The sequence below is a fragment of the Evansella sp. AB-P1 genome (assembly GCF_029688925.1).
Classification (GTDB): Bacteria; Bacillota; Bacilli; order Bacillales; family Salisediminibacteriaceae; genus Evansella.
This window is the reverse complement of sequence record NZ_JARUKY010000013.1, coordinates 1-115,343: the sequence shown is the minus strand read 5'-3', so window position 1 is coordinate 115,343 and position 115,343 is coordinate 1. Positions and strand designations below refer to the sequence as shown.

The 115,343-nt window shown below is 35.1% G+C and carries 121 protein-coding genes, 2 tRNA genes, 6 pseudogenes and 1 riboswitch (1 of these 130 running past the window's edge); of the genes and pseudogenes, 106 read left to right on the top strand and 23 right to left on the bottom strand.

From position 1 onward, the window contains the following. Window positions 1-498 carry the 5' portion of a hypothetical protein gene (locus tag QA612_RS14845; protein ID WP_278284598.1) on the bottom strand. It extends 36 nt beyond the left edge of the window, so the window shows 498 of its 534 coding nt (coding positions 1-498); the start codon lies at window positions 496-498; the stop codon falls past the left edge of the window. Window positions 499-582: 84 nt separating this feature from the next. Beyond that, window positions 583-909 (bottom strand): hypothetical protein, encoded by a 327-nt coding sequence (locus QA612_RS14840; RefSeq protein WP_278284597.1) that lies wholly within the window; start codon window positions 907-909, stop codon window positions 583-585. Window positions 910-1,347: 438 nt separating this feature from the next. Between QA612_RS14840 and QA612_RS14835 the strand changes: the two genes are divergently transcribed. The 7 genes from QA612_RS14835 to QA612_RS14805 all read left to right on the top strand — a co-directional run bounded on the left by QA612_RS14835 (window position 1,348) and on the right by QA612_RS14805 (window position 7,222). Beyond that, window positions 1,348-1,932: a hypothetical protein gene (locus QA612_RS14835; RefSeq protein ID WP_278284596.1), complete on the top strand. Its 585-nt coding sequence runs from the start codon at window positions 1,348-1,350 to the stop codon at window positions 1,930-1,932. Between the two features lie 104 nt (window positions 1,933-2,036). Continuing rightward, complete coding sequence (gene rpmG, locus QA612_RS14830; RefSeq protein WP_278284595.1) at window positions 2,037-2,186, top strand: 50S ribosomal protein L33; 150 nt, start codon at window positions 2,037-2,039, stop codon at window positions 2,184-2,186. A 145-nt stretch (window positions 2,187-2,331) separates the two neighbouring features. Next, complete coding sequence (locus tag QA612_RS14825) at window positions 2,332-2,895, top strand: 5-formyltetrahydrofolate cyclo-ligase (protein ID WP_278284594.1); 564 nt, start codon at window positions 2,332-2,334, stop codon at window positions 2,893-2,895. Window positions 2,896-3,106: 211 nt separating this feature from the next. Beyond that, complete coding sequence (locus QA612_RS14820; RefSeq protein WP_278284593.1) at window positions 3,107-4,069, top strand: L-lactate dehydrogenase; 963 nt, start codon at window positions 3,107-3,109, stop codon at window positions 4,067-4,069. Between the two features lie 92 nt (window positions 4,070-4,161). Further along, a complete protein-coding gene (locus QA612_RS14815; RefSeq protein WP_278284592.1) occupies window positions 4,162-4,338 on the top strand; it encodes a sodium:proton antiporter in 177 nt (58 codons plus the stop codon). Between the two features lie 544 nt (window positions 4,339-4,882). Further along, complete coding sequence (locus QA612_RS14810; RefSeq protein WP_278284590.1) at window positions 4,883-5,611, top strand: HAD family hydrolase; 729 nt, start codon at window positions 4,883-4,885, stop codon at window positions 5,609-5,611. Between the two features lie 39 nt (window positions 5,612-5,650). Continuing rightward, window positions 5,651-7,222: a rhomboid family intramembrane serine protease gene (locus tag QA612_RS14805; RefSeq protein ID WP_278284589.1), complete on the top strand. Its 1,572-nt coding sequence runs from the start codon at window positions 5,651-5,653 to the stop codon at window positions 7,220-7,222. Window positions 7,223-7,233: 11 nt separating this feature from the next. Here QA612_RS14805 and QA612_RS14800 read toward each other — a convergent pair whose 3' ends face one another. Next, the gene (locus tag QA612_RS14800; protein ID WP_278284587.1) at window positions 7,234-8,124 is read right to left on the bottom strand and encodes a hypothetical protein; all 891 of its coding nucleotides are present in this window, start codon (window positions 8,122-8,124) and stop codon (window positions 7,234-7,236) included. Between the two features lie 140 nt (window positions 8,125-8,264). Between QA612_RS14800 and QA612_RS14795 the strand changes: the two genes are divergently transcribed. After that, window positions 8,265-9,725, top strand: coding sequence for a spore germination protein (locus QA612_RS14795; protein ID WP_278284586.1), 1,461 nt, complete (start codon window positions 8,265-8,267; stop codon window positions 9,723-9,725). A gap of 380 nt (window positions 9,726-10,105) precedes the next feature. Here the strand turns inward: QA612_RS14795 and QA612_RS14790 are convergent, their stop codons facing one another. Continuing rightward, window positions 10,106-10,504 (bottom strand): YueI family protein, encoded by a 399-nt coding sequence (locus QA612_RS14790; protein WP_278284585.1) that lies wholly within the window; start codon window positions 10,502-10,504, stop codon window positions 10,106-10,108. 148 nt (window positions 10,505-10,652) lie between these two features. Between QA612_RS14790 and QA612_RS14785 the strand changes: the two genes are divergently transcribed. The 6 genes and pseudogenes from QA612_RS14785 to QA612_RS14760 all read left to right on the top strand — a co-directional run bounded on the left by QA612_RS14785 (window position 10,653) and on the right by QA612_RS14760 (window position 14,354). Next, window positions 10,653-11,168 carry a hypothetical protein gene (locus QA612_RS14785; RefSeq protein ID WP_278284584.1) on the top strand — a complete coding sequence of 172 codons (516 nt, stop codon included), beginning with the start codon at window positions 10,653-10,655 and terminating at the stop codon, window positions 11,166-11,168. Window positions 11,169-11,202: 34 nt separating this feature from the next. Continuing rightward, entirely contained in the window at window positions 11,203-11,409 is a 207-nt protein-coding gene (locus QA612_RS14780) for a YqgQ family protein (protein WP_278284583.1), read from the top strand. 68 nt (window positions 11,410-11,477) lie between these two features. Further along, window positions 11,478-12,443 (top strand): ROK family glucokinase, encoded by a 966-nt coding sequence (locus QA612_RS14775; RefSeq protein WP_278284582.1) that lies wholly within the window; start codon window positions 11,478-11,480, stop codon window positions 12,441-12,443. A 231-nt stretch (window positions 12,444-12,674) separates the two neighbouring features. Next, the gene (locus QA612_RS14770; RefSeq protein WP_278284581.1) at window positions 12,675-13,265 is read left to right on the top strand and encodes a hypothetical protein; all 591 of its coding nucleotides are present in this window, start codon (window positions 12,675-12,677) and stop codon (window positions 13,263-13,265) included. Between the two features lie 30 nt (window positions 13,266-13,295). Beyond that, window positions 13,296-13,964 (top strand): annotated as a pseudogene (locus QA612_RS14765) (DUF1385 domain-containing protein); the annotation flags it as partial. A 69-nt stretch (window positions 13,965-14,033) separates the two neighbouring features. Then, window positions 14,034-14,354, top strand: coding sequence for an MTH1187 family thiamine-binding protein (locus QA612_RS14760; protein ID WP_278284630.1), 321 nt, complete (start codon window positions 14,034-14,036; stop codon window positions 14,352-14,354). Window positions 14,355-14,406: 52 nt separating this feature from the next. Here the strand turns inward: QA612_RS14760 and QA612_RS14755 are convergent, their stop codons facing one another. After that, window positions 14,407-14,589 (bottom strand): DUF2759 domain-containing protein, encoded by a 183-nt coding sequence (locus QA612_RS14755; RefSeq protein WP_278284580.1) that lies wholly within the window; start codon window positions 14,587-14,589, stop codon window positions 14,407-14,409. A 281-nt stretch (window positions 14,590-14,870) separates the two neighbouring features. Here QA612_RS14755 and QA612_RS14750 point away from each other — a divergent pair, with 281 nt between their 5' ends. Next, a complete protein-coding gene (locus tag QA612_RS14750) occupies window positions 14,871-15,512 on the top strand; it encodes an MBL fold metallo-hydrolase (RefSeq protein WP_278284579.1) in 642 nt (213 codons plus the stop codon). A gap of 281 nt (window positions 15,513-15,793) precedes the next feature. Beyond that, window positions 15,794-16,930, top strand: coding sequence for a class I SAM-dependent methyltransferase (locus QA612_RS14745; protein WP_278284578.1), 1,137 nt, complete (start codon window positions 15,794-15,796; stop codon window positions 16,928-16,930). A 162-nt stretch (window positions 16,931-17,092) separates the two neighbouring features. Here QA612_RS14745 and QA612_RS14740 read toward each other — a convergent pair whose 3' ends face one another. Next, a complete protein-coding gene (locus tag QA612_RS14740) occupies window positions 17,093-17,335 on the bottom strand; it encodes a DUF2626 domain-containing protein (RefSeq protein ID WP_278284577.1) in 243 nt (80 codons plus the stop codon). A 124-nt stretch (window positions 17,336-17,459) separates the two neighbouring features. After that, complete coding sequence (locus tag QA612_RS14735; protein WP_278284576.1) at window positions 17,460-18,170, bottom strand: helix-turn-helix transcriptional regulator; 711 nt, start codon at window positions 18,168-18,170, stop codon at window positions 17,460-17,462. A gap of 248 nt (window positions 18,171-18,418) precedes the next feature. On the opposite strand from QA612_RS14735, the gene QA612_RS14730 reads away from it, so the two are divergent. After that, window positions 18,419-18,862 (top strand): YtxH domain-containing protein, encoded by a 444-nt coding sequence (locus QA612_RS14730; RefSeq protein ID WP_278284575.1) that lies wholly within the window; start codon window positions 18,419-18,421, stop codon window positions 18,860-18,862. A gap of 91 nt (window positions 18,863-18,953) precedes the next feature. On the opposite strand, the gene QA612_RS14725 is transcribed toward QA612_RS14730, so the two are convergent. Next, window positions 18,954-19,028, bottom strand: a tRNA-Gln gene (locus QA612_RS14725). A gap of 146 nt (window positions 19,029-19,174) precedes the next feature. Between QA612_RS14725 and comGA the strand changes: the two genes are divergently transcribed. Beyond that, on the top strand, window positions 19,175-20,239 hold the full coding sequence (gene comGA, locus QA612_RS14720) for a competence type IV pilus ATPase ComGA (protein WP_278284574.1): 1,065 nt from the start codon (window positions 19,175-19,177) through the stop codon (window positions 20,237-20,239). 1 nt (window position 20,240) lies between these two features. After that, window positions 20,241-21,263: a competence type IV pilus assembly protein ComGB gene (comGB, locus tag QA612_RS14715; protein WP_278284573.1), complete on the top strand. Its 1,023-nt coding sequence runs from the start codon at window positions 20,241-20,243 to the stop codon at window positions 21,261-21,263. A gap of 55 nt (window positions 21,264-21,318) precedes the next feature. Here the strand turns inward: comGB and QA612_RS14710 are convergent, their stop codons facing one another. Then, entirely contained in the window at window positions 21,319-21,483 is a 165-nt protein-coding gene (locus tag QA612_RS14710) for a hypothetical protein (protein WP_278284572.1), read from the bottom strand. 109 nt (window positions 21,484-21,592) lie between these two features. Between QA612_RS14710 and comGC the strand changes: the two genes are divergently transcribed. From comGC to QA612_RS14675, 7 genes are read left to right on the top strand one after another with little or no spacing between them, the layout of a single operon-like run. Beyond that, complete coding sequence (gene comGC / locus QA612_RS14705; RefSeq protein ID WP_278284571.1) at window positions 21,593-21,916, top strand: competence type IV pilus major pilin ComGC; 324 nt, start codon at window positions 21,593-21,595, stop codon at window positions 21,914-21,916. Further along, window positions 21,909-22,364 (top strand): competence type IV pilus minor pilin ComGD, encoded by a 456-nt coding sequence (gene comGD / locus QA612_RS14700; protein WP_278284570.1) that lies wholly within the window; start codon window positions 21,909-21,911, stop codon window positions 22,362-22,364. The genes comGC and comGD overlap by 8 nt, the downstream gene beginning before the upstream one ends. Continuing rightward, complete coding sequence (locus tag QA612_RS14695; RefSeq protein ID WP_278284569.1) at window positions 22,351-22,680, top strand: type II secretion system protein; 330 nt, start codon at window positions 22,351-22,353, stop codon at window positions 22,678-22,680. Before comGD ends, QA612_RS14695 begins: the two co-directional genes overlap by 14 nt. Next, window positions 22,649-23,122, top strand: coding sequence for a ComGF family competence protein (locus QA612_RS14690; RefSeq protein WP_278284568.1), 474 nt, complete (start codon window positions 22,649-22,651; stop codon window positions 23,120-23,122). Before QA612_RS14695 ends, QA612_RS14690 begins: the two co-directional genes overlap by 32 nt. Further along, complete coding sequence (gene comGG, locus QA612_RS14685; protein WP_278284567.1) at window positions 23,115-23,513, top strand: competence type IV pilus minor pilin ComGG; 399 nt, start codon at window positions 23,115-23,117, stop codon at window positions 23,511-23,513. The genes QA612_RS14690 and comGG overlap by 8 nt, the downstream gene beginning before the upstream one ends. Then, window positions 23,510-24,016 carry a shikimate kinase gene (locus tag QA612_RS14680; RefSeq protein ID WP_278284566.1) on the top strand — a complete coding sequence of 169 codons (507 nt, stop codon included), beginning with the start codon at window positions 23,510-23,512 and terminating at the stop codon, window positions 24,014-24,016. Before comGG ends, QA612_RS14680 begins: the two co-directional genes overlap by 4 nt. Before the next feature lie 48 nt (window positions 24,017-24,064). Then, window positions 24,065-24,262: a YqzE family protein gene (locus QA612_RS14675; RefSeq protein ID WP_278284629.1), complete on the top strand. Its 198-nt coding sequence runs from the start codon at window positions 24,065-24,067 to the stop codon at window positions 24,260-24,262. A gap of 457 nt (window positions 24,263-24,719) precedes the next feature. Here the strand turns inward: QA612_RS14675 and QA612_RS14670 are convergent, their stop codons facing one another. Together QA612_RS14670 and QA612_RS14665 are read right to left on the bottom strand one after the other, a co-directional pair. Further along, the gene (locus QA612_RS14670) at window positions 24,720-25,517 is read right to left on the bottom strand and encodes a YqhG family protein (protein WP_278284565.1); all 798 of its coding nucleotides are present in this window, start codon (window positions 25,515-25,517) and stop codon (window positions 24,720-24,722) included. Window positions 25,518-25,531: 14 nt separating this feature from the next. Continuing rightward, window positions 25,532-27,166 carry a DEAD/DEAH box helicase gene (locus QA612_RS14665; protein WP_278284564.1) on the bottom strand — a complete coding sequence of 545 codons (1,635 nt, stop codon included), beginning with the start codon at window positions 27,164-27,166 and terminating at the stop codon, window positions 25,532-25,534. Between the two features lie 299 nt (window positions 27,167-27,465). After that, window positions 27,466-27,571: riboswitch (glycine riboswitch) on the top strand. Window positions 27,572-27,836: 265 nt separating this feature from the next. Between QA612_RS14665 and gcvT the strand changes: the two genes are divergently transcribed. The 3 genes from gcvT to gcvPB all read left to right on the top strand — a co-directional run bounded on the left by gcvT (window position 27,837) and on the right by gcvPB (window position 32,002). Next, window positions 27,837-28,931, top strand: a complete 1,095-nt coding sequence (gene gcvT, locus QA612_RS14660) for a glycine cleavage system aminomethyltransferase GcvT (RefSeq protein WP_278284563.1) — start codon at window positions 27,837-27,839, stop codon at window positions 28,929-28,931. 267 nt (window positions 28,932-29,198) lie between these two features. Then, the gene (gcvPA, locus tag QA612_RS14655) at window positions 29,199-30,542 is read left to right on the top strand and encodes an aminomethyl-transferring glycine dehydrogenase subunit GcvPA (RefSeq protein WP_278284562.1); all 1,344 of its coding nucleotides are present in this window, start codon (window positions 29,199-29,201) and stop codon (window positions 30,540-30,542) included. Further along, on the top strand, window positions 30,539-32,002 hold the full coding sequence (gene gcvPB, locus QA612_RS14650) for an aminomethyl-transferring glycine dehydrogenase subunit GcvPB (protein WP_278284561.1): 1,464 nt from the start codon (window positions 30,539-30,541) through the stop codon (window positions 32,000-32,002). Before gcvPA ends, gcvPB begins: the two co-directional genes overlap by 4 nt. A gap of 843 nt (window positions 32,003-32,845) precedes the next feature. Here the strand turns inward: gcvPB and QA612_RS14645 are convergent. Beyond that, complete coding sequence (locus QA612_RS14645) at window positions 32,846-33,160, bottom strand: rhodanese-like domain-containing protein (RefSeq protein ID WP_481804446.1); 315 nt, start codon at window positions 33,158-33,160, stop codon at window positions 32,846-32,848. Window positions 33,161-33,399: 239 nt separating this feature from the next. Here QA612_RS14645 and QA612_RS14640 point away from each other — a divergent pair, with 239 nt between their 5' ends. From QA612_RS14640 to mntR, 6 genes and pseudogenes are all read left to right on the top strand, one after another. Beyond that, on the top strand, window positions 33,400-34,230 hold the full coding sequence (locus QA612_RS14640; protein WP_278284559.1) for a lipoate--protein ligase family protein: 831 nt from the start codon (window positions 33,400-33,402) through the stop codon (window positions 34,228-34,230). 538 nt (window positions 34,231-34,768) lie between these two features. Then, a pseudogene (locus QA612_RS14635) lies at window positions 34,769-35,572 on the top strand (ribonucleotide reductase N-terminal alpha domain-containing protein); the annotation flags it as partial. A gap of 312 nt (window positions 35,573-35,884) precedes the next feature. After that, a pseudogene (locus QA612_RS14630) lies at window positions 35,885-37,021 on the top strand (vitamin B12-dependent ribonucleotide reductase); the annotation flags it as partial. A gap of 233 nt (window positions 37,022-37,254) precedes the next feature. After that, window positions 37,255-38,073 (top strand): HNH endonuclease, encoded by an 819-nt coding sequence (locus tag QA612_RS22515; protein ID WP_481804445.1) that lies wholly within the window; start codon window positions 37,255-37,257, stop codon window positions 38,071-38,073. Window positions 38,074-38,153: 80 nt separating this feature from the next. Beyond that, window positions 38,154-38,774 (top strand): annotated as a pseudogene (locus QA612_RS14625) (vitamin B12-dependent ribonucleotide reductase); the annotation flags it as partial. A gap of 325 nt (window positions 38,775-39,099) precedes the next feature. After that, on the top strand, window positions 39,100-39,534 hold the full coding sequence (gene mntR, locus QA612_RS14620; RefSeq protein WP_278284558.1) for a transcriptional regulator MntR: 435 nt from the start codon (window positions 39,100-39,102) through the stop codon (window positions 39,532-39,534). A 49-nt stretch (window positions 39,535-39,583) separates the two neighbouring features. Here the strand turns inward: mntR and QA612_RS14615 are convergent, their stop codons facing one another. Further along, the gene (locus QA612_RS14615) at window positions 39,584-40,018 is read right to left on the bottom strand and encodes a GNAT family N-acetyltransferase (RefSeq protein WP_278284557.1); all 435 of its coding nucleotides are present in this window, start codon (window positions 40,016-40,018) and stop codon (window positions 39,584-39,586) included. A 586-nt stretch (window positions 40,019-40,604) separates the two neighbouring features. On the opposite strand from QA612_RS14615, the gene QA612_RS14610 reads away from it, so the two are divergent. Then, entirely contained in the window at window positions 40,605-41,498 is an 894-nt protein-coding gene (locus QA612_RS14610; protein ID WP_278284556.1) for a patatin-like phospholipase family protein, read from the top strand. Between the two features lie 343 nt (window positions 41,499-41,841). Here the strand turns inward: QA612_RS14610 and QA612_RS14605 are convergent, their stop codons facing one another. Then, window positions 41,842-42,645, bottom strand: coding sequence for a hypothetical protein (locus tag QA612_RS14605; RefSeq protein WP_278284555.1), 804 nt, complete (start codon window positions 42,643-42,645; stop codon window positions 41,842-41,844). Between the two features lie 51 nt (window positions 42,646-42,696). After that, complete coding sequence (locus QA612_RS14600; protein WP_278284554.1) at window positions 42,697-43,068, bottom strand: SA1362 family protein; 372 nt, start codon at window positions 43,066-43,068, stop codon at window positions 42,697-42,699. 622 nt (window positions 43,069-43,690) lie between these two features. Here QA612_RS14600 and QA612_RS14595 point away from each other — a divergent pair. The 28 genes from QA612_RS14595 to spo0A all read left to right on the top strand — a co-directional run bounded on the left by QA612_RS14595 (window position 43,691) and on the right by spo0A (window position 69,345). Continuing rightward, window positions 43,691-44,200: a YqhR family membrane protein gene (locus QA612_RS14595; RefSeq protein ID WP_278284628.1), complete on the top strand. Its 510-nt coding sequence runs from the start codon at window positions 43,691-43,693 to the stop codon at window positions 44,198-44,200. Window positions 44,201-44,290: 90 nt separating this feature from the next. Continuing rightward, window positions 44,291-44,734: a type II 3-dehydroquinate dehydratase gene (gene aroQ / locus QA612_RS14590; protein WP_278284553.1), complete on the top strand. Its 444-nt coding sequence runs from the start codon at window positions 44,291-44,293 to the stop codon at window positions 44,732-44,734. Continuing rightward, entirely contained in the window at window positions 44,721-45,788 is a 1,068-nt protein-coding gene (locus QA612_RS14585) for a M24 family metallopeptidase (RefSeq protein ID WP_278284552.1), read from the top strand. Before aroQ ends, QA612_RS14585 begins: the two co-directional genes overlap by 14 nt. 19 nt (window positions 45,789-45,807) lie before the next feature. Beyond that, window positions 45,808-46,365, top strand: a complete 558-nt coding sequence (gene efp, locus QA612_RS14580) for an elongation factor P (protein ID WP_278284551.1) — start codon at window positions 45,808-45,810, stop codon at window positions 46,363-46,365. A gap of 352 nt (window positions 46,366-46,717) precedes the next feature. Further along, window positions 46,718-47,650, top strand: a complete 933-nt coding sequence (spoIIIAA, locus tag QA612_RS14575; protein WP_278284550.1) for a stage III sporulation protein AA — start codon at window positions 46,718-46,720, stop codon at window positions 47,648-47,650. Further along, window positions 47,647-48,159 carry a stage III sporulation protein SpoIIIAB gene (gene spoIIIAB, locus QA612_RS14570; protein WP_278284549.1) on the top strand — a complete coding sequence of 171 codons (513 nt, stop codon included), beginning with the start codon at window positions 47,647-47,649 and terminating at the stop codon, window positions 48,157-48,159. Before spoIIIAA ends, spoIIIAB begins: the two co-directional genes overlap by 4 nt. 20 nt (window positions 48,160-48,179) lie before the next feature. Continuing rightward, entirely contained in the window at window positions 48,180-48,386 is a 207-nt protein-coding gene (gene spoIIIAC, locus QA612_RS14565; RefSeq protein ID WP_013488303.1) for a stage III sporulation protein AC, read from the top strand. A gap of 15 nt (window positions 48,387-48,401) precedes the next feature. Then, a complete protein-coding gene (gene spoIIIAD, locus QA612_RS14560; RefSeq protein ID WP_278284627.1) occupies window positions 48,402-48,794 on the top strand; it encodes a stage III sporulation protein AD in 393 nt (130 codons plus the stop codon). 12 nt (window positions 48,795-48,806) lie between these two features. Then, window positions 48,807-49,985, top strand: coding sequence for a stage III sporulation protein AE (spoIIIAE, locus tag QA612_RS14555; RefSeq protein ID WP_278284548.1), 1,179 nt, complete (start codon window positions 48,807-48,809; stop codon window positions 49,983-49,985). A 73-nt stretch (window positions 49,986-50,058) separates the two neighbouring features. Then, window positions 50,059-50,703, top strand: coding sequence for a stage III sporulation protein AF (gene spoIIIAF, locus QA612_RS14550; RefSeq protein WP_278284547.1), 645 nt, complete (start codon window positions 50,059-50,061; stop codon window positions 50,701-50,703). A 382-nt stretch (window positions 50,704-51,085) separates the two neighbouring features. Beyond that, the gene (gene spoIIIAG, locus QA612_RS14545; protein ID WP_278284546.1) at window positions 51,086-51,739 is read left to right on the top strand and encodes a stage III sporulation protein AG; all 654 of its coding nucleotides are present in this window, start codon (window positions 51,086-51,088) and stop codon (window positions 51,737-51,739) included. 3 nt (window positions 51,740-51,742) lie between these two features. Further along, complete coding sequence (locus QA612_RS14540) at window positions 51,743-52,345, top strand: SpoIIIAH-like family protein (RefSeq protein WP_278284545.1); 603 nt, start codon at window positions 51,743-51,745, stop codon at window positions 52,343-52,345. A gap of 317 nt (window positions 52,346-52,662) precedes the next feature. After that, the gene (locus tag QA612_RS14535; protein WP_278284544.1) at window positions 52,663-52,980 is read left to right on the top strand and encodes a hypothetical protein; all 318 of its coding nucleotides are present in this window, start codon (window positions 52,663-52,665) and stop codon (window positions 52,978-52,980) included. A 276-nt stretch (window positions 52,981-53,256) separates the two neighbouring features. After that, window positions 53,257-53,766 carry an acetyl-CoA carboxylase biotin carboxyl carrier protein gene (accB, locus tag QA612_RS14530; protein ID WP_278284543.1) on the top strand — a complete coding sequence of 170 codons (510 nt, stop codon included), beginning with the start codon at window positions 53,257-53,259 and terminating at the stop codon, window positions 53,764-53,766. Window positions 53,767-53,778: 12 nt separating this feature from the next. Further along, on the top strand, window positions 53,779-55,140 hold the full coding sequence (gene accC, locus QA612_RS14525; RefSeq protein WP_278284542.1) for an acetyl-CoA carboxylase biotin carboxylase subunit: 1,362 nt from the start codon (window positions 53,779-53,781) through the stop codon (window positions 55,138-55,140). A 21-nt stretch (window positions 55,141-55,161) separates the two neighbouring features. After that, window positions 55,162-55,581, top strand: a complete 420-nt coding sequence (locus QA612_RS14520; protein ID WP_278284541.1) for an Asp23/Gls24 family envelope stress response protein — start codon at window positions 55,162-55,164, stop codon at window positions 55,579-55,581. A gap of 631 nt (window positions 55,582-56,212) precedes the next feature. Further along, on the top strand, window positions 56,213-56,605 hold the full coding sequence (gene nusB / locus QA612_RS14515) for a transcription antitermination factor NusB (protein ID WP_278284540.1): 393 nt from the start codon (window positions 56,213-56,215) through the stop codon (window positions 56,603-56,605). A gap of 75 nt (window positions 56,606-56,680) precedes the next feature. Further along, on the top strand, window positions 56,681-57,529 hold the full coding sequence (folD, locus tag QA612_RS14510) for a bifunctional methylenetetrahydrofolate dehydrogenase/methenyltetrahydrofolate cyclohydrolase FolD (RefSeq protein WP_278284539.1): 849 nt from the start codon (window positions 56,681-56,683) through the stop codon (window positions 57,527-57,529). A gap of 38 nt (window positions 57,530-57,567) precedes the next feature. Next, entirely contained in the window at window positions 57,568-58,944 is a 1,377-nt protein-coding gene (xseA, locus tag QA612_RS14505) for an exodeoxyribonuclease VII large subunit (RefSeq protein WP_278284538.1), read from the top strand. After that, window positions 58,937-59,173: an exodeoxyribonuclease VII small subunit gene (locus tag QA612_RS14500; protein ID WP_278284537.1), complete on the top strand. Its 237-nt coding sequence runs from the start codon at window positions 58,937-58,939 to the stop codon at window positions 59,171-59,173. The genes xseA and QA612_RS14500 overlap by 8 nt, the downstream gene beginning before the upstream one ends. Next, the gene (locus QA612_RS14495) at window positions 59,170-60,060 is read left to right on the top strand and encodes a polyprenyl synthetase family protein (RefSeq protein WP_278284536.1); all 891 of its coding nucleotides are present in this window, start codon (window positions 59,170-59,172) and stop codon (window positions 60,058-60,060) included. The genes QA612_RS14500 and QA612_RS14495 overlap by 4 nt, the downstream gene beginning before the upstream one ends. Before the next feature lie 794 nt (window positions 60,061-60,854). After that, entirely contained in the window at window positions 60,855-61,469 is a 615-nt protein-coding gene (locus QA612_RS14490) for a CNNM metal transporter family protein (protein ID WP_278284535.1), read from the top strand. Window positions 61,470-61,478: 9 nt separating this feature from the next. Continuing rightward, window positions 61,479-63,368 (top strand): 1-deoxy-D-xylulose-5-phosphate synthase, encoded by a 1,890-nt coding sequence (gene dxs, locus QA612_RS14485; protein ID WP_278284534.1) that lies wholly within the window; start codon window positions 61,479-61,481, stop codon window positions 63,366-63,368. Between the two features lie 3 nt (window positions 63,369-63,371). Beyond that, entirely contained in the window at window positions 63,372-64,181 is an 810-nt protein-coding gene (locus QA612_RS14480; protein WP_278284533.1) for a TlyA family RNA methyltransferase, read from the top strand. Window positions 64,182-64,614: 433 nt separating this feature from the next. Then, window positions 64,615-65,064, top strand: a complete 450-nt coding sequence (ahrC, locus tag QA612_RS14475) for a transcriptional regulator AhrC/ArgR (RefSeq protein WP_278284532.1) — start codon at window positions 64,615-64,617, stop codon at window positions 65,062-65,064. A gap of 81 nt (window positions 65,065-65,145) precedes the next feature. Continuing rightward, window positions 65,146-66,870 (top strand): DNA repair protein RecN, encoded by a 1,725-nt coding sequence (gene recN / locus QA612_RS14470; RefSeq protein WP_278284531.1) that lies wholly within the window; start codon window positions 65,146-65,148, stop codon window positions 66,868-66,870. Between the two features lie 139 nt (window positions 66,871-67,009). Beyond that, window positions 67,010-68,293: a SpoIVB peptidase gene (spoIVB, locus tag QA612_RS14465; RefSeq protein WP_481804444.1), complete on the top strand. Its 1,284-nt coding sequence runs from the start codon at window positions 67,010-67,012 to the stop codon at window positions 68,291-68,293. A 263-nt stretch (window positions 68,294-68,556) separates the two neighbouring features. Then, window positions 68,557-69,345: a sporulation transcription factor Spo0A gene (spo0A, locus tag QA612_RS14460; RefSeq protein ID WP_278284529.1), complete on the top strand. Its 789-nt coding sequence runs from the start codon at window positions 68,557-68,559 to the stop codon at window positions 69,343-69,345. 107 nt (window positions 69,346-69,452) lie between these two features. Here spo0A and QA612_RS14455 read toward each other — a convergent pair. After that, a pseudogene (locus QA612_RS14455) lies at window positions 69,453-69,548 on the bottom strand (DUF4177 domain-containing protein); the annotation flags it as partial. 17 nt (window positions 69,549-69,565) lie between these two features. Between QA612_RS14455 and QA612_RS14450 the strand changes: the two are divergent. The 4 genes from QA612_RS14450 (at window position 69,566) to QA612_RS14435 (ending at window position 72,595) form a co-directional block, all read left to right on the top strand. Next, window positions 69,566-69,757, top strand: a complete 192-nt coding sequence (locus QA612_RS14450) for a hypothetical protein (RefSeq protein WP_278284528.1) — start codon at window positions 69,566-69,568, stop codon at window positions 69,755-69,757. A 331-nt stretch (window positions 69,758-70,088) separates the two neighbouring features. Next, complete coding sequence (steA, locus tag QA612_RS14445; protein WP_278284527.1) at window positions 70,089-71,156, top strand: putative cytokinetic ring protein SteA; 1,068 nt, start codon at window positions 70,089-70,091, stop codon at window positions 71,154-71,156. Continuing rightward, window positions 71,157-71,813: a glycosyltransferase family 2 protein gene (locus QA612_RS14440; protein ID WP_278284526.1), complete on the top strand. Its 657-nt coding sequence runs from the start codon at window positions 71,157-71,159 to the stop codon at window positions 71,811-71,813. Further along, a complete protein-coding gene (locus tag QA612_RS14435) occupies window positions 71,801-72,595 on the top strand; it encodes a hypothetical protein (protein ID WP_278284525.1) in 795 nt (264 codons plus the stop codon). Before QA612_RS14440 ends, QA612_RS14435 begins: the two co-directional genes overlap by 13 nt. A gap of 33 nt (window positions 72,596-72,628) precedes the next feature. Here the strand turns inward: QA612_RS14435 and QA612_RS14430 are convergent, their stop codons facing one another. Next, window positions 72,629-72,874 (bottom strand): DUF2627 domain-containing protein, encoded by a 246-nt coding sequence (locus tag QA612_RS14430; protein ID WP_278284524.1) that lies wholly within the window; start codon window positions 72,872-72,874, stop codon window positions 72,629-72,631. A 600-nt stretch (window positions 72,875-73,474) separates the two neighbouring features. Between QA612_RS14430 and QA612_RS14425 the strand changes: the two genes are divergently transcribed. The 15 genes from QA612_RS14425 to QA612_RS14355 all read left to right on the top strand — a co-directional run bounded on the left by QA612_RS14425 (window position 73,475) and on the right by QA612_RS14355 (window position 89,218). Next, a complete protein-coding gene (locus QA612_RS14425) occupies window positions 73,475-75,550 on the top strand; it encodes a sigma 54-interacting transcriptional regulator (RefSeq protein ID WP_278284523.1) in 2,076 nt (691 codons plus the stop codon). Between the two features lie 169 nt (window positions 75,551-75,719). After that, window positions 75,720-76,637, top strand: a complete 918-nt coding sequence (locus QA612_RS14420; RefSeq protein ID WP_278284522.1) for a bifunctional enoyl-CoA hydratase/phosphate acetyltransferase — start codon at window positions 75,720-75,722, stop codon at window positions 76,635-76,637. A gap of 37 nt (window positions 76,638-76,674) precedes the next feature. Continuing rightward, on the top strand, window positions 76,675-77,772 hold the full coding sequence (gene bcd / locus QA612_RS14415; protein ID WP_278284521.1) for a branched-chain amino acid dehydrogenase: 1,098 nt from the start codon (window positions 76,675-76,677) through the stop codon (window positions 77,770-77,772). Between the two features lie 33 nt (window positions 77,773-77,805). Then, window positions 77,806-78,888 carry a butyrate kinase gene (buk, locus tag QA612_RS14410; protein WP_278284520.1) on the top strand — a complete coding sequence of 361 codons (1,083 nt, stop codon included), beginning with the start codon at window positions 77,806-77,808 and terminating at the stop codon, window positions 78,886-78,888. Window positions 78,889-78,940: 52 nt separating this feature from the next. Continuing rightward, a complete protein-coding gene (gene lpdA, locus QA612_RS14405) occupies window positions 78,941-80,368 on the top strand; it encodes a dihydrolipoyl dehydrogenase (RefSeq protein WP_278284519.1) in 1,428 nt (475 codons plus the stop codon). A gap of 52 nt (window positions 80,369-80,420) precedes the next feature. Further along, entirely contained in the window at window positions 80,421-81,416 is a 996-nt protein-coding gene (locus tag QA612_RS14400; RefSeq protein WP_278284518.1) for a thiamine pyrophosphate-dependent dehydrogenase E1 component subunit alpha, read from the top strand. Window positions 81,417-81,423: 7 nt separating this feature from the next. Further along, entirely contained in the window at window positions 81,424-82,407 is a 984-nt protein-coding gene (locus tag QA612_RS14395; RefSeq protein WP_278284517.1) for an alpha-ketoacid dehydrogenase subunit beta, read from the top strand. Between the two features lie 28 nt (window positions 82,408-82,435). Then, on the top strand, window positions 82,436-83,716 hold the full coding sequence (locus QA612_RS14390; RefSeq protein ID WP_278284516.1) for a dihydrolipoamide acetyltransferase family protein: 1,281 nt from the start codon (window positions 82,436-82,438) through the stop codon (window positions 83,714-83,716). A 108-nt stretch (window positions 83,717-83,824) separates the two neighbouring features. Beyond that, the gene (locus QA612_RS14385; RefSeq protein ID WP_278284515.1) at window positions 83,825-84,289 is read left to right on the top strand and encodes a hypothetical protein; all 465 of its coding nucleotides are present in this window, start codon (window positions 83,825-83,827) and stop codon (window positions 84,287-84,289) included. Between the two features lie 319 nt (window positions 84,290-84,608). Then, window positions 84,609-85,958, top strand: coding sequence for a metal ABC transporter solute-binding protein, Zn/Mn family (locus QA612_RS14380; protein WP_278284514.1), 1,350 nt, complete (start codon window positions 84,609-84,611; stop codon window positions 85,956-85,958). A 622-nt stretch (window positions 85,959-86,580) separates the two neighbouring features. After that, window positions 86,581-87,006, top strand: a complete 426-nt coding sequence (locus tag QA612_RS14375) for a BrxA/BrxB family bacilliredoxin (RefSeq protein ID WP_278284513.1) — start codon at window positions 86,581-86,583, stop codon at window positions 87,004-87,006. 91 nt (window positions 87,007-87,097) lie between these two features. Then, window positions 87,098-87,445 carry a hypothetical protein gene (locus tag QA612_RS14370; protein ID WP_278284512.1) on the top strand — a complete coding sequence of 116 codons (348 nt, stop codon included), beginning with the start codon at window positions 87,098-87,100 and terminating at the stop codon, window positions 87,443-87,445. 78 nt (window positions 87,446-87,523) lie between these two features. After that, window positions 87,524-87,598: transfer RNA gene (locus QA612_RS14365), tRNA-Arg, on the top strand. 74 nt (window positions 87,599-87,672) lie between these two features. Beyond that, window positions 87,673-88,641, top strand: coding sequence for an aromatic acid exporter family protein (locus QA612_RS14360; protein WP_278284511.1), 969 nt, complete (start codon window positions 87,673-87,675; stop codon window positions 88,639-88,641). Between the two features lie 70 nt (window positions 88,642-88,711). Beyond that, a complete protein-coding gene (locus QA612_RS14355) occupies window positions 88,712-89,218 on the top strand; it encodes a L,D-transpeptidase (protein WP_278284626.1) in 507 nt (168 codons plus the stop codon). 374 nt (window positions 89,219-89,592) lie between these two features. On the opposite strand, the gene prli42 is transcribed toward QA612_RS14355, so the two are convergent. Next, the gene (gene prli42, locus QA612_RS14350; protein WP_278284510.1) at window positions 89,593-89,682 is read right to left on the bottom strand and encodes a stressosome-associated protein Prli42; all 90 of its coding nucleotides are present in this window, start codon (window positions 89,680-89,682) and stop codon (window positions 89,593-89,595) included. 209 nt (window positions 89,683-89,891) lie between these two features. On the opposite strand from prli42, the gene QA612_RS14345 reads away from it, so the two are divergent. From QA612_RS14345 to QA612_RS14320, 6 genes are all read left to right on the top strand, one after another. Continuing rightward, entirely contained in the window at window positions 89,892-91,538 is a 1,647-nt protein-coding gene (locus tag QA612_RS14345) for an acyl-CoA mutase large subunit family protein (RefSeq protein ID WP_278284509.1), read from the top strand. Window positions 91,539-91,572: 34 nt separating this feature from the next. Then, window positions 91,573-92,412 (top strand): methylmalonyl-CoA epimerase, encoded by an 840-nt coding sequence (gene mce / locus QA612_RS14340; protein ID WP_278284508.1) that lies wholly within the window; start codon window positions 91,573-91,575, stop codon window positions 92,410-92,412. Window positions 92,413-92,414: 2 nt separating this feature from the next. Then, entirely contained in the window at window positions 92,415-93,962 is a 1,548-nt protein-coding gene (locus tag QA612_RS14335) for an acyl-CoA carboxylase subunit beta (protein WP_278284507.1), read from the top strand. Window positions 93,963-94,085: 123 nt separating this feature from the next. After that, window positions 94,086-95,201 (top strand): M20/M25/M40 family metallo-hydrolase, encoded by a 1,116-nt coding sequence (locus QA612_RS14330; RefSeq protein ID WP_278284506.1) that lies wholly within the window; start codon window positions 94,086-94,088, stop codon window positions 95,199-95,201. Window positions 95,202-95,451: 250 nt separating this feature from the next. Continuing rightward, the gene (locus QA612_RS14325; RefSeq protein WP_278284505.1) at window positions 95,452-95,937 is read left to right on the top strand and encodes a MarR family winged helix-turn-helix transcriptional regulator; all 486 of its coding nucleotides are present in this window, start codon (window positions 95,452-95,454) and stop codon (window positions 95,935-95,937) included. A 186-nt stretch (window positions 95,938-96,123) separates the two neighbouring features. Next, window positions 96,124-97,602 carry an NAD(P)/FAD-dependent oxidoreductase gene (locus tag QA612_RS14320; protein ID WP_278284504.1) on the top strand — a complete coding sequence of 493 codons (1,479 nt, stop codon included), beginning with the start codon at window positions 96,124-96,126 and terminating at the stop codon, window positions 97,600-97,602. Here the strand turns inward: QA612_RS14320 and QA612_RS14315 are convergent. Continuing rightward, on the bottom strand, window positions 97,596-97,793 hold the full coding sequence (locus QA612_RS14315; RefSeq protein WP_278284503.1) for a hypothetical protein: 198 nt from the start codon (window positions 97,791-97,793) through the stop codon (window positions 97,596-97,598). The genes QA612_RS14320 and QA612_RS14315 overlap by 7 nt on opposite strands. A 188-nt stretch (window positions 97,794-97,981) precedes the next feature. Between QA612_RS14315 and QA612_RS14310 the strand changes: the two genes are divergently transcribed. The 11 genes from QA612_RS14310 to QA612_RS14260 all read left to right on the top strand — a co-directional run bounded on the left by QA612_RS14310 (window position 97,982) and on the right by QA612_RS14260 (window position 108,961). Next, on the top strand, window positions 97,982-99,271 hold the full coding sequence (locus QA612_RS14310) for a DNA polymerase IV (protein WP_278284502.1): 1,290 nt from the start codon (window positions 97,982-97,984) through the stop codon (window positions 99,269-99,271). A gap of 108 nt (window positions 99,272-99,379) precedes the next feature. Next, on the top strand, window positions 99,380-101,515 hold the full coding sequence (locus QA612_RS14305) for a hypothetical protein (RefSeq protein WP_278284501.1): 2,136 nt from the start codon (window positions 99,380-99,382) through the stop codon (window positions 101,513-101,515). Continuing rightward, complete coding sequence (locus QA612_RS14300; protein ID WP_278284500.1) at window positions 101,512-101,811, top strand: EscU/YscU/HrcU family type III secretion system export apparatus switch protein; 300 nt, start codon at window positions 101,512-101,514, stop codon at window positions 101,809-101,811. The genes QA612_RS14305 and QA612_RS14300 overlap by 4 nt, the downstream gene beginning before the upstream one ends. Window positions 101,812-101,971: 160 nt before the next feature. Next, entirely contained in the window at window positions 101,972-102,412 is a 441-nt protein-coding gene (fliS, locus tag QA612_RS14295; RefSeq protein ID WP_278284499.1) for a flagellar export chaperone FliS, read from the top strand. After that, window positions 102,402-103,208 (top strand): flagellin N-terminal helical domain-containing protein, encoded by an 807-nt coding sequence (locus tag QA612_RS14290; protein ID WP_278284498.1) that lies wholly within the window; start codon window positions 102,402-102,404, stop codon window positions 103,206-103,208. Before fliS ends, QA612_RS14290 begins: the two co-directional genes overlap by 11 nt. 125 nt (window positions 103,209-103,333) lie before the next feature. Next, window positions 103,334-103,771, top strand: coding sequence for a YaaR family protein (locus tag QA612_RS14285; RefSeq protein ID WP_278284497.1), 438 nt, complete (start codon window positions 103,334-103,336; stop codon window positions 103,769-103,771). Window positions 103,772-103,845: 74 nt separating this feature from the next. After that, window positions 103,846-104,694, top strand: coding sequence for an AraC family transcriptional regulator (locus tag QA612_RS14280; protein ID WP_278284496.1), 849 nt, complete (start codon window positions 103,846-103,848; stop codon window positions 104,692-104,694). 193 nt (window positions 104,695-104,887) lie between these two features. Continuing rightward, window positions 104,888-106,048, top strand: a complete 1,161-nt coding sequence (locus QA612_RS14275; RefSeq protein WP_278284495.1) for a Gfo/Idh/MocA family protein — start codon at window positions 104,888-104,890, stop codon at window positions 106,046-106,048. A 44-nt stretch (window positions 106,049-106,092) separates the two neighbouring features. Then, window positions 106,093-107,166, top strand: coding sequence for a Gfo/Idh/MocA family protein (locus QA612_RS14270; protein ID WP_278284494.1), 1,074 nt, complete (start codon window positions 106,093-106,095; stop codon window positions 107,164-107,166). Between the two features lie 61 nt (window positions 107,167-107,227). Beyond that, complete coding sequence (locus tag QA612_RS14265; RefSeq protein WP_278284493.1) at window positions 107,228-108,082, top strand: SDR family oxidoreductase; 855 nt, start codon at window positions 107,228-107,230, stop codon at window positions 108,080-108,082. A gap of 129 nt (window positions 108,083-108,211) precedes the next feature. Beyond that, the gene (locus QA612_RS14260) at window positions 108,212-108,961 is read left to right on the top strand and encodes a MerR family transcriptional regulator (protein ID WP_278284492.1); all 750 of its coding nucleotides are present in this window, start codon (window positions 108,212-108,214) and stop codon (window positions 108,959-108,961) included. Between the two features lie 222 nt (window positions 108,962-109,183). Here the strand turns inward: QA612_RS14260 and QA612_RS14255 are convergent, their stop codons facing one another. After that, entirely contained in the window at window positions 109,184-109,345 is a 162-nt protein-coding gene (locus tag QA612_RS14255) for a hypothetical protein (protein ID WP_278284491.1), read from the bottom strand. A gap of 216 nt (window positions 109,346-109,561) precedes the next feature. Here QA612_RS14255 and QA612_RS14250 point away from each other — a divergent pair. From QA612_RS14250 to QA612_RS14230, 5 genes and pseudogenes are all read left to right on the top strand, one after another. Further along, window positions 109,562-109,767: pseudogene (locus QA612_RS14250) on the top strand (IS1595 family transposase); the annotation flags it as partial. A 121-nt stretch (window positions 109,768-109,888) separates the two neighbouring features. After that, on the top strand, window positions 109,889-110,158 hold the full coding sequence (locus QA612_RS14245; protein WP_278284490.1) for a hypothetical protein: 270 nt from the start codon (window positions 109,889-109,891) through the stop codon (window positions 110,156-110,158). Continuing rightward, a complete protein-coding gene (locus QA612_RS14240) occupies window positions 110,158-110,439 on the top strand; it encodes a type II toxin-antitoxin system RelE/ParE family toxin (RefSeq protein WP_278284489.1) in 282 nt (93 codons plus the stop codon). The genes QA612_RS14245 and QA612_RS14240 overlap by 1 nt, the downstream gene beginning before the upstream one ends. 490 nt (window positions 110,440-110,929) lie before the next feature. Beyond that, window positions 110,930-111,502: a hypothetical protein gene (locus QA612_RS14235; RefSeq protein ID WP_278284488.1), complete on the top strand. Its 573-nt coding sequence runs from the start codon at window positions 110,930-110,932 to the stop codon at window positions 111,500-111,502. Between the two features lie 80 nt (window positions 111,503-111,582). Then, the gene (locus tag QA612_RS14230; protein ID WP_278284487.1) at window positions 111,583-112,128 is read left to right on the top strand and encodes a DUF3221 domain-containing protein; all 546 of its coding nucleotides are present in this window, start codon (window positions 111,583-111,585) and stop codon (window positions 112,126-112,128) included. A gap of 107 nt (window positions 112,129-112,235) precedes the next feature. On the opposite strand, the gene QA612_RS14225 is transcribed toward QA612_RS14230, so the two are convergent. From QA612_RS14225 to QA612_RS14215, 3 genes are read right to left on the bottom strand one after another with little or no spacing between them, the layout of a single operon-like run. After that, the gene (locus QA612_RS14225; protein ID WP_278284486.1) at window positions 112,236-113,567 is read right to left on the bottom strand and encodes an FtsW/RodA/SpoVE family cell cycle protein; all 1,332 of its coding nucleotides are present in this window, start codon (window positions 113,565-113,567) and stop codon (window positions 112,236-112,238) included. After that, window positions 113,564-113,998: a PadR family transcriptional regulator gene (locus tag QA612_RS14220; RefSeq protein WP_278284485.1), complete on the bottom strand. Its 435-nt coding sequence runs from the start codon at window positions 113,996-113,998 to the stop codon at window positions 113,564-113,566. The genes QA612_RS14225 and QA612_RS14220 overlap by 4 nt, the downstream gene beginning before the upstream one ends. 3 nt (window positions 113,999-114,001) lie before the next feature. Next, the gene (locus QA612_RS14215) at window positions 114,002-114,550 is read right to left on the bottom strand and encodes a sigma-70 family RNA polymerase sigma factor (RefSeq protein ID WP_278284484.1); all 549 of its coding nucleotides are present in this window, start codon (window positions 114,548-114,550) and stop codon (window positions 114,002-114,004) included. Window positions 114,551-115,157: 607 nt separating this feature from the next. On the opposite strand from QA612_RS14215, the gene QA612_RS14210 reads away from it, so the two are divergent. Beyond that, window positions 115,158-115,286 (top strand): hypothetical protein, encoded by a 129-nt coding sequence (locus tag QA612_RS14210; protein WP_278284483.1) that lies wholly within the window; start codon window positions 115,158-115,160, stop codon window positions 115,284-115,286. Window positions 115,287-115,343: the final 57 nt, after the last annotated feature.

The window sequence follows — 115,343 nt, the reverse complement described above, 5'->3', positions numbered from 1 at the left end:
TGTCATAGTACTATTTAAATCATATTCCCCCATACGGAGGTTTCGATCAATATCTCGTTCTAAGACATAAGATTCAAACTGATGCACGTCGTCGATGATATTTAATCTTTCTAGCTCTATAGCAATATGTCTTGATGTCATTCCAGCCTCAATGACGAGAACTGCCTCATGGACTAATTCTTCGTCCTCTACTTCAATAGCTTGTTCATCATTAGTAGGTGAATCATCTAATTCATCTTCATGTTCCACCTCTTCTTCTAGTCGTTGTAACTCTGTTTCCAATCTTGTTAATTTCTCATTTAATTCAATGAATTCGTTTTCTGCCATAATAAAGTAATGTTCATTTTCTAAATGTTTAATAGCATCCTCTGTAGATATGTTTTCAGCCTCAGCTATCTTATTATTATCTGGAGTTGAAGAATAATACCCCACAGCTAAAGTAGCCGTTGCAATAAATATTCCTATAGCAACTCCTTTAAATTGATATTTTAACGACAATTTTTTCAATCCTCTCTTTCAATAGGCTATCTATTACTCACGTATAAAAAATGACATAGTAAAAACATGTGGGTGAGGTAATGTTTAATTGCCTAATATATCTTCTATTTCCTCTTCACTTCTATTAGTAATATCAGAAATATCCTGTATGGAATAACCATCTTCATACATGGAAAGAACATCATCTCTCGTTAATTGTTCATGAGAGTTTCTTCTTGTGTTTCCCGAAGAAATAAATGTTTCTTCTTCTATTATGGAAACTTGTTTTTTTAATTGATACATTTCTTGCATTAATTGTATTGATAAATTTTCCACTTGCTTCTCAACTTCTTTTGTCCGATCTTTTTGAAAAATGGATACTAAAAAAAGAAGAATTGAAATACAAAATAATGTTATTATCGTAAATTCCATAAAAATTCCTCCGTTAATCAATTCTATATACCGATGTCGACCTTATTAGTTATATCATAAAAAATAATGTCTTACTAGATGATCAAAACCAAAGGTTGTCGTAAATATGCGATTTAAAACGAAAAACTAAAAAAAATTACCAAGAATGGTAAAGAAACTTGTTGAGAAATCTTTTCTGTAAAATGAATGAACGAATTAAAATTATTTTTTTGTATGTTGAATTACTGATCTAAATGGATATGACATTTAGTGACAAAAATACCTTCTTGTTGAAGGGCGTTACTATCGGTAAGATTAAATTAAACCTATTTGTACCTGAAGAGGAACCGAAATGATAATGAATACACTTTATGTTAACAAGTGGACGTTAGCTAGGAGACAAGCTTACTAGCTTAAATAGTACAGGTGGAGAAAAACTATTCATTTGGAGGGATTATTTTGTCAGTTATACCACAGCAATCTGTTGATTACTCGAAAAATTATGCTTTTAAAACGAATAATAATATTTCTGTTGTTTTAGACCCTATGCAATTTGATCACTTTCATGAGGGGACAGAACACTCCTTTTCTTGGAAGTGGATTAATTTACCTATGAAATCTGCTGGTAGGAGATTAAATAAACTAGTAGTTTATAATAACACTTACGAACCTTTATCAATTTCTATCCTTATTAAATATGAATTAATGAAAAACTACGATTCCCCTTTAGTGTATTACTCGCCTAGTAAAGATGCACTCGTTGCTTATGACGGAAGTAGATATCGTTTGTTCGGTGGAATAAGTGAATATGGCACAGGAGAGCAATTTAGTACGGTGAAAATTAACGTTAATGAGTGGGGAGAAGGACACCCATTACATTTTCAACCATTAACGAAAAAAAGTAATGGTTGGGGACTAGAATTCCAAATGCATCTGCAAAAGAAGTCCTCAAGTTTTTTGTATGAATGGGAATTTTTAAGTCATAAGCTTTCAGAATTAGAGGAGCTTCATTCCCAATATCATGAGTTATTGTCAGGGAAGTAGTGAAATTAAATATGATGGTTAATTTTTCTTCCTCTTGAAAGTATCACGAAATTTTGCTATTATTTTAAGGTATGAATTAGTTTAGAGATTTGGAGGGAGAAAACATGCGCGTACAAGTAACTTTAGCTTGCACTGAGACTGGCGATCGTAACTACATCACTACTAAAAATAAACGTCAAAACCCGGACCGTCTTGAGCTTAAGAAATATAGCCCAAGATTAGGCCGTCATACGTTACACCGTGAAACGAAGTAATATAAAATGAGAGTGACAAAAATTTCTTTTATTAAAGTAATTTTGTCACTCTTTTTTTATTTTAATTTAATTGTAGTAGAATAGATGACAGGTAAGTTTCCTTCATTAATAGATGGTAAGAATGGTCTAGTTAGGGGAGAGAAAAGTGTTTAACAAAAGTGATTTACGTAAGAAGATAAAACTTTTAATGAAACAGATGGACATAAATGAAAAAAGAAAGAAAGATAATAAAATCCACCATAATCTTTTTAGTGAAGAACAGTGGAAGGAGGCATCTGTAGTAGGAGTTACTGTTTCTATTGGAGATGAAATAGATACATACGAAATTATTACAAATGCATGGTCTGATGGGAAGGCAGTTGTTGTACCGAAGTGTATCCCAAATGAAAAAAAATTATGTTTTTATAAGATAGAATCCTTTGATATGCTGGAAGAAACTTTTTATGGTTTAAAGGAACCAAATCCTGATAAATCTGTTATGTACAAATCTGAGGAAATTGATTTATTAATAGTGCCAGGTATCGTGTTTAATAAAGAAGGCTATCGCATTGGGTATGGTGGAGGCTATTTTGATCGATTTTTAGAAGGGAAAAGGATTCCCACTTGTTCTTTACTTTATGAGTGTCAGCTACTTAAAGAAATACCTTATGAAGATTATGACGTACCAGTTCACAAACTTATAACAGAGAAAAGGACAATTAATACATGATAGTAATATTTACTGTCGGGACATTACATGGTTCATTGGATTAGTGTTTTAAGGATGTTGAGGTATTGGAGTTTGTTCAGAGACCATCAAGACAATTAGAATAATATTTCCAGTAATAACCAATAAATCTGAGCTAAAAGAATGATCAGATAATAAAATAATTTAGTCGTAATAATGGAAAAATAAATTAAACGAAAGGTGGAAATGAATCATGTTATTTGGAAACAAAACAACAAGAATTGTTATTATTGGAACAGGTTTTGTAGGTTCTAGCTATGCATTCTCTTTAATTAATCAAAATGTTGCAGATGAAATGGTATTGATTGATCTAAATAAAGAGAAGGCAGAAGGGGATGCAATGGATTTAAATCATGGACTTCCTTTCGGTTCACCAATGAAAATTTGGGCAGGAGATTATTCTGATTGTAAAGACGCAGATATTGTTGTCATTACAGCTGGTGCAAATCAAAAGCCTGGAGAAACAAGGTTAGATTTAATTGAAAAAAATGTAAAGATATTCAAAGGGATCGTTGGGGATGTAATGAATCATGAATTCAGAGGGATTTTTATTGTAGCTACTAATCCAGTAGATATTCTTTCCTATGCAACATGGAAGTTTTCAGGCCTTCCGATGGAACGTGTCATTGGGTCTGGAACGATTCTTGATACAGCTCGTTTTAGATTCCTATTGAGTCGATATTTTGATATTGATGTTCGTAACATACATGGTTATATTATGGGGGAGCATGGTGATACAGAGTTACCAGTGTGGAGTCAAACGAGAATTGGTTCTGAAATTATCGATAGATACATGGCTAATTTTAAACCTGATGCTAAAAAAGAAGACCTTGATAAAATATTCATAAATGTCCGTGACGCTGCTTATGACATTATTGAAAGAAAAGGCGCAACGCATTATGCAATTGCAATGGGTTTAAAAAGGCTCACTCAAGCAATTCTTAGAAATGAACATTCTATTTTGACAGTTTCCACACTTTTACGTGGAGAATATGGTTTAGATGATCTATATATTGGTGTTCCAGCTATTGTTAGTCGAAATGGTGTAGAAAGTGTAATTGAAATTGATTTAAATGATGAAGAAAAGAAGAAGCTACATTATTCAGCAGAAGTATTAAAGAAAGCTATGTCCCCTATTTTTAAAATGACAAACTAAAATGTATTCATGATATACAAATACATTCCTAAAAACAAAAGCATAATTTAATGAAAATTAACTCAAGCTAACGATAAAAAGGAGGAATGAACATGCAACGTATGTTACTTTTTATTGGTATTATGTTTGGAGTTATGAGCTTATTTAGCAAAAGGTACCGCGTGATAAACGCATTTTTATCAAAAAGGTGGCTTCGTCGTTTATCGGTTGCATTAGTTATGAGAATTCCAGCAATTAGACAGAAAATGATGTACCAGATGCTTCGATAATTTATATATATCTACAAACTTTTTTCAGGGTAGACCTCTCATGCAAGCAAACTTCCACCATGGGGGATGAAAATAATTTAATCCAATTGGAATGAGTGGAATCCCACGAGACTCCAGTGGGAAAAGCAACAGGTGAAGACCCGACAATTTGGCACGGTAGTGCGAAGTGTGGAGGCTGAGGCGTTGCCCACGGTAAAGAAGACACTGCGATTGCAAACGAAGTGAAGCAGAGCAGATGTCGCACTTATACCCTTGTGGTGAAAGCGAAGTGGGATGTAACGAATGATTAACTTAACCTTTAGTGTTAATACTGCTAAGTTCGATAACACTTATATTCAGGGTAGACTATTTTAAGTTGAAATTAAGAAAACTAAGGCTCAAGCTAGGTACCACCTAGCTTACGCTTTAGTTTTTTTGTTTACCTAGCTTGGGAGATGTTTAAACCTTATCGATTCATACATACGTTCGAATTTTTGTAAAAGAATCTCATAAATCGAAAAAACATGGTTAACTTGCTATAATAAAAAGTGAGGTGAATATTGTGATGAAATGGCAGGGAGTAGGCTTCGACTTAGATAATACACTTTTTAGTCATGAACTTGCTTTTAAAAAAGCTATCAAACATTGCTATATATTGTATTTAAATAAATTTTGTCAGTCTAAACCTATTGTTTCTACAGAAACATTTTTTTCATTATTTAAAATAAACAGTGATAAGTACTGGTATCTAATTGAAGAAAAGGGTCTTACGAAAAGAGAATATCGTAGAATCCGTTTTAATGAAACAATGAAATCATTAGGCTTACCGTATGGAGATCATATAGCTGATTTTTTTCACAATAATTATGAAGAATGTGTTGATGACTATAGTGAACCATATTCAGGCTTGTACGAATTACTATCATTATTAAAAAATAAGAAAATTATTTTAGCCATTATTACAAATGGGACTAGAAAAACTCAATGTGGAAAAATTGAACGTTTAAAGTTGAATAAATGGATTCAAAAAAATAACATCATTATTTCGGAAGATGTAGGATATGAAAAGCCTGAAAAGGAAATTTTTAATTGCTTACAAAAAAGACTTCAGCTTCATTCAAAGGAACTTCTTTATATTGGTGATTCTTGGAAACATGATGTAGTAGGTGCGATGGATGCAGGCTGGGATTCTATATTTTTAAATACTAGGAACGAGAAGAGAAATACAAATCATAAACCATTAGGAGAGTTTCATACACTTGAAGAGGTAACGAGTTATTTTCTTTCAATTTAGGAGTAATCGTCTAGTTTTTGCATTGGAGGAGGTGAATTGTTGAATAAATTGAATGTAATTCTAAGGTACTGGGAAACCATCTATCATCTTATTAACAAAGAGGGTATGAGAGTCATTTACATAAATGATGATGGAGAGGAAGTATGGATAGAAGATGATCGTAAAGAACCGTATCAAGTAATCCGAATAGCCCAAAAGGATTTTGATTGGGCAAGGGATTTGAAAAGTGATCTTGTTCAAACTTACGAACGTTCTAAATTGCTGAAGAAAAGATTAGGTCTTCGGTCAGCTAATTTTGTGAACCTAATTATAACGCAATTTGAACCGGTAGATAGCTATGACCATATTGTTGATCAAGCCCTTCCACTGACTGCTGGTGGAATACAGCAACAGAGAACGATATTAATCCCCTATGACCAGTTGGACCAAATGCTATTTCCGTTAGCAACGGAATGGGGACTTAATGAAATGCCTACCTATATTTCATTAGATGATATACATGACGTAGAACCATCCATACAATCATTAAAATATTCTGTTCAGCAAGCTTCTGAAAATCGAAATGAACAAGAAAAAAAGCTTTTCTTTTATGGAAGACCGTTTGTAACATACATGTTATTGCCTATTATTTTAGCCATCTTTATTTTTATTGAATTAAAGGCTTCGACTACGAGTATTGAGTCGTTAATTCATTACGGTGCAAAATTTAATCCTCTTATACATGAAGGTGAATGGTGGCGCTTTTTTACTGCAATGTTCTTACATATTGGTATTTTTCATTTATTAATGAATTCCTTAGCACTGTTTTATTTGGGCGGAGCAGTTGAAAGAATATTTGGTTCCTTGCGTTTTTTAATGATTTACTTTTTAGCTGGTTTTATTGGTTCCGTTGCAAGCTTTGTTTTTAATGAGCAGGTATCAGCGGGTGCAAGTGGTGCTATTTTCGGATGCTTTGGTGCTTTACTCTACTTTGGATTGATTCATCGTCGGCTTTTTTTCAGGACAATGGGAATGAATGTGATTGTCATTTTAATAATTAATCTAGCCTTTGGATTTATGGTGCCAATGATTGATAATGGAGCACATATTGGTGGATTAGTTGGTGGATTTGCGGCATCGGCTATTGTTGGTTTACCATCGCAAAAGGGTTTGAAAATTAAAATCTCCAGTTTATTTATCGTATTTGTTAGTGTTTGTTTCCTACTTTATTATGGCTATTCAAAAGAATTAACAAGTCAATCGTACATCATCTATTTTCAGATTGGTGAGGAACAGGTGCATAATGAACAGATTCAAGAAGCAAAGCAATATTTCGAAAAAATTCTAAAGGTGGATGAGCAGCTAACTGAGCCTGTTTTAACGGAAGCATATTTTTATATGGCCTATATTCAAGCGCACGAAAACAAATTAAATGAAGCGGAAGAGAACTTATTAATAACGGTGGAAAGAGATCCCAAATTTCATCAGGCCCATTATAATTTAGCCCTTATATATTATGAACAAGGCCGCTATAGGGATGCCTTGAATCAGTTACAGGAAGCGCTGAGGATAGAACCAGGTAATAGTAGCTATGAAAGTTTAAAAGAAGAATTAAACCGACTAATCAACTAAAGATTGGTCGGTTATTCTATATGCTGTAATAACTGCTGCTTTGTCCCGTCGGCTGTTTCAAATAAAATAATTAAATGTCCACCTTCATTATGAAGTAAAATGAGAGGAATTGAACTTCCAATTGGACTATAAGTTGAATCGTTAAACGTATCGATACCTGATATATAGGTTCGATATAAACCATCCCAAAGCTTTCCAATGATTTCAGTTGATTTCTCTCTACTAAAGGAAGGTAGTGGCTGATCTACATAGTAATCTATGTTATTAAATGGTATGAGGTAATAATTACGCTGATCTATTTGAAATTCTTCCATTAATCCTTCCCAAATGTATGTTAGTTGTTGATCGATAATGGAGTCTAGGAGTTCCTTGCTTCTTTTCTCCATAGTATTTTTAGCTTCTCTAAACGTTAAGATGGGTGACAAGGATGAGTCTATGACATATAACGTATTTGAACTTATAGAAAACTTACTTTTAATTAAATCATTTGGATAATGAATTTCTGCAAAGTGGTACGTTATTGCCTCATGTCTTCCGCTATCTTCTCCATGAATGGATGAAACTCCATTTAATTTATCTGTGTTTTGTTTGCTATCAGTTTCTATCCCAAGTAGACTTCCATTTTCAAACAATAATGAAATGTCCTTTCGGAAAAATACGGTGCTATCTGTCACTGAGTGATAGCGCCATTCTAATAAATATTCATTTTCATCCTTTAATTCTAACAATTGAATTTCAGTAGATTTTTCAGAAAAAGAAACTTGATCGTCTTCAGGAAAATAGGTCATTGTTACACTTGTTTTATTTTCAAAATAGAAAGGTTTTAGTAAAAAAAGGATAAGTATAGTAAAAGATAATGTAAATGTAATTACTATTACTTTTTTTTCTTTTAGAAGTTTCATTCTATCTCTCTCCTTTATCCAGACAGCCTGTCTATTACGTTATATGAAATGGATTGGTTAGGTATGCATTGTATTAATATTTTTGCGAATTGTTTGGAGAAGAACTACACAAAATGAATAATGTAAAGGGGAGGATAGTTATGAGCCAAGTTGTAAAACGTCCAGCATCGAAAGATATAGAGTCGAATGTTTCTTATTTAAAAAATGAATTAGCAATTGATAAAAGCTTTGATCTTATTTACCTGGATGTTGAGTATTCAGATATTAAAATGGCATTTTTTACAGTAGATGCTTTTGCGAAGGATCAAGCAATTACTCAAATACAAAGAGAATTGCTCGTGTTTGACACGAGAAAAGTAAAGGGAAGTGTTATTGATAGGCTCATTAAAACTAGGATTCCGTATATTGAGCTTGAAACTACAAATGACTTGGAAAAAGTTGTTGTACAGGTGTTATCAGGACAAACAGCACTTTGTGTGGATGGTTATGAAGATATTATTTTGGTTGACACACGCGAATACCCTGTTCGTGGACCTGAAGAACCTGATACTGAACAAGTGATAAGAGGTTCAAAAGATGGTTTTGTGGAAACAATCGTTTTTAATGCAGGATTAATAAGGCGAAGAGTACGAGATCGTTCATTAAGAAATGAGTATGTGAGTATTGGTAGACGTTCAAATTCAGACCTATGCATAACATACTTAGAGGATATAGCTGATCCAAATTTAGTGAAGTATATTAAAAAGTCGTTAAAGAAAATAGATATTGATGGTCTTCCAATGGGAGATAAGACAATTGAAGAATACATTTTTGGTCAGCATTTAAATCCATATCCTCTCGTTCGCTATACAGAAAGACCAGATGTTGCGGCATCCCACTTGTTTGAAGGTCATGTTCTCGTTTTAGTAGATGGGTCTCCTAGTGTTATTATTACACCAACAACCTTTTGGCATCATTTACAGCATGCTGAGGAATATCGTCAAAAGCCAGTCGTAGGAAGTGCATTACGACTTGTTCGTTTTGCAGCTGTTTGGTCTTCTATTTTCTTGCTACCATTATGGTATTTATTTGCAATGAATACGGATTTATTACCAAATGGTTTGTCCTATATTGGACCTAACGATGTAGGACAAGTTCCATTAATCGTACAGTTTATTGTTGCTGAAGCGGGAATTGAAATGTTAAGGATGGCTGCTATACATACTCCTTCAGCACTTGCTACTGCTCTTGGATTAGTTGCAGCTATTTTAATTGGAGAAGTTGCTATAGAAGTTGGTTTGTTTTCTCACGAGGTAGTATTATATTTAGCAGCTTCAGCTGTTGGATCATTTGCAACACCAAGCTATGAAATGAGTTTAGCAAATCGGTTAGTTAGAGTTGGTTTGTTGATTATCGTATCTATTTTCCATGTCCCTGGTTATATGGTAGCAACCTTTTTATTAATTCTTTTTCTTTCTATGATGAAGGCTTACGATACACCTTATTTTTGGCCATTTATTCCTTTTAATAGTAGAGGATTAAGGGATGTATTATTTCGAGCACCTATGCCCCTTAAAAACCGTAGGCCAAGAGCTATACATCCAGTTGATCCTGATAAATAAAGATAGCCCCCATGAAAGTGGAAATTTGCACCATGGAGGATGAAAATAACTATTTTTGTCTATACTTCGTTCAACTTTTATCTCGCGTATTTTCAGGGTAGACGAAAGAAAGAGTCGGCCAATGTTCCCGCAATAGGAAAAACAACATTTACAGGAACATAGGAGGGAAAAAGCAAATTAGCGGGTTCGGAGAGGGATGTCAATGAACCTGCAAACAGTGAAAAAGAGATTTGCAGGCACATAGAAGATCGCCAATGAGCCTGCAAATTAACAATGCGCAGGATCTCGAACGTTCAGCCGTCTTCTTCCCTATCACATATCATGAATTAACCCAACGTTGTTTATGAATGACGTTGGGTTTGTGCTTTTTGGGGGAAATGTTATTCTTCAGGCATATCACGATAAAACTGTTCATCCTTAATAAAGAAATCCTCGGGTGTCTCGATAGCTTCACGAGAAGCTAGGACGATTCCAATAGGTGTTGCGTGGCCATCATTAACAATAGTAAATGGAATGGATTGCTGATTCGCTAATTGTACGTAATTAGAATAGGCAGGGTAACTTAAGAAACCATTTATATATAAAGTAATATCTTTATGTTTTTTCATTATTGCAACTGCTTCATTGTATAATCCATGCTTCAGGACTTGCTTATTCGTTAATGCTAAGTAAATTCTTTCTGAAATCGTTCCTAAAAATAACTTTCTTTCTTCAGGTAATGTTTCTGCTTTACCGTAAATACCTTGTTGAAGTATTTGCTTTAATTTTTTTTCGGACATTAAATCTTCCCTCGTTTCCTTATTGATAACAATTCTCTAGACTACCACTTTTGTAAGTATATCAATTTGACTCTAGTTTAATCAATTTAATTTCTTGTCCTAATCATACAATATCTTCATAAATATAGTACCGAGGGAGGGGAATATCATGTTTTTTTCATTCATGTTATTTTTATTATTTATGGGAATAGCTGGTTTAGCAATTGGGACATTACTAGCTGTGAAAGTTTGGTTTACAATACCTAACTTTTTAATTTTAATCGCAGCTCTATGTTCAGGAAGTTTATTTATAGGTGTTCTTCTAGGTGCTACAATTTTTAGTTGGTTACCGTTGTTTTTTACGAAAATGATGATTATACTTTTGAGTATTGGGACAGCTATTTTCTTTTTTAGACAGTTCCATCCTTCCTATGGTTATGTGCCTTATCATGGATGGATTCATTGGGCGATATTAGGGTTATTCTTTTTCTTAGTTGGGTTAGATTTTGCATTAATTGGTTTTTCTTCGTGGTTGTTACTTTTTATATTTCCCATTTTTGCAATTGCTATATTAGGTGGGGTTATCATTATGCTCCGATTGAAAACAATGTATCGCGCACGTTCATTGTTTATTTATTTGCCCTTGTTATTATTTGTTTTTCTAGGTTTAGTTAAGTTGGTATAATAGAGGAAAAGATTAGACTAAGGAATGGTGTTCCATGACCTATTATGAGTTACAACAATTTCTAAAAAAACACGGTACCATTATTTATACAGGAGATCGACTAGGGGATATTGAATTAATGGAAGAAGAAATAAATGAATTATATAAAATGGGTATAATTGATGCAGTTTTTTATCGAGATGTAAGATTATTATTAATGAAGGAACGGAATATTGTAGTAAAAATAAAAGATAAATCCTAATCAAGTAGTAAAAATAAATTACAGAAGTTAACAAAGCCTATTTTTAATATAGAAGAGGATGATTTTATATGGAAAAGAACTTATTTGTCGGTATTGATATAGGAGGAACTTCCGTAAAATTGTCCTTTATAGATAAGGAGGGTAGAATAAAAGAGAAATGGGAAATACCAACAAATACAAATGATAATGGAAAACATATTGTGGGGGATATTAAAAAATCATTACATAAACAAATGGTTTCAAGAGGAATAAAGCAGTCAATGATAAAATCCATTGGGATTGGTGCACCAGGCTTTGTAGAGGTGGATAGGGGATTTATTTATGAGGCTGTAAACTTAGGATGGAAGAACTATCACTTAAAAAGTGAAATGGAAAGAGAGATAGGAATACCTACTTTTGTAGATAATGATGCCAACCTTGCAGCTGCTGGTGAAATGTGGAGAGGAGCTGGAAATGGTGCTAACAATGTCCTCTGCGTTACATTAGGTACAGGTGTTGGTGGTGGAATTGTAGCAGGAGGAGAAATTGTTCATGGACAATTTGGTATGGCTGGTGAAATTGGCCATATTACAGTAGTTCTGAAGGATGGTGCACCATGTAACTGTGGTAAATCTGGTTGTCTTGAGACAGTTTCTTCAGCAACAGGGATTGTGCGTTTAGCGAAAGAAGGTGTACAAGCTACTCCATCAAGCATCCTAAATAAAGTGTATGAACATCAAGGAGATATAACTTCTAAAGATGTTTTAGATGCGGCAAAAGGTAATGATGCTTTTGCATTAAAGGTTGTAAATGAATCCATGAATTATTTAGGCTTAGCTCTAGCTAACCTAGCTAATGCTATTAATCCAGAAATTATCGTTATTGGTGGTGGTGTATCAAGGGCTGGAGATTATTTACTTAGTATGATAAGTAAAAGCTTTTCAACGTATGCTATCCCGAAGATAGCGTCCGATACCAAAATCCGATTGGCGATTTTAGGAAACGATGCAGGGGTTATTGGAGCTGCCTGGTTAGGGAAGCAACGAAGCATGTAATTATTTTGACATTCTGTAAAGGAAATACACTTGTCGCTACTGTAGTGCCCTACGCGGACACACTCTTGGCTGCAAATCAAAGTTCTGCGGGGGAGAGTGATGAAGACGAGACTCCGTAACAAAACCAAGGTAAAGTGGTGTTGAACGAAGGACTAGAAGTATATCTATATTAGGATTAGCAATTTTCAGGTTAGTTTATTATTACATATATGAGTTAAAGAAGGAGTAAATATGAGACAAAATAGAATTGTATTATTATTACCATTAACAGTAATGGTATTTTTGTTTATTTTTGGTTATCTGACAATAAATCAAGCACAATCTATTACAAATGAAGAACTTAATGAGCATATAGAATTTCAATTAGAAGTGACAACGAATGAAAACATCCCACATGCATTAGGGAGATGGAATTGGCTGGATTTTCCTGAGGATGGTATGTTAGGACATGGCATAATAGAATTTATTATTCTAAACGAAAATATGAAACCGATTGAATTCACAGAAAGGCTTGGCTTTTTACAGTTGCTACAATCCTCTGACGTCATTTTTGCAGTGGAAGACTCTTTCTTCACTCAGGAAGGAATTGCATTGACATTTGAAAATGATATAGATGAAAATACAATGTTTGGTCCTAAAGGATTGGCTATTTTGGATTTAACAGAATTAGATGAACGAGCAGTTTTTCTAGAAGTGAAATATTATCATACGTGGGACGAACAACAGTATACACCAATTGAAGGAGAAGAAGTTATAGAATCTTTAGAAGCTCAAGGCATTTATCAATATTGGGTAATTGAAAGATCCATGAGGTTGCCTTAATATTAAGGGGGAGCTATTGTGGTTAAGGGAATGTCCTATCAAAAAGGGATTGTGTTTCTTGGAAGAAAATATATTGCAGTATCTTTTAAAGATAAAAGCTATGAAAAAACGTGGATAAAACCTATAACTTTGTCTTCCATAATAGAGGCAGCAAAACTTGCTTTTCTTTCTATGCCTATCTGGTACCATATTATTTTGTTTACAATTCTAATATTTTCAGTTGTTCCCAATGTTGCAGTATTTATAGGGGTATGGGATTGGTGGAATGGTTTCCCCTTTTTTGTATTGCTTTTTTTCCTTATAGGAACGCACTTTTGGTTTCCGACAGAATTGAAGAAATATCATGGAGCAGAACATAAAATATTTAGCTATAAAGGCATTATTTCCATCACTTCCCGTGAGGAAATAAAAGAAGCAGACATTACAAATAGATACTGTTCTACAAACAGTATCGTAGTTTATTTTTTATCTACCTTTCTCATATGGTTGATGCTATACCAGCTATTTAATCGTTCATTATTAGAGTCATTAGAATTGGCAGCCATTATTTCATTATTTATATGGCCAATACTTATTTTTTGGATAAATCGTACAAGAGAAACTATTTTACATACTTTGATATTGAAAGTTAGTTATTGGCTCCAAAAGAAAGTAACCACTCTAGAACCAAATGATGGTCATTTGCAGTTAGCAATTCGTACATATCGTCGGTTAGCTTTAAAAGAGTTTCCTCATAAAATTAAAAAAGTAGCAAGGGAGAGAAAAAAGATGGCTATAGCAGATATTACAGTAATTCCAATAGGATCAAATACAACAAGTGTTTCCAGTGTGGTAGCAGAGATTCATCGTTTATTAAAATCAAGCGACAAGGAAATAATTGTTGAATTAACACCTATGAGCACCCTTATTGAAGGAGATTTACCAGTGTTATTAGAAGTGATTAAAGAAATTCATGAAGTACCGTTTAAGTTAGGGCATAAACGAGTTGCAACGAATATTCGAATCGATGATCGCCGTGATCGTATATCTTCAATGGATAAGAAGCGAAATGCAGTGCAGGAAAAACTAAATACAACAGACAACGAATAAAAGAAGCGAACAAAAAAAGAACGGATTATCCGTTCTTTTTTTGTTCGCTTCTTTATACGGTTCCTCCACCACTTGTGAAAAAAACGGAGTAAAGAGTCATGACTGAAAACCATCCGAAAACAGCTATTGTAATAGCGGCATACCCTACAGCAAAGAAGTTCTTTCTTTTAAATTCTCGAAATAAACCAATCACTGCTAAAATTGTAATTAAAAGAGTAATAATTCCTAACTCCATGTCCATTCCTCCTTCAACTATGTAATCAATTAACCCTTAAGATTATGCATATGTGTTAACAAAAGATACAATTAAATCTCCATCAATAAAAATAGTATGACCATAAATACATTTAATATTTTACTGTTTTTTCATACGTTTGTCGAGTAAAACGTAACAAAGTTGTGACAAAAGAAAAATTATCATAGGAGGAATTTTTATAAAACGACGGTTTGCACGGTTTGCAACAAATCTTCACTCCGTAGTAAAATAAATTTATTGATCGAAGGAGGTACTAGAAAATGAATTGGAAGCAACTTGCGTTAGGACCATTACAAACGAACGGTTATGTTATTTATGATGAAAAGACTTCGGGAATCATGATTGATCCAGGTGGTGATGGAGAAAAGTTAATACATTGGCTTATGGAGGAGAAAATAACCATTAAGGCTATTTTATTAACACATGCTCATTTTGATCATATTGGTGCCGTTGATGCTGTTAGAAATAAATATGATTCTCCTGTGTATGTACATAAAGAAGAGGAAGGTTGGTTAGGAAATTCAAATCTAAACGGTTCCGGTTTATTTCAAGGAATTGAAAAAATAACAGTAGCGGATGCTGACCACCTAATAACATCAGAAAGTCCAATAGTTATTGGAAATTTTGAATTTCAAGTATTTGAAACCCCAGGACATTCTCCAGGAAGTGTGTCGTATTATTTGCCTAATGAAAAAATAGTGTTTTCAGGAGATGTATTATTCCATGGTGGCGTTGGAAGAACAGATCTTCCAGGTGGAGATCATGATACATTAATGGATTCTATTCATAATAAAATGTTATCCCTTCCTGATGAAACTACTGTTGCTAATGGACATGGTCCAGTTACAACTATTGGTAAAGAAAAGGAAATAAATCCATTTATAAATGGATTTGGTTGGTAAACAATCGATCTAAGGAATAAAAAAAGGACCTCCTATGGGGAACATAGAAGGTCGTTTGGGGAGTTAATCAAGTATCAATGAACTTTGAGGGGGGAGGGGGAACTCCCGAAGATCATTGTTCTACTGACAAGTTCATTATAATCGGACATTAACACTGTGTCAACAGTGTTAAATCATTTTATGCTTGTTTTCCTTGATATAGTAGGTTTCTTAATAACGGATTAACCAAATTTAACGACAGTGATTAGGAAAGAAAGATTTTGAGGGTGAGGTAAACTTCTATGATAGATTTAGTAAAAAAATTAGAAAAAATGTCTATGCCACCTTGGAGCTATTCCACATATATGGCAACAGCATTGTACGATGAAGAAATAGGCTACTACATGGGGGAGAGCACGAAGTTGGGAAAAGAAGGGGACTTTTATACTTCTAATCATGTACACCCTGTCTTTCAGAAAACATTCGGACGCTTTTTTCAAGATGTAATTTTAAAAGAGGAGATACCTCCATTATTTTGTGAATGGGGGGCAGGGGATGGGCGGTTCGCTTTTACTGTTTTGTCTTATTTACAAGAAGTGGATAAAGAGTGCTTTAATCAGAGTAGATATATTATTATTGAAGCAAGTCCGTATCACCAGGAAGTAATAAGAGAAAAGTTGCGACCATTTAGTGATAGAGTATTTATTTATTCTAATTTTGAAGAAGTTCGTTCACAATATCCAACATTCGAAGGGATAATTTTTTCAAATGAATTCTTAGATGCAATACCCGTTCATGTTGTTGAAAAAAAGCAAGAATCTTTGTTTGAAGTAAGAGTAGATATAGACAATAAAAAAAATTTATATGAAGTATTGACTCCTTGTGAAGACGGACCATTAGTTCAATGGATAGAACAATATGGACCTGAACTTCCAATTGGTCATCGCTTTGAAATTTCTTTGTCTATGAAAGAATGGATTCGATCCATAGAAAATTGGCTCCAAAAAGGTTTAGTAGTAACCGTTGATTATGGGTATTCCAATGAAGAGCTTCTTTCTGAGCAGAGACGTGAAGGGTCATTAAGAGGTTATTATAAGCATCAGCTAATAAACGATCCGTTACAACATCCTGGGGAAATGGATTTAACTGCACATGTTCAATGGGATGCCTATAGAAAGATTGCGAAAGAAAATGGACTTATTGAAGTGTTTCATGATTTTCAAGATAAATTTTTATTGAAAGCTGGTTTATTCACTTTTCTACAAGCTGAGGCTAATGTGAACCCTTTTTCGGAAAGTTTTAAACAAAACCGTGCAATACATTCTTTAGTTTACCCTGGTGGAATTAGTTCAACCTTTCATGTTAATGTACAGGGAGTAAATTTAAAGAACAAATCAAAATATAATCTTTTTACTGAAGACCCGTACTTCTTAAAGTAAGGCTCTGTTACATTTTTAGTGCGACATCTGTTCATGCTTCACAGTGTCTTCTTTGCCGCGGGCTTATACATCTTTACATTGCACCACCCTTTAACACAAGCCTTAAGTAAAAAAATGCCCCTTTGCACTTAGCAAAGGGGCATTGACATAATAGTACTTTTCTTAATGACCGATTCCTGGTACCAATACGAACGTAGAATAAAAAGTAAAGCCAACAAAGAACAATGTTAAATATGCACCAAAGATGTAAATATATGCTCTTTCAGACAACTTCAAGTAACTTAATGCTAAAAATGCTCCAGTTTGTCCAAAGAACAGTATGGCCATAGCCATCATGTCGCCTACCATAAATAATATGGCAAATATTCCAGTCCAAAAACTTATTACACGGAACATACGATCCAAGACGGTTCCCTCCTTTTATGTAACTGCATCAATAATAATAATATGTGTCAAAAATAGTACACTTTATTATAAAACGAATGCAGTTTAATGTAAAATATTTAAACACATTATTTTTTTCACATTTTTAGAGTTGAGGTAATGAGATCGTTGTATACGTACAAGCCATTTCGTTTTTCTGGAACATCCTTGATTCTTCTTTTAGTTTAATTTCATCAAAGAAAAATTCAAAAATGCCTTGAATTAATGCATGATGCATTTTACAAATACCAAAATTACTTTGAGCAATTTCTTTAAATGTACAATTATAGATCCTAAATACTATTTCATGCTTCTCTTCATCATAGTGTATTTCAGGATTTAATCCTTGATTCAGAGCAATTTTTTCAATAAATTTAACTTTTTCTCTTGGATCCATTTGCTGAATGTTCTGGTCTAATGTACCAACGAACGATTTTGCTGATTCGAGACCGAACTTTCTCCCTGTTTCTTCTAATGCAGCTTCTCCTACTTTACCAAGAGATGCAAGGGTTTCAATGGCGATTTCAGATAATTTCTGATAATCACGATAAGGAAATTGAAGGCTGACTACTTCATCGGAAAGTTGATAAAACCGACTAGGACGTCCACCCTTGCCTGTTTTCTTTGTATCAGAAGTCAGCATGTTTACATCTTCTAACTTAGTCAAATGTAAACGTGCAACATTCGCATGAATTTTAAATGTATCAGCAATTTCTTGCACAGTAACATCTCGATGCTGCCGTGCAACATATTGATAAATTGAAAAACGTGTTGGGTCAGATAATACCCCAGTTATTTTCAGTGTTTGTTGTTCCATTACCAACCACTCCTAATTTAAGCTACTATTATTATAATATAGGAAATAACAGAAATAAATGCATTTTCAACCTAAATAACTGATTAATATGATAAAGTCACATTATTGTCACGAAACAGGTGTATAAATATTTTGTGAATCTTTGGAAATAGTTTCTGTGTTAAACCATAAAAAGTGGTTTAGGATAATGAGAAAGAAGGAAAAAGAGTATTAATGTAAAACTTAAAATGTATTGAGGAGGTTATATTATGAGTAAAATGGATACTAAGGATTTTTTAATTGGTGTTGTAATCGGTGGAATAATAGGTGCATCTAGTGCAATGTTGTTTGCACCTAAATCAGGTAAAGAGTTAAGAACAGATATAAATGAAAAGGCATCAACAGCAAAGGATAAAACTGTTGAAATTACGAATACTGCCCTTGAAAAGGGAGCTGAATATAGTCAGTATGCAAAAGATAAGTCATCTGAATGGTCCCAAGTAGCGAAGGATCAGTGGGAAAGAGTATCAGATAAGGCCCAATCAATAACAAATAAAGCAACAGACATGGGTGAAGAATTAAGTAATGACATTCAAGAAATTGTTGATTCTGAAAAAGAAGAAGGAAAGAAATTAGCAAACGAAGTTGTAAATGAAATTGAAGAGACAAAAGAAAAGATTAAAGAGGATGCAGAAGAAATAAAGAATAGTTAATTAAAGGGAAGATCTCATTATTCTTCCAGTTAATAATAAAAATATAAACCGCATGTGAACTTGTTGATCACATGCGGTTTATTATGTATGATGGCTGGGATGGCAGGATTCGAACCTACGCATAACGGAGTCAAAGTCCGTTGCCTTACCACTTGGCTACATCCCATTAATAAAGAATGACCCTATAACATTACGATTCCATATTTGAAAAAAAATATACAATTTTTTTAAAAAATAAGAAGGATTTAACGAAATAGTGTCGAATACCAATATTTGTACTATTGTTTACTAATTTACAATTGGAGGTGATAAATGGAGATGGATGTAAAATGGAAAACAGAAAATATTTTGACGCAAGCTATTTCCTTCCGTGCTTCAGATATTCATATTGTCCCAATGGAAAAGAGTGGAGTTATTCGATTTCGTGTTGATGGAAACTTAGTTGAAATAGAAAAATTCCCACTTACTCTAATTAACAAGTTAATTAATCATCTTAAATTTATATCTGGCATGGACGTTGGAGAACGAAGACGACCTCAAAATAGCTCCTTAACTGTACCACTTTTGGATAAATCGTATGCCATACGATTATCTACTTTTCCTTCATCTTTTAATGAAACATTAGTTATCCGATTATTTCCACATGAAAACCACCTATCATTACCTCAGCTTTCACTATTTCCTTATCAAGCAACAAAGCTTATTAATATGATACATGCGCCATATGGACTGTATGTTATTTGTGGACCAACTGGTTCTGGTAAAACGACTACTTTGTATTCCTTATTACACACTAGTTTTAATGTGATGAAACGAAATATTATTACGTTAGAGGATCCAGTTGAGCAACGATGTGATCAATTTTTACAAATGGAAATTAATGAACGAGCTGGTATTACTTATTCAAGTGGCCTTCGTAGTTTGTTAAGACATGATCCGGACATTATTATGATTGGGGAAATTAGAGACTCTGAAACAGCAAAAATGGCTGTACGTGCGGCTTTAACTGGCCATCTAGTTTTAACTACTCTTCATAGTAAAAACTCAGTAAGTGCATTAAAAAGATTGCACGAATTAGGTGTGAAGAAAACGGATTTATTGGATGTAATTGGAGGAGTTGTTTCTCAACGACTTGTAAATATGTTGTGTCCATACTGTGGAGCTAGTTGTGTACCATATTGTAAAAAACAAAGAAAAAGAAGGAGAGGTGCTGTATATGAAATCTTAACAGGGACGCCTTTACAAGAGGCAATAGGGTTAATAGATTCTTGGAACTCCATGACATCTGTAGTCTCTATTAATAAAGTCATATGTAAAGGAATTGCTCTTGGCTTTATACACGAAAGTGAGTATAACCGAATTGGGAAGGGGGTGTAAGATGAAAAGAGTTTTTCGGAATGATCTTGAACGAAGTGATTGGCTAGGTCAATTAGAGTCCTTATTAAATGAAGGCTTTAGTTTATCAGATTCTCTGCAATTGTTAGGAAGTTATCAGTCGGGAGCTAAAAAAGAATGGTCTATAAGTTTATATGAATCGTTACTAAAAGGGGATGACTTTTCTAATCATTTAACTTCCGGAGGATTCCCAAAAGATGTAATAAGCTATATACTTCTTGCTGAAAAATATGGAGAATTAAAGGAGGGGATAAAAAATGGTGCACTAATGTTAAAGATGAAATACGAAATGCTAATGAAAGGAAGGAAAATGCTAAATTATCCTCTCTTCCTTTTTGGAGGATTACTTATTATGGCTTCTATTTTATCTGAAGGAGTCTTTCCTCAATTTATGGTATTCTTCAATTCAATGAATCATGAGCTCCCTTGGATAACGAGATTTATTATTTTTATCCTTTCTTACGTACGCCTCCCGTTTTTTCTCATACTAGTAACCACGATCTTTTTCACAATCCTACTATTTAAGAAAACATCTATCAAAAAAAGAATCCGTTTTTTTATTCGTCTTCCGTACATACGGAAATTTACTAAGACCTTATTAACTTATTACTTTGTTTCTCAACTTTCTCCGTTGTTAAAAAATAATATGTCATTGTTTCATTCTTTATCTACTTTACAACACCATTCGAAAATGGAATTTATAAAAATGGAAGCAAAAGAAATTAGTTTGCAAATGTCAGAGGGAAATTCTTTTTCAGAAAGTGTGCAAAAAAGAAATTATTACGAACCACAATTTCATGGAATGATTACACTAGGAGAAGCAAAGGGGATGATGGGAGAAGAGTTAGAAAGATATAGTAATTTTTTACTTAAACAACATTTTGAAAAGTCTCAGAAACTTTTAGTATTACTACAGGCGATAATCTATGGAGTGATAACATTTATCGTTTTAGTCCTGTTTCTATCTATGATGCTACCTATCTTTAATATCATTGATGGGTTGTAATTGGGAAAAAATAATAAAATCCCCAGTATAATCACTAGGGAGTTAAGATTGTTAATTAAGTTGTTTGTTCGTGATTCGTTTCCCTTTCGTTAATAAAACAGTCATTACTATAATTTTCACTTATCCAATGTATAAAATCCAATTCCTCTATTGTCAGTCTTCTGCCTAACTTTTCATAAAATTCATGGGACAACAAAGTAAACAGCTTTTGATTAAGCAATAAGACCCCTCCAATACTTTCAATGAAAAAATACTAATTTTAGTATAGCTTAAAATTCACTAAAAAGATAGAATATTTCGTTATTTATGATGAAAGGAGTTTATGTCATATGAAGAAATTAAAAAAGGCTTGCAAAAACCAACAAGGCTTTACATTATTTGAGATGATGATCGTACTAGTTATCATCTCCACATTACTATTAATTGCAGTACCGAATTTATCTAAAAATCAAGAAATGGCAAACAAAAAAGGCTGTGAAGCTACTGTCGAATTACTGCGAGCACAAAAAATAGTCTACGAAATAGAAAAGAATCAAAAGTTAGGTGAACTTAATGATCTACTTGAAGAAGGATATGTAGATAGCATTACGTGTCCAGACGGAAGTTTATTATCCATCGACGATTTAGCATTTAATATAAAAGAAAATGATTAAGTTTCCGTTTCCAAATAATCAAGAACAGGGATATACTCTTTTTGAAATCCTCTTAGTATTAATACTTCTATCATCCATCCTCCTCCTATCCATTCCCAGTTTTACTACTTCAATCCGTGTAAACGATATAAATTATTTTTTTGAGCAATTGGAGAAGGATTTATATGAAGGTCAAATGAGAGCCATGACAGATGGGATAATAGTTCGTTTTGTATTTTCCCCAACAAATAATAATTACATTATTCGCCATGGGGTTAATGCTGTTGAAACACGAGATTTTCCTAAAGGATTAACTGTAGTAAAAGGAACGTTGGATTATAATGGGATTCGCTTTTTGCCTACAGGTACAACATCCAATTCTGGTTCTCTGCTATTTTATTATGGAGCTGATAGATACGATTTAGTGTTCCAATTTGTAAGGGGGAGATTCTACATTGCAAAACGATAAAGGGTTTACATTTATTGAAGTCATATTATCCCTCTTATTATTTTCTGTGACTGTAGCGGTAATTGTACCTGCATTTGTAATTGTTCAGCAAGAGAGACAAGCTATTAGAAGCGAAAGAGATGGGGAACAGCTTATTCTTCATTTATATCATGAAAATAATGACTTAGACGAATTAGATGGTACATTCGTACATTTACGGAGCACTACCTTTTACATTAAAGCTTCTAACAATAACATGATGGATATATTATGTGTCTCATGGCAGGGAGGGAATGGTAGGGAGTATGATAGGTGTTTATCAAATAAGAAAAGGTAAATCGTATGGAATAACGTTAGTAGAATTGCTAATTAGTCTATCTATATTTTTTGTTATTATTTCTATGGTACCTATCGTCTTTTCCATATGGGTTAAACCAGAATCAAGTGGACTTGTATATGAAGAAAAAATACTTTTTATGAACCAGCTTAAACTAGATTTTAGAAGTAGCGATTATTTTTGGACAAATGTTAATGAAACGATTCTCTACTTTAATCGTCCCTCTGATCAAGCAACAATACAATATGAATTATATCAAGACAAGGTAAGGAGAAGGGTAAACAAATCTGGTCATGAGGTGTTTCTTCAAAATGTAAGTAAACTGGAAGTTAGAGCAGTTCATAATGGTGTTGAAGTAAAGATACAGGGTATAGATGGTTTGAATTACGAAAAATTAATTATTCACCCTCGATATGCTTTCATAAGTAATGATGATGAGTAGAAATAGGGTTAATGGAGGATTCGCTTTATTATTATCTATCCTTATTTTATTCGTTCTCTCTGCATCCTTTATTCATTATCTTGCTGTTTTTGAAAGTGAGAAAAGATTTTTCGTATTAGAAAAAGAAGTAAATTCACTTGATCATATGCTTATATCTGCCTTAGAAGAAGTGTTATTATTAATGGAGGAAGAGGATGAGCATTTAGCTGCAGGAAAAGTAAATGACATTAATGGTACCGTCCATTATACAATTACACATATAAATCAAAATCAATTTAGTATTGTAATTGTTGCTAGAACTATAAGTGGTAGTCAACGAGGTGCGAAATTTACGTATCACATAAAAACGGGCATATTAACAAATTGGACAGAAGGAGCGCATATACAGTGAAAAAAGAAATACTATACCTTATCGGATTTATGGGATCAGGAAAAACAACGATAGGAAAACAACTAGCGGTAAAAGAGGAGTGTGACTTCGTAGATTTAGATGATTATATCGTACAACAAAATAATATGAATATCCCTCAAATATTTGAACAGTTTGGGGAGGAAGGGTTTCGTTCATGGGAGTCACAAGCTCTTCATCAATGCAGTTTACAGGGAAAAGTTATTATTGCTACTGGTGGAGGAATTGTTGAAAATAGTGAAAATATAGATTTTATGAAAGAAAATGGAAAAGTTGTGTATTTAAAAGCTTCCTTTGAAACCATATATTCAAGAATTAAAGATGACGGAAACCGTCCTATTACGAAGGAAGGGCTAAGTGGATTAAAAAAGCGCTATATGAATCGAGTACCTCTTTACGAAAAAGCAGATTATATCGTTAGTACAGAAGATAAAAGCTTAGAAGAGGTAATATCAGAGCTCCATCATACGGTGATGTATAAATAACTAGTTAATAAGGGAAGACTAGTCTTAAAATGGATCTAGTTGAAAAGAGTGATAAGGTTGAAAACGAATGATTACATTAAATACGTAACCGAGCAGGTTGTATCATATGTAGATCAACCAAAAGAAGAAAAGAGGGCGAGAAAGGAAGAAAAACGGAACATGCAACAGCCAAAAGCCTATCAACTGTTTGGTTTAATTCCTTTTGCTATTTCCCAAACATATAAACAGTGGAGAAATAAAGAGTGATTAAGGAACAACTCATACCATTCCTGTGGTATGAGTTTTCTTTATGAAAAGATAAGAATTTATAAAATTTTTTTCTAACGTAGTCTAGGAGACAGGATGTCGATGATTTAACCTTTGCCCACTGGACGCGGGTGTTCTTAGGTTAAATTGAGGCGCCATCGGCTCGAGGTCAAATAACCTGCCCGATTAAAAGTATAACATCGCACTTTTTATCGGCCAGAACATTTGCTTGTCGCCGGAGATAGGATGTCGACATTACGCTTTTCTTATTATTCCCCTATAAAATAATTTTTATAGGGGAGACTCTCATGTAAGTTGCACCATGGGTATGAAAATACTTAAGATGGTTCGTACGTTCTATTCAGAAGCTTTTTTAACATGGCAAGGCCTCAGCCTCAAAACTGGAGTTACCAGCTTTCACTCCTGAAGCTATATTTTTTCAGGGAAGCATTTTATTTTATTCACTAAGTGGATGGTTAAGGAAATAAAACAACCCTCCATTAATAATTGAAATTTCTATTTTAGGATCGTATTGTTCCTTTATAGCTTCTTTTTCATGAAAGTAAGTTTCAGGTTTATCCTCTTCATCCTTATAAAAGGTTTCCAATAAAGCTATATCCTTTTTTAGTTGATCTACTGCTACTTTCGCCCATTGATGATCTTCTTCCTCTAATTGTTCATAAATATATTTCTTAATTCTTTCCAAGCCAGATTGTGGCTTTATAATAGGGTTCATTTTAAAACAGTAATCTGGTATTTGCTCTGTAAAGTTCTTATATTCTATATGTGACTGAATGTCATGAATCATTTCACCGGTGATTAGGCTTAAGCCAATGGAAAAGAAATGATCCTTTTTATGGTTACTCCGATAAGAAATTACTCCATTTAATATAATCCAAGGTTTTAATGGTTTTGTAAAACCATTGGTATTAACTGATTCATAGAGTAATACATGGCTTCCTAAGCCAGTTGCAGTATCAAATATTTGATGTAATCGTGGAGATCCAAAGTGGATGAGCTCCCCTTTTAAATCTTCATTCACCGAATCCCTATCTGTAATTAGCGTTAATTTCATTGGATTAGGAACACCGTTCATTTTTTCAATGTAATGCCAATAAAAAGGACGGTTCATTAACGCCTTATCCATCTCTATGGATAGTTGTACATGTAAATGACCTGGAGATTCATCAAGTATTTCACTATTATTTTCTATAAAAAATTCTTTTAAATACTCGTGAATTTCTAGTTGGTTCATTAAAGGCACCCTTTCTATTTAGCTATTATGGAGGAGAGATTGTCCATTTTTACTCTCATTTCACCTTCAGATTCTGAATGAAGAAGTATATTGGATACATGTTCTTCAAACTGATTATTAGTAAACTTTTCAAGAATGTCATCTAGTTTTCCAATGACCCCTTCAAAAAGCCCGATTTTCTTATACAATAGCTTTAATATATGGTCTTCAATCGTATCTTTGACTGCAAAGTTGTATATTTGCACATCTTCCTCTTGACCAAGTCGATGTATTCTTCCAATTCGCTGTTCAATTCGCATAGGGTTCCATGGTAAATCATAATTGATCATACGATGACAGAATTGAAGGTTTATTCCTTCACCACCAGCCTCCGTTGCAATTAAAACTTGTGCATGGTCTCTAAAAAGTTGCTTCATCCAATCTTTTTTACTTCGTTTAAACCCACCACGGAATGGAACAGATTTAATTCCGTGTTGACCAAGAAACCACTGTAAATATAACTGCGTAGCTCGATATTCAGTAAAAATAATTACTTTATCATTTGATTCTTTAATTATTGAAAGAACTTTTTCAGCTTTGGAATTTGTACCAACCTCATTAATTCTTTCTGCAACTTGATTCAAGTCTTCCATAATAGTAGTTTCATTTTCATACTGTTCCATCAATCCTTTTAAGGTCATGTACGCAGCTTCTCGACTGGAACAAACCTCACGTTGGAGGGTTAGTGTTGTGAATGCAATCCCTTGTCCAATTGATTCCTCACGTTTACTATATCGATGTTTTAATTTACTAACTTCATCGTATAAGTTTCTTTCCTCTTGAGTAAAGGTGATTGGTACAGTTTGGACGTGTCGCTTTGGCCAGTCCATACCTGAGTCTGAACGTCGATTTCGTACCATTACTTTTTGTATTAATTCATTGAGTTGTTCATGATCTTCCTTATACTTTTCCTCAAAACTTGTCTCATCACCTAAATAACCGGGCTTAAGTAATGAAATTAAATGGAAAACCTCACTTAAACGATTTTGAACAGGTGTTGCTGTTAATAGTAAACAAAATTTCTTTTTTAAGCTTCGTACAAACTGGTAGTTTCGCGTATTTTTATTTTTCAGTTTGTGTGCTTCATCTACAATAATAAAGTCATAATTTATATCTTGTATTGTAGATGCATGAGGCTCTCTTTTAGCTGTATCTATCGAGGTAACGGTAATGTCTACTAGTTCCCATGCTGGTCTTTTTCGTTGTTCAATTGCTGGTATAAAAAACTTTTCATTTAATTCTCTACACCATTGGGTAACGAGTGAAGCAGGTACGAGAATTAAAACTTTACTAACCAACCCTCGAATCATATATTCTTTTAATATTAACCCAGCTTCTATTGTTTTACCTAAACCCACCTCATCAGCTAAAACAGCTTTTCCGTTCATTTTATCTATCACTGTTTGTGCAGTTTCGTATTGGTGAGGATAGATTGTTAAATCTGGTAAGTGCTTTGTGGCTTCTAACCCATGAAACTCTTCAACTAATCGATTTTTACCTGCTTTCAATGCCATATTATATGTTGTCCAATTTCCAAATCCTTTGTTAGTTTCAAGAGATTCTAAAAATTTCTCTGTCCAGTTTTCATCATAGTGTATTTTAGGTAACATTTTCACATCTCCTTTGAAATAAGATGTATAAGAAAAGCTTTTTGCTTTTTTATCCGATACCTTACCCCTAATGCTTTTCTTAATTTCTTCCTATTTTATTAGTGTTAGCATCTCTTTCTTACATAAACACTATAAAAATAAAAATAATCTATATTGTCATATTAAATAAAAAAGTGGTACGATAGGAATTAAGATGATACTTTCTTAGTATGAACGTTTTTAAAGCAATTCATGAATAAGCACTAGTTTAAATTTGCACTATGCTGGAACGGACGTTATTACAATAAAATAATTAGCGAATGAAAATAAGGGGAGAGATCGTTCTAATCTTTTTATAGTACGACGCCGAAGGAGCAAACTACGTTTAGTGGTGAATCTCTCAGGCAAAAAGACTCTTATTGGACGCAACTCTGGAAAGAGCTCAACGGAAACGTTGTGACACCCAAGGGGCTACCTTATAATTTAATATAAGGAAAAACTCTCAGGTAAGAAAGACAGAGACATGCTTATAAATTATTTATAGGCATGTCTCTGTCTTTTTTTGCATTTTCTAAGCTGTCCTGAGACATGCAGGTAGCATTCGTAAAATCTTAAATTCTTGTTATAGAAATACGAGAAGGCTGATCATCATCTTTAGATATTTTATTTATTACTCGGAGGTGTGGAAACATTGTCAATTAAAAGAACGCCATTATACGAAGTATACAAAGAGTATAACGGGAAAACCATTGATTTTGGAGGATGGGAGCTTCCAGTTCAATTTGCTGGGATTAAGGAAGAACACGAAGTAGTTCGTACGAAAGTAGGGTTATTTGATGTATCACATATGGGAGAAATTGAAGTGAAGGGCGAGGATGCACTTTCCTTTTTGCAGAAAATACTTACGAATAATTTAGAAAAAGTAAAAAGTGGAGCTTGTCAGTATACTGCAATGTGTTATGAAGATGGTGGTACAATCGATGATCTAGTAGTTTATAAGCGCAGCGAAAGGGATTTCTTACTTATTGTGAATGCATCAAATATTGAAAAAGACTACCAATGGTTACGAAGTCATGTAAAGGGAAACGTTATAGTGAATAATGTTTCAGATGAATATGCTCAATTAGCAATTCAAGGCCCGGCAGCTGAACAAGTAACTCAAAAATTAACGACTACAAATTTATCAGAAATAACCTTCTTTAAATTTCAAGACGATGTTTCATTAGCTAATAAAAATGTACTTATTTCTCGTACTGGATACACAGGTGAAGATGGCTTCGAAATATATTGTAGGCCAGATGATGCAGCATATCTATGGCACACACTAATAGAGGCAGGGTCTGATGAAGGGATTCAGCCATGTGGACTGGGGGCAAGGGATACTCTCCGGTTTGAAGCACGGTTACCTCTTTATGGTCAAGAGCTTTCAAAGGATATTTCTCCTGTAGAAGCAGGAATTGGCTTTGCAGTGAAAACGGATAAAGAGGTAGATTTTTTTGGTAAAGATGTCCTGAAGCAACAGAAAGAAAGCGGCGCTTCTCGAAAGCTTGTAGGTTTAGAAATGATTGATAAAGGGATTCCTCGCACTAATTATGAAGTATTCAAAGATGGAGTGAAAATAGGCTTTGTAACAACAGGAACGCAATCACCGACATTAAAGAAAAATGTAGGTCTTGCTCTTATAGATCAAAGATTTAAAGCATTAGATACAGAGGTGGAAGTGCAGGTTCGAAAACGTAGATTGAAAGCGAAAGTAGTTGCAACGCCTTTTTATAAAAGGACATAAATTCAAAAGTATAACTTTACTAGAAGAGGATGTTCAAAAAGTCCGGGAAAAAAATCTGTCGAACCTCTGAGTTGTCTTGCTTTTCCATTCCTCACGTATTAAAAGCATACGCTGTGGAACTCAAAGCTACGCAGCCTTGATCTTTCGACGCACAGGACGTGCTAGTGTTGGCGTTCCAACAGGGCGTTGCGACTTTAGACGACTCGGCTATTTTTTCCTCCTATTTGAACAAGCACTAAAACAATAGATAAAAGGGGATGAACACTTGTGAAATTTCGTTATTTACCAATGACGGAAAATGACCAAAAAGAAATGCTAGAGACGATCGGTATTGATCAGCTTGATGAACTTTTTGGTGATATTCCTAAAGATATTCGTTTTAAGGGAGATTTGAAGATAGAGGAAGCCTTAGATGAAACGAGACTAATAAAAGAAATGCAACGAATAGCTTCGAAAAATTTAAATGTGAAAGAATTTACTTCCTTTTTAGGTGCTGGAGTATATGAACATTATATTCCTACAATTGTTAATCATATGTTACTCCGTTCAGAATTTTACACTGCCTATACACCATACCAGCCTGAAATTTCCCAAGGAGAGCTTCAAGCAATCTTTGAATTTCAAACGATGGTTAGTGAATTAACGGGAATGGAGATTGCAAATTCTTCCATGTATGATGGTCCAACAGCATTAGCTGAAGCAGCTATGATGAGTGCAGGACAGACAAAAAAGAAGACTATTCTCGTATCGAAAACGGTTCATCCAGAAGCGAGAGCTGTACTTAAAACAAATGCTAAAGGCCAAAATTTGACTGTGATTGAAATTGATGAAAAAGATGGGCTTACTGATCTTGATCATTTATCCGATCAATACAATGATGACATTGCCAGTGTGATTGTTCAATACCCTAATTTCTTAGGGAATATTGAAGATTTGTCTGCAATTGAAAAAATTAGTCATCAAGGAAAAGCCTTATTTATTGTTTCTTCTAATCCCTTAAGCTTAGGGTTACTTCAACCACCAGGTGAGTTTGGAGCTGATGTTGTTGTTGGAGATGTTCAGCCATTTGGGATACCTACTCAATTAGGGGGACCACATTGTGGTTATTTTGCAGTAACGAAAAAACTTATGCGAAAAGTTCCTGGGCGTCTGGTTGGTCAAACTACAGATGAACATGGGAAACGGGGGTTTGTTTTAACTTTACAAGCACGTGAACAACATATTCGTAGAGAAAAAGCTACAAGTAATATTTGCTCAAATCAAGCATTAAACGCGTTAGGAGCATCTATTACTATGACTGCATTAGGGAAAAACGGAGTGCAAGAGATTGCTATGCAAAACGTTCAAAAAGCACATTATGCAAAAGAGCAATTGAGGAAGCAAGGTATAGAAATAGTCTATGAATCACCAACCTTTAATGAATTTGTCATTAAAGTAACCAAGTCAGTAAAGGAAGTAAATAAAGAATTACTAAAGGAAAAAATAATTGGTGGGTATGATTTGTCTCGTGATTATCCTGAAAAAGATAATATGATGCTCGTAGCAGTAACAGAACTTCGTACAAAAGAGGAAATTGATCAGTTTGTATCTGTATTGGGGGGAGTCAAATGAATCAGCAAGATCAAGCACTAATATTTGAGATAAGTAAAGAAGGACGCCAAGGTTATAGCTTACCAGAATTAGACGTCCCACAAGCGGATATTAACGATCTTATTCCAAAGGAATTTCAAAGGGAAAAGGTAGCAGAACTTCCAGAAGTTTCTGAGCTTCAAATTGTTCGTCACTACACAGCTTTATCAAGAAGAAACCATGGAGTAGACTCAGGTTTTTATCCTTTAGGCTCTTGTACTATGAAATATAATCCTAAAATTAATGAAGATGTAGCAAGGTTCCCAGGTTTTGCACATATTCATCCATATCAAGATGAAGGAACAATTCAAGGTGCGTTAGAGCTTATGTATAAGCTCCAAAATTCCTTAGCTGAAATTACGGGGATGGATGAGGTGACACTTCAACCAGCTGCAGGTGCTCATGGCGAGTGGACTGGATTAATGATGATCCGTGCGTACCATGAAGCAAATGGAGATACAAAACGAACAAAGGTTATCGTTCCTGATTCGGCACATGGAACAAACCCTGCTTCGGCTACTGTAGCTGGCTTTGATTCTGTAACAGTTCGGTCTAATGAAAAAGGATTAGTGGATCTGGAACATTTACGTGAAGTGGTCGGAGAGGATACAGCTGCTCTAATGTTAACGAACCCTAATACATTAGGTCTTTTTGAAGAGCAAATTGTAGAAATGGCGAATATTGTTCATAATGCAGGTGGGAAGCTTTATTATGACGGGGCTAATTCAAATGCAATATTAGGAATTACGCGACCAGGTGACATGGGGTTTGACGTTGTACATTTGAACTTGCATAAAACCTTTACCACACCTCATGGTGGAGGTGGACCTGGATCTGGACCAGTAGGGGTTAAAAAAGACCTCATTCCATTCCTTCCTAAGCCAATGGTAGTAAAGGATGGGGATATTTACCGATTTGATTATGATATTCCACAATCAATCGGACGAGTGAAACCTTATTATGGAAATTTTGGAATTAATGTTAGAGCCTATACGTATATTCGTACAATGGGGCCTGTTGGTTTGAGAAAAGTATCGGAATTTGCAGTGTTGAATGCAAATTATATGTTCCGTCGTTTGGAGCCTTACTTTGATGCTCCTTATACGCAGCACTGTAAGCATGAATTTGTTTTATCGGGGCGTAGACAGAAAAAATTAGGGGTTCGAACACTGGATATTGCAAAGCGTCTATTAGACTTTGGTTATCATCCACCAACGATCTATTTCCCATTGAATGTTGAAGAATGTTTAATGATTGAACCGACAGAAACAGAGTCCAAAGAAACGCTGGATGAATTTATTGATGCAATGATACAAATTGCTAAAGAAGCTGAAGATAACCCTGAAATCGTTCAGGAGGCCCCACATAATACAGTCATTGATCGATTAGATGAAACGACGGCAGCTCGGAAACCAATTTTAAGATATGTAAAAGAGAATTAAGCACAAAAAAACCTGTAATGAAAATCATAGTGGGTGTACTTCAGGGGTGCAAACAAGCCATTCGCAAGCAAAATCACATGCGATTTCACAACAGAAATCACATGTGATTTTTTCTTGTTATATCAGTGTTTTATGTTAAATAGATGTGACACCACAAAGTAATTCACAGGCCTATTTACATAGTTGGAAATAAATATATCCTTCAAGTGATTATGATGCGATTTGCCAAGCGAATTCTAATGTGAAAAGGAAGGACTTGGATATTTTTATTAAAGTAAATGAAAAGATATATATATCTTTCAAACAATGTAATGAAAGAAACGAGAGAAATGCTCAATTGAATAAATAAACGGAGAATTTACCCTTATTTAATAAATAGCACGGAAAATAGTCTGAATAGACGGAGAAATTCCGCTTATTGACTTGAATCTATTTAAAAAGGGGGAATTTCCTTTGCATAGGCGGAAAAACTACCCTTATTTGCATCGAAATTAGGTGGATTTTGATTTTAAACGGAAATTCTCCACTTATTTTATTTCAATGGTAAGGATAGGAATACATGGGCTTTGCGATAAGCCATGTTTGTCTAATAAATTCCCAAGAAAACCTCATTTACTTCAACAAACGGTTAGTGAAATAAGCAAACATAAAAACAATGGTACGAAGAACCTTCGTGCCATTGTAATATGCGAATTATACTGTGAATCTGTTGCGAAAGATGTGTGATATAGCGAGTGAATTTGTCTGTGATTTGACGTTTTGCACCTCACAAGTAAACCGTTATGAAAATCACTACAGGTTTTTTAATGTATTACCTACAAAGCAGTAGGTAATTTAATTAAATTATTTTTTTATTTTTCCAGACCATTTTCGAAAACCGCCTTTTAAGGATACGATTTCTTCTGCTCCACGTTTTTTACGCAGCACTTTTGCTGCAGAGATGCAGCGTGAACCGTTTTGGCAGTACAAGTATATAGGCTTGTCTGGTCTTATTTCAGTTAGTCTTTGACGCAGCTGTGATAAAGGAATATTACGAGCTCCTAAAATATAGCCTGTTTTAAATTCTTTCTCTTCACGAACATCAATTAACTGAGCTTTACGGTAGTTATTTCGAAACTCCTCTTGATCAATTGACTTTAAGTATTTCGGTTTTTTCATCCGTAGCACTAAGATAATAACTAATAGTAGTGTTAGGATAAATATGAGTAATGTATTATTCATAGAAATAGCCCTCTCCTTTGTCTCTATCTTAACTAGTATTCCAATATAAATGATATACGGAATTATTAAATGATGCAACAGAGGGAATATGTAAAAAAATGAGCAAACAGCTTTGATGATTCTATCTTTATTTTGTATGATGAGAAAGTAAATAAAATATTGTGAGGTATTGTGTTATGGAGACTTGGTTTTATTTAGATTCAGGTTATAAAGATCCGGCTTATAATATGGCTTTAGATGAAAAATTAATGGATTGGCATAGAGAAGGAAAGGTTCCGCCAGTTATTCGTTTTTATGGCTGGGATCCAGCCACATTATCTGTAGGTTATTTCCAAAAGGTTGAGAAAGAGATTGATTTAGAAGCCGTAAAAAATCATGGCTTGGGCTTTGTACGTCGTCCCACTGGAGGTAGGGGTGTTTTACATGAGGATGAATTAACATACAGTGTCATTGTTACAGAGGAGCATCCTGCTATGCCTGACAGTGTGACAGAGGCATACCGTGTTATTTCAGAAGGTTTACTTGAAGGGTTCCGATTATTAGGTTTACAAGCTGAGTTTTCAATACCAAGAACAGAAGAGGAGAAAGAACGACTTAAGACACCTCGTTCAGCAGTTTGTTTTGATGCTCCTTCCTGGTACGAACTTGTGGTGGAAGGAAGGAAAATTGCTGGGAGTGCTCAAACGAGACAACGTGGAATCATTCTTCAACACGGTTCCATTATTTTAACGTTAGATGAAGACAAATTATTTGATGTATTTAAATATCCTAGTGAAAGAGTTAGGGAAAGAATGCAAAAAGCATTTAAAAACAAAGCTGTGGCTATTGATGAATTGTCAGATAGACATATCACAATTGATGAAATGAAAAAAGCATTCAAGCAAGGCTTTGCTCAAGGCTTAAATATTCAACTTCAAACCTTCATATTGTCAGAAGAACAGGAACGAGAAGTGGAAGAATTAAAACAGTCGAAGTATGCAAGTGATAAGTGGAATTTTAAATTCTAAGTGTGGTAGAGAATATAAGAAGAGTTAATCTAAAGTAATCATAGTGGTGAAACATGTCGGTTAAACCCGGCATGTTTTTTCTTGTAAGATATTGTTGAAGAAAGTAGTGATTTGTATTTTAGTGGAGTAAATGCAAAAGGCGCAGATGGATACAAAATTCTAGTAAATTCAAGATGTGAATTTTATTAAAAAAAGAAATTAGCGCAGGATTCTCTCAACAAATCTTTCATTTTCTCATTTTTTTAGAAGTTATGAAAGTTGACAAAATAAATGTCACACTACTATAAATCAATATATAGTATTTTTCTATTTAATAAAAACACTATATATTGATGATGTTTTTTTTCTGTGATATAGTTAAACGTACAAGTAGTATAAGATTGGTAGATGTTTCCAAGTACCATTTAACTGATCTTTGACAACTAGATATAGTAGACTCAGTAGACGACATAGATGGTATAACAGAAAACTAGAGTTGAAAAAAGTGTGAAGTTTGACAAAATTTGTAGAAAGGGAGCGGAGGCCTGTGAAGACGTTTATGTCTGAAAAAACGATCAACGTGGAGGAGCTTAATCGAGATATTGAGCAATTCCCACAAGTTTTTCCGATTACTCCGGAAATGAAATTGAAACAAACTGGAGTATCACGGTTGGTCATGCTAGACCGCTATACGTTTAAAGACACCGAGAAGAAAACACTGAAGGTTGGGGACTTTGTCGTTTTAACGGTAAAGGCTGATCCGAAATTTCCAGCAAGAGGATTTGGATATGTCACTGACATTAACTGGAGTGAGAATCGCGCTAGTATTGCTGTGGACGATGAATTTATGGGTGTGTTGGACGATCCAGAAGAAAAGAAAACAGGGATTGTAAATCGTTCATTAGATACGATAGACAAGCCTTTAGAGATTTTTTATGAGCAAATAGCAAAGAGAAATGCGAGAGGATTAGCAGAAGTGGAGGTTGAACCTGAAAAACGGCAAGAGTCATTTGAAAGGTTCTATCATGAGCTTGTGAACATGAACTTCGTCCCTGCAGGTCGTGTATTGTACGGAGCAGGTGCAGAAACAGACGTAACCTATTTTAATTGTTACGTGATGCCTTTCGTAGCTGATTCACGTGAAGGGATTTCAGAGCATCGTAAGCAAGTGATGGAAATTATGAGTCGTGGTGGTGGTGTTGGAACGAATGGTTCTACACTAAGACCAAGAAATACCCTTGCTCGCGGAGTAAATGGTAAATCCTCAGGTTCCGTTTCCTGGTTAGACGATATTGCGAAGCTAACACATTTAGTGGAGCAAGGTGGATCGCGCAGAGGAGCTCAAATGATAATGTTAGCGGATTAATAAAGGAGCCTTAGTCCGCGTCATTCAGAAAATGAATGACTAGAAAATTGGGTGAATTGCTGGAAAACCCTTAGAGTCAATCAAGCTACAACGTGACTGGAAACGGTGGGCGTGAATGCTTAAAAATTGATTGAATTGGGTAATCAGCAGCCAAGCGTCATTGGGTTAAAGTATTGGCGAAGGTTCAACGACTAGAGGGTGAGTCCCAACAATAACCCCTCATAAGTGCCCAACCCCAAACAGAAAGTGCTGTGGGTGATGATATAGTCTAGACCGTAAATAAATATCCTGAAAGGGACGGTATGTACGTGGCATCCAGACATTTTAGAATTTATTATTTCTAAAATGCAAAATCCGAGAATTTTAAGATACTTACTAGAAAATACTGAAGACGATCATATTCAGCGTCTTATTAAAGAAAAATTAAAGTTCACTCCTTTATCCGAGCTTGAAGAAGCGATGTATCAAGGAATCATTAACTATAAACATATCCCTGGTACAGGAGGCTTTGATCCAAAGGTGATTCAAGAAGCAGAAGAAAAGCTGCGTACTGGTGGAACATATTCTGTTAATAATTCCGAATTCTTAACTGGTGCAAATATTTCCGTTTGTATTACGAAAGAGTTTATGGAAGCGGTAGAAAATGACACAGATTATAAACTTCGTTTCCCTGATGTAGAAAACTACAACAAAGAAGAAATGGAAGCATACAATCGTGATTGGCATGAATACGGTGATGTTCGTGAATGGGAGGCGTTAGGCTTCGGCGTTCGAACGTATAGAAAAATTAAAGCAAAAGAGCTTTGGAACTTAATCAACATTTGCGCAACGTATTCAGCGGAGCCGGGTATTTTCTTTATTGATAATGCAAACGAAATGACAAATGCAAAAGCCTATGATCAAAAAGTAGTTGCAACGAACCCTTGTGGGGAACAACCACTTGCGCCGTTTTCTGTTTGTAACTTGGCAGCTGTCAATTTAGCAGAAATGGCCGATAAGGAAAAGAATGAAGTAGATTATGAAAAACTAATAGAAACAGTTGCAACTGGTGTGCGTATGCAAGATAACGTTATTGATGCAACACCGTATTTCCTTGAAGAAAATACAAAGCAAGCAAAAGGTGAAAGGCGTGTTGGTCTCGGAGTAATGGGATTACATGATCTACTCATTTATACAGAAACTGTGTATGGCTCTGAGGAAGGAAATACCCTTGTAGATAAAATCTTTGAAACGATTGCAACTACTGCTTATCGTACAAGCATCGAGCTTGCGAAGGAAAAGGGAAGCTTCCCATTCCTAGTAGGATCCAATGACCAAGAAACACAACACCTAAGAATGAAATACATCAACACTGGTTACATGAAGAAGATGCCAGAAGATATTCGTCAAGGAATATTACAATACGGTATCCGAAACTCACACTTATTAACCGTTGCTCCTACGGGTAAAATTGTTGCCCCCCACGCTTGTGAAAGTGTGGCGTAAACTTGGCTGTATGCGGGAAACACTGAGTATCCTTTTGTACCTGTGACTTGCCATCACGATTGAAGGTAAAAATCAAAAGGTGCAGTCAATCCGCAGGGAAGTCGTGGCTGACCCTTCAACGACTACACGCCGAGCAACCATTACTCTTTACAAAGAAGAACGAATGTTCGATAATTGTAAAGAGGTGAATATTCATGAAAAAACAGTGCCTTAATTGTAAAACATGGATAAATGTCAGACCGAGCCACTTTGAAAGAAAAAAATACTGTTCTAGAAATTGTAAAACAGAGTATCAAAAGTCACATCCTCCTGAGTATTGGACTAAGCTATCTACTAAAATTGACGTAAAATGTAGTTATTGTGATAGTTTGCTTTTAAGGAAAAGATGTTACGGCCAAAATAAATACTTTTTTTGTAACAGAGAGTGTCGAACTAATTATATGAGGGGAAATGGGAGCAATATAAATCAGCATTTAAGAAATAGAGTAAAAATTAAGTGTTTGATATGCGAGACTTTCTTTGAAGTTCCTATTAACCGAAAAAATACGGCTAGATTCTGTTCTAAGAAATGTTTAGGCAAGGCAAATGGTATACGTGGCAAAGTACAATATAAAAACAGGAAGGAAGTTCAATGTAGTAATTGCGGTAAGTTGTTTGAAAAGAAACCATCCGTAATAAAGCAATGGAACTTTTGTACAGTGAATTGTATGTCAGATTTCTACTCTAGAACAGGTTATTTTAGCGGGCATAAAAGTCCGACGTGGCAAGGTGGAGACATAGATTATTACGGTCCAAACTGGAGAGCACAGCGTAAAAAGGCTCGGAAACGTGATAATTATACATGTCAGGACTGTGGTAATACCGAAACAGAATACGGAAGAGAATTATCAGTACATCATATAATTCCATTTAGAAAATTTAATGGTAACTGGAAATTAGCTAATAAACTTTCTAATTTAGTTTCGGTTTGCGAGTATCCATGTCATCGAAAGAGGCACAGCAAAAATGGTTGAAGATATAGTCTGAACCGTATAGCGATATGCGGAGTGGGTAAAATCCCACCGTCTACTTTACTGTAGATAGTAACAAATTGAGCACTGGAACAATGGTTGGAGTGAGTACTGGACTGGAGCCTTACTTCTCATTTTCTTACTTCCGTAGCGGTCGTTTAGGAAAGTTCATCGAAGTAAAAGCACAAATACTGCAAGATTATTTGGATAATAATCCAGGTACAGATCCAAACGAATTACCAGAATGGTTCGTATCAAGTATGGAACTTTCACCTGAAGCACATGCAGATGTACAATGTGTTATCCAGCGTTGGGTAGACAGTTCATTGAGTAAAACCGTAAATGCACCACGTGGCTATACAGTAGACCAAGTGAAAAAAGTGTATGAACGATTATACAATGGTGGTGCAAAAGGTGGAACTGTTTATGTTGACGGCAGTAGAGATTCACAAGTTTTGACCTTAAAAGCAGAAGAAAATGATATGTATGCTGTAGAGCTTGCTGGTGAACCAGAACAAGATACGAAAGATAGTAAAAAACAAGTAGTTCTCATTGAAACAATTTCAGACGTTCGTAGTACATCCGTTACTTACGGAAGTGAAGTAGGAGACACTTGTCCTGTATGTAGAAAAGGAACAGTAGAAGATATTGGTGGATGTAATACATGTACCAATTGTAGTGCACAATTGAAATGTGGGTTATAATATAAATTGTAAAAAGAGGAATTCCTACAATGGATATTCCTCTTTTTTATTCGAGAATCAGAAAAGACTAATCAAGTATGCATTGTGAATAGTTGAATTATTATGACTTTTGGACAAAAAAATCAGAGTAAAATTTGCTTAAAAAGGGACAGAACTCAGTTCTCTTTTTAGGATACCTATTCTAATTACTCGAAGTTAACTTTTGACTTTTCTAGTACATGCTCCTATTTTATAGTATAATTTTACATAATGTACGAACAAACAAATATTGTTATCATAGACTGAACTATACAATGTTTTTAAAGTAATGTTTGGAGGGGACAACATGCCGACACCGAGTATGGAAGATTACATAGAAAGAATTTACTTATTAATTGAAGAAAAAGGATATGCCAGAGTCTCTGATATTGCAGAAGCACTTGAGGTGCATCCATCCTCGGTAACAAAAATGGTACAAAAGTTAGATAAGAGTGAATATCTCGTTTATGAAAAATATCGTGGTTTAATTTTAACATCAAAAGGAAAAAAGATCGGTAAACGCCTTGTATATCGCCACGACTTGCTTGAGGAATTTATGAAAATTATTGGGGTAAATGGTGAAAATATTTATGAAGACGTGGAAGGGATTGAGCATCATTTAAGCTGGGATGCTATTGATCGCATAGGTGACCTCGTACAATATTTTGAGGAAAATCCAGAAAGAATAAACGACCTACGGATTGTACAGAAAAAAAATGATGCTGTGGAAGAGCAATCTTAAGGCTTGTTTTAAGTAATCAAAGACACCTTCAAAGGTGTCTTTTTTTATCTTACACTAAAGTTTTAAAAACATAGCTTACTTTCTCATAACTCATCCTATCTTCATAAAATCGGTGGGCATCTGTACGTTTTAATCCAGATGACAATGCTACACATTCATATTTATTCTCTTTTGACCATTGGTGTACATAAGTAAGTAGTTTTTTGCCGTATCCTTTTGATCGGTGTTTATGATCTGTGACTAAATCACATATCCAAATAAACTTTCCATAATAAAGTGTAACCATAGGCTTGAAGCCTATTACTGCAACTATTTGTTTCTTTTCAAATAACGCAAACATCTTATATCTATCTTTTTCTTTGGCTTCTTTCACTAAATCAAGATACTGTTCCTCAAGAAGATGAGTTCGCAATTGCTTCATTACTGGATATGCTTCTACGATTTCTGTTAGTGATTGAAGTTCTTTAATTGTAAATGTATTCACTACATAAACACCTCATTTAATTTTTCGAGTAGACTTCTATGCAAGTGGGGAATTTGCACCATGGAGGATGAAAATCGTTCCAGTCGTCTAGAAAGCTATATGCGAGAACTTTCGTATTTTCAGTGTAGAAACAAAGATTTGTTTCTTCAATTGTTAGTATTCAGGCATAATATTTTCATTTGTATAGGCGATTTATGTTAAAACGGACTTTATGTCTTCTATATCGATAAAGAAAGGTAAGCTCGAAAGCAAAAAAAGCAATCAAAAGACCTGCGAAAAACGGCTGTGGGGAATTAATGTAAATAAATAATGGAATCGAAAGAACTAAGAACATACTACCTACCAACATAGGAAATATAAACATTGTTTTTCTCATACAATACACTCTCCTTCACACTAACATCATTCAGATATTTCTGTCTATTTAAATTATAACATAAAACAGTTGTGAGTTGTAATTAAATGGAATATGGTTGGCTGATAGATTAAAAATCCTTACAGAGTCTCCCTTTAGATACTAACAGTCCTTATTTTATACGCATTTTTTTATGTAGTACGTACTACATATGGAAGGGGGGAATAAAAAATGTTAAAAGTGGACGGTGTTTTTGCAGGTGGAGGAATCAAGGCATTTTCATTTGTTGGTGTAATGAGGGCATTATCTCAACGAAACATTGAATTTGAACGGCTAGCAGGAACTAGTGCTGGTTCCATTGTAGCATCTCTAATTAAAGCAGGTTATACAAGTGAAGAAATTTCACACATATTTGATCAATTAGATCTGAAAGAACTCCTCGATACAACAAATGACCAATGGATTTTTCGGTTTTATAGATGGATACGATTATATCGTTCATTAGGTATCTACAAAGGAAATAACTTAGTGGAATGGATGGATCATCTTTTAAAGCAGAAAGGAATTAGTACATTTGGCGATCTTCCACCAGGTTCCTTAAAAATGGTAGCGTCTGATGTAACAAATGGAGAAATTCTCGTTATCCCCGATGACCTCCCAAAATACGGTATAATTCCAGAAACCTTCCCTGTTGCGCAAGGTATCCGGATGAGTTGCGGACTTCCCTTCTTTTTTGAACCATATCGTCTCATAGATAATAAAGGGAAAGAGTCCTTGATCGTAGATGGTGGTGTTTTAAGCAATTTTCCTATGTGGTTATTTATGAAAGAAGCAAAAACAAAGCTAACTCGCCCAGTTCTTGGTTTTCGTTTAACCCCTCCTGCAAATAAAATTCAAGCTAGAGAGGCTAATAATGCCTTCACACTGCTACAAGCAATGTTTGATACGATGAGAAATGCCCATGATCAGAGATATATTTCAAAAACACATGCCAAAAACATAGTCTTTATACCTGTAAATGATATTTCAACGACGCAGTTCTCTATATCAGAAAAAGACAAAAATGAATTAATGGAAATAGGTGAAAAAAGTACATTGAAATTTTTAAAAAATTGGACATATTAAGAGATTTTGTCTACCCTGAAAATAGCTGTTATCAAACTTAATAGTATTAGCAAATAAAGGGCAGGTTAATCATTCGTTATATCCCACTTCGCTTTCACTACAAGGGTGTAAGTGCGACATCTGCTCTGCTTCACTCCGTTCGCAGTGACAGTATCTTCTTTACCGCGGCAACGCCTCAGCCTCACACTTCGCACACTGTACCGAAGTGCGGGGTCTTCACCTGTTGCTGTTCCCGCAGGAGTCTCGTAGGATTCCACTCATTCCAATTGGATTAAAAAATTTTCATCCTCCATGGTGCAAATGTCATTTGCATGGGCGGGTAACCCAAAAGTTCAAAGCCGAGTTAGAAGACTCGGCTTTTTGTTTTTCTTTCATATATTTTAAATAAGATCAAAAGAATGGGGACAAAAAAAGTAATCCATAAACCAATAACAATACCAGTCGTAAGTTCAGTAAATGGTATCCATGATTGAATAAAGCGGTCAGTTCCAAAGAAAAGAATAATTCCTAAAGCACCAATGAGAAAAGCACCAGTTCTTTTCAATATACTTGTCTTAGATATCTTCATTCGGACTTTAAAAACTTCTAAAGCAACTCCAATACCACTCCCTAATAAAATACCAGGATAAATCAAATACAATTCTGAAGGAAATATAATAGCAGCTAAAAATAATGGAAAAAGTATAGCGGACACAAATAGGTATGGTTCGGGCATTGCACCAATCCAATCCAATGTTCGATAGAAAGTATAAATAATAAATCCACCGATAAGAATCCCACCAATAATAGAAAAAATATGTGTTTCAGTCAAGATAACTAATAATAAGCTCATAAGTACTGGTGGTGTTAGGCATAAGAGAACATGCAAACGAGAACGAGCTAAAGGAATAAAAAAAGCAAATAATGTCATTGTCGTTTGGACATTTGGTTGTGTGATAGGTAGTAATTCATCATTTGTGTACATGTATGGAAAGTAAAGGGTAATAATATGGGCAATAGACATTGATAATAATGTTAAATACAGTACTTGAAATCCTAAACGCATATGGATTGTCCAAAAGATTCCACCAACAATTAAGAGAAATAAAATAATTAACCAATCCGATTGAATGGATATTTTTACAAGGCTATCACTAAAGCTAGTCACCTGGATCGTCTCCTTCCCTTTAAAGAATAGGGAAAATAAAAGAACCAAGCATTAAAATAAAGCTCGGTTCTTCTTCTTGTTTTTCTTCCCTTCAATGACCGTTAGCTTTACATTAGATTGACGTTTAATTAGCGGTCTTGAGACTGTCTTTTTCTTATCTTTTTTCTTATTTGAAAATGGAACAGCTCGCTTAGCTGTAGGTCGGTTTGATGTGTGGGCAGCTTGACCAAAGGGTGAACGATTTCGCATAATTCTAGGTAAAATAAAGGTCTTCATAACAAAGATAAGAATTGCTACAATCCCTACAGTTACTAAAATTTGTGTGATAAAAGCCCCTGGTCTATTAAATAATTGAATTCCAATTCCTAATATTGCTAAACCAATAATCGCTAACACGAGGGGGTGGTATGAATGACGAAGCATATCGGACACCTCCTAAAATATATTTTTAAAACTCAGTAATATATAACATTGTTAATAAATGAAAGTAATAGATCTCTTTTGCTCTTATTTGAACTTTATTATATGAGTTAAGATCGTTAATGTTTCCTATATTGTGAGCTTTTTACAAAAACTCCTGGATACTTTTAAGTGATTGAACATACTTTATTGTATTTGTAACAATATAAGAGTACTATACAGCTTTTATCTTTGCATTTAGTGTTTATGTGTTTCTAAGTTTTCTTAATTAATTATTCTACACTGTATAATATATTCCCTTCATTAAACAGAAAGATAAATAAATTTCTATACTCCTATTATTCCCGAAATCTAATAAGAGTACACATGGTCATAGCAATTTTTATTATTGCTATAAAAAATAAAGAAGTATGAAGATTGTCTAAGTTTATTGCCTACTGCATAAACGGCTGAATAAGATTTAAATAACTGCTAATGATAGAGAAGAACTTTGTAATGTTAATACTTCTCCGGAGGTCATGTTGTTAGAATGCGTAGGAGACACTATAATTCACTACCGAACTATTAGAAATTTATATATTCAGTTTTAATAGTAAATAAAATAATGGACATACTATTTTTTGAGGTGATTAGCTTGACGAAAGAATTAGAACAATCACAGCAAGAATCAAGTACAACGTTTAATGGGACAGTAGCTCTTATTGGATTATTTGGAGGGCTTTTTTGGAGTGTAATAGGTTATGTAGCATTTTATCTAAATTTTGCTCGTGTAGGTCCTGCTTTAGCTTTAATGCCATGGGCTTTAGGAGATTGGAAAAATGGTTGGTTAGGACAGTTAGTAGGAATATTATTCATTGCAGTGGTGTCAATCCCAGTAGCATTTTTGTATCGAATGATTTTTGCAAAGATTAATAAGCCTTGGCCCGGACTTTTGTTTGGACTGAGCTTATGGGTAGTTATATTCTGGGTGTTTAATCCTATGTTTCCTGGACTTAAATCTCTTCAGCAATTAGATTTAAATACGATTATTACTACTATATGCCTTTACCTTGTATATGGTCTGTTTATTGGGTATTCAATTTCATATGAATATCATGAACGGACAGCCCATGAGAGTGAAGCTATTCAAAGCTAATGTCTTGTGTTAGAATGTTCCTTGGAGCATTCTCTTTTTTTTACAAAGATTGCTCTGCTTTCGCCTAGAGGCTCAGGGAGGGTATAACCGATGAAACTTCTAATATTAAATGGTCCTAATTTAAATCGATTAGGGAAACGAGAACCAGATGTATATGGAAGTAAAACGTTGAATGATTTAGAAAGTTTTCTTAAGAAGCATGGAGAATCTGCCAATGTTCGTGTAACAATGAAGCAATCTAATTGGGAAGGTCAAATAATTGATTGGATTCATGATGCAGAAAACTCCTATAATGGAATTATTATTAATCCAGGAGCATTTACACATTACAGCTATGCTATTAGAGATGCAGTAGCAGGTATTACACTACCTGTAGTTGAAGTACATATTTCAAACGTTCATGCACGAGAAGAGTTTAGAAAAGAATCCGTTATTGCACCAGTGTGTGTAGGTCAAATTAGTGGTTTTGGATTTGAAGGCTACTTAATGGGCATGGACTATTTTATAAGGAGGGAAGGTCATGGAACGGATTGAAAATTTAAGAAAACAATTTGAGCAACACAAAATAGATGGATTATTGATCACAAGTAATTACAATCGTAGGTATATGACTGGTTTTACTGGGACTGCAGGAGTTGCACTCATATCAGAAAATGGAGCAAAATTCATAACGGATTTCAGATACGTTGAACAAGCTCAAAATCAAGCAGTTGGTTTTGACATTGTCCAGCATACCAGACCTATTCATGAAGAGATTGCTGAGCAAGTAAAAGCTTTAAATATTCAGCAATTAGGTTTTGAAAAGGATCACGTAACATATAGTTTGTTTGATACATATAGCAATACAATCTCTGCAAATTTAGTTCCTGTAAGTGGTTTAGTAGAGAAAATGAGACTAATAAAAGATGCATCTGAATTATCTACTATTCGAGAAGCAGTGGAAATTGCTGATGCAGCGTTCACTCATATCCTTGACTATATTCGTCCTGGTGTTCGAGAAATTGAAGTATCTAATGAGCTTGAATTTTTCATGAGAAAAAAAGGAGCTGTTTCTTCCTCCTTTGATATTATTGTTGCCTCAGGTAGTCGATCTGCCCTCCCCCATGGAGTAGCAACAGATAAAGTAATTGAAAATGGGGAATTGGTAACACTTGATTTTGGAGCCTACTATAAAGGGTATTGCTCTGATATTACTCGAACAGTTGCAGTAGGTACTCCTAGCGACGAATTAAAGAAGATTTATACAACTGTTTTAGAAGCACAGTTAAAAGGGGTAGAGGGTATTAAACCTGGATTAACTGGTAAAGAAGCAGATGCACTAACGAGAGATCATATTAAAGCAAAAGGTTATGGAGATTATTTTGGACATTCAACTGGTCACGGTATGGGTCTTGAAGTTCATGAAGGTCCAGGATTATCGTTTAAATCAAATACTATATTGGAGCCAGGTATGGTAGTTACTGTAGAACCAGGTATATATATTGCTGGACTCGGTGGCACACGTATTGAGGACGATATTGTTATTACGGAAGATGGTAACGGAATATTATCTTCTTCAACAAAAGAATTAATCATCTTAGGAGAATAATTTTACAGGGGGATTTATAATGATTTCAGTTAACGATTTTAAGACAGGCTTAACAATTGAAGTAGATGGTGGAATTTGGCAAGTAATCGAGTTCCAGCACGTAAAACCAGGGAAAGGTGCTGCATTCGTTCGTAGTAAGCTACGTAATATGCGTAATGGAAGCATACAAGAGAAAACATTCCGTGCAGGAGAAAAAGTGGCAAAAGCTCATTTAGAAAATCGTAAAATGCAATATTTATATTCAAGTGGAGATATGCATACATTCATGGATAACCAATCATTTGAGCAATTAGAGTTACCAACAGCACAGCTTACAGAGCAGTTAAAGTATTTGAAGGAAAATATGGAGGTTCAAGTGATGACATTCCAAGGGGAAACACTTGGAGTGGAAGTTCCAAATACAGTAGAATTGACAGTAACTGAAACGGAGCCAGGAATTAAGGGAGATACTGCTTCTGGTGGATCAAAGCCAGCTACAGTAGAAACGGGATTAATCGTGCAAGTACCTTTCTTTGTAAACCAAGGAGATGTACTTGTTGTTGATACTCGAAACGGCACATATGTTTCACGAGCTTAATTAAATTACAAATCGTTAACCACCCAAAATCACACCATGTGATTTTGGGTGGTTTTTTGTTTGGCTCTGTTAAATTATGTTGATTTTTGCTGCTGTGTGCTTAAATTCCACCTAATAGAATCCCACGCCCTGTGGGCAACGTCGTAATGTGGCCGTCCTAGCTTCGGCAATGCTTCAGTTATCGAGAGCTATGATGTCAAAATACGTAGATATCCAGTTAAGCTGCTATTAGTGATTGAAAACATTTTTAAAGAATTATGGATATATCCTTTCTCTTAGTCATAAATAACTCTAAATTTCATATATTCTCAATAGATAAACCTGTCCCAATGATTTTTGAGGAGGAATTAATATGAAAGAAGTGCTACAAGTGCTTCCAGAATCGGTTAGAAAGCTTACATTCTCGTTACCTTCAAATGTAATGAATGAAATAGAAGAAATTAGACTTCGAGTTAACCGACCAATAGAAGTACGAACGCATACAAAAACATATGTCCTTCGGGAACAATCCACTCCTATTATTTTTTCTGAGGGGGATGGAGCACTGATGATGAGCTTATTAAGTCAACATTCCGTATACAGACTAGAAGAAGAACTAAAACGAGGCTACATCACAATATCTGGAGGACATCGTGTTGGACTAGCTGGAAGAGTAGTCATGAACAAAGGGGAAGTTAAGGGAATTCGAGACATCAGCTCTTTTAACATTAGAATTGCCCGTCAAAAAAAAGGAGTAGCAAAAAAGTTTCTTTCTCAAATTCAGTATAGGGGCAGTTGGTGTCACACTTTAATAGTTGGTCCTCCTAAGTCTGGTAAAACAACGCTATTACGGGATCTTGCACGAGAAATAAGTATTGGAACCTCAACACCAGTACGTCCAATGAATGTAGGAATCATTGACGAAAGATCTGAAATAGCTGGATCAGTAAAGGGAGTTCCACAACATGACTTTGGTGTGAAGGTAGATATTTTAGATGCTTGTCCAAAGGCTGAAGGATTAATGATGATGATTCGTTCTATGAGTCCTGAGGTATTAGTTGTTGATGAAATAGGACGAAAAGAGGATGGGGATGCAATTATGGAAGCTGTCCATGCTGGTGTGACTATTTTTGCTTCTGTTCACGGAGAAAACCTCGATGATGTCATGCGAAGACCAACGATTTCACACTTATTCCAGCAAGGTTTTTTTCAACGGGCTATTGAATTAAATGCCTCTACGAAAAAAGGTGTGGTCCGAAAACTGGAAAGTGATCAAAAAACGTCAATAGGAAAGATCAGATTATGAAGTTAGTTGGGGCAATATTAATTCTCATAACAACTACTATCGTTGGGTGGGAATATTCTAGTAGACTTTCGAGGCGAACAAAGCAAATAAGATATTTAAAAATTGCTTTTGAAGCATTAGAAACAGAAATGGTCTTTGGAATGACTCCGTTACCATATGCGTGTGAAAAAGTAAGCTATCAGCTTATTTCTCCTTTAAAGTCTCTTTTTACAAATGTGGCAAAAAGACTAAAGGAGGAAGAAAATTCAGCACAAGAGATTTGGTGTTCATCAGTAAAGTCTTGGAAAAATAAAACTGATTTAAGTGAAGCGGAAATAAATATCTTATTACAATTTGGACAAACGTTAGGTCAACAAGACTTAGAAGGTCAGAGAAAGCAAATAAGATTAGCTATTTCTTATTTTGATCAAGAGGAAAAGCAAGCTGTTGAATCACAACAAAAATTCGAGTCCATGTATAAAAGTTTAGGCTTTCTTGGAGGAGTATTAATTGTGATTATCATGCTGTGATTAAGCAGGGGGGGTAAACCTTGAATTATGATGTGAGTTTAATCTTTCAAATCGCTGGTGTAGGAATTGTTGTTGCAATGATTCACACCGTATTAAAGCAAATGGGTAAGGAAGAGATAGCAAATTGGGTGACTTTAATTGCATTTGTTGTCGTTTTATATATGGTGGCAACGGTTGTTGATGATTTATTCCAAAAGATTCGTAGTGTATTCCTTTTCCAAAGCTGATGGGAGTGGTGACTTATTGAAATCATCCAAATTGTCGGCTTAGGCTTGATTGCAACATTTTTAGCCTTGGTGGTTAAAGAGCATAAACCTATTTTTGCATTTTTACTTACTGTTCTTGTTGGTGTAATTATCTTTATATTCCTGATTGATCAGATTGCTTTGATCATCAATATGCTAGAAGAGTTAGCAACAAGAGCCAATATCAATCTGGTATACGTACAGACGGTATTAAAAATTATTGGTATTGCTTACATTGCAGAATTTGGTGCTCAAATTGCGAAGGATGCAGGGCAAGGAGCAATGGCATCAAAAATTGAACTAGCCGGAAAGGTTTTAATTATGGTCATGGCCATTCCGATTATATCTGTCATTATAGAGACTATTATTAATTTAATTCCTAACTATTAGGAGGGAGAATATATGAAAATCTTGTCCTCACTATTCGTCATAATCACAATATTTATTCTCCTTCCATTTTCTGTTTTTGCTGAAGAAGAGGGACCTGTTGAGCAGGACGAGCTTATTGAAAGACAATTAGAAAGGTTAGGGATAGAAGAAATTGGTCAGTACTGGGATGATATTTTACATGAATATGAAGGGTTTTTACCTGAAAGTCAGCGTGGTAGCTTTATGGATTTCGTTAGGGGAGACAAGCAGTTTTCTATAAGTGCGTGGATATCAGGTTTATTAAAATACCTATTTCATGAGATATTTGCAAATGGAATGTTGTTGGGAACACTTGTAATCTTATCCGTTTTCAGTATGATCCTTGCTCAGCTACAGCAAGCCTTTGAAAAACATTCTATTAGTAAAGTAGCCTATGCCATTACGTATATGGTTTTGCTCATTATTGCATTAAATAGTTTTCATATAGGGATGGAATTTACACAAAAAACAATTAATACGATGAGCAATTTTATGGTTTCAATCGTTCCAATGCTACTCGTTTTAATGGCTTCATCAGGAAGTGTTACTTCAGTTGCATTATTTCATCCAATAGTAATGTTCTTAGTCCATTCAAGTGGTATATTTGTCCAATTTATAGTGTTACCTCTTCTATTTCTCTCAACATTACTTTTTATTGTGAGTACAATGACAGATCATTATAAAGTTACAAAGCTTGCTGAGTTTTTACGTAATATTGCTGTGGGAAGCTTAGGGGTATTCCTCACTGTTTTCTTAGGAGTTCTATCTGTGCAAGGAGCTACCGCAGCTGTAGCCGATGGTATAGCCATTCGAACGGCTAAGTTTGTAACAGGAAATTTTGTTCCTGTTGTTGGTCGTATGTTTACAGATGCAGCAGATACAGTCATGGGTGCTTCTGTATTGTTAAAAAATACAGTGGGTGTCGTTGGACTTGCTATCCTTCTTCTTATTTGTATTTTTCCAGCACTAAAGGTGTTTGCACTAGCCATTATATATTCCTTTACAGCAGCAATACTTCAGCCACTAGGTGGTGGACCTATCATTCAATGCTTATCAATTATTGGAAAATCAATGATTTTTGTTTTTGCAGCATTGGCTGCGGTTTCGATCATGTTTTTTCTTTCTATTACAATAATCATTATTTCAGGTAACTTATCTTTAATGATGAGATAAATAAAAACGTAATAAGGAAATGGATTCCATTGATAACAGTCTTTTTTAGAAAAAGTGGGAGGGGGAGCATGAGATGAGTATGATAACAGCTTGGATAACGAATATTATTTTATTAATCTTATTTGCATCAATCTTAGAATTACTGTTACCAAACTCAAAAATGCAACGTTATGTAAAATTAGTCGTTGGACTAATGCTACTCATGGTCATGTTACAACCACTTCTTTCGGTTTTTCAAATGGATCCTGATGAATGGTTAAACGATTTATCCTCATGGACGAATGAAGCTTCTATAGGCGAAACAAGATCGATGGAAACGGTTCAAATAGATGTAGAAAAAGAATATTTAGCTTCTATATCTGAACAGATGGCTCCACAATTAAAAAATCAGGTGGCAGATGAATTTGAAGATAGATTTGGTGTTGTAATTGTAGATGTATCTTTAGAGTTTACTTACTTCCAGGAAGATGAAGATTTATTAGATAGTCTAGGCCAGGTTTATGTTATAGCTGGAAATAAAGAGGAAGTTATTGATGGTGACGGTAGTAATGAAGTTAGGATCATTAAGATTGATGATATTTATATTAAAAGAGAGCAACTAGAGCAAAGTGATCATGAAAATGATAATGAATTCAATGAAATGGTTAATTTTTTGTCTGAAGAATGGGCTATCCCTAAAGAAAAAATTGTTTATCAAATGATAAGTAATGATGACTAATGATGATTCAATAAAGTGATTAACATGCCACTAATTCATCATCCAAAAATCAAAAAAATAAATTGTTACAAAGGATATAAAGAAAATAGATATAGAATTGGGACATCCTGCATATATTTCAGAACAAGTGGCTGTCCAAATAGATAAAAAAACATGAATAGGTTTTAAAAAGTTTTAGAAGGTGGTGTATAGAACTGTTAACAATTAATTTTAACTAATTTTACTTTCATGCCTTTCAAACGTGTATTTCTACAAAGTTTCTAAAGAAAAGGAGATATAGAAATAGTAATACTTCACCAGGTTACGTAAATTTTATATTTTTTTCTGAAAAAATGGTCCAGGCCATGCTTGTACACGTTTAGGTGAAAGGAGGTAGGGAAATATGGCTGATAATAAACAAGATTCAAGTTGGTTTAAATCTTTCACAATGAAAAGTTCAGGCAAGAAACTTAATATTAAATACTTATTTTTATTACTTCTCATAGGTGTGTTTTTTATGATCATTGGGAATGTCCTTCAATCAGACGACGAACCATCTAGTACAATACCAGTCTTGTCTGAAGAAGAGGAAGAACCAGCTTCTGAAGTATTTATGTCAGATGATAAGCCAGAGGAAATATCCTCCATGTCAGAATATGAGTCCTTTTATGAAAGACAGCTTGAAAGAGCATTAGAACAAGTAGTAGGGGTTTCAGACGTTACTGTCGTTGTTAATTTAGCAGAAACAGAAAGAGTCGTCTATCAAAAAAACCAAAATATAAAGGAACAAATAACGGATGAAACAGATCGTGAAGGGGGGACAAGGGAGGTTCAGGACAAAACGAAGGATGAACAAGTTGTTATTATCCGTAACGGAGATAGAGAGGAAGCGTTAGTGGTTAAAACAGAAAAACCTGACATTCGTGGTGTATTAGTAGTTGCTAATGGGGTGGAGAACATTCAAGTAAAAACATGGATTGTTGAAGCAGTTAGTCGTGTTTTGGATGTACCATCTCATCGAGTTTCTGTGTTACCTAAGAAATCTAAGGGGGAATAGTTTATGGTACTTAAACGTCAAACAGTATGGTTACTTACTATGTTGAGTCTTATCATTGTCCTATCCGTTTACTATATCAATATGGATCCTAATCAAAACCAAGGTGCTATGGGAGATAATGAGCAAAGTGATGAAAATGAGGGTGATGATGTAGGATTAGATATGGAGTTAGGAGATGATGAAGAAGTACAGTTTATTGATTTAGGAGATATTACAGAAGTGACTGGGAGTGGATCTACCTTATCTAATATGACGGTAGAAGAATATTTTGATACAATTCGCTTACAAAGAACGGATAATAAAAATCGTTTAAGTGAAGAGTATTTAAATGTATTTAATTCAACAGGGACAACAGCAGAAGCACAAGTTGAGCTCTTAGATAAATATGATAATCTCCATAGTTTATCTCAAAAAGAAGAAATGCTTGAAACGTTACTTCGATCAAAGGGTTATGAGGATGCATTAGTCATTGCTGATGAAAATGATGTGAAGGTATATGTAAAAGCAGATGAATTATCTCGAGCAGAAGCTGTTGAAATTTTAAACCTTTCTAGAGATCAGCTAGGTGTTGAAGATATTCGTGTTGGCTTTCAATCAGATAATTAATTTTTAGTATAAAGGGATAGAGGGAGCCTCAAGGAGTTTATTTCCTAGTTTGAGGACTCCCTATATTTATTCACTAGGTTAAAGTTGCAGGATGTTGGTAACTATATTTAAGGGTAAGTTTTTTGATAGTAAGTTGAAGCATGATTTTATTTACTGATAATGCTATAATAAGCTATTGTATAGAAAAAGAACAAATTAGGGAGATTCCAATATTGATGGAATAAACAAAAATTAAATTCAATGAGTTGAGATATTTACTCATTGAAGATCGATAGCTTTGATTTCGAAAAGAAATAGTGATAAGGGAGAGATTAATAATGGAATGGTCCGAATTAACAGAAGGCGCCAAAGCGGTTTTGGAACAGACGAGAAATATAAAGAATGATAAAATTCAAATTGTTGAATTTGAAATTGGTTTCGAACAAAATGAGGAAGCTGCAGGAGATAGTGAGCCTATTTCTATTCAGGAAGAGGATTATCAAAGCTTAAAGCGCTTTACACAAGAAAACGAATATGGTGATAAGTATCATATGGCTAGAAATAAGAATATAGTTAAAATTATTTTACTAGATACTGGGAAAATTCCAGATAACCTATCCGAAATACCTGTATTTCGTGAATATAAAAATGGATAAAGCATCGTAAGTACATAACTATACTTAACTTAAGATATAGCCTTTTTTTATGAATTTTCATGAAGAAGGCTTTTTGTATAAAGGTTACACTGTATTACATCAATAACAAATGAAATATGTTTAGTAATTATATAAAAAAAGGTTTCCATTTCTAATTTTTTGATGTAGCATATTTTTAGGACTAACTCATAAGACGACACAACAAAATTTTGAGTATTCATTATTCTTTTATAATGGCCCTTAAACAATTGTACCTTTATTAGAGGAGTGAAAAAAATGTTAAAAATTCAAGAAATTCGTGAACTAATTAATTTAATTGATCAATCCAGTATTGAAGAATTTAAATTTGAACAAAACGGTTCAAAAGTAACGATAAGAAAGCAATTAAAAAGTCAGTTGAAAAATCAAGTGGAAACAACAAGAGTTGTGGCAGCCCCTCCAACTATGAATGTAAATGAGCAAGGGGATATACAGCAAGTAGCTGTTAATGAAGTGTCAAATCAAAAGGAAGAAACGAAAGAAGCAGCTGTAAAAGGAAATGAAAATTATCATGCAATTACGTCCCCAATGGTTGGAACGTTTTATGTTGCACCGTCACCAGATTCAGCTCCATATGTAGCTGTTGGAGATAAGGTAAAAGAAGATTCCGTCGTTTGTATCGTGGAAGCGATGAAGTTAATGAATGAAATTGAATCTGAAATTAAAGGTGAAATCGTTGAAGTACTTGTGGAAAATGGGCAATTAGTAGAATATGGTCAAGAATTATTTTTAGTCAAACCGGAGTAGGGGATGGAAACTATGATAAAGAAGGTATTAATTGCGAACAGAGGGGAGATAGCTGTTCGAATTATTCGTGCGTGTAAAGAACTAAACATTGAAACAGTTGCCGTCTATTCAGAAGCGGATAGTGACTCTCTTCATGTTCGTCTTGCAGATGAAGCGTATTGTATTGGTCCAACACCATCCACGGGCAGCTATTTAAATTTTACTAATATTATGAGTGTTGCTACATTAACACAAGTAGATGCCATTCATCCAGGGTATGGTTTTCTCTCTGAAAATGCGGACTTTGCAGAGATATGTAATGAATGTAATATTACTTTTATCGGTCCAACACCGGATGCTATAAATCAAATGGGAACAAAGGATGTAGCTCGAACAACTATGAAGAAAGCTGGTGTTCCAGTTGTTCCAGGTTCGGAAGGTATTATTCAAGATATTGATGAAGGAATTAAAATCGCAGAGGAAATAGGATACCCTGTCATTATAAAAGCTACTGCTGGTGGTGGTGGAAAAGGTATTCGAGTTGCAAGAGATGAAGGAGAGTTAAAGAAAGGAATTTCAGTTACTCAAAAAGAAGCTCAAGCAAACTTCGGTAACTCAGGCGTATATTTAGAAAAATTTATTGAGGACTTCCGACATGTTGAAATTCAAGTTCTAGCTGATACACATGGGAATGTTATTCATTTAGGGGAACGAGATTGTACGATACAACGAAGACTTCAAAAGCTAGTTGAAGAAACACCATCTCCTGCAATAAATGATGCTAAAAGAAAAGAAATGGGAGATGCATCCGTAAAAGCTGCATTAGCTGTAAACTATGTAGGAGCAGGCACGATAGAATTTATCTATGATCATAACAATGGTAACTTCTATTTCATGGAAATGAACACTCGAATTCAAGTAGAGCATCCAGTAACTGAAATGGTTACAGGAATTGATTTAATAAAAGAGCAAATATTGGTAGCGTCTGGAAAAAAGCTTTCCTATACTCAAGCTGAAGTTACTTTTAACGGATGGTCTATTGAATGTAGGATAAATGCAGAAAATCCTGATAAAAATTTCATGCCTTCTCCAGGTGAGATAACGATGTATTTAGCACCAGGTGGATACGGTGTTCGCATAGATAGTGCTGCTTTTCCTGGTTACGTTATTCCTCCATACTATGATTCAATGATTGCAAAATTGATAACTCATGGTGAAACGAGGGAAGAAGCTATAGCAAAAATGAAGCGAGCTTTAAATGAATTTGTTATTGAAGGAGTAGAAACAACAATTCCATTTCATATTCGTTTATTTAATCATGAAGTTTTTGTTGGTGGTGACTTTAATACAAAATTTTTGGAACAATATTCTTTAAAGCCAAGTATAGAAGAGTAGTATTTCAAAGGAGGAGTCAACATGAAAGAGAATCATTTAATTCACTTAGAAGACGACAAAGATGAATTAGGTAAAGTAGAAATTTCTCCAGAAGTCATTGAAGTAATTGCAGGTTTAGCAGCCACTGAAGTGGATGGAGTAGGGACAATGAGAGGGAACTTTGCATCTGGAGTTGCAGAACGGTTTAGTAAGAAAAGCAATCATGGTAAAGGTGTCAAAGTAGAATTGAAAGATGAGGGAATTGTTGTTGATGTATTTGTTTTAATCAATTATGGTGTATCAATTCCTGAAGTTTGTAAGAAAATACAAGAGAATATTTTTCAAACATTACAAAACATGACTGCAATTACATTACAAGAAGTAAATGTACACGTAGTTGGTGTACAATTAGAACAATCTAAACCAGAAGTAGAACAGAAAAAAGAAATCAAAACACAGTAAACACTCTCACCCTACCATCTATAGAGGAACAGTATTTCCATAAGAGAAGGTGTCTAAAGGACCAATATTGGTCCTTTAGATCCCTTCTTTTTTATTTGGCGCACATAACAAAGTTTGTATTTATTCCTGAGGTGAAAGCGAAGTGGAGTGTAACGAATGAATAGTATATATTGAACAATTTTCAGGTTGCATGTGTTAACTTAACTTCTTATGAGTGATTTTCATTGCTATTAAGAATTGATATACTATTTCTATAAGAGGATGTTCAAAAAGTCCGGGAAAAATATCTGTTGAATCTCTGCGTTGGCTTGCTTTTCCGTTCCTCACGTATTAAAAGCATACGCTGTGGTACTCAAAGCTACGCCGCCTTGATCTTTCGACGCACAGGACGTGCTAGTGTCGGCGTTGCAACAGGACGTTGTGACTTTAGCCGACTCGGCTATTTTTACCCTCCTTTTTGAACACGCACTATAATGGAATATTCCTTTAGTCAGCCTGTCTTTAGAAGGAAATTTGTGCTATTATCAAGTTTAAAAGGAGTAATTTAGCTAAAAAGGAAAGAAACTATTTATACGATATAATGCCGTAAATGCGGTAGCCACATATATAAAAAGTTTAAGGGGTCGTTTAAATGAATCGAAGAGTAGCACGAATAAAAACAGTTCAATCTCTTTACCAGATTGAGATGACAGGAGCAAACCCAGATGATGCAATAGAGACTGTGATGGAAGAGGGAGAGGAAAAATCTACGTTCCTAACAACTCTTGTTCACGGTACTCTGGAAAACCTGAAAGAAATAGATGCATTACTGGAAACAGCATTAAAGAATTGGTCATTAACAAGAATATCGCGAGTTGATCGAGCTATTTTAAGAATGGCTACATACGAAATGAAATGGATGGACGATGTTCCAATCAATGTTAGTATCAATGAGGCAATTGATCTTGCAAAAGGCTTTAGTGTTGACGAAGAGCCAGGGAAATTCGTAAATGGTGTTCTATCAAATTTGGCTAAATCTCTCTAAAGAAATAGGTAGATTTTCGAAAGAGCAAGAAACATATAAAATAGAAGTAACTTTACTATAAGGAGGAGAATGCTTGTGACTGCAATAATTATTTCTGGAAAAGAGTTAGCACAAGAAAAACGACTAAAAATGAAGGTGGAAGTTGAAGAACTTGTTTCTAAAGGGGTTAAACCTGGACTTGCAGTAATATTAGTTGGTGATGATCCTGCATCACAGTCTTATGTAAAATCTAAGCAAAAGTCATGTAAAGAAATCGGAATTCATTCAGAATTAGATGTCTTACCTGTTGAAACTTCTGAACAGGAACTTTTAGAAAAGATTGAAATATTAAATAATGCGAAACACATTCATGGGATATTAGTTCAACTTCCTTTACCTTCTCATATATCAGAAAAAGCTGTAATTGAAGCTATTGATCCTAATAAAGATGTGGATGGTTTTCATCCGATTAATATTGGTAGAATGATGACCGGTCAAGAAGCTTTTCTTCCTTGTACTCCATATGGAATTGTAGAAATGATTAAGTCCAAAAATATTGATTTAGAAGGAAAACACGTCGTTGTTGTTGGTCGTAGTAATATTGTAGGGAAGCCTGTTGGACAACTTCTATTAAATGAAAATGCTACTGTTACTTATTGTCACTCTCGTACAAAAAATATGAAAGAATTTACACAATCTGCGGATATTTTAATTGTAGCAGTAGGAAGGGCTCATTTTATTGACAAGGAATACATAAAAGAAGGGGCAGTTGTCATTGATGTAGGAGTTAATCGGACGGAAGAAGGGAAGCTTGTAGGGGATGTTGTATTTGAGGGAGCAAAAGAGGTTGCTTCTTATATTACACCTGTTCCTGGTGGAGTAGGTCCCATGACAATTACAATGCTTCTGTATAATACGATTATCTCTGCAAAACGAACCATGTAATTGTTCTAATCTCTCAGAATGAATGAAGGAGAATATAAATGCGACAAGACTATATGTCAGTGAGTGATTTAACGAGACGGATCAAACGTTTAATTGATCAAGATTCCATCCTTCAGAATGTTTGGTTAAGAGCTGAAATATCTAATTTTAAACAACACTCTCGCGGCCATATGTATTTCACGTTAAAGGACGATAAATCACGACTTAATACTGTAATGTTTGCTGGAAATAATCGGTTTCTAACATTTCGACCGGAGAATGGGATGAGTGTTTTCGTTAGAGGCGATATATCTGTATATGAACCACAAGGTCAATATCAGTTATATGTAAAAGAGATGCAGCCTGATGGCATAGGTAATTTATATTTAGCTTATGAAGAACTTAAGAAAAAATTAGAAATAGCTGGCTATTTTTCAAGAGAGCATAAGAAAGATATACCTTTAATGCCAAAGTCTATAGCTGTTGTAACATCACCAACAGGTGCCGCTGTCCGTGATATTATTACAACAATCGAAAGAAGATACCCTATAACAAAAATAACGCTACTACCAGTTTTAGTACAAGGCCCAAATGCTCCCTCCTCGATTGCAAGAGCTATTCAGCAAGCGAACATAGCAAATACTTTTGACGTAATGATTGTAGGGCGAGGTGGGGGATCCCTAGAAGAACTATGGGCTTTTAATGAAAAAATTGTTGCAGACGCTATATTTCACTCTGTAATTCCTATAATATCAGCAGTTGGACATGAAACAGATATTACAATTAGTGATTTTGTAGCAGATTTAAGAGCACCAACACCTACTGCAGCTGCTGAATTAGCAGTACCTGATATTCAAGAAATAAAGAAGAAAATATTAGACTTGAAGAGAAGATTAATTAATGGAATGGACAGGAAGAAGGAGATTCAATACGATCAGCTTAGGTATTTAATGAAATCTTATGCCTTCCGTTATCCTCGTCAATTGTTAGAGCAAAAGGAACAGGAATTAGATCGTGTAGTTGAAACGCTAACGAAAGAAATGATGTTAAAAATTAATCGTCAGAGTGATGTTCTGCAACAGTATACTAGCCGCTTAAAAAGAGTACATCCAGAAAACAGAGTGATTGAGGAAAGAAAAAGAATTGATCAATATCGTGAATTATTAATTAAATCAATGAAGCAGTTTCTTTTTAATAAAGAAAGAAATTACTCTGTATTACTTTCTAAGCTAGATGTCCTAAGCCCCTTAAATATGATGAATAGAGGCTATAGTCTCGTATATAACGAAAATGATCAATTAGTTAAAAAAGTAAAAGATGCAAAAGTGGATACAAATATTACGATACGGGTTCAGGATGGAAGGTTGAATTGTAAAGTTCAAAACAGTACATTTGAAGAATTATCGTATGGGAAGTGGAGTGGGAAAAATGAATGAAGAGAAGGATCTTACCTTTGAACAAGCAATGAATAAGCTAGAGAATGTTGTAAGTAAGTTAGAAGAAGGGGATGTTCCATTAGAGGAAGCCATTAATATGTTTCAAGAAGGAATGAATCTCTCAAAATATTGTCATGATCGCCTAAAGCAAGTTGATAAACAGATGACTGAAGTCTTAACGGAGGATGGGGAAATCAAGCCTTTTGTTGTAGAGGAGCAATCAGAGTGACACATGACACTTTATTTTCTTTTATAGCAAAACAAAAGGAAGAAATAGATAAACGACTACCTTTCATTGTTGAATCCATTCAAGCACCAAGTCTGTTGAAGGAAGCGATGCTTTATTCCTTAAAAGCAGGTGGAAAACGTTTGAGACCAATGCTATTATTAGCAACACTTGAAGGTTATAAAAAGCCTATATCAGTTGGTTATGAGGTTGCAAGTGTAATAGAAATGATACATACGTATTCCTTGATTCATGATGATCTTCCATCTATGGATAATGACGATCTGCGGAGGGGAAAACCAACAAATCACAAAGTGTTTGGAGATGCTGTTGCCACTCTTGCTGGTGACGGACTTTTAACTTATAGCTTTCAGTACTTATCCTCATTAGACTCAATACCTAATGAAATAAAGATTGAATTAATTCATTTTATTAGCAAGGCCGCAGGACCTAGTGGCATGGTTGGTGGTCAAGTAGAGGATATATTAGGAGAGAAAAAGGCATTGTCAGTAGAGGAACTTGAGGAAATACACCATCGTAAAACTGGAGATTTATTAGCGGTCTCTGTTGAGTCTGGTGCTATATTAGCTGGTATAAACAACGAAAGTGAACGTTCTTCTTTGCATTTGTTTGCGAAGCACTTAGGGCTAGCTTTTCAGATTAAAGATGATATATTAGACATTGAAGGTGATGAACAACTACTTGGGAAACCTGTTGGTAGTGATCTAGAAAACGATAAAAGCACTTATCCAAAGTTATTAGGTATTGAAGGAGCTAAGGAAAAGCTATCATTTCATATAGAAAAAGCAAAAAAGTACTTATATGAGACAACGATGGATCATACATTATTATTAGAGCTAACTAACTATATCCATACTAGAACAAAATAAACTAACTTCCTATTTTGGTAAACTTATGCTGATTTAGGAATCGTTGTACGTTGTCTAGTTGAAATTCTTCATGTTATAATAGATCTAACGAGTGGTGCTGTATTCTAGTCAGCTCTCCGTTTTCGAAAGCGGGCCTAAAAATCCGCTAAAGGGCACATCGATGAAGTTCCTAGTTTTGGCTTGAGGCGCCCAGCTTTGGGTCCTGACTGGGAGTAAAGGCTGTAGGGCGATCCACAAAGGCATGTGGGCGATGACCCTGCAACCGCGGAGGCCTTCTGTCATTGTTCCGTTTCCCACGGATATGGTGACAAAAGGTATGAACCTGCAATGCAAGTTGGGGAACTTGCTAGCAGCGTAGCCTGCCTTGAGTGGAGTATGAGGGGATTATGAATGCTAGGTTGTATCGATTTAGCAATCATTCATATGAAATCTACTCTGCAAAAGAGGATAGAGAATGGGAAAGAGTTGTTGAGGAAAACTCCTAGGCAGTTCCACAAGGACATTTAGAGGGGATTATAGTGCGTGCTAAGTGGCAATCCAGTCTGGCGATTGGTGACAACGCCAAGTTAGGTTTAAAGGGAAACCGCCATAGCGGCGACGCTAAGGTATCTAACTGGGAAAACCTACTGGACCTAAGACGCAGTTTTTACTCTTTAAATGACCACTCGATATTACATATATTTTATTTTTTTTTGCCGTGATTTTAATTATAAATAAATAGTGTTAAGATGAAAGATATATAGTGTATCAAAATTGTATGTAATTTAGATAATAGATAGGATAGATGATCATAAATGAAGGATTCATTAAAGAAATCATTACAATGGAGTTGGATTATAGCCGTTATCACACTCGTGTTAGCGGCTATTTTTGCTATTGTCTCAACGTCAATTTTAAGCGGTGTATCTTGGGGAATTGGTATGTTTATTGTTTTTCTAATTGTGTTAATGGGTGTATTTTTTGATACAATTGGTGTCGCTGCTACCGCAGCGAATGAAAAACCATTTCATGCAATGGCAGCAGAAAAATTACCTGGAGCAAAGCAAGCTGTACAAATTACGAGAAATGCGGATCGATTTGCTAATTTTTGTAACGATGTAATTGGAGATATTGCAGGAGTAATTAGTGGAACAGCCTCTGCCTACGTTGTTGTCCGTCTATCTCTTCAATTAGGTTATGATGAAGGTTCGAGTTTTCAGTTTTTGGTCTCTGTGTTGTTTACAAGTGTAGTAGCTGCATTAACTGTAGGGGGGAAGTCAGTTGGAAAAACCCTTGCTATACAATACTCCACTGAAATCATTTATCAAGTGGGTAGATTATTTTACTTTTTAGAGGTAAAATTAAAAATAACACTATTTAATGGTAAGAAACGTAAGAAGAATGGTAATAAGAATAATAAACGAAAGTGAGGGTTTTTCTTGGATTTGTCTAGCATTAAAGACCCAACATTTCTTAAGAAGTGCAGCAAAACCGATTTGGAAGACCTTGCACAGGATATAAGGCATTTCTTAATTGAAAAGTTATCGGTTACAGGTGGCCATTTAGGTCCAAATTTAGGTGTAGTAGAGTTAACGTTAATTTTACATCAGCTGTTTGATAGTCCTAAAGATAAATTCATATGGGACGTTGGACATCAGGCGTATGTTCATAAAATTTTAACTGGACGGGTTGATCAGTTTGACCAATTAAGACAGTATAAAGGATTGTGCGGTTTTCCTAAACGTTCAGAAAGTGAACATGATGTTTGGGAAACAGGTCATAGCTCAACCTCTCTTTCTGCTGCAATGGGAATGGCAGTGGCAAGAGACATAAAGGGCTTAGATGAAAATATCGTTGCAATTATCGGTGATGGTGCTTTAACTGGTGGAATGGCATTAGAAGCACTAAATCATATTGGGCATGAGCAAAAAGATTTAATTGTTATTCTAAATGACAATGAAATGTCAATTGCACCAAATGTAGGTGCTCTTCATAATGTCCTTGGCAGGCTAAGGACAGCAGGAAAATATCAAAAAGCTAAAGATGAATTAGAAATGTTAATAAAGAAAATCCCAGCATTTGGTGGGCGCTTAGCCTCTACGGCAGAGAGAGTGAAGGATAGTTTAAAATACTTACTCGTTTCAGGTATGTTTTTTGAGGAACTTGGTTTTACTTACTTAGGCCCTGTAGATGGACATGATCTAGATGATTTAACGACAAATATTAATTACGCAAAAAAATCAAAAGGTCCTGTTTTAATCCATGTTATTACAAAAAAGGGGAAAGGATATGCCCCTGCTGAAAACGATGAAAAAGGAACATGGCATGGGCTTGGTCCATATAAAATGGAATCTGGAGAAGTAGTAAAAAAACCAGGCCCTCCAAGCTATAGTGGTGTATTTATCGATACCTTAAAAAAGATTGCACGAGAAGATAAACGGGTTGTTGCTTTAACAGCAGCTATGCCTGGAGGTACGAAGCTAGACCAATTTGAAAAGGAATTTCCTGATCGTATGTTTGATGTAGGTATTGCAGAGCAACATGCAACCACTATGGCTGGTGGATTAGCTACTCAAGGATTAAAGCCCGTATTTGCAGTGTATTCAACATTTTTACAAAGAGGATATGATCAAGTAGTTCATGATATTTGTCGGCAAAACTTAAATGTGTTTTTTGCTATCGATCGTGCTGGACTAGTTGGTGCAGATGGAGAAACACATCAGGGTGTTTTTGACATTTCTTATTTAAGGCATTTACCTAACATGAAAATTTTAATGCCTAAAGATGAAAATGAATTACAGCATATGGTATATACAGCAATATCCAATGATGACGGGCCAATCGCAGTTCGTTATCCAAGAGGAAATGGATATGGAATAAAAATGGATAGTGAGTTAAAAACTCTGCCAATTGGAAAATGGGATATACTAAAACAAGGTGACGATCTCACAATCCTTACATTTGGTACAATGATCCCAATTGCACTAGATGCAGCTGAAGCCTTAGGAAAAGAAGGTATTCACATAGAAGTAATTAATGCTAGATCCATTAAGCCATTGGATGAAGAAATGCTTAAACAAATAGCATTGAAAAATACTCCCATATTGACGATAGAGGAGTCAGCATTGCAAGGTGGCTTTGGAAGTGCAGTGTTAGAGCACTATCATGATAATCAATTCCATTCTGTTGTTGTTGAAAGAATGGGTGTACCAGATCGATTTATTGAGCATGGAAGTGTATCTAAGCTTTGGGAGGAAATAGGATTAACGACAGAAAATGTTATACAACAAATAAATAAAATTCTTCCAAGAAAGAGGCAACGAGCATAATCAATGGATAAAAAACAAAGAATTGATGTGTTATTAGTTGAAAAAGGATTAATCGATACAAGGGAGAAAGCAAAGCGATCTATCATGGCAGGAATTGTATATGCTGATGGAGATCGAATTGATAAGCCAGGGACAAAGGTGAAAGTGGAAAGTAAACTTGAAATAAAAGGGCAGACTATTCCTTATGTTAGTCGTGGAGGATTAAAACTAGCTAAAGCAATTAAAGCATTTAATCTTGACTTACAAGACAAAATTGTTTTAGATATAGGAGCTTCTACAGGGGGATTTACTGATTGTGCATTACAAAATGGTGCTAAGCTAGTATATGCTCTAGATGTTGGATATAATCAATTAGCTTGGAAACTGCGACAACACGAACGTGTTATTGTGATGGAGAGAACGAATTTTAGGTATGCAACAAAGGATTTATTTAATAAAGGCATACCGCAATTTGCAACAATTGATGTATCTTTTATATCTCTAAAATTAATTTTACCTGTATTAAAATCAGTTGTTGAAGAAGGAGCACATGTGTCTGCTTTAATAAAACCTCAGTTTGAAGCGGGAAGAGAAGAGGTTGGTAAAAAAGGAATTGTTAGAGACCCAAGTGTACATGAAAATGTCGTGGTGAATATGATTGAATTCGCCGAAAAATGCGGTTTCTCTATTCTTGGTTTGGTAGCATCCCCTATTCGTGGAGGAGAAGGAAATATCGAGTTTTTACTTCATTTAAAATCAGATGAGAATGTACTTTCTGATTTATCGATAAAAGAAAGTGTTAAAGATATTGTAAAGGAAGCACACAATAGTTAATTTTACCTGAAAAGGGACATTGGTAGTTACATTAACCAATGTCTCTTTTTTAAAAAAAAAAGAAAGTATAAAATTTTCACTCTATGTAAGGTGTCTAGGAGACAGGACGTCGATGATTTAACCTTTGCCCACAGGACGTGGGCGTTCTTAGGTTAAATTGAGGCGCCATCGGCTCGAGGTCAAATAACCTGTGGGGCGACTTGCGCTTTTCTTAGCACCCAAAAGCAAAAATCTACAGAAACTTTAAAGGGGTCTATGATATTTATTAGAAAAGGTAATTATCATCTTGTTTTTGGTCAATTTAATGACCGCCAGATGACAAATTTTTAATGAATACTTATTGATATATGCATAGAAAAATTGTATAAATATAAGAAATCATATAATATACGAAGTAGGATGGATAATATTCGTACATATGGAGGAAAACAGGATGAATAAAGGTCAAAGACATATTAAAATTAGAGAAATTATTACAAATCAAGAAATAGAAACGCAAGATGACTTAGTAGATCAATTAAGACAGGGTGGTTTTAACGTAACACAAGCTACAGTTAGCCGTGATATAAAGGAGCTTCATTTAGTAAAAGTTCCAATGATGGATGGTCGCTATAAATATAGTTTACCTGCTGACCAACGGTTTAATCCATTACAAAAGCTAAAAAGAGCATTAATGGATAGCTTTGTATCTATCGACCATTCAAATAACTTGATTGTTATCAAAACACTTCCTGGAAATGCTAATGCAGTAGGAGCCCTTGTTGATAATTTAGACTGGCAAGAAATTATGGGGACAATTTGTGGTGATGATACTATTTTAATTATCTGTCGCGAACAAAGTCAAACGGAAGAACTGACAAATCGGTTTTTAGAAATGCTATAACGGGCATGTAAATGAAATATAGTTTAGTTGAACGTATTGATTCAATGCTATATATCTTGATGGTAAAGGATGTGACAGGCCTTGTTAATGGAGCTTTCAATTCGAAACTTTGCAATTATTGATTATCTTACTATTTCTTTTGAGAAAGGATTAACTGTCCTTACTGGTGAAACAGGTGCTGGAAAATCAATTATTATAGATGCGATTGGCCAGCTTATTGGTGGTAGAGGTTCAGTAGAGTTTGTTAGGCACGGTAGTAAGCGAGCAGAAATTGAGGGGGTTTTTTCTTTATCATTAACGAATTCACTTCAAAGCTTATTAGAAGACCTTGGGATTGAATATGATGAAGATGAAACCTTATTATTAAAAAGAGAAATTACTGAGCAAGGTAAAAGTGTTTGTAGAATAAATGGAAAACTTGTTACTTTAGCTATTTTAAGGCAGGTTGGTCATGCCTTAGTAGATATACACGGACAACACGAACACCAATATTTATTGCAAAATGATAAACATATTCTTCTTTTAGATCGATTTGCTGAAAAAGCAATTATTAGGACAAAAAATGAATACGCTAACCTATATAATATATATGTAAAAAAAAGAGAAAAGCTTAAGCAATTGTCTGAAAATGAACACAAGATGATGCAACGATTAGATCTCATTCAATATCAATTTCAAGAGATTGTTGATGCAAAATTACAACCTAATGAAGATGAATTGTTGCTTGATGAGAAGAAAAAGCTTGATCATAGTGAAGAGCTTTATAATTCCGTTTTTGCTACATATGATTCCCTTTATGGTGATGGCAAAGGGTTGGAATGGACGATGCATGCTATGAATCAAATTGAAGCTGCAGCAGCAGTAGATGATAATCTGAAGCCATTAAAAGATGCAGTTACAAACAGTTACTATCTACTAGAAGAAACAGCTTTTTCTTTGAGGGATTATTATGAAAATATAGAATTTGACCCTAATCGTTTAAATGACATAGAGGCTAGGCTTAGTGAAATTAGTCAATTAAAGCGTAAATATGGTGGTGAAACAGTAAACGAAATATTAGAATATGCTTCCCACCTAGAAGAAGAAATAGATACATTAAAAAACCGTGATGAACGATTAAAGCAATGGTACGATGAGCTTGAATCAATCGCGAAAGACTTGATAATAGAAGGAAAGCACTTAACTGAGATTAGAAAAAAACAAGCAATTAAGTTAAAAAAATCCATTCAAAAAGAGCTTGAAAACTTATATATGAAAGATACAAATTTTGAGGTTCAATTTGAAGATAATGACATTATTCTTGATGATTTATTAAATGTAAAAAAACGACTACCTATTTCTCACAATGGTATCCATCCTCTAATCTTTACTGTTTCTACAAACAAAGGGGAACCTTTAAAGCCATTAGCCAAAGTAGCTTCAGGTGGAGAAATGTCGAGAATGATATTGGCTTTAAAAACCATTTTAGCATCACATGAGGGCGTCACATCTCTTATTTTTGATGAAGTTGATACTGGTGTTAGTGGACGAGTAGCGCAAGCAATTGCTGAAAAGATACATCGGATATCGTTTAATTCACAAGTTCTTTGTATAACTCATTTACCTCAAGTAGCTGCAATGGCAGATACACATTTATTTATTGCAAAAGAAAATATTGGTGAACGAGTAGCAACTTATGTAAAACCATTAAGTGAAGAACATCAGATTGAAGAGATAAGCAGAATGATATCAGGTGTTGAAATTACTGATTTAACGAAGGAACATGCAAAAGAGCTATTAATGCAAGCCTATAATACAAAGCAATAATTGCCAATCTAATTGAAAAGCTAACCAAATTAGGTTAGCTTTTTTCTTTATGCTTTGTTATAAATGATCCTATTCAAGGCAAAATTAGTAGTACAGCCATGGTGGAGGTGTAGGTTAAAAACGAGGAGAGTGAATGGGAGTGAATAAAAAAATAGTAAAAAAAAGTTTAGGTGGAATTCTCCTTGTGTTATTGTTCTCGGCAGCATTTTATCCTCCGATCCAACAATATATACAAATGCCACAGCACCTTGTGTTATTTGAAGGACAAGAGTTTAAAGTGCCTACCTCCATCCCTGCAATTGCTAATGATGATGGTTCCGTCGAAGTGATGAAAAGAGATGGGGTAGCGACTTTAAAAGGGAAAGAGGCAAAAGATACAGCCCTTCAATTTGGATTTGGAAGTTTTCCTTTAAGGACTATGGATATTACAGTTCTTCCTGAACTGAAAATAATTCCTGGTGGGCAATCAATTGGAGTTCGAGTACAAACGGAAGGCGTTCTTGTAGTAGGTCATCACCTAGTGGATACAGAAACAAGTGACATTTCCCCAGGTGAAGTGGCGGGTATTGAGGTAGGAGACATGATTACGAAGATGAACGGGGTAAAAATAGAAGAGATGAATGACATTAACCCTGTCGTACAAGAGTCTGGAGAAGCAAATGAACCAATACAAGTTGAAATTAAACGAAATGGGAAAAAAGTTAATAAAGAATTAACTCCTGTTAAAGGGAAAGGTGATAAAACATTTCGGTTAGGCTTGTATATCAGAGATTCTGCTGCTGGTGTCGGAACATTGACATTTTATGATCCAAAATCAAAGAAATATGGTGCATTAGGCCATGTCATATCAGATATGGACACGAAACAACCGATAGAAGTAAATGAAGGTGAAATTGTTAGTTCCAAAGTAACATCAATTGAAAAAGGAATGACGGGTGAACCAGGTGAGAAATTAGCAAGATTTTCTAGTGATCGTAAAGTGCTTGGTAATATTACAAAGAATAGCTCATTTGGGATATTTGGTGAATTAAGCGAAGATGTGGATAATGGAAAATTAAATAAACCGATGGATATTGGTCTTTCTCACCAAGTTGAAGAAGGACCTGCAGAAATATTAACTGTAGTAAATGGTGACGAAGTGAAACGATTTGATATTGAAATCGTTAGTAGTACTGAACAAAAGTTTCCTGCTACTAAAGGGATGGTTCTAAAAGTAACAGACCCTGAGCTTATCGACGCCACAGGTGGTATCGTTCAAGGAATGAGTGGGAGTCCAATCATTCAAAATGATCGAATAATTGGTGCTGTCACCCACGTATTTGTAAATGATCCAACTAGTGGTTATGGCTGTCACATTGAATGGATGCTTCAAGAAGCAGGAATTGATATATATGGTGAAACGAAGGAAGAAAAGGCGAGTTAACCAACTCGTCTTTTTTTTGGTGAAATTTTTAATATTTAATTGGTAATTTTGTAAATTATGATACAATATTGATGTAAAGATTTTTCGACAAACGTGGAGAATAGGTAAATTTTATAGCGAATATGGTCGAAAACGGGAGTAAATATGATTAAATAGGAGTATTTATAAGATTTTATAGAAAAAATGAAAAAATTAAAAGGAATACTATTTACCTTGTCGAATATGTGTAAGAGAACTTTTAAAATAGGTAGGAGGAAATAATCGTGGAAAACGTAAGAGTTTGCATAGCAGATGACAATCGTGAGTTAGTAATGTTATTAGAAGATTATATTAATTCTCAAGATGACATGGACGTAGTGGGAAAAGCTTATAACGGACAAGAATGTATCGAGCTAGTAGAGGAGAAAGAGCCAGACGTTCTAATTCTTGATATTATTATGCCACATTTAGATGGCTTAGCAGTATTAGAAAAGCTTAATGATCGTCAATTGACAAAACGTCCAAATATTATTATGCTAACAGCATTTGGTCAGGAGGATGTTACAAAAAAAGCAGTTGAACTAGGAGCAGCTTATTATGTACTGAAACCATTTGATATGGATACACTTATGAATAAAATTCGTGATGTTAGTGGAAATGGAGTAAGCTATGTGAAGGCTCCTCAAAGTGCGTCTTCAATCAGAAAAGAAAATAAACCAATGAATCTAGACGCTAGTATTACGAGTATTATTCATGAAATTGGTGTTCCAGCTCATATAAAAGGATATATGTACTTAAGGGAAGCCATAACGATGGTATATAACGATATTGAACTATTAGGATCGATTACAAAAGTACTCTATCCAGATATAGCAAAAAAGTTTAATACCACAGCGAGTCGTGTGGAACGTGCTATTCGTCATGCAATCGAAGTTGCTTGGAGCCGTGGGAATATTGAATCTATTTCCAAAATGTTCGGCTACACCGTAAGTGTATCAAAAGCAAAGCCAACAAATTCGGAATTTATTGCGATGGTTGCCGATAAATTACGGATTGAACATAAAGTAAGCTAAAGTCGTCCTTAAATTAAAGCGTTTTTATACACCATAAATACACAATAAACCCAATGAATCTTTATGATTTATTGGGTTTTATTCATTAAAACGAGAGCCTGCATTTATTATTTGGAGGCTCTTTCAAAAATAATTTTAAAATAGGAAGCAGATCCATATCCTGTTGTTGCAGGTGCAAATATTTGAACAAATCTCCAACCATCCCTTGATGTCATTTTAAATGTGGCAAAGTTATGGACATGGCGCGATTCAAGCAGAAGTTGGCGCGATTCCGCCTGAAGTTGGCGCGATTCAGGCAGAAATTGGCGCGATTCAGGCAGAAGTTGGCGAGATTCAAGCAGAAGTTGGCGCGATTCAGGCAGAAGTTGGCGCGATTCAAGCAGAAGTTGGCGCGATTCATCCAAAATTTTAAGCAAAAAAAGCATGAAACGGCAATTAGCATCGTTACCAGCGCAATCCTTATCTAAAAATTAGGAAACAGTTAATATTTCTCCGTTCTCCATACTAGAAGTGATTTTGACCCTGACCCTAATCGTTAAGTAAGGTCACCTTGCAAGAGCATGTTCCCCTTACAATTAATATTTTCTTCTCTCTTCCATCCTAAAGTAAAAATTCAGATGTGTAATTATCACATGATATTTTTCAAATAATTTTTTTATTATATTTATCCTTATTCTTTCTAGTTAAATGGTCAATACTAGTGGGGAAATCATACACACTTTGTTTGAATGGGGGAAGGATTGATGATCCCATACATTGAGGGGAAAGCTTATTTTGGAAAAATAACGAAACAGCTATTGCATCACATACCACCTCATTCCATTATCATTATTGATCATGAGGATTTAGATATTGTTGCAGCGGAAGATATAGTTAGAAAAAAAGTGTTAGCTGTTATAAATAGAAAGTGTTCCATGACAGGACAACTTCCTCGAACTGGAATACCTCTTTTAGAAAAACATAATATTCCGGTATTTGACGTAGATCTTTTTCGTAATAGAAAAATTAAGAAAACATCTTATGTAAAAATAGAAGAGAAAGCACTCTTCTATTTGGAAAACGATAGCTGGATTAAAAGTGGTAGAATTACTCACTATAATGAGTCTTTAATTGCAAAAAAAAGAGAACAAGGAACATCTAATTTTGAAAATTTATATAAAAATTTTGCGAAGAATAGCTTAGATCATGCTTCTTTAGAATTACCTTTATTTCTAGATGCAATTAATGAATTACCAATTTATGATTGTATGGTTAATAAGGTTGTATTCGTGGTAGCTAGAGGTGCTGGTGTACAAAATGATGTACAAGTTATAAAAAGATTTATGAAACAGATGAATTGTATCATATTAGCTGTTGACGGTGCTTCAACTTTTCTTTATGAGTATCAAATAAATCCAGATTTTATAATTGGAGATATGGATTCCATTCCTACTAATATAAAAGCATATACTACACAATTTATTGCCCATTCTTATATGGATGGATTTAGCCCAGGCCAAGAAAGACTTAAAAAATTATCTGTAGAATCAACTTCGATACCGTTTCCAGGTATGAGTGAGGATCTTGCAATTATGCTAGCTTATGTTTCAAAAGCAAACCATATTTTTACATTAGGTTGTAGGAATTCATGTGTTGAGCTTATTGAAAAAGGAAGAAAAGGTATGGGGTCTACAATATTAACTCGAATGTTTGCTGGAGAAAAAATTTCTGATTTAAAAGAAATGGATAAATGTTTACATATTCCTAAAAACGTGCAACTTATTGAAGAAAGTTTATGGGAAGAACACTTAAATATAACGGAGGAATTCTAATTGAAAGCAGATATTATAATTCCTGCATTTAACGAAGCGGAACGGATAGAAACAACATTAAATTCACTTAAAAATGAAAAATGGGTAGAGAAGATAATCGTTGTGGACGATGGAAGTGAAGATAATACAAAAATAATAGCAAAAAGGCATTGTGATGAACTAGTTATTCATGACCGTAATAGAGGGAAAAGTGCTGCAATTTACACTGGATTGTCTTACGTAGAAAGTGATTTTATCTTGCTATTAGATAGTGATTTAGGGGAAACAGTTACAGAAGGACGAAAGCTTCTTAGTCCTGTTATTTCAAAAAAAGCAGATATGACGGTAGCAATATTTCCTCATTTTTCTAAAAGGGGGTTTGGATTCGTGAAAAGGCGCGGACAAAGGGTTATTTATCGAGAAACTGGGTACCGTATTACCTCACCACTATCTGGTCAACGATGTTTTCATCGTAGTTGGATTCCCTATATTTTATCGAAAACAGGGTATGGATTTGGATTAGAAATGTCTTTAAACCTACTTTTCTTAAAGAATGGAGGAGTTATAAAAGAAGTAGCTACGTCTATGAATCATCGTCTAACTGGAAAAGACTTTAGCGGAATGTATCATCGATTTAAACAATGGAGAGAAATGGAGAAAACCATATGGAATTATTGATGTTTTCCATCGCTACTTTTCATGTATTATTAAGCTTCAAATTTTTTACATGGTTATATAATAAGATGAATTGGTCTGTTAAAAATTATAAAAATAAGTACGTCCCATATAGTATAGGAGTTATATTTTTGTGGGTCATATGGATTGATATGTTGTTTTTTTCTTATTTTGATGTAATTTTCTATAGCATTCCTTATTTATTCGTCATTTGGATTTTAGGCTTTATTGATGATCGATATGGAAAGCCTTATCCAAAGGGGCTAAGGGGACATTTCTTATTATTTATTAATGAAAAAGTGTTTTCTACTGGGCTTTTAAAGGCAGTAGGTGTTATTATTATCTCCATTTATTATACATATCATTTCCATATGCCTCATGTAGTATCATTCATTTATTTATGTTTACTCATTTTATTCCCACATTCTATGAATTTGTTAGATACTAAACCATTACGTGTTTGGAAATTTTCTGCTGTAACGATTTTACTGCCATTCATTATTTATGAAATAAATCTATTCATTACTTTATTCAGTTTGTGTTTATTTACATTTTGGTTCGTTTACGAGTCGAGAATGAAAGGGATGCTTGGAGATAATGGGGCAATGCTAATTGGAGGAATTGGTGCTATTATTGCAATTGAAATTTTCCCCATTTCATATATTATTCTTTTATTGGCTATCTGTGTTTTTACTACCTTTATGGCAGAAAAGGTATCCATTCAAGCTTGGTTAGAAAGAACACCAATTGTTCGTCACTTTGACCAATTGGGAAGAGCAAAATAATACTGCCTTAAATAAATAAGGCAGTACTTTTCCTTATACTTCTTTTCGAAATCGGGGTGCCACCTTATTATTTTTTCGATCACGATACAAGATAAAGCCACCGATAAACCAAACTCCTATAACTAATGCGAATGCTCCAATGAAAAATTGAAGCCATAGTGCTTCATATGGCCATACTAGTTGATAAAATAGGGTATCCCTCATTAGTTTTATCCCATAACCAGCTATAAAAACAGGTATAAGCAAAATACATAAGGCAATAAATCGTTGAAATGTCATTTCATTATTCCTTTCTTTTCATTAATAAATTCTATATTAATAACAGATAGAAGTGATCTTATATACTTTATACTTTATATAATATTTTTCTGTTTCTTTCCTGTAGCTACTAATTCAAAGCCCATGATAAAAGTTCTCTCTATTATAAAAGGCGGTCTACCCTGAAAATAGACTGGTTCAGTAGTGAAGGGTGACGACTCCAACGGGAAAAGCAATAGCAGAAGACCCGACAATTCGGCACGTTAGTGCGAAGTGTGGAGGCTGAAGCATTGCCCGTGCAGCCAGGATGGTAGGATTACGCCGTTGCCCACAGGACGTGGGCTGACCTTAGGCGTAATTGGTTCGCCTGCAACGGATGAAACCCCTTAATGAGTATTTTCATCCCCCATGGTGCAAGTATGTTTACAATCGCAGTGTCTTCTTTACCACGGACGATCTCCACATGCATGTCTTCTCTTATATTTTATAGTAATAAAACATTGTGGGCAAACGTAATCTTATTTTTTTTCTAGTGAACATCATGTATAGTAAATAAAGAAGGTATGAAAAAAATTGCACACATTATATTCTGTAAAGATAAGGAATGGGGTGAAGTATATAATGAAAAGATTATTGCTTATAGGTGCTGGGAAAGGTGGTACAGCTCTTTTAGAAGTCCTTAAGGAGACAGAGCAGTTTCATATTGTCGGTGTTGTAGATAAAAATAAAAATAGTTTAGGGATTAAAAAAGCAGAAGAATTTTCAATACCAACATTCCACGAGTGGTCTACAGCTTATAAAAAAACGAATCCAATCGACATCATTTTAGAGGTAACAGGTAATGCAGGGTTATTAAAGAAAATAAGGGAAACGATAAAAAATGACACAATAACCTTGATTCCCAGTTCTGTAGCTTCCATTATGTTTTATTTAATAGAAGAAAAAGAATTGTTAATTGATGAAGTGATTCAGCATAATATGAAATTAGATAGAATTTTAAACTCAACCCACGATGGCATGATTGCTATTGATAGAGAGCATAAAATTACACTAATAAATAAACGGGCAGAGGAAATGTCAGGACTATTAGAAGCAAAAGCTTTAGGAAGAAAGATTGAAGAAGTATTACCAACAAGTAAGCTTCCAAGAGTGTTGAAAACTGGAGTAACAGAAAAAAATCGTCGTCAAATTATTGGGGAAGAACGTTCGATTATAACTACAAGAGTTCCGATGTATATGGGGAACCGTATTTTTGGAGCACTAGCTGTATTTAGAGATATTACAGATATTTTAAATATGGCAGAAGAAGTTACAAATTTAAAAAGTATTCAACAAATGCTTGAAGCAATCATTCAATCCTCAGAAGACGCTATCTCAGTAGTGGATGAAAATGGGAAAGGGATATTAATAAATCCTGCTTATACAAGGTTGACTGGTTTATCGCAGGAGGAGGTTATAGGTAAACCTGCTTCTATCGATATATCGGAAGGGGAAAGCATGCACATGCAAGTACTGGAAACAGGTGAATCAGTTAGAGGAGTTAAGATGAAGGTAGGTATAGGCAAAAAGGATGTTATCGTAAATGTTGCTCCTGTTATTGTAGATGGCAAGCTAAAGGGAAGTGTTGCAGTTATCCATGATATGTCAGAAATTGAAGCATTAAACCATGAGCTAGAGAGAGCAAAACAAATCATTCGTACTTTAGAAGCAAAATATAGCTTTAACGATATCATTGGTGAATCAGAAGAAATGAAAATTGCTATCCAACAAGCAAAAATGGCAGCATTGACTCCTGCAACTATTTTATTGCAAGGGGAAAGTGGTACAGGTAAAGAGTTATTTGCTCATGCAATACATAATGCAAGTAAACGAAAATATAACAAATTTATTCGAGTAAATTGTGCTGCTATATCAGAAACATTATTAGAAAGTGAATTGTTTGGATATGAAGAAGGAGCCTTTTCAGGTGCAAAACGAGGTGGAAAGAAAGGTTTGTTTGAAGAGGCGAATAAAGGAAGTATTTTTTTGGATGAGATAGGTGAAATTTCATTACATACACAGGCGAAGCTATTACGAGTTTTACAAGAGAAAGAAATCGTTAGAGTTGGAGGGACGAATGCCATATCCATTGATGTTAGAGTAATTGCAGCTACAAATGTGGATATGGAAGAGAAGTTAGAGAAAAAAGAATTTAGAAATGATTTATTTTATCGTTTAAATAGAATGCCAATATTTATACCTCCATTAAGGCAAAGAAAATCGGATATTTCACCGTTATGTAATCATTTATTAAATAAATTAAATCAAGATTATGGAAGAAATGTAGGGGGAGTATCGGGAGAAGCATTGGAAAGACTTAAAAATTATCATTGGCCAGGAAATGTTAGAGAACTAGAAAACGTATTAGGACGGGCGATGATACATATGCATTATTTAGAAAATAAGATAAGTATCCATAACCTTCCTTCCCTTGATAATAAAAATAATGATAAGATTCAAGGTTATCAAGAAGAAGGGTTTGTTAAGAAGAACTACAATAATCAAACATTACAGGAAGTATTAGATAAGGAAGAAAGGGACATGATTTATGGTGTCTTAAAAGAGAATAATGGAAATAAAACGAAGACGGCAAAAGAATTAGGTTTATCTATTCGAAATTTGTATTATAAATTGGACAAGCACAACTTGCACTTATGATTTACGAAGTATTATGCATGCAAAATATTGCGCGTTTTGAAAAAAGTTGCGCGGTTAAATGTTAAAGTGTCTATAAAAAATAGTAGTTCAATCATTGTAAAGTGTTGGCATAGTTTTTGCATAATTAATAAAGTGGGAAAGAAAACTTAGAGAAAGGTGGAGCAGCAACATGAACTTGGAAACGTTAATAACTGCAATAAAAAGTAACCAGAATTGCCGTACTATTGTTGTTGCACATGCAACGGATATAACGTTGTTTCTTGCTGCAAAACAGGCTTTAGACGAAAGGCTAGCGTCTTTTATATTTGTAGGTCCAAGTGATTTAATGACAGACCTTGCTAAAGAAGTAGGGCTTTTTCAAGGGTTGGATGAGAATGAGAGAATACGTTTTGTCCATTCAGATAATGACATAAGCTCAGCTAATCAAGCGGTTCAGCTCGTCCGTAAGGGGGAAGGAGACATTGTAATGAAAGGAATGCTAGCAACTTCCCTTCTTTTAAAAGCAGTATTAAATAAAGATTTTGGACTTAGAACTGGAAATGTTTTATCCCATTTAGCCGGCTTTTCTCTTTCGGAACGGGATAGCTTTCTGTTCGTTACGGATGCAGCAATAAATATTGCTCCTGACTTAAATGGTAAAGTGCAAATTTTACAAAATGCAGTAGAGGCTGTAGGGAATATGGGAATAAATGAACCAAAGGTTGCTGTAATTGCAGCTGTTGAAACAGTTAATACGTCAATGCAAGCCACTTTAGATGCAGCAGCATTAACCATGATGAATCGAAGAGGTCAAATTAAACAATGTGTCGTTGATGGCCCCCTTGCATTAGACAATGCTGTTTCCGTTGATGCAGCAAAGCAAAAGGGAATTGATTCGAAGGTAGCAGGCTATGCTGATATTATTATAGTACCATCAATTGAAGTGGGAAATGTTTTATATAAATCTTTAACTATATTTGGTAAAGCTATTGTTGGTGGAATAATTGTAGGAGCAAAAGCACCAATTATACTTACATCAAGAGCTGATTCTATTGAGAGTAAAATGCTATCTATGACGATGGCTTTAAGTACAGTTACTGTAGATTAGGAGAAGTGTACATATAAAAAAGAGGAGGCATTTTAAAATGGAATTATTCAAATATATGGAAGCGTTTGATTACGAACAGGTAGTTGTTTGTCAAGATAAAGAATCGGGACTAAAAGCCATTATTGCCATACACGATACAACATTAGGACCGGCACTTGGTGGTACAAGGATGTGGACATATGATACTGAGGAAGCTGCCTTTGAAGATGCACTAAGGTTAGCGAAAGGCATGACATATAAAAATGCAGCTGCAGGCTTAAATCTTGGTGGGGGAAAAACAGTTATTATAGGTGATCCTAGAAAAGACAAAAATGAAGCGATGTTTCGAGCATTTGGTAGATTCATTCAAGGGTTGAATGGGCGTTATATTACGGCAGAAGATGTAGGTACCACTGTGGAGGATATGGATCTTGTTTACCAAGAGACTGATTATGTAACTGGGATTTCACCAGCCTTCGGATCATCAGGAAATCCATCTCCAGTAACAGCTTATGGTGTTTATGTCGGTATGAAAGCTGCCGCAAAAGAAGCATTTGGATCTGACTCGTTAGAGGGAAAACGGGTTGCTGTTCAAGGTGTAGGTAATGTAGCATTTACATTATGTCGTCACCTTCATGAAGAAGGGGCAAAGTTAATTGTTACTGATATAAATAAAGATGCAGTTCAACGAGCTGTTGAGGAATTTGGTGCAGAAGCTGTAGATACAAATGATATTTATAGCGTAGATTGTGATATTTACTCTCCATGTGCACTTGGGGCAACAATAAATGATGAAACGATTCCTTTATTGAAGGCAAAAGTGATAGCAGGCGCTGCCAACAACCAGCTAAAAGAAACTCGTCATGGAGATATTATTCAAGAAAATGGGATTATATATGCACCTGACTATGTTATAAATTCAGGTGGTGTCATCAATGTTGCTGATGAGCTATTAGGTTATAATCGAGAACGGGCCTTAAAAAAAGTAGAAATGATTTATGATAGTATTCTTACTATATTTGAAATTTCTAAGAGAGATAAGATTCCAACTTATAAAGCTGCGGATCGCATGGCAGAAGAACGAATACAAACAATGCGTAAATCAAGAAAACAATTTTTAAGAAATGGAATGGACATATTAAGCAGAGGAAGATAATGGCGCAAGAAAGTTGCATTAGGGGGAACTGACGTGGGACAAAGAGACTATAGAATTTTAACAATTAACCCAGGATCTACTTCTACTAAGATAGGTGTATTTGACAATGAAAGAATGATAATGGAAGAAACAATCCGGCATGATAGAGAGAGTTTAAATAAATATAACTCCATTATTGAACAATATGCTTTTCGTAAACAAATGATTTTAGAAACGTTAGATAAAAATAATATGAATTTATCAAAGTTATCTGCAGTAGTAGGCAGAGGAGGCCTCCTTCGACCTATTGAAGGAGGTACGTACTTAGTAAATGAAAAAATGTTAACGGATTTAAAGGAAGGCTACTCAGGACAACATGCTTCAAATTTAGGGGGAATTCTTGCTCACGAAATAGCGACACAATTAAATATTGAAGCTTATATCGTAGACCCGGTAGTTGTGGATGAAATGGACCCAGTAGCAAGAATATCAGGATATGTAGACTTTGAACGAAAGAGTATTTTTCATGCATTAAATCAGAAGGCAGTAGCTAGACGTGTTGCAGATGAACTTGGAAGATCATACAAAGACCTTAAGTTAATTGTCGTTCATATGGGTGGCGGTATAACTGTAGGTGTACATAAATACGGCAAAGTGGTAGACGTAAACAATGGACTACATGGAGAAGGACCATTTTCACCAGAAAGAGCAGGAACTGTACCTGCTGGTGATTTAGTTTCTATGTGTTTCTCTGGTGAATATTATGCGGATGAGATAATGAAAAAAATTGTAGGTCAAGGTGGTCTAGTTGGTTATTTAGGTACGAATGATGCAGTAGAAGTAGAAAATAGGATAACTAAAGGTGATGAAAGAGCAGAAATTGTTTATCAAGCAATGGCATATCAAGTTGCTAAAGAAATTGGTTCTGCATCTACTGTTATTTCTGGCAAAGTAGATGCTATTATATTAACTGGTGGTCTTGCTTACGGAAAGCAATTTGTAGCAAAAATAATAGAAAGAATTAATTGGATCGGAAATGTTATAGTAAAACCAGGTGAAAATGAACTTCAAGCCTTGGCAGAAGGGGCTTTACGTGTATTACGAAAGGAAGAAATTGCGAAAGAATATAATTTTTAATCATTTCAAAAAGGGTTTTCCTACGTTAATCTAGAATTTAGGAGGGATAGCTATGACTAAGGAATATGACCTAGTCATAATAGGAGCTGGTACAGGCGGTTATGTAGCTGCAATTCGAGCTTCTCAGTTAGGTATGAAAGTTGCGGTTGTTGAAAAAGAAAAATTGGGGGGAACTTGCTTACACAAAGGCTGTATCCCTAGTAAAGCACTATTGAGAAGTGCTGAGGTATTTCAAACCGTGAAAAAAAGTGATGATTTTGGTATAGAAACGGAGAAACCAACCTTAAACTTCATAAAAGTACAGGAAAGAAAGCAGGGGATCGTTGACCAATTATATAAAGGTGTTCAGCATTTAATGAAGATAGGAAAGATTGATATTTATGAGGGGCATGGTCGAATATTAGGACCATCCATTTTTTCACCGTCACCTGGAACAATATCAATTGAAAATAATGATGGATCAGAGAATAATATGATTGTACCAAAGTATGTATTAATCGCTACTGGAAGTTCACCAAAGCTATTACCTGGCATAGAGTCTGACGGAGAACACATTTTAACGTCAGATGATGCGCTAGAATTAACGAAGCTACCTAAAACGATAACGATAATAGGTGGTGGTGTAATTGGTATTGAATGGGCTTCAATGCTCGCAGATTTTGGGGTTCAAGTAACTGTCCTTGAGTATTTACCGCGTATTCTTCCACTTGAAGATGAAGCTGTCTCTAAAGAAATGCAAAGGGCAATGAAGAAAAAAGGAGTAAAGATAGTAACAGGAGCAAAGGTAATACCAGAAAAACTAAAAGTACAAGGGGAAGCAGTTTCAATATCCTATGAACATAAGGATAAATTAGTTGATACAGAGTCTGAAAAAGTACTAATATCTATTGGAAGAAAAGCGAGCATTTCTGATATAGGGCTTCAGAATACAGATATTAAAATTGAAGATGGTTATATCGTTACGAACAAATACTATCAAACAAAAGAATCACATATATACGCAATTGGTGATTGCATTGGAGGCTTACAACTTGCTCATGTTGCTTCACATGAAGGGATTGCTGCTGTAGAGCATATGGCTGGAGGAAACCCACACCCAGTGAATCCAGAACTAGTAGCGAAATGCACTTATTCATCTCCGGAAGTTGCCAGTGTTGGATTGACTGAAGTGGAAGCAAAAGAAAAAGGATTTGAAGTGAAAACAGGAACTTTTTCCTTTAAGGCAATTGGTAAAGCACTAGTATACGGTGATACAACTGGATTTGTTAAGTTTATATCCGATGCAAAAACAGATGATTTATTAGGAGTCCATATGATTGGACCTCATGTTACTGATATGATTTCTGAAGCTGCTCTAGCCAAGGTTTTAGATGCAGCCCATTGGGAAGTAGGGGAAACGATTCATCCTCATCCAAGTTTATCTGAAGCTATCGGAGAAGCAGCCCTAGCAGTTGATGGGAAGGCAATTCATGGTGGATAGTGCCTTTACTTCTGAGTACAACAGAAATGTGGAGAAATAAGGAGGGGTTGATATGACAGAACAACGTCACCAACGACTAGGATTATCGGATGATGATGTACTTGAAATGTATGAAACAATGTTGTTAGCAAGAATGATTGATGAAAGAATGTGGTTATTAAATCGAGCTGGGAAAATTCCTTTTGTCATTTCCTGTCAAGGTCAAGAAGCAGCCCAAGTAGGGGCAGCGATGGCATTAAAGAAGGAGAAGGATTATGTCCTACCGTATTATCGTGATATGGGAGTTGTCTTAACCTTTGGCATGACGGCACAAGATTTAATGCTGTCAGGGTTTGCAAAGGCAGAGGATCCGAATTCTGGAGGGCGTCAAATGCCAGGGCATTTTGGTCAAAAGAAAAACCGAATAGTAACAGGTTCATCTCCAGTAACCACACAAGTTCCACATGCTGTTGGTTTTGGATTAGCTGCGAAAATGAAAAAAGAGGACTTTGTTGCATTTACTACATTTGGGGAAGGGTCATCTAATCAAGGGGATTTCCATGAAGGAATAAATTTTGCGAGTGTTCATGATCTGCCAGTTATTTTTATGTGTGAAAATAACAAATATGCAATTTCAGTACCACTAGATAAACAGCTCCGTTGTGAAAAAATTTCGGATCGAGCTATTGGATATGGAATATATGGAGAAACGGTAGATGGGAATGATCCTCTTGCTGTATATGAAGCTATATCTAATGCAAGAGAAAGAGCTATTAAAGGAGAAGGTCCAACGTTAATAGAGACAGTTTCCTATCGATTAACTCCTCATTCTAGTGATGATGATGATAGTACGTATAGAGAGAAGGCAGAAGTGGAAGCAGCGAAAAAAATAGATTCCATTATTACTTTTAGTTCCTATTTAAAAGATATTGGAGTATTAACGGAAGAAAGAGAAGAAGAAATTCGTAGTAGTCATCGGAAAATGATTGATGATGCAACAGATTATGCTGAAAAAGCTCCATATGCTGAACCTGAATCTGCATTGAAATTCGTTTATGGAGAGGAGTGAAGTAACAATGCCGATAATTTCTTATATAGAAGCTGTGACGAGTGCTATTAAAGAAGAGATGGAACGAGATGAAAGTGTTTTTGTGTTAGGTGAAGATGTAGGAGTTCGTGGTGGGGTCTTTCGAGCAACGAATGGGTTATACGAACAATTTGGTGAGCAGAGAGTAATCGATACTCCTTTAGCAGAATCAGCGATTGCTGGTGTTGGAATAGGTGCAGCTATGTATGGAATGCGTCCTATAGCTGAGATGCAATTTGCCGATTTTATTATGCCTGCTGTAAATCAAATCGTTTCTGAAGCTGCAAAAATTCGTTATCGTTCAAATAACGATTGGCATTGTCCATTAACCATAAGAGCTCCATATGGTGGTGGAGTACATGGTGCACTCTATCATTCCCAGTCTGTAGAAGCCATGTTTGCAAATATACCTGGATTAAAAATTGTCATGCCATCTACCCCTTACGATGTGAAGGGATTATTAAAATCAGCAATACGAAGCGATGATCCTGTTTTGTTTTTTGAGCATAAACGTATGTACCGTTTAATAAAAGGTGAGGTACCAGTTGAAGACTATACACTACCGATTGGGAAAGCTGATATAAAACGTGAAGGTGAAGATATAACCGTTATTACTTATGGTTTATGTGTTCACTTTGCCATGCAAGCGGCAGAAAACCTTGCGAAAGAAGGATATGAGGCACATATTCTCGATCTACGAACGGTATATCCACTAGACAAAGACGCAATTATAGAAGCTGCCAAAAAGACAGGGAAAGTATTATTAATAACTGAGGATAATAAAGAAGGAAGTATAATAAGTGAAGTATCAGCAATCATAGCAGAAAATTGTCTTTTTGATTTAGATGCTCCTATTCAACGGTTAGCTGGTCCAGATGTACCGGCAATGCCTTATGCACCAACGATGGAAAAGCATTTTATGGTAAATCCAGATAAAGTAGAAACAGCTATGAAAGAGCTTGCTGAATTTTGATGTTTACCTTCAAGGAGGTGCCAACTGAATGGCCACTAATATTACGATGCCCCAATTGGGGGAAAGTGTAACAGAGGGTACAATTACAAAATGGCTTGTAAAGCCTGGAGATGAAGTAAATAAATATGATCCAATAGCAGAAGTCATGACAGATAAAGTAAATGCAGAAATACCCTCTTCCCATGCAGGGACAATTCATGAATTAGTTGTTGCAGAGGATGAAACAATTGCTGTAGGAGAAGTTATATGTATTATGTCTGTAGCTGGAGAAACAAATGAAGAAGAAGTTCCAGGGGAGAAGACAAAACCAGACGAAGTAGAAAAGGCTGCAGAAGTAAACAAGGAAAGAGAGAATGGATCTAACAAGCGCCGCTATTCACCTGCTGTTCTAAGATTAGCCCAAGAGAATGACATAGATTTAGAGCAAGTGGAGGGTAGTGGTCGAGGTGGTAGGATTACTAGAAAGGATTTACTAGCTTTAATGGAAGCTGGAAATATACCAAAAGGACAAGGAAAAGAAAAAGGTGTAGCAATAGAGGATCAGACTGGACAGGATAGTAAGAAATCTACAGTTCAATCAACATCGTCTATTGTTACTAAAAAAGGCCGGGTAGAAGAAATACCTATAAGTGGTGTACGGAAAGCAATCGCTAATAACATGGTTAAGTCAAAGCATGAAGCCCCTCATGCTTGGATGATGATTGAGGTAGATGTGACAGATCTTGTCAATTATCGAAATAAAGTAAAAAATGATTTTTTACAAAAGGAAGAATTGAAGTTAACGTTCCTGCCATTTTTCGTAAAAGCAGCAGTAGATGCTCTTAAAGCATATCCGGAAGTAAATTCAATGTGGGCAGGAGACAAAATTATTCGTAACAAAGATGTTCACATATCTCTAGCTGTAGCCACGGAAAAGGATTTATTTGTTCCAGTTATTAAGCATGCAGATGAAAAAACAATTAAGGGATTAGCTAGGGATATTCATGAACTAGCTACAAAGTGTCGAACAAATGCATTAACTCAAGAGGATATGCAGGGGGGCACCTTTACTGTTAATAATACTGGCTCCTTTGGTTCCATCCAATCACAGCCAATTATTAATTATCCGCAAGCAGCTATTCTTTCAGTAGAATCTATTGTAAAACGTCCAGTCGTTTTAGAAAATGATGCAATTGCTATTAGACATATGGTGAATTTATGCATGTCAATTGATCACCGATTGTTAGATGGTTTGATTTGTGGTAAATTCCTAGGACACATAAAAAATAGCTTAGAAAATGTGAATGAAAAGAATACAAATATTTATTAATATATTCAATGGGCCATTTACTCTAAGGAGTACTTGGCTCTTTTTAATGAGAATAACTTGTTCCTATTCGTACATACTAATGGAAAATGTGAGAGGATGGCGTTGATTTTGAAAAAAATGATATTTTTCTTCTGTAGTTTAGTAATGATAGGAAATTTTTTCACAAGTACTATTTTGGCAGATGATTTAGATGAAAGATGTGATGAAAATGAGTGTGAAATGAATCATGAACAGGTTACACACCATCATGAGATGATAAAGGTGCATTTGCAATATTACTATGAGCTTCTTATTGAAAAGCATTCTCCTGAATTAAAAGAAGAATGGAGGGAGATTGTTAGAGATAGAGAGGCAATTCATAAAAAAATAAAAGAAATGAAAAAAGAAGGGAAAGAAATAGAGGATTGCGAAATAACGAAAGCATGGAAAGAAAAGCATAAAAGATATCAAGAGATGTTCCTTGATGCTGTAAATAAAAGAGATTCAGAAAAAATTGAATCCCTATTGCCACTATTGCTCCAGCTACATAAGCAATGGAATGAAAATCATCTAAAAATGTTAAAAGGAGAATAGGAAAAGAACAGGGCCAATGGTACAAAGAAGGGTATTAAGAGTTGGAGGTAAGGAATATAATAGTGTGAAAAATTTAATTTAACTTGCTTTTAATGGAACGCTTGGATGAATTAGTCCAAGTCCTTTCTAATTTTCGAGTTACTCATTATTGTAGTAGACAAAATTTAAGGTGTTTTTTGGTTTAAGTAATTTTGTTGCCCTGTAAAGAGTATTATTATTTTTGTTAATCGTAGTAATTCTTATTTACAAATCGTAATTTTTACGATATAATCCTCATTGGGTTTATAAAACGTAATGATTACGAAAGGGGACAGAAATTATGAAACGCATATTGATCTTATTTTCATTTATTTTTCTTTTATCAACTGTTCTTGCAGCTTGCGGACAAGATGAAGTTAATTCTAGTGAAACTGCAGACGAAACGATAAAAGTTTATACAACTTTATTTCCTTTGGAGGATTTTACAAATCGTATAGGTGGGGAATATGTTGAAGTAACAAATATTATTCCTGCTGGAACAGATGCACATTCCTTTGATCCTACAGCAAATCAAATGATTGAGATTACAGAAGGAGATTTATTTATTTATAATGGTGCAGGATTTGAAGGATTTGCTGAAACAATTAAGGATATAATTGAAGGGGATGTAGCGATACTTACTGCTTCTACTGGCATTTCTTTTATTGACTACGATCATGACCATGATCATGACAACGAAGATGATCATGGACATAATGATGATCACGGTCACAACGAAGATGATCATGGACATAATGATGATCACGGTCACAACGAAGATGATCATGGACATAATGACGATCACGGTCACAACGAAGATGATCATGGACATAATGACGATCACGGTCACAACGAAGATGATCATGGACATAATGACGATCACGGTCACAACGAAGATGATCATGGACATAATGATGATCACGGCCACAACGAAGATGACCATGGACATAACGACGATCACGGCCACAACGAAGATGACCATGGACATAATGATGATCACGGACATAACAACGAAGGTGACCATGGACATAACAACGAAGATGACCATGGACATAATGACGAACACGGACATAACAACGAAGATGACCATGGACATAACGAAGATGATGACCACGGGCATTCACATGGTGATGAAGACCCTCACATTTGGTTAGATCCACTTCGTGCAATTCAAATGGCTGAAAATATAAAAAATGCGCTAGTGGAGATTCGTCCGGATTTAGAAGAGATATTTGCCGAGAATTTTGATGCTTTAAAACACGATTTAGAAGAACTTGATCAAGAATTTTTAGAAATGAAAGGTGAAATTTCAAAGGATACTATTGTAGTTTCACATGCAGGATATGGATATTGGGATGAAAGATATGGCATTCATCAAGTTGGTATAACAGGTATTTCTCCAACGAATGAACCATCCATCAGACAAATGCAAGAAACAATGGAGTTTTTACAATCGGAAGAAATTAATTATGTAATGTTTGAGCAAAACATACAAGTTAATGTTGCTGAAACGGTACGTGAAGAAGTGGGAGCCGAAGCATTATGGTTACACAATTTAGAAACATTAATGCCTGAGGAAATTGAAGCAGGAGAAGACTATTTTAGTTTAATGAGAAAGAACTTAGAGACTTTAAGAACAGCATTACAGTAATATATAAGTAAGAGAAATTTCATTTACAGTATCCAATAAAAATTGTTTCAAAAAGAACAGACTATTCGTATGGTCTGTTCTTTTCTTTTTGTCTACTGAAAATAAAAACAGGTTCAGGAGAGGAATGCGGCGACTCCAGTGGGAATAGCGGTAGCTGAAACATTGCTCACAAAGCCAGGATGGCAGGATTACGCCGTTGTCCACAGGACGTGGGTTGCATTTAGGCGTAATTGGTCCACATGCAACGGATGAACACCCTCTAAATAGAAAATTTTCATCCCTCATGGTGCAAATCTCCATTTGCATTTGTGATCTACCCTGAAAATACGCGGTATAAAAGCAAAATGAAGTATTGACAAAAATGATTATTTTCATACCTCATGGTGCAAACTTACACTTGCATGTGTGGTCTACCCTGAAAATAGCCATACTGTAGATATACTATTTATTCGTTACGATCCACGTCCAGTGGGTAACGGTTTAACCCCTCCATCCTGTTTTGGCATCCTTCTGGGGTCTTGTATAAACAATTCCTACAATAATCAAATGCAAAAACGTGGTAAACAATATAGTTAAAGTGTAAAATGAAGATAATCGAATTATGAAAGGGTGTATTTGAAAAATGGATTTTCAAATGTTCATGAATGATGTGGTTCAAACAGCTAGAAAAGAGATGGTTGAATCTGGTTATAAAGAGTTAACGAAGCCTGAGGAAGTTGATGAAGTTTTAAGTAATCCAGGAACAACATTTGTTATGATTAATTCCGTTTGTGGATGTGCAGGAGGAATTGCAAGACCATCTGCAGCTTATATAAAAAACTTTGATGTGAAAGCTGATAACTATGTTACTGTATTTGCAGGACAGGATAAAGAAGCTACAGAACAAGCACGTTCTTACTTTAAAGGCTATCAACCATCCTCCCCATCCTTCGCATTAGTAAAAGATGGAGAAATACAAACAATGGTAGAAAGACACGAAATTGAAGGGCATGAACCCATTGAAGTTGTTCAAAAGTTAGAAAAAGCCTTTGAACAATATTTTAAATAAAATTTATTCTAAAAATGGAGGTGGAAGCCTCCTTTTTTATATGCTATAATTCAGACTTGAATAAATGAAAGATACTTAGGAGTGAATAAACGTGAATGAACTTTATAAACAAATACATATATACTTGAATATGAATGAAGAAATTGAATTTAAAGAATTTGATGCATATTATAAAAAGGTACTTGAATATTTCAATAGTAATGCAGATCAATTTGATGAAGAAACACTTTGGAGAGCATTATTTATAGCGGAAAATGTCATGTCAAATGCAGATTCAAGAGCAAAGGAAGAGAAAGGATCAGCAGCAAAGAAATATAAGAAAATTGCCCAACGGCTTTCTCTTTGGGGACAAAACTTCACAGGTAGACTTGGAGAATTAGGATATTCACAAGATCAATTAAATGAACGATTTGAAGAAATGTTTAATGATGAGGTTTGAACGGATAAAGAATGACTTGATTTTTTATAAATGAATTGTTATACTCCTATAGTACGGACGGGAAATTCGTCCGTTTTTGCGCCTATGGTGAAATGGATATCACACGAGATTTCGGCTCTCGCGTTCTGGGTTCGAATCCTGGTGGGCGCGCCATACATATAAACAGTCAAAACTCCAGTATAAAAAACTGGAGTTTTCTTTTATCATCCGTTCTATGAGGTGAAGTCATGTTTCGAATAGGATCCCGTACAATAAAGACAGCCCTAGGTGCTGCTTTGGCTATAGCAATTGCACAGTTTCTACAATTAGATTTTTATGTTTCTGCAGGAATTATTACTATTTTAAGTATCCAGAAAACTCGGAGAAAATCATTTCAACTTTCATGGATTCGACTTTCTGCCTGCTTCATTGGCCTCTTATTTGGAGTTGTATTCTTTGAACTTATTGGGTACAATCCTTTGTCACTTGGACTTTTATTACTACTATTTATCCCCACAACTGTCTTTCTAAAAATTCAAGATGGTATTGTAACTAGCTCGGTTATTATTTTACATTTATACTCAACAGGCTATGTAACGACAGATTTAATTATAAATGAACTTGCACTGATAATCATTGGGATAGTCTGCGCTTTATTAATGAATGCTTATATGCCAAGTGTGGAAAGAGACCTGCAAAAGAGGCAACAACAAGTAGAAAGGCTATATTCTAAAATATTTCATGAATTTGCAATTTATGTTCGCTATGGAGATAGGGATTGGGATGGGAAAGAAATTGCTGATGCAGCAAAATTGCTAGATGCTGCCCAAGAAATAGCAATGCAAAATTTAGATAATCACATTTTACGATATGATGATCAATATTTTCATTATTTTGAAATGAGAGGAAAGCAATTGGAAATTATTGAAAGAATGATGCCACTTCTTACCACAATAGAAGTTCAAATTAAACAAGGTGAAATGATTGGAGAATTCATGGAAGAGCTTAGTGAAGGTGTTACTCCAAAAAACACAGCTTATTTTTTTATAGAAAAGCTCGATAATATACGTGAAGTTTTTAATGAAATGCCTCTACCAAAAACAAGGATGGAATTTAAAGCTCGATCTGCCCTTTTTTATCTTGCCTATGAAATAGAACAATATTTGCTTATTAAGCAGCAATTTAAACCGATACAAAATTATTCAATTTTTAGATGAATAAAAGAGGTGCCTTCTGTAACAACTAAGAATACGAAAAAACAACTTATAGAAGGCAGTGAGAATCGTGATATCGATTATCTTATCCATTGTATTAGTTATCTCTCCCATATGGCCAATAGGGGAAAATCCACTTGTAGGTGACCCTTATTTGATAGTGAATAAAAATAGTCATGAATTAGCTTATATATTAGAGGGAGAAGTAAAACAGGTATATAGCGTTGCTACTGGAAAGGTTGATAATCAAACTCCTGAAGGGGAACATACTGTCATTGTGAAGGCTGTAAACCCTTATTATCGTAAAAAGGATATACAAGGTGGAGATAAGAATAATCCACTAGGGACACGATGGATAGGGTTTGATGCAAAAGATACAGATGGAAGAATATACGGTGTCCATGGAACGAATAATCCTGATTCTATTGGAAATGAAGTAACAATGGGATGTGTAAGGATGAAAAATGAGGATGTAGAAATACTATTTGAGGAAGTTCCTATTGGTACAAAAATTTATATTGTTTCAAGCGATGAAAGCTTTGAAGAATTAGGGAAAAAGCAAGGGGCAATAGCGAATTAAGTAAATAAAAGGATATATTTTCACATATACATTCCAAAGGGGCAGCTCTAGGGCTGCCCCTTTGTATACAAAGATAAGAATTTATTAATTTTCTAACGTTGTCGAGGAGTCAGGACAACGATGATTTAGCCGTTGCCCACAGGACGTGGGCGTTCTTAGGATAAATTGAGGCGCCATCACCTCTTGTCAAATAACCTGTCCTAATAAAAGCAAAATGCACTTTTAAATGACGAGATCATTACATTTTGGATGAGAGGGCGCCTTGCACTTTCTTATTTAATGTTTATTTTAAACAGGAAAAGATCTAAATAACACTATGCTTCGATAGCTAATCATGCACTAACAAATTACCTTTGACTATAGGACAGTTTGTCTTAGAAAAAGGCAAGACCAGTTAATACAGTACCAAAAAACATAATGGCTACCATCACATAAATAATGATTTTACGATATTTACGGGGCATGTGACTTACCTCCTTGTGATCATTACTTTTTACTATTTTACTTTTTGTATTTGATTGTGACAAGTGTATAACACAAATATTAGTATATCATATAAATCTTCCTTTGATTTCTTTTTTGAGGAATTATAAAGGATTTTTTAATGAATAAAGCGAAATATTATTTATAATATTTAATATATTTAGATAATTAAGAAAAAGGAGGGGAGAATATGGGGAAAGATCGTTCCACTGAACTTGGGACGGATCAGCAATCTGAACGAAATGAAAAAAAGACAGATGTAATAGAAAGAAAAGAACAATTTAAAACATCTTCATCCATTCCAATAGAAAGGGTTTACCTTCCTAATCAGATTAATGGAATGTACATGGAAAAGCTCGGTCTGCCCGGTCAATACCCATATACGAGAGGAATTCGAAGGACGATGTATCGTGGGCGATATTGGACGATGCGTCAATATGCTGGCTTCGGTTCAGCAAGTGAAACAAATAAGCGTTTTCGGTATTTATTGGAGCAAGGTCAATCTGGATTATCAGTAGCCTTTGACCTTCCAACTCAAATCGGTTATGACTCCGATGACCCAATGGCATTAGGAGAAGTTGGGAAAGTTGGAGTAGCTATTGATACATTAGATGATATGGAACTGTTATTTAAAGGAATCTCTCTCGATAAAGTTAGTACATCCATGACAATTAATGCTCCAGCAGCAATCCTTCTTGCTATGTATATTGTCGTGGCTGAAAAGCAAGGGGTGTCCCAAAAGAGTATAAAAGGGACGATTCAAAATGATATTTTAAAGGAATATATTGCACGAGGAACATATATTTTCCCTCCACAACCATCAATGCGGATGATTACAGATATTTTTGCCTACTGCTCAGAGCATACACCAAAGTTCAATACAATAAGTATAAGCGGATACCATATTCGTGAAGCTGGTTCAACAGCGGTTCAGGAATTAGCTTTTACTTTAGCAAATGCTATGGCCTATGTAGATGCTGCTTTAAAGACAGGATTATCAGTAGATCAAATTGCTCCAAGAATAGCATTCTTTTTCAATGGTCATAATCAATTTTTTGAAGAAATTGCGAAATTTAGAGCTGCAAGACGAATGTGGGCAAAGATAATGAAAGAAAAGTACGGTGCTGAAAAGGAAAAAAGTATGCAGCTCCGTTTCCACACACAGGTTGCAGGGTCCACTCTTACTGCACAACAGCCTGATAATAATATTGTACGAGTTGCAATACAAGCTTTAGCAGCTGTACTTGGTGGAACACAAAGCCTACACACAAATGCAAAAGATGAAGCCCTCTCCCTACCTACAGAAGAATCTGCACAAATAGCCCTTAGAACTCAGCAAATTATAGCACATGAAACAGGAGTAACAGACACGGTTGATCCTTTAGGTGGATCCTATTTTATTGAAGCACTAACAGATGAAATGGAGAAAGAAGCCACAGCATATTTGAAAGAGATTGATAAACGGGGTGGCGCTGTTTCTGCTATTGAACAACAGTATATGCAGCGAGAAATTCAGCGAAATGCATATGAAAGTAACAAAAAAGTAGAAGTGGAAGAAGATATTGTTGTAGGCGTGAACAAATACCAACTAGAAGAGGAACCGCAAACAGAGCTTTTACGCATTGATGAAGCCTTTGTGGAAGAGCAAGTAAATCGAATACAGCATATTCGCAATTCTAGAAATAATACGGAAGTAAAGAATTGTTTGGCAAACCTTAAACATGCTGCAGCTGATAGCTCTGTAAATATCATGCCTTATATTATTGCAGCGGTAAAAGAATACTGCACGGTAGGAGAAATCTGTCATGCGTTAAGAGAAGTATTCGGAGAATATTAGAGTAGCAACGGTTAGAAGGTGGAGGAGGAGCCGTATGAGAAAAATTCGTGTATTGGTAGCTAAGCCAGGCTTAGATGGTCATGATCGAGGTGCATTAATCATCTCTCAGGCTTTACGGGATGCGGGAATGGAAGTCATATATACAGGGTTAAGACAAACGCCTAAAAAAATTGTGAAGGCTGCCATTCAAGAGGATGTTGATGCTATCGGTCTTTCTAGTTTATCAGGTGCACATAATGTACTTTTTCCTGAAGTTGTAAAACTACTTAAAACGGAAAATGCAGAGGACATTCTTGTATTTGGGGGAGGGGTTATTCCGTACGAAGATATAAAAAATCTGGAACAAAATGGAATTAAAAAGATATTTACTCCAGGTACTTCTACAAAAACGATTGCTGCTTTTATTGAAAAGGCAGTTATGGAAAAAAGGAATGGTCAATTGGGTATTTTAGATCCCCCTAATGGAATTGATCATATTGGAATAGCCGTTCGTTCCATTGATGATGCATTGCTTTTTTATCGAAACCATTTTTCTATTGAAGTGGAAAAAGTGGTTGAAGTGGAATCACAGCAAGTTAAAGTAGCTTTTCTTCCTTTAACTAATTGTAAATTAGAATTATTGGAACCGCTTTCAGATGACGGTGCAATAGCAAAATTTATTAATAAGAAAGGAGAAGGTATCCACCATATTGCTTTTTCTGTGAATAGTTTACAGGATCGGTTAGATCAATTAAAAAAAGAAGGTGTTAAATTAATTAATGAAACTCCTAAAAATGGTGCAGGTGGATATCCAATTGCTTTTCTTCATCCAAAAAACGCAAATGGTGTCCTTGTGGAATTATGTGAAACACATAATAACGAAGGAGACGAATAACAATGGATATGTATGAAAAAATAAATGAACTGTATGATAAGCGAAGAAAAGTAGAGTTAGGCGGAGGAGATCAACGAATTGCAAAGCAGCATGAGAAAGGGAAACTCACAGCACGGGAACGAATTGATATATTACTAGATGAAGGAAGTTTCATAGAGTTAAATCCATTCATCGAGCATCGCTGTGATGACTTTGGAATGAGCAGTGGTTCAGCACCAGGAGAAGGTGTTGTTACTGGCTATGGAAAAGTGAATGGAAGAATAATATTTTTATTTGCTCAGGATTTTACGGTGTATGGAGGCGCCTTAGGAGAGATGCATGCAAAAAAAATCTCTCACGTCATGGATTTAGCAGTGAAAAATAAGGCTCCTTTTATAGGACTAAACGATTCAGGGGGAGCTCGTATACAAGAAGGTGTACTTTCATTAGACGGCTACGGTCACGTTTTTTATAGAAATGCCATTTATTCAGGTGTTATTCCACAAATATCTGTTATTATGGGTCCTTGTGCTGGGGGAGCTGTGTACTCTCCTGCAATTACTGATTTTGTATTCATGGTTGAAAATACAAGCCAAATGTTTATCACTGGACCTAAGGTAATTGAGACAGTAACTGGAGAGTCTATAACAGCAGAAGCATTAGGTGGTGCAAGTGTTCATGGGTCAAAAAGTGGCAATGCCCACTTTAGCTGTAAAACGGAGGAAGAAGCGTTACGAAATGTTTGTGAGCTTCTAAGCTATTTACCATCTCATCATGAGGATAGTCCTCCATCAATGTCATATGAAGGTAAGGAAAATTACTTATATGACATATTAGACTATATTCCTGTTGATTCTTCTCGTCCTTATGATGTTCGTAAAATAATCCGAGAGGTAGCAGATAAAGGTAGCTTCTTTGAGGTGCACAAAACATTTGCCAGAAATGCAGTTGTTGGTTTTGCAAGAATAAATGGAGAATCCATAGGTATTATTGCAAACCAACCGAAAGTAATGGCAGGAAGCTTAGATATTGATTCATCCGATAAAATCTCTCGCTTTATACGTTTTTGTGACTGCTTCAATATTCCGTTATTAACATTTGAAGATGTTACAGGCTTTTTCCCTGGAGTAAAACAAGAGCATGGAGGAATCATTCGTCATGGGGCAAAAATTCTGTATGCTTATTCTGAAGCTACTGTGCCTAAGATTACAGTAATTTGTCGAAAGGCTTATGGAGGGGCATACGTAGCGTTAAATAGTAAAGCTATTGGAGCTGATATTGTCTATGCATGGCCTAATGCAGAAATTGCAGTAATGGGACCTCACGGTGCAGCGAATATTATTTTTGCTAATGAAATAAATGAAAGTAAAAATCCTGATCAAATGAGATTAGAAAAGATCGAGGAATATCGAGAAAAATTTGCCAACCCATATGTTGCAGCAGCAAACGGAATGGTTGATGATGTCATTGATCCAAGAGAAACGAGAATAAAGCTAATACAGAGCTTTGACATGTTAAGAAGAAAACAAGAAAATCGACCGAAGAAAAAACATGGGAATATACCGTTGTAAGCTGTGGAGACCTAGATGAAATCATAGGTTCAATGATATAAGAGTAGCAATAAAGTTGTTCGTAACTACACTTTTGTTTAAAATACTATATGAGTATAAAACATTTATTGGAGGAACGCATTCATGATAAACGAACAACGTTTAGTAGATGAATTTTTGGAATTAGTGAAAATCGATTCTGAGACGAAATTTGAAAGAGAAATAGCTGATATTTTAAAAGGAAAATTTGCTTCTCTTGGCGTTCATGTGAAAGAAGATGATACGACAGAAGTAACTGGACATGGAGCAGGTAATCTCATTTGTACGTTGAAAGGTAATGATGGGATTGATCCAATTTATTTTACTTCTCACATGGATACGGTAGTACCTGGTGTAGGTGTTACTCCATCAATAGAAGCAGGCTATATTAAAACAGATGGCACAACAATTTTAGGTGCAGATGATAAAGCTGGTATAGCTGCAATGCTAGAAGCTATCCGTGTTTTAAAGGAACAAGCTATTAACCATGGTACTATTCAATTTATTATAACAGTTGGTGAGGAATCAGGATTAGTGGGGGCAAAAGCAATAGATAAAAATGATATTATTGCCAAGTATGGCTTTGCTTTAGATAGTGATGGGAAAGTGGGATCTTTAATCGTAGCAGCTCCAACACAATCTAAAGTAAAAGCAATCGTTCACGGTAAAACGGCTCATGCAGGAGTTGCACCAGAAAAAGGTGTGTCTGCCATTACCATTGCTTCAAAGGCTATTGCCAAAATGCCATTAGGCCGTATTGATGAAGAAACGACAGCCAATATAGGAAGATTTGAAGGCGGATCACAAACGAATATCGTCTGTGATCGAGTAGACATTTTAGCAGAAGCAAGGTCACTCTTACATGAAAAAATGGAAAAGCAAGTAACAGCAATGAAGGTAGCCTTACAAGAAGCTGCAGAAGAAATGGGTGGACGAGTGGATGTGGAAACTAAGGTAGTATATCCAGGGTTCAAGCATCAAGAAGGAGATCACGTAGTAGAAATTGCAAAGCTAGCAGTTCAAGCAATAGGAAGAAAAGCGGAACTCCTTCAAAGTGGCGGTGGTAGTGATGCTAACGTTATTGCTGGCTTCGGCATACCAACGATTAATTTGGGAATAGGCTATGAAGAAATTCATACTACAAATGAAAAGCTACCTATAGAAGAGCTTGTGAAAGCATCGGAGCTCGTAGTGGCCCTTATTATACAAGCTGCAAAATAAATCGGTTAAGGTAAAGCATTCCAACATGTTTGGGGTGCTTTTTTATATAGGTATATTATCATTTAATATAAACAGAAATAACAGTATTTGTATGGCATATTACCTATAAAGACTTAAAAACTATTAGGAAATTTATATAATGTTTAATTTTTAATAGTTTAGGGAAAAAATACCAAAAATGTAAACAAGAAATTGGTTACATATGGTAAAATGAATAAAGGACTTATCAAATTAAGGGATGTGAAATGATATGTCTTATAATGGGGATATGCATTTACTTGTAAATTATTTTAGAGGATTAAGTAAGGCAATGGAAGATGAATGGCAAAAACTAGCAAAAGGACTTGGTTTAACACAAGCAGAGCTTCATGTTATGTGGATTGTAAATTCAAAAGGGAAAATATCAGTGTCTAAAATAGCAAAGATAGGTTTGTGGGATCGTTCAACTGTCATGCAAATATTAAAAAGATTAAAGGAAAAAAACCTTATTACTGTCACCAAAGATGAAAATGACTTGCGTGTAACTCACATATCATTAACAAAGGAGGGAAAGGAAAAAAGAAATCTATCACAATTTAAAGAATCAAAATTTTTAGAGTTCCTCTGTCTATATCAAAATGAAAATAAGAGATTCATGGATGAACTCTTTAAATTTCAAAAGGAATTAAATTCTTATTTTCATGGTGATGAATTTATTGAATGGGTAGAAGAAACATCTAAGAATTATAATGAATAAATACATAATGGGAGCCATTTAGCTGGAAATAACCACTTAATGGCTATTTTTTATTGTTTTTTCGCTTACACTCTGAATGTTTTTATGTGAAACGCGTTGAATCGTTCGGATTTTACTTGAAAGCCATCAGTTTCTCTGATAAGATGTATAGCGGTCTAAGAAATTGAAACAGGGAGAGGATCTGTCATGGCCAATAATTATGATGTAATTGTTGTAGGAATGGGACCTGCAGGAATATTTACTGTTTATGAATTAACAAAAAAACGCCCAGAATTAAAAATATTATTTATTGATAAAGGACACGCCATTTATCAACGAAGATGTCCAATTAACGAGAAAAAGATTACTAAATGTCCACCACCAGCTGGAAGAAAAGAATTTACAGGATGTCTACCAGCATGTTCTATAACAAGTGGATTTGGTGGTGCTGGTGCATACTCAGATGGAAAATTTAACATTACAACAGCATTTGGCGGATGGATGCAAGATTACTTAGCCCCATCAGAGGTTTTAGAATTAATTAAATATGTAGATGAAATTAATCTAGAGCATGGAGCTCCTCATGAGTGTACGGACCCAACAACGGAAGAAGTTCGTGACATTGAAAAACGAGGAATGGGAGCTGGGTTGAAGCTGTTACGCGCGAATGTTCGTCATTTAGGGACAGAAGTGAATTTAAAAATATTAACAAGTATATATGAAACGTTAAACGAACGTGCAGAATTACGACATAGAACAGAAGTTGAAGACATTATTACGGAAACTGTTGATGACAAAATACGTGTAACAGGTGTTCGCTTGAAAAAAACTCAAGAAGAGCTTTTTGCTGATCATGTCGTTATTGTTCCAGGACGAGATGGTTCAGAATGGCTTGGAGACTTATTGAAAAAACGTGGGTATAAAATGGTGAATAACCAAGTTGATATTGGTGTTCGAGTAGAAACTTCAGATGTCATTATGGAAGAAATAAACAAACATCTATATGAAGCGAAGTTTGTTTTTAATACTTCTGTTGGGACTAAAGTAAGAACTTTTTGCTCCAATCCCTCTGGACATGTGGTTGTTGAAAATCATAGTGGTGTAATGACAGCAAATGGGCATGCATATAAAGATCCTAAGCTAGGAAGTGAAAATACAAACTTTGCTTTACTCGTATCACATACTTTTACAGAACCGTTTGATAAGCCAATATCATATGCCAAGGAAATTTCTGAACGTGCTAACGATTTATCGAGTGGATCTGTCATCGTTCAAAAATTTGGAGATATTTTAAAAGGAAGACGATCAACAGAAAAACGTATAGCAGAGGGCTTCTTAGAGCCTACTTTAAAGGAAGCTGTACCAGGTGATCTTGGCTTAGTTCTACCGTACAATACAATGAAGAGTTTAATTGAAATGATGGATGCATTAGATAAGGTAACCCCTGGAATCGCATCAGAGCATACATTATTTTATGGAGTGGAAGCAAAGTTTTACTCAGCTAGACCAATCCTCACTTCTGAATTTGAAACGGAAATATCTGGATTGTTTGCTGGAGGAGATGGTGGTGGAGTAACTCGAGGTCTTGCCCAAGCAGGGGCTAATGGGGTGCATATAGCACGTAACATCATAAAACGAAAAGAAGCAGGAAGCACAACAAAAAAAGAGCCAGCAGCAACTTATTGAAGGATGCTTATTGGCTCAATCTGACCATATTCTAAAGATTCAAGTATCATTTCTTCGGAGTAACCTATTTTTGTTGAAAGTTCTTTTATCGTTGGTGAGGGCCATTCATTTTTTGCGTATTGATCGACTACCTCGACAATTAAATATAATACTATTGTGTGGGTGGTCTCACTTCGGATGATTTCCGGCATCTTTTCGACCGCCTTTCCACGATTAGTATCTTCTATCATAACATATTTTTAAAAAATATAAAGTCTATCAATAATGACAAATATTAATAAAAGAAATACTAGTATGACACTAGTGTTTCTTTTTTTACGAATTATTTATATAATTTTTCCTAAGAAGGATAGAAGTGGACAACAAATTGGAGGGAATCATGAATCAAAAGTATAAAGGGAGAGTAATTTTTCATGTTGACATGAATAGCTTTTATGCATCTGTTGAGGCTGCATACGATCCTTCTTTGTTAGGGAAACCTGTTGTGATTGCTGGAAATGCAGAGGCTAGACGAGGGATTATCGTTACTGCCAGTTATGAGGCCCGAGCAAAAGGAATCAAAGCACCAATGCCTTTATGGGAAGCTTTAAGAAAATGCCCTGAGTTAATTGTCCGTGAGCCTAATTTCGATCGCTATCGTGCTGCATCAAAAAGTATGTTTCAGCTTTTATATAGTATAACTCCTCTAGTGGAGCCTGTATCTATTGATGAAGGATATATGGATGTAACTGACAACGATGTGAACATACCCCCTATACAATTAGCAAAGCATATTCAAGAACGTTTAAAACTAGAATTAAATTTACCTTGTAGCATTGGTATAGCACCAAATAAATTTTTGGCAAAAATGGCAAGTGACATGAAAAAGCCAATGGGAATTACGGTACTTAGGAAAAGAGAAGTAAAGGAGAAGCTATGGCCACTTCCTTCCATTGAAATGCATGGAGTTGGTAAAAAAACGGCTGATAAGTTAAGCAAATTTGGTATTTTTACGATAGGAGAAATAGCCCTATCAGATCCTGTTTTCTTACATAAACGCTTAGGCATAGGAGGACTTAGAATACATGAACGAGCAAATGGAATAGATGAACGCCCCGTTGATCCTTCAGCAGTTGAGGAATTTAAAAGTATAGGAAACTCAACTACCTTATCTAAGGATGTTACAGATGTAGCAGAGCTTCGGAAGGTAATTATGAATCTCTCTGATTCTGTTGGACGAAGACTAAGGAATAAAGGATACTACGCAGGAAATATTCAGCTTACCATTCGTTACCATGATTTTCATACTATTACGAGAAGTAGTAAGCTTTCTAATCCTATTCATTCTCATGGCGATATCTTTGATGCAGCTTGGAGGTTGTGGAGTAAGTATTGGTCCGGAGAAGCGGTACGTCTATTAGGTGTAACAGCAATGGATTTAATAGAAAAGGGGCATGCTCATAAACAATTAGATTTATTTTCATATGAAAAAGACGAAAAGGAAGATAAACTTAATCATGTTGTGGATGAGTTGAAAAATAAATTTGGAGAGAATGTATTGTTAAAAGGAACCCAGTTGCGGAAAAGTAACGATAGAAGTGACCAACTACGAGATCGGAAACGAAGAGGCACTAGTTTAGAAAAAGACTTTTTAAGAGATGGATTATTTAAAGATGACGAGGACAAATAAAACACTGAACTTGGAATAGTATTCCTTCAGTGTTTTATTATTTTATTTAACAAACTCTTTAGACAAACCGATATAAGGAAAGACAGAGTATATTAGGAGTGTTGAGCTTTGGAAGTAACAGGACAGCTTTTAAATATAAATACAACAGCTAATGGAAGCCCTCTTCAATTAAGAGAAGGTGGAACATATGACGCAAAAATTTCTTCTCGAATTTCTGATCGCGAAGCGGTGGTGTCTATAAGAGGCCAAGAAGTGAGAGCTACTTTTTCTGGAAACGTACCAGCCGAAGGGCGTGTTAGTGTTGAGGTTGTTGGGAAAACGGAAAGTGGCGTTGAACTAAAGGAAGTCAGTAATCGTAATCGAAATGAAAGTAACGAAAAAAGAAGTGGAGTAACGAAGGATAATAATATTGATCAGTTAATAAGACGTTCAGGTGAACGAAATCCTTCCCCTGAATTACGTCAATCGTTACAATACTTTCAGGATAATAATGTTTCTCTATCAAAGGAAAGTGTTAGAGAATTGAATCATTACTTGCAGAATGGACAAGGAACGAAAGATCAACGAATGGAAACGGTAGAAGCGATTGCAAGAAAACGGTTAGAACCAACTAGCTTAAAGCTACATTCTGTTCACGAAGCTCTTCATGGGAAAAAGCTACCGGAACAGATACGTGAGTTAATCCAGCAAGCTCCTCCTTCAGCTAAACAAGAAACAGGGGGATTACGATTAGGAGAAACAGTGAAGGAAGTACTAACCTCCTCCCAAGCATCCAATGAAGGGGTAAGGGAGGTCTTTAGTAGTAATGAAAATGTAGACATTAAAGGACTCCAAAGGATGGTTCAAAATGAAGGTAATTTTCTTCAAGCCCTAAATAAGGTGGAGGTGTTTATTGAAAACAGCGCCTTACCGTTAGAAATAGAACGCTTGTTAACTCAAGGAATTGAAGAAGGTAAGATGAAATTTGATCAAGGGCGAGAATTAAAAGGAAGACAAATTCTAATAGATTCTATACAGCAGACAGCAGCAATGATATCTACTGTAGCAGTAAATAATGAAAATATAGCTCAACAATACATCTCAAATGAGGTGCTACAGACAGCTGGTTTATCCTCAAAGGATATATTAGTAACAGAAGTTACCCAAAGGCTTGCTTCTGCTACGGATGAGTTTAAAGCATTCCAAAGGGATGTAACGAAGCAAATAAGTCGAGTAGAACAAATAATTCTGCAGTTTCGAACACAATCAGTTCAACAGGCCAAACCGATGCTTGAGCAAGTCATCAGACAGCTTGACAATGCACTTTTAAAAAATGATTGGATGTTATTTGCTGATATGAAGACAGAAAAGAAGGTATTACAAGCAAGTAGTCATCTAGCTGAAGGGAAAAAGCTATTAGCAAAGGGGAATTATAGTGAAGCATTAAAGGTTGTTCGTGAAGTTCAGCAATCATTAGATAAATTAATGTTTAAACCAATGAACCAAAAAATCATGCACCACTTAACCCAAGAGCAGCAATGGCGAGAGCCTCAGCCTCCTATTCATCGACTTTCCACACAATTAGATCAATCTATCCGTTCCCTTACTTATAACCAAGGATCAGGACGGGAGGTCTTTGAAGGACTAAGATCAATGGGGCTTAATCGTGAAGCTGAATTAGGACAACAATTAAGCGCAGGTAAAGATGATAATGGTCAACAAAGAAATATGAGAGCCCTATTACTTCAAATGATACGGAATGAAGAAGAAGGAAGTAAGCTTCAGCAACAAGCTAAACAATCACTACTAAATGTAACTGGACAGCAAATCATGAGTAGGTCTGACCATCAGCAAAACATGCAAATGCTCATGTTTCAACTTCCCATACTGTTGAAGGATGCTGCAGAAAATCTACAAGTTTTTGTTCAATCAAGAAATGAGGGAGACAAGATCGATTGGGAAAATTGTAGTTTATATTTTCTTATAAATACAAAGAAAATGGGGGAATTAGGAATTTCTATTGCAGTTACTGAACGGGCCCTTAGTGTAACGCTAAAAAATGATGAACCTCAATTTAAAAGTAAAGTAGAGCCATTAGTTAATAAATATACGGAAAGATTAAAAGAGATGGGCTTTACATTAAATGGGATTCAATTTACGAAGCTAACATCACTAGAAGAAGTAAATGCTTCTGTTTCAAAAAATAAAGATTCGGAAATGCGAGTTCCTACAATGACGAAGAAAGGATTTGACTATAAAATATGATGGTATCAAAACACTATAATCATATAAAAAGACGTGAAATAAATGGGCCATCAGCAGCTGTTATTCGTTATGATGAATCAACAAATGAAGAACCAAAAATCGTTGCACAAGGAAAAGGACATGTAGCTCAAAAAATATTAGAGCTGGCAAAAGAAAATGATATACCTATGGAAGAGGATACCGCTTTACTAGAAACGTTACTAGATATGGACTTAGGAGATAATATTCCACCACAGCTATATACGGTTATGGCAGAAATATTATTATTAATAGAAGAAATGGATCGGAAATATTAAAGATTTGACGTCACAAACCGATAATAAAATTAGGTGAAAAACAGTAGCAAATAAATGAGACTTCAAAATAGTGTACGTAGAAAAAATGGAAACAGATAAACGGAGAAGTGTGAAAAGATTGATAAAATCGATGTCATAAATATTAATTATTAAAATGGAGGTGAAGGAATTGATATCTAAGGAAGCGCTACATAAAAAAACGCCTCAAGAAATTACTTCTTTACTATACGAAGCATGCTTAAATAACCTAGAAGATGCAAAGGATGCTATCGATCAACAGAATCATGTGTTAGCAAATGAAAAGCTGCAAAAGTCTAACGACATTCTCGTACGACTTGGTGCTGGAATAAATTACGAAGCAGGTATTATTGCAGATCAATTAGATGCACTATATAACTATTTAGCTGAAAAAGTGATCGAAGCAAACATAACAAAAAATGAAGTGATTATCGAGGAAGTTATTCAACACATAGAAGCTCTTTCCTCCTCTTGGAAGGATGCAATGATAAAAAATAAAGATAGTCAACCGCAATTACTGAAGCAAAAAGCCAATGCCTACGAAAAAAATACATTATATGAGGAGAACCAATATGAAAATTAATAATAATATACAAGCATTAAATGCCTATCGAAATTTATATGATAATCAATCTAAAACTTCTAAAAACCTAGAAAAGCTTTCATCAGGTCTACGCATTAACCGAGCTGCGGATGATGCTGCAGGTCTAGCAATCTCTGAAAAAATGCGTTCACAAATTCGTGGTTTAAAGCAAGCAGAACGTAATTCATTAGATGGTGTTTCCTTAATTCAAACAGCAGAAGGAGCTATGCAAGAGGTTCATGCAATGCTCCAACGTATGAGAGAATTAGCAGTTCAAGCTTCAAATGATACGTATACAGAGGATGATCGTGAGAAAATTCAGGACGAAATTGATCATTTAATGGAAGAAATCAATAGTATTTCTGAAAAAACAGAATTTAATACGAGAAACTTATTAGGTACGGACGACAATGAAATTACGTTACAAATTGGACCGAATGAAGGTCAAACGGTAGACATAAAAATTCCTAAAATGGATACGACGGAATTAGCAATTGACGATATTGATGTAAAAGAAAGTCCACAAGACGCTATTACAAAAATTACTGATGCAATAAATGAACTCTCTGAATCCCGTGCTTCATTAGGTGCTATTCAAAACAGATTAGAGCACACGATTAATAATTTACAAATTACACACGAAAATTTAACCTCAGCAGAATCGCGAATCAGAGATGCTGATATGGCTTTAGAAATGACTGAGTTTACGAGAAACAATATTTTAAATCAATCTGCAACAGCGATGCTTGCTCAAGCGAATCAATTGCCACAAGGTGTTTTACAGCTATTACAATAATATTAAAAATGGAAGGTGGTTATCCGCTTTCCATTTTTTCGTACATGAACACAAAAATATTACTTGGTTCCTATTAAATAGTTTCATATAATAAAGATAGAGACGATACAAAAGGAGTAAAAAACATGGATGTACAAAGAATTGGGAAAACCAACTTAAATAAAATAGATCAAAAGAAGACAGGTACACAAGCTAAGATCTCTTTTCAGGAAATTATGCAAAAAGGTAGAGATAATCAAGCATATGAACGATTAGGTGTTTTATTAGGGAAAATTGAAGATCAAGGAAAAGTATTATCAGAATATAGAACGGTTGATGAACTTAGAAAATATAAGCAATTTGTTAAGGAATTTATGGATGATGCAGTACAATTAGGATTAAGTCTAGAGGAAAGAAAGGGATTTAATCGCAGAGGGAGAACGAAGGTATATAAAATTGTAAGAGAAGTAGATCGTAAGCTCTTAGATTTAACAGATGCAGTTCTGAAGGATCAGAAGAAAGCATTAGATATCCTTAAGATGGTTGGAGAAATACAAGGCCTTCTCGTAAATGTTTATGCTTAATCTCCTTTTATATAAGGAAAAATTAAAAATACGCATTTTAGTGATTGAATAATAATCAGGAGGACATAAATCGTATGTCGACATTGGTTAAAGAGAGAATACAACTGACTTACTATAACCAATCAAAGCCAGGGAATACATTTCATTCCCATTCTGAATATGAAATTTATTTTTTTCACGGTGGCAAATGTACCTATTTAATCGGAGATCAAATCTACTCTCTTTCACCAGGTGATCTAATTATTATGCACGGATTAACGTTACATTGTCCTCGTGTTTTCGAAGGAAAGGACTATATTCGTTCCACCTTACTATTTGATTCCGGTTATTTTCAAGGAATACTGAAGGGCCAAGGGATGGAATTCTTACTCGAACCATTTAAGGATCTTCAATCCTATCGACTACATCTTGGAGATAAGGATAAACAGGAGATGGAAACTCTCCTTCGTAAAATGAATGAACATAATAAAGAGGATGACGAAATATCTAATTACCGCTTACAATTTACTTTTATTGACTTACTTGCCTTTCTCTATTCTCGGTTTGAAAAAACGTTAGATACGAAGAAGGAGAATAGACCAAGGAAAGAAGAACATGTTCAACGAATTGTTTCTTTTATTGAAAAAAATTATATGGATGATATAAATTTACAAAGGCTAGAAGACGAGTTACATATGAGTAAATTTTACTTATCTAAGGTGTTTAAAGATGTTACTGGATTCACCATTTTTAACTATTTGTTTCAAAGGAGAATTAATCAAGCAAAGATAGAGTTTATCACATCTGAAGACCAAAGTATTACTGATGTTAGCTATAAAATTGGCTTTAAGCATCCTGCTCACTTTAGTAAAGTGTTTAAGCAACTAGTTGGCTACACTCCAGAACAGTATAAGAAAAATGTTGTAGCTAAAGAATCCTATTAATTAGCTTCAGAAATACACTAAGATATAAGCTGTGTAACTACAGCTTATTTTTTTATGTGCATTAGATAATAGAGCATAAAAGAACAACCACAGTTAAATGAATCCATCAATTCCTTAATGAGAACACAGTAGTTTTATCACTTTTTATTTATCATAGTATGTAGTACTTGAAAATATAAGGGAGTGGGGACAGATGAACAAGGTACGCATAGGCTTGATTGGAGTAGGGAATATGGGCTCAAATCATGCAATATACTTAGCGAATAATGAAATTGAGAATGGAGAATTGACGGCAGTATTAGATGTTAGAGATGAAAGACTCGAATGGGTAAAGGAGCATTTAGGTCAACAAATTGAAGTTTATAAAGACGAAGATGATTTTTTTCAATCGAAGAACATTGATGCAGTATTTATTGCAACACCTCACTACGATCATCCACGATTAGTTATGAAAGCATGTGAAAAAGGTTTACATGTTTTATGTGAAAAGCCAATTGGTGTATTTACAAAAAATGTACGAGAAATGAATGAATGTGCAAAGAAAAGTGGTGTCGTCTTTTCTGTCATGTACAATCAACGAACAAATCCGCTATATCAAAAAATTCGTGATCTTATCCAAACAAATGAATTAGGGGATATACGTCGAATAAATTGGATTATTACAAATTGGTACCGTTCTCAAAGCTATTATGATCAAGATGGATGGAGAGCAACTTGGGCTGGAGAAGGTGGTGGCGTCTTAATTAATCAGTGCCCTCATCAGCTTGACCTGTGGGCTTGGATGACAGATATGATGCCAAATCGTATACGAGCCTTTTGTCATTTTGGTAAGCATCGTAAAATCGAGGTGGAGGATGAAGTGACTGCTTATGCAGAATACGATAATGGTGCAACTGCTGTGTTTATTACAACGACAGGAGAAGCCCCAGGGACAAATCGTTTAGAAATTGCAGGAGATCGTGGGAAAGTTGTCGTAGAAGATAATGAATTAACTTTTTGGAGGTTAAGAGTTCCAGAATCTCAATTTAATAGAGAGTATAAAGGTGGTTTCGGGGTTCCTGAAGTTTGGAAATGTGACATTCCAATCGATGGAGTTGAAACGAAACACAAGGGAATTACGCAAAATTTTGTGGATGCTATTTTAAATGGAACAGCCCTTCTAGCTCCTGGTAAAGAAGCTATTAATGGGTTAACGCTTTCCAACGCCATGCAATTGTCAACGTGGAAGGATGATTGGGTAGACCTTCCGTTAGATGAAGAGCTATATTATGAAAAATTACAAGAAAAAATTAATGGTTCAACAATTAACAAGGAAGAAAAAAAAGAGACGTTAAATGTTGAAGGTACTTTTTAAAAAATTATACAAATCAAATTTTAATAAAGGAAAGGGTGGAGACGATGTCACAAAATGATGGAATGAACTATGCACCAAAAGGCAAACCAAATCCTGTAGTAGAAAAGGGAGAATTCAAATTCGCAGCTATTGCCTTAGACCATGGCCATATAAACGGAATGTGTAACGGATTAGTAGAAGCAGGAGCAGAGCTAAAATGGGTATATGATCCAGATCCGAAAAAAGTAGAAGCATTCGTTGAAAGGTTTCCGAATGTAACTGTTGCTTCTTCCGAAGAGGAGATTTTGAAGGATGAGGAGGTTCGTTTAATAGCTGCTGCAGCTATTCCGTCAAAACGATGTGAGCTTGGCTTAAGGGCAATGGATAATGGAAAGGACTATTTCACAGACAAAGCACCATTTACTACATTAGAACAGCTAGAACAAGCGAAAAAGAAAACAGAGGAAACAGGTTTAAAGTATATGGTTTATTATAGTGAACGACTGCACGTTGAAAGCGCTGTCTTTGCTAGTCAATTAATTGAAGAGGGAGCTATTGGTAGGGTTATTCAGGTGACAGGGTTTGGTCCTCACCGTTTAAGTGCACCTAAGCGTCCTGAGTGGTTCTTCCAAAAAGAATATTACGGAGGAATCCTTTGTGATATTGGTAGCCACCAAATTGAGCAGTTCTTGACCTTTGCTTCTTGTAAGGATGCTGAAGTGGTGCAAAGTAAGGTTGCCAATTATCATTGTAAAGAGTATCCAGAGCTTGAGGACTATGGTGATGCAACATTAGTTGGTGACAATGGTGCAACCCAATACTTTAGAGTAGACTGGTTAACACCAGATGGTTTAAGGACGTGGGGAGACGGACGAACGTTTATCCTAGGTACAGAGGGATATATTGAAATTCGGAAATATATTGATGTTGCACGAAAAAATGAACGAGATCACCTCTTTTTGGTCAATAGGGAAGGGGAAAAATACTTTTCATTAAATGGTCAAGTAGGATTTCCGTTCTTTGGACAATTAATTCTCGACTGCATGAATCGAACAGAAAATGCCATGACGCAGGAACACGCATTTAAAGCAGCAGAGCTTTGCTTAAAGGCACAAGAAAAAGCTATAAAAGTAGAATAATCTTATAATAAATCTGTTCAAATTGGTTATAAAGGGATAGGGAAAAAATGGAGGGGTCTTAGTGACGGAAATTCCTTTTTACGTAGATTTAAAGGAAAAGGTAGTTGTAATAACAGGAGGTAGTGGCGTTCTAGGAGCTGAATTTGCAAGCGCATTAGCTCAATGTGGTGCGAAGGTTGCTATTATAGGACGGGATGAAGATAAGCTTAAGGGAGTCTGTGATGAAATAGAGGAAAATGGGGGGAAGGCATTAGGGATCGTTGCTAATGTCTTAGAAAAAGAAAGCTTAGAAAGTGCACATAAAAAGGTGCTTGAGCACTTTGGACCATGCCATATTTTACTGAATGGAGCAGGGGGGAATCATCCGAAGGGGACAACGACGAAAGAGTATTTTGAACCGGGAGATTTAGAGGATGAGGAATTGCTATCTTTTTTTGACTTAGATACAGAAGGTGTTCGTCATGTGTTTGATTTGAATTTTATGGGCACATTACTTCCTTGCCAAATATTTTCAAAAGATATGATTGGTAAAAAGGGGTGTACCATTATAAATATTTCTTCCATGAATGCTTTTTCTCCTTTAACAAAAATTCCAGCCTATAGTGGTGCAAAGGCTGCTGTAAACAATTTCACGCAATGGTTAGCCGTTCATATGTCTAAGGTAGGAATTAGAGTAAATGCTATTGCACCTGGATTTTTTATTACATCGCAAAATGAAAAGCTACTGTTAGATGAAAATGGAGACTATACAGATCGTGCTGAAAAAATTATTGGACAAACACCAATGGACAGATTTGGAGAAAAAAATGAACTCGTAGGTACTCTTTTATATTTAGTTGATGCTAATGCATCTGGCTTTGTTAACGGTGTTGTCATACCAGTTGATGGAGGATTTTCTGCATACTCAGGTGTATAAAAATGGAAAAAGGAGACTGAGTGAAGGGGTCTATTACGATCTTTTATTCAGTCTTTTTTATTTTTAAATAATTTCATTGACTCTCACGTTACGTTATCCTTTATAGTAGCAATTGAAGGGAGGAGTAAGATGGTAATGAAAGTAAAGGAAGTTGCCGCATTAGTTGGTATTAGTGTTCGGACACTACATCATTATGATGAAATAGGCTTATTAACTCCAAAGGAAAAGTCAGAAGCTGGCTATCGATTTTATTCAACGGAGGACCTAGATACGCTGCAGCAAGTCTTGTTTTTTAGAGAATTAGGGATGCCCTTAAAGCAAATTAAGGAAATTATCTCTGATCCTTCCTTTGATCGAGATGAAGCTTTAATTCTCCATAAAAAAATGTTAATGGATAAGCGGGATAGGTTGGATAAGATGATTTCTACCATTGATAAAACGGTAAGCTATAAGAAGGGAGAAATTGTAATGACAGACAAAGAGAAATTTGAAGGCTTTGATTTTAGCAAAAATCCTTACGAACAAGAGGCACGAGAACGGTGGGGCAATGACGCAGTAGATGCATCAAAAATGAAATTAGGGAATATGTCAAAAGAAGAGCAAGAAAAGATGTCCCATGAAATGACTACTATTTATAAGAAACTTGCAGACCAGCGAACTGGTTCGCCAGATACAAAAGAAGCACAGGCAGCCATTAAAGAATGGTATGACTTTTTAAACAAAAATTTTAGCACCTATTCATTAGAAGCCTTTAAAGGCTTGGGACAAATGTATGTTGCTGATGAAAGATTTACAAAGAATATAGATAATATGGGTGAAGGGCTAGCTCAATTTATGTGTGATGCCATGGGTATATATGCTGACAATAATAAATCATAGAAGAGCAATTTCCCACGAATATATATATAAATTTGGTTGTTGAGAGGGAGTTATGAACCTCTCAGCTTAAGCTTACTAGATTAAGATTAAGGAGGTATTTTTAGAGCTAGAATATAAGGCTAATGCCTACTAAATGAATGAAAATGACCTAAAGAAATGATATTACTCCGATTATTTTTAGTGGGTGTTTTAAAGAATAGGAATGGTCTGGTGTAGCTCGACTTACAACCTCATAGAACAATGTAAAGCCAATAAGGACAATCCACCTACCCCAAAATTATTTATTGCATCTGTCATTTGAAAGAGTTGATTCGTAAAAATTATGAACAAATAACCTAAAAATAAGTTTGTTACGATAGTTATAGCAATTTTTTTTAGATTCATAAGGAAGTCCTCCCTCATTTTTCTTTCATTCATGATTACTAATTAGTAGGAAAAGTGGATATCACATTTTTAAATTGATATCCTGATGCAGCCTCCATTTTATAAATGGAGTTCACTGGGAATTCACTATAATATATCGATTCACCAATTAACCAAATTTTAAAATTTCTTTGTTCATTATCTGTTTTAATTTTTAAGTCATAGTTTGATTGTATATATCATAAACGTTTAAAGGATTGGATAAGGCGTTTTATAGGTGTCGCAACGAATATCTAGACCACTATCTTAGCTGGTTTTATTTCCTAGAAACCATCCACCACCGTAAAGATGATACAACAACAAGACAAATGATTGTGGAAGAGAATTTAATACTAATTATGGAAACATATGACACACTAAGATTATCAGAGTTTACTAAATAATAGTCGTTTACTTGTGAAACTATCGGCGAGCTTTACCACAATAAGTGTATTTGATTCATTACATGGATAAATGGATATGATATTATAAGGAGAAGGATAAAAATGGTGGTGATAAAATAGTATGGGAAAAATTCACTCTTCAGAAGATCTTATGAAATATATTGAGAATATGAATAGTGATAATTCTGTATTACAGTTTTCTATTCCTGGCAAAGGAAAATTTACACTTGTTTTACAGGAAGAAGATGACGAAAAATCTATACAACTTGAGGCTGAAGAAAATCCTGAACTTAAACGTATGTTAAAAGAAAGTGTAGAGCAGTATGAAAACGGACGTGGTCTATCTACTTCAGAATTATTAAATTCTCTGTCTAAAAAGGATTTCATGTAATGTATGACCGAAATGTTATATGGTCACCTGCTGTTAAGGAAAAATTTACTCTGTTTAGGAGTGAAAGGTATACACCTGAAGAGACTCTTGATTTCATCTCCCAGTTTATCATCGAAACGGAAGATTTATTAAAGAATCGAATAATTGGACAAACGTACACAGAAGAATTTGGCAAATACAAAGGGATTACAAGGGTAGTTGTTAAAAGGTTTAGAGTATATTATAAATTGATTAACAATGATGTTGTTATATTAGCTGTTCTATTTCCAAGAGAAAACTAACTAAACATTTTATAAAAGATCATATTAACAGATATGGTCTTTTCTTATGCAACCTTATATCTTTTAAGAACTTTTTTGTGAATATGTGAACTTAAGTAACTCTATGTGAGTTCAATAAGCAAAAAAATATACAATAATAGACTTCCGTAATTTGGAAGCCTATTATTGTATAAAAAATCAATATTAACCGATAACAGAGCCTAATTTTAAATAGTATAATTTGGAAAAATGATATACTAGAAATAAAGTTTATCCTGTTTCTTTCCCTATGCTTTCACTTTTCCACATCAATAGAACATCCTGGTATACTATTAATTTAATCGTACTACATAAATTACCATCTTAATCGTACAAGCACTTTTTCAATGTCATATTTCATTTTGTTTGCAACATATAACTAACAATATCGTCTATATGTGTACAGTTATTTATTGTAGATAGCCTACATTTGTCACAGTCCTTATAAAGATAAATAAAGGGGGAAAGGGTTATGTATAAATGGTTTTTAGGGTGTATAGTTATATTTATTTTATTCCTTGCAGGCTGCAATTCATCTGAATTAGATAATCGAGAAGGCCCGTCAGACTTTGATGAGTTGGCTAATTTTGAAGTACTTCAGCCAATGGATGAGACGAAGAAGGGGAATTTTATCTTTCGACTCATCAGTGAAAAGGAAGAATATAAAGAAGGGGAAGAAGTGAAGTTATATGGAGAATTGGAATACGTGGGAAGGAATGAAGAAGTAACCATTACTCATTCTGATCCTGTCATTGTATTTCCGTTGGAAGATAAGATGCGAGGTTTTTCCACCAGGTTTGGGCGAGATGACGATGCTAGTCCTACAACACTGAAACAAGGAGAACCCTATCGACAGGACTATAAGACAATGTTTGTGTATAACCCTATTGAAGACTCAGAGGAATATCTCGAATTTTTAGAGCAGTTAGATGAGCACTTTCCTGCAGGCTATTATGTTGTAAATGGTCAAGCTATTTTCAATCATGGAATATTCGGAAATGAAACGGTAATAAAAGCGCAGATTGATTTTAAAGTCGTTCCATAACATAAATAATCAATGTATCCCATTTTGTAATGAAGATTGCAATTATTACATTGAAAGTTTAATAACAATGAGGTGAGAAGATGAAACGATTTTATGTTGTATTCTTACTATTTTTTCTTGGATTATTACTGATTGGGTGTGCTTCAGACACGAATCATGAAGGGGATTTCACTACAGCAGCGCCAGGGATTACTGGGTATGTTACGAATCGAACTGTTTTCGAAAATATAGGTCCGCATGAATATATCCTTGTTGTTGCTACAGAGCCTAAATATTATGGAGAAAATGAACATTACAATGCAATGCACTTATCTAATGCTCCTGATTCGATTGAAGTTGGTGATAAAGTGGAAGTGTGGCATGGTGATGTTGACGACACGTATCCAGGTATGTCAAAAATTGAACATGTGGAGGTCATTTCTAGAGATTCACCAAAAGGAGCCCATTTAACTGAAGCACAAGCCTTAGCACAAGCATTAAAATCAACAAATAAGGAAAGGATTGTGGCTGCTACATCAATAGAGTTTGATGATAAAGAAAAGCAATGGCATTTTACGTTCAAAGTACCTAAAGAGTTTTCAGCAGAATATGAGGAAGTGGAAGTTTCAGTGAAGGATGAATTGTAAGTGTAATAACATCCACTAAGAACTATCTTTATTGTAAAATGATAAAGACCTGTCTCACTTTGAAGTAAACAGTGAGACAGGTTTCATTTAAATTAACAACAAATTTTTCAATGCTGTTCTGTTTTACATATCGTAGGTTCTACAATGTCTTTTCTTCTGTACACATTCAAAACAAATCCTAATATGGCCGAATAAAATAGAAACATACTTCCTCCATAACTGATAAATGGTAAGGATACCCCCATAATTGGTACCATTCCAAATCCCATCAGGATGTTCCAGCTAGCCGGGACAGTAAATAAGGTAGCACCGCCAATCACTAGTAATCTTCCATAAAGATCCGTTGTCTTAAAGGCATTTTTGGAGACTCGCCATATAAATAGTAACAATATGAAGCATAGGAACATTCCGAATAACCATCCGAGAGAGTGAATAAGGTAAGGGAAAGCAAAATCTGTATGTGCTTCTGGAAGATGGTTGAATGTTACATTGTTATGAAGGCCGTTACCGAACCATCCCCCTTGCGATAGTGCATCTCTAACTGCAATGTATATCCAACCAGCTCCATCTGGATCACTTTGAGGGTCTAAGAACGTGGTGAATCGATTAATATAATACCCATCCCTTGTAATAAAAATCGTTGAACTAATGAAGAGAATAGCTGTTACCATATTGGCAATTACGATCTTCATGGCTAACTTTTTTTGGACTTTTGAAAAAGCAAACATGACTATGACACAAAAAAAGTACATGATAGTAAATGCGAAATATGGAAGAGCTAAATATAGAAGGACAGGTGTCCAAAATAAAACAAACAGTAATACTTGTTTTTTCAAGCTTTTAAATTCATTTATTTTAAATAATATACTAGTCCACGCAAGAAAAAATAATAATAAACTGAGAGGTAGTGGATTAAAACTAACACCCTCAATAATAATGTACCTCGTTGCACCATTAATCTTATAGCCAAAAAGGTACGTATACAAAAGTAGAAACATAGCTATTCCATAGCTGAAAACCCAAAAATTCTTTAATTTTCTATAGTCAAAGAAAAGAAGTGCCGTAATGATAATGGCGGAAAATACGTACCAAGTGATCTGCCTCGTCATAAAATAAGAGCTTGTAGCATTCCATTCAGGAACGCCACCAATGAGAGGAAGGAAGCTAATGCCTGCGATGGTAATGAATAAAGTAATCAGGAGCCAATCCATCTTTGGTTTATGAATGCGGCTTAAATTTTCGCCAATGAGATAGGGATTTCCCATTTCCTGTATTGCCTTATCCTCAGCAGCCTCTTTATCATGTTCCCTCTCTTGATAAGTTTTGCTTAGTTCTTCTAGATGGTTTGTTAGTTCTTTTTTGATCATGCTATGGGCTTCCTTAGATTTTACTTTAGAGGTTACTTTTCTCAAGAATTCCTCAAATTTAGGCGAACTCATAAAGATGCCTCCTCAATGAGGTTCTTCAGAGAAACACCCTGTTTCGTACTTTTCTGCTTGTAGGCAATTAAATATTTTTTTCCTTTATTAGTTAATGAATAATACTTTTTTTCTTTTAGCCAGTGAGAACGTAGGAGTTCTTTGTTTTCTAGTAGATGTAAAAGTGTATAAAGCTGGCCTTCATTCTTTTGAAAACTACATTCATTTTTTTGAAAAAGCTTAGTAGAAATCTCGTAGCCATGACATGATTCATACTGAATGGTTTCTAAAACAGCTAGATATGTTTCCTCTTTCCAAGACTGAAATGGTTGCGGGGATTGCTTCCTACGTATCGTCTCTTTCACTGCATTTTTTCTTTCATTAGAAAAGGATAAATCCTTAAAAACTGTTTTTTTCATGGAAGTCTTCAAGTTATTCAGTGGATCGTTCATGAGTTAACCCTCCTCAATCATTTTGTGCTTTAATAATTCTTTTGCACGTTTCAGTCTACTTTTTAACGTATTTATATTTACGTTTGGAACCTTACTTATTTCTAATAACGTTAGTTCCTCATAGTAATGGAGAAAAACTACTTCTCTATATTTGATTGGTAAACCCATAACGGCATTTACCAATGAGTCTTCTTCACTCTTAGTAATGATCTCCTCTTCCACATGCTTCGCCTTAGAAGGGATATAATTCATCACCTTTTCATTAAGGGTTACTTTGCGGTGGTGCCAGCTTCTTAAGTAGTCTTTACAATGGTTGACAGCAATTCGATAAACCCATGTTTTTATGGATGACTGTTGATTAAATTGATCATATTTTTCAAAGCATTTTATAAATATCTCTTGTGTTAAATCCTCTGCTGTCATTCGATTTCTAACATATGTATAAACAAGATGCAGGACGCTGTCGCTATATTCATTCATTAATTGATTGATTAACAGTTTACGGTCATCTATATTCTCATCAGTCACTGCCATTTGATCTAGTTCATTCATCTATGTATCACCCCTTCCTACATTTTAGACGATACGCCCATCCTTTTGGTTGATAAAAAAACCATCATTCAAACAAATAATAGAGAATAATTAACTTGCATGGGATGACTATCCTGAAAATAAGAAAGAAGACTCGCTATTGTTCCCGCAAATGGAGGAAAAGAAGGTTTCTGGTAATATAGAAGGTCGCCAAAGAGCCTGCAAACAGGAAAAAGTGGTTTGCAGGAATATAGGAAGCACACAATAACCCTGCAAATCGGAAAAAGAGGTTTGCAGGCATATAGAAGGTCGCCAATGACCCTGCAAACAGGAAAAAGAGATTTACAGGAGTATAGAAAGTGTCCAATGATCCTGCAAATCGGAAAAGAAAGTTTGCGGTAATATAGAAGGCGCAAATGTACCCGCAAATGGAGATAAGAAGAAATGTGGGAAGGTAGTATACTTTAGTAAGAACATTTTCATCCTACATGGTAGATTTTCCCTTTATGATAGAAAGGATTAAGGAAAGAAATCTAGTTCATAAAATAAGTTTTATAAAAATTCATTTTAATGTAACCATTCGATTTCTTATTCGTCTATTCTCATACAACCAATAGGAGGTGAAGGGATGACATGGAAGGAGTTATATATTGAATACAATCAAGATGTGTATAATTACATTTTACTTATGGTTGGAAATAAAGAAACTGCTGAGGATATTACAACTATGGCACAAGAAAGCCCCTTCATTCATTGATGGGGATGAATGGTGCTAATTCTTTTTAGCTCTTCATTAGTTTATTTTGTAAGAAAC

Bases quoted from the DNA above. Each gene is read 5' to 3' on its own strand.
- QA612_RS14335 (WP_278284507.1), top strand. From the start codon at position 92,415: ATGGATATGTATGAAAAAATAAATGAACTGTATGATAAGCGAAGAAAA.
- QA612_RS14670 (WP_278284565.1), bottom strand. From the start codon at position 25,517: ATGAACCAACTAGAAATTCACGAGTATTTAAAAGAATTTTTTATAGAA.
- comGB (WP_278284573.1), top strand. From the start codon at position 20,241: ATGAAAAGAGTTTTTCGGAATGATCTTGAACGAAGTGATTGGCTAGGT.
- comGG (WP_278284567.1), top strand. From the start codon at position 23,115: ATGAGTAGAAATAGGGTTAATGGAGGATTCGCTTTATTATTATCTATC.
- QA612_RS14770 (WP_278284581.1), top strand. From the start codon at position 12,675: ATGAGACAAAATAGAATTGTATTATTATTACCATTAACAGTAATGGTA.
- ahrC (WP_278284532.1), top strand. From the start codon at position 64,615: ATGAATAAAGGTCAAAGACATATTAAAATTAGAGAAATTATTACAAAT.
- QA612_RS14290 (WP_278284498.1), top strand. From the start codon at position 102,402: ATGAAAATTAATAATAATATACAAGCATTAAATGCCTATCGAAATTTA.
- QA612_RS14775 (WP_278284582.1), top strand. From the start codon at position 11,478: ATGGAAAAGAACTTATTTGTCGGTATTGATATAGGAGGAACTTCCGTA.
- spoIIIAF (WP_278284547.1), top strand. From the start codon at position 50,059: ATGAGTATGATAACAGCTTGGATAACGAATATTATTTTATTAATCTTA.
- QA612_RS14790 (WP_278284585.1), bottom strand. From the start codon at position 10,504: ATGTCCGAAAAAAAATTAAAGCAAATACTTCAACAAGGTATTTACGGT.
- QA612_RS14645 (WP_481804446.1), bottom strand. From the start codon at position 33,160: ATGAAAAAACCGAAATACTTAAAGTCAATTGATCAAGAGGAGTTTCGA.
- QA612_RS14540 (WP_278284545.1), top strand. From the start codon at position 51,743: ATGGTACTTAAACGTCAAACAGTATGGTTACTTACTATGTTGAGTCTT.
- QA612_RS14520 (WP_278284541.1), top strand. From the start codon at position 55,162: ATGAAAGAGAATCATTTAATTCACTTAGAAGACGACAAAGATGAATTA.
- steA (WP_278284527.1), top strand. From the start codon at position 70,089: ATGATCCCATACATTGAGGGGAAAGCTTATTTTGGAAAAATAACGAAA.
- QA612_RS14330 (WP_278284506.1), top strand. From the start codon at position 94,086: ATGATAAACGAACAACGTTTAGTAGATGAATTTTTGGAATTAGTGAAA.
- QA612_RS14245 (WP_278284490.1), top strand. From the start codon at position 109,889: ATGGGAAAAATTCACTCTTCAGAAGATCTTATGAAATATATTGAGAAT.
- QA612_RS14760 (WP_278284630.1), top strand. From the start codon at position 14,034: ATGGCTATAGCAGATATTACAGTAATTCCAATAGGATCAAATACAACA.
- QA612_RS14585 (WP_278284552.1), top strand. From the start codon at position 44,721: ATGGAACGGATTGAAAATTTAAGAAAACAATTTGAGCAACACAAAATA.
- gcvPB (WP_278284561.1), top strand. From the start codon at position 30,539: ATGAATCAGCAAGATCAAGCACTAATATTTGAGATAAGTAAAGAAGGA.
- QA612_RS14270 (WP_278284494.1), top strand. From the start codon at position 106,093: ATGTCACAAAATGATGGAATGAACTATGCACCAAAAGGCAAACCAAAT.
- QA612_RS14690 (WP_278284568.1), top strand. From the start codon at position 22,649: ATGATAGGTGTTTATCAAATAAGAAAAGGTAAATCGTATGGAATAACG.
- QA612_RS14430 (WP_278284524.1), bottom strand. From the start codon at position 72,874: ATGACATTTCAACGATTTATTGCCTTATGTATTTTGCTTATACCTGTT.
- QA612_RS14220 (WP_278284485.1), bottom strand. From the start codon at position 113,998: ATGAACGATCCACTGAATAACTTGAAGACTTCCATGAAAAAAACAGTT.
- QA612_RS14665 (WP_278284564.1), bottom strand. From the start codon at position 27,166: ATGTTACCTAAAATACACTATGATGAAAACTGGACAGAGAAATTTTTA.
- QA612_RS14400 (WP_278284518.1), top strand. From the start codon at position 80,421: ATGACAGAACAACGTCACCAACGACTAGGATTATCGGATGATGATGTA.
- QA612_RS22515 (WP_481804445.1), top strand. From the start codon at position 37,255: ATGAAAAAACAGTGCCTTAATTGTAAAACATGGATAAATGTCAGACCG.
- bcd (WP_278284521.1), top strand. From the start codon at position 76,675: ATGGAATTATTCAAATATATGGAAGCGTTTGATTACGAACAGGTAGTT.
- spoIIIAG (WP_278284546.1), top strand. From the start codon at position 51,086: ATGGCTGATAATAAACAAGATTCAAGTTGGTTTAAATCTTTCACAATG.
- QA612_RS14785 (WP_278284584.1), top strand. From the start codon at position 10,653: ATGTTTTTTTCATTCATGTTATTTTTATTATTTATGGGAATAGCTGGT.
- QA612_RS14750 (WP_278284579.1), top strand. From the start codon at position 14,871: ATGAATTGGAAGCAACTTGCGTTAGGACCATTACAAACGAACGGTTAT.
- QA612_RS14610 (WP_278284556.1), top strand. From the start codon at position 40,605: ATGTTAAAAGTGGACGGTGTTTTTGCAGGTGGAGGAATCAAGGCATTT.
- rpmG (WP_278284595.1), top strand. From the start codon at position 2,037: ATGCGCGTACAAGTAACTTTAGCTTGCACTGAGACTGGCGATCGTAAC.
- QA612_RS14425 (WP_278284523.1), top strand. From the start codon at position 73,475: ATGAAAAGATTATTGCTTATAGGTGCTGGGAAAGGTGGTACAGCTCTT.
- mce (WP_278284508.1), top strand. From the start codon at position 91,573: ATGAGAAAAATTCGTGTATTGGTAGCTAAGCCAGGCTTAGATGGTCAT.
- QA612_RS14500 (WP_278284537.1), top strand. From the start codon at position 58,937: ATGAATGAAGAGAAGGATCTTACCTTTGAACAAGCAATGAATAAGCTA.
- efp (WP_278284551.1), top strand. From the start codon at position 45,808: ATGATTTCAGTTAACGATTTTAAGACAGGCTTAACAATTGAAGTAGAT.
- QA612_RS14840 (WP_278284597.1), bottom strand. From the start codon at position 909: ATGGAATTTACGATAATAACATTATTTTGTATTTCAATTCTTCTTTTT.
- QA612_RS14255 (WP_278284491.1), bottom strand. From the start codon at position 109,345: ATGAATCTAAAAAAAATTGCTATAACTATCGTAACAAACTTATTTTTA.
- QA612_RS14390 (WP_278284516.1), top strand. From the start codon at position 82,436: ATGGCCACTAATATTACGATGCCCCAATTGGGGGAAAGTGTAACAGAG.
- QA612_RS14275 (WP_278284495.1), top strand. From the start codon at position 104,888: ATGAACAAGGTACGCATAGGCTTGATTGGAGTAGGGAATATGGGCTCA.
- QA612_RS14820 (WP_278284593.1), top strand. From the start codon at position 3,107: ATGTTATTTGGAAACAAAACAACAAGAATTGTTATTATTGGAACAGGT.
- QA612_RS14810 (WP_278284590.1), top strand. From the start codon at position 4,883: ATGAAATGGCAGGGAGTAGGCTTCGACTTAGATAATACACTTTTTAGT.
- QA612_RS14210 (WP_278284483.1), top strand. From the start codon at position 115,158: ATGACATGGAAGGAGTTATATATTGAATACAATCAAGATGTGTATAAT.
- QA612_RS14745 (WP_278284578.1), top strand. From the start codon at position 15,794: ATGATAGATTTAGTAAAAAAATTAGAAAAAATGTCTATGCCACCTTGG.
- QA612_RS14600 (WP_278284554.1), bottom strand. From the start codon at position 43,068: ATGCTTCGTCATTCATACCACCCCCTCGTGTTAGCGATTATTGGTTTA.
- QA612_RS14435 (WP_278284525.1), top strand. From the start codon at position 71,801: ATGGAATTATTGATGTTTTCCATCGCTACTTTTCATGTATTATTAAGC.
- nusB (WP_278284540.1), top strand. From the start codon at position 56,213: ATGAATCGAAGAGTAGCACGAATAAAAACAGTTCAATCTCTTTACCAG.
- QA612_RS14230 (WP_278284487.1), top strand. From the start codon at position 111,583: ATGAAACGATTTTATGTTGTATTCTTACTATTTTTTCTTGGATTATTA.
- mntR (WP_278284558.1), top strand. From the start codon at position 39,100: ATGCCGACACCGAGTATGGAAGATTACATAGAAAGAATTTACTTATTA.
- spoIIIAA (WP_278284550.1), top strand. From the start codon at position 46,718: ATGAAAGAAGTGCTACAAGTGCTTCCAGAATCGGTTAGAAAGCTTACA.
- QA612_RS14490 (WP_278284535.1), top strand. From the start codon at position 60,855: ATGAAGGATTCATTAAAGAAATCATTACAATGGAGTTGGATTATAGCC.
- QA612_RS14780 (WP_278284583.1), top strand. From the start codon at position 11,203: ATGACCTATTATGAGTTACAACAATTTCTAAAAAAACACGGTACCATT.
- QA612_RS14735 (WP_278284576.1), bottom strand. From the start codon at position 18,170: ATGGAACAACAAACACTGAAAATAACTGGGGTATTATCTGACCCAACA.
- QA612_RS14280 (WP_278284496.1), top strand. From the start codon at position 103,846: ATGTCGACATTGGTTAAAGAGAGAATACAACTGACTTACTATAACCAA.
- QA612_RS14225 (WP_278284486.1), bottom strand. From the start codon at position 113,567: ATGAGTTCGCCTAAATTTGAGGAATTCTTGAGAAAAGTAACCTCTAAA.
- QA612_RS14260 (WP_278284492.1), top strand. From the start codon at position 108,212: ATGGTAATGAAAGTAAAGGAAGTTGCCGCATTAGTTGGTATTAGTGTT.
- xseA (WP_278284538.1), top strand. From the start codon at position 57,568: ATGCGACAAGACTATATGTCAGTGAGTGATTTAACGAGACGGATCAAA.
- QA612_RS14535 (WP_278284544.1), top strand. From the start codon at position 52,663: ATGGAATGGTCCGAATTAACAGAAGGCGCCAAAGCGGTTTTGGAACAG.
- comGC (WP_278284571.1), top strand. From the start codon at position 21,593: ATGAAGAAATTAAAAAAGGCTTGCAAAAACCAACAAGGCTTTACATTA.
- QA612_RS14450 (WP_278284528.1), top strand. From the start codon at position 69,566: ATGTGGCAAAGTTATGGACATGGCGCGATTCAAGCAGAAGTTGGCGCG.
- spoIIIAB (WP_278284549.1), top strand. From the start codon at position 47,647: ATGAAGTTAGTTGGGGCAATATTAATTCTCATAACAACTACTATCGTT.
- QA612_RS14240 (WP_278284489.1), top strand. From the start codon at position 110,158: ATGTATGACCGAAATGTTATATGGTCACCTGCTGTTAAGGAAAAATTT.
- lpdA (WP_278284519.1), top strand. From the start codon at position 78,941: ATGACTAAGGAATATGACCTAGTCATAATAGGAGCTGGTACAGGCGGT.
- spoIIIAE (WP_278284548.1), top strand. From the start codon at position 48,807: ATGAAAATCTTGTCCTCACTATTCGTCATAATCACAATATTTATTCTC.
- QA612_RS14380 (WP_278284514.1), top strand. From the start codon at position 84,609: ATGAAACGCATATTGATCTTATTTTCATTTATTTTTCTTTTATCAACT.
- QA612_RS14320 (WP_278284504.1), top strand. From the start codon at position 96,124: ATGGCCAATAATTATGATGTAATTGTTGTAGGAATGGGACCTGCAGGA.
- QA612_RS14730 (WP_278284575.1), top strand. From the start codon at position 18,419: ATGAGTAAAATGGATACTAAGGATTTTTTAATTGGTGTTGTAATCGGT.
- QA612_RS14360 (WP_278284511.1), top strand. From the start codon at position 87,673: ATGTTTCGAATAGGATCCCGTACAATAAAGACAGCCCTAGGTGCTGCT.
- QA612_RS14795 (WP_278284586.1), top strand. From the start codon at position 8,265: ATGAGCCAAGTTGTAAAACGTCCAGCATCGAAAGATATAGAGTCGAAT.
- QA612_RS14235 (WP_278284488.1), top strand. From the start codon at position 110,930: ATGTATAAATGGTTTTTAGGGTGTATAGTTATATTTATTTTATTCCTT.
- QA612_RS14375 (WP_278284513.1), top strand. From the start codon at position 86,581: ATGGATTTTCAAATGTTCATGAATGATGTGGTTCAAACAGCTAGAAAA.
- QA612_RS14285 (WP_278284497.1), top strand. From the start codon at position 103,334: ATGGATGTACAAAGAATTGGGAAAACCAACTTAAATAAAATAGATCAA.
- comGD (WP_278284570.1), top strand. From the start codon at position 21,909: ATGATTAAGTTTCCGTTTCCAAATAATCAAGAACAGGGATATACTCTT.
- accC (WP_278284542.1), top strand. From the start codon at position 53,779: ATGATAAAGAAGGTATTAATTGCGAACAGAGGGGAGATAGCTGTTCGA.
- comGA (WP_278284574.1), top strand. From the start codon at position 19,175: ATGGAGATGGATGTAAAATGGAAAACAGAAAATATTTTGACGCAAGCT.
- QA612_RS14815 (WP_278284592.1), top strand. From the start codon at position 4,162: ATGCAACGTATGTTACTTTTTATTGGTATTATGTTTGGAGTTATGAGC.
- QA612_RS14315 (WP_278284503.1), bottom strand. From the start codon at position 97,793: ATGCCGGAAATCATCCGAAGTGAGACCACCCACACAATAGTATTATAT.
- QA612_RS14755 (WP_278284580.1), bottom strand. From the start codon at position 14,589: ATGGAGTTAGGAATTATTACTCTTTTAATTACAATTTTAGCAGTGATT.
- QA612_RS14300 (WP_278284500.1), top strand. From the start codon at position 101,512: ATGATGGTATCAAAACACTATAATCATATAAAAAGACGTGAAATAAAT.
- QA612_RS14325 (WP_278284505.1), top strand. From the start codon at position 95,452: ATGTCTTATAATGGGGATATGCATTTACTTGTAAATTATTTTAGAGGA.
- QA612_RS14310 (WP_278284502.1), top strand. From the start codon at position 97,982: ATGAATCAAAAGTATAAAGGGAGAGTAATTTTTCATGTTGACATGAAT.
- QA612_RS14640 (WP_278284559.1), top strand. From the start codon at position 33,400: ATGGAGACTTGGTTTTATTTAGATTCAGGTTATAAAGATCCGGCTTAT.
- QA612_RS14215 (WP_278284484.1), bottom strand. From the start codon at position 114,550: ATGAATGAACTAGATCAAATGGCAGTGACTGATGAGAATATAGATGAC.
- QA612_RS14420 (WP_278284522.1), top strand. From the start codon at position 75,720: ATGAACTTGGAAACGTTAATAACTGCAATAAAAAGTAACCAGAATTGC.
- aroQ (WP_278284553.1), top strand. From the start codon at position 44,291: ATGAAACTTCTAATATTAAATGGTCCTAATTTAAATCGATTAGGGAAA.
- accB (WP_278284543.1), top strand. From the start codon at position 53,257: ATGTTAAAAATTCAAGAAATTCGTGAACTAATTAATTTAATTGATCAA.
- QA612_RS14480 (WP_278284533.1), top strand. From the start codon at position 63,372: ATGGATAAAAAACAAAGAATTGATGTGTTATTAGTTGAAAAAGGATTA.
- prli42 (WP_278284510.1), bottom strand. From the start codon at position 89,682: ATGCCCCGTAAATATCGTAAAATCATTATTTATGTGATGGTAGCCATT.
- QA612_RS14395 (WP_278284517.1), top strand. From the start codon at position 81,424: ATGCCGATAATTTCTTATATAGAAGCTGTGACGAGTGCTATTAAAGAA.
- QA612_RS14800 (WP_278284587.1), bottom strand. From the start codon at position 8,124: ATGAAACTTCTAAAAGAAAAAAAAGTAATAGTAATTACATTTACATTA.
- QA612_RS14345 (WP_278284509.1), top strand. From the start codon at position 89,892: ATGGGGAAAGATCGTTCCACTGAACTTGGGACGGATCAGCAATCTGAA.